At 61.3% G+C, this 110706-nt stretch carries 113 protein-coding genes and 5 pseudogenes (1 of these 118 cut by a window edge); 81 read left to right on the top strand and 37 right to left on the bottom strand.

Annotated features, from left to right (window positions below):
* Nucleotides 1-150: pseudogene (locus BLV47_RS31755) on the bottom strand (IS3 family transposase) (it extends 1013 nt beyond the left edge of the window).
* Nucleotides 151-296: 146 nt separating this feature from the next.
* Here BLV47_RS31755 and BLV47_RS31760 point away from each other — a divergent pair.
* The 4 genes from BLV47_RS31760 (at nucleotide 297) to BLV47_RS31775 (ending at nucleotide 3292) form a co-directional block, all read left to right on the top strand.
* Complete coding sequence (locus BLV47_RS31760; RefSeq protein ID WP_092320471.1) at nucleotides 297-1004, top strand: hypothetical protein; 708 nt, start codon at nucleotides 297-299, stop codon at nucleotides 1002-1004.
* Between the two features lie 2 nt (nucleotides 1005-1006).
* On the top strand, nucleotides 1007-1609 hold the full coding sequence (locus BLV47_RS31765; protein WP_092320472.1) for a hypothetical protein: 603 nt from the start codon (nucleotides 1007-1009) through the stop codon (nucleotides 1607-1609).
* 740 nt (nucleotides 1610-2349) lie between these two features.
* A complete protein-coding gene (locus BLV47_RS35885) occupies nucleotides 2350-2595 on the top strand; it encodes a hypothetical protein (protein ID WP_143038331.1) in 246 nt (81 codons plus the stop codon).
* A 445-nt stretch (nucleotides 2596-3040) separates the two neighbouring features.
* Nucleotides 3041-3292, top strand: coding sequence for a hypothetical protein (locus BLV47_RS31775; protein ID WP_092320474.1), 252 nt, complete (start codon nucleotides 3041-3043; stop codon nucleotides 3290-3292).
* A gap of 186 nt (nucleotides 3293-3478) precedes the next feature.
* On the opposite strand, the gene BLV47_RS31780 is transcribed toward BLV47_RS31775, so the two are convergent.
* Nucleotides 3479-3751, bottom strand: a complete 273-nt coding sequence (locus BLV47_RS31780) for a hypothetical protein (protein ID WP_092320475.1) — start codon at nucleotides 3749-3751, stop codon at nucleotides 3479-3481.
* 449 nt (nucleotides 3752-4200) lie between these two features.
* Here BLV47_RS31780 and BLV47_RS31785 point away from each other — a divergent pair, with 449 nt between their 5' ends.
* Nucleotides 4201-4782 carry a hypothetical protein gene (locus BLV47_RS31785; RefSeq protein ID WP_092320476.1) on the top strand — a complete coding sequence of 194 codons (582 nt, stop codon included), beginning with the start codon at nucleotides 4201-4203 and terminating at the stop codon, nucleotides 4780-4782.
* Nucleotides 4783-4924: 142 nt separating this feature from the next.
* On the opposite strand, the gene BLV47_RS31790 is transcribed toward BLV47_RS31785, so the two are convergent.
* Together BLV47_RS31790 and BLV47_RS31795 are read right to left on the bottom strand one after the other, a co-directional pair.
* On the bottom strand, nucleotides 4925-5872 hold the full coding sequence (locus tag BLV47_RS31790; RefSeq protein ID WP_092320477.1) for an AraC family transcriptional regulator: 948 nt from the start codon (nucleotides 5870-5872) through the stop codon (nucleotides 4925-4927).
* Between the two features lie 118 nt (nucleotides 5873-5990).
* Nucleotides 5991-6734: a DUF899 domain-containing protein gene (locus BLV47_RS31795; protein ID WP_092320478.1), complete on the bottom strand. Its 744-nt coding sequence runs from the start codon at nucleotides 6732-6734 to the stop codon at nucleotides 5991-5993.
* Nucleotides 6735-6928: 194 nt separating this feature from the next.
* On the opposite strand from BLV47_RS31795, the pseudogene BLV47_RS31800 reads away from it, so the two are divergent.
* A pseudogene (locus BLV47_RS31800) lies at nucleotides 6929-7045 on the top strand (transcriptional regulator); the annotation flags it as partial.
* 44 nt (nucleotides 7046-7089) lie between these two features.
* On the opposite strand, the gene BLV47_RS31805 reads toward BLV47_RS31800, so the two are convergent.
* From BLV47_RS31805 to BLV47_RS31815, 3 genes are all read right to left on the bottom strand, one after another.
* Complete coding sequence (locus BLV47_RS31805; protein ID WP_092320479.1) at nucleotides 7090-7965, bottom strand: DUF6279 family lipoprotein; 876 nt, start codon at nucleotides 7963-7965, stop codon at nucleotides 7090-7092.
* A 71-nt stretch (nucleotides 7966-8036) separates the two neighbouring features.
* Nucleotides 8037-8756 (bottom strand): TorF family putative porin, encoded by a 720-nt coding sequence (locus BLV47_RS31810; RefSeq protein ID WP_092320480.1) that lies wholly within the window; start codon nucleotides 8754-8756, stop codon nucleotides 8037-8039.
* Between the two features lie 198 nt (nucleotides 8757-8954).
* Nucleotides 8955-9143 carry a hypothetical protein gene (locus BLV47_RS31815; RefSeq protein ID WP_016962619.1) on the bottom strand — a complete coding sequence of 63 codons (189 nt, stop codon included), beginning with the start codon at nucleotides 9141-9143 and terminating at the stop codon, nucleotides 8955-8957.
* Nucleotides 9144-9496: 353 nt separating this feature from the next.
* Between BLV47_RS31815 and BLV47_RS31820 the strand changes: the two genes are divergently transcribed.
* Nucleotides 9497-10333: a CvfB family protein gene (locus BLV47_RS31820; RefSeq protein WP_092320481.1), complete on the top strand. Its 837-nt coding sequence runs from the start codon at nucleotides 9497-9499 to the stop codon at nucleotides 10331-10333.
* A gap of 86 nt (nucleotides 10334-10419) precedes the next feature.
* The gene (locus BLV47_RS31825) at nucleotides 10420-11343 is read left to right on the top strand and encodes a DMT family transporter (RefSeq protein WP_092320482.1); all 924 of its coding nucleotides are present in this window, start codon (nucleotides 10420-10422) and stop codon (nucleotides 11341-11343) included.
* Between the two features lie 9 nt (nucleotides 11344-11352).
* Here the strand turns inward: BLV47_RS31825 and BLV47_RS31830 are convergent, their stop codons facing one another.
* Nucleotides 11353-12513, bottom strand: coding sequence for an MFS transporter (locus tag BLV47_RS31830; RefSeq protein WP_092320483.1), 1161 nt, complete (start codon nucleotides 12511-12513; stop codon nucleotides 11353-11355).
* A gap of 103 nt (nucleotides 12514-12616) precedes the next feature.
* On the opposite strand from BLV47_RS31830, the gene ptrR reads away from it, so the two are divergent.
* Nucleotides 12617-13510 carry a putrescine utilization regulator PtrR gene (gene ptrR / locus BLV47_RS31835; RefSeq protein ID WP_092320484.1) on the top strand — a complete coding sequence of 298 codons (894 nt, stop codon included), beginning with the start codon at nucleotides 12617-12619 and terminating at the stop codon, nucleotides 13508-13510.
* Nucleotides 13511-13643: 133 nt separating this feature from the next.
* Nucleotides 13644-13772, top strand: a complete 129-nt coding sequence (locus BLV47_RS36805) for a PA1414 family protein (protein ID WP_011059908.1) — start codon at nucleotides 13644-13646, stop codon at nucleotides 13770-13772.
* Between the two features lie 232 nt (nucleotides 13773-14004).
* Here the strand turns inward: BLV47_RS36805 and BLV47_RS31840 are convergent, their stop codons facing one another.
* From BLV47_RS31840 to speB, 4 genes are all read right to left on the bottom strand, one after another.
* A complete protein-coding gene (locus BLV47_RS31840) occupies nucleotides 14005-15393 on the bottom strand; it encodes a sodium:solute symporter family protein (protein ID WP_092320485.1) in 1389 nt (462 codons plus the stop codon).
* 159 nt (nucleotides 15394-15552) lie between these two features.
* On the bottom strand, nucleotides 15553-17067 hold the full coding sequence (locus BLV47_RS31845; protein ID WP_092320486.1) for a purine-cytosine permease family protein: 1515 nt from the start codon (nucleotides 17065-17067) through the stop codon (nucleotides 15553-15555).
* 21 nt (nucleotides 17068-17088) lie between these two features.
* Complete coding sequence (locus BLV47_RS31850; protein ID WP_092320487.1) at nucleotides 17089-17496, bottom strand: YybH family protein; 408 nt, start codon at nucleotides 17494-17496, stop codon at nucleotides 17089-17091.
* A gap of 9 nt (nucleotides 17497-17505) precedes the next feature.
* The gene (gene speB / locus BLV47_RS31855; protein WP_011059912.1) at nucleotides 17506-18456 is read right to left on the bottom strand and encodes an agmatinase; all 951 of its coding nucleotides are present in this window, start codon (nucleotides 18454-18456) and stop codon (nucleotides 17506-17508) included.
* Between the two features lie 357 nt (nucleotides 18457-18813).
* Between speB and BLV47_RS31860 the strand changes: the two genes are divergently transcribed.
* Both BLV47_RS31860 and BLV47_RS31865 read left to right on the top strand, forming a co-directional pair.
* The gene (locus BLV47_RS31860; protein ID WP_092320488.1) at nucleotides 18814-19707 is read left to right on the top strand and encodes a LysR family transcriptional regulator; all 894 of its coding nucleotides are present in this window, start codon (nucleotides 18814-18816) and stop codon (nucleotides 19705-19707) included.
* A gap of 9 nt (nucleotides 19708-19716) precedes the next feature.
* Nucleotides 19717-20316: a tRNA-uridine aminocarboxypropyltransferase gene (locus tag BLV47_RS31865; protein ID WP_092320489.1), complete on the top strand. Its 600-nt coding sequence runs from the start codon at nucleotides 19717-19719 to the stop codon at nucleotides 20314-20316.
* Between the two features lie 63 nt (nucleotides 20317-20379).
* On the opposite strand, the gene BLV47_RS31870 is transcribed toward BLV47_RS31865, so the two are convergent.
* Entirely contained in the window at nucleotides 20380-20772 is a 393-nt protein-coding gene (locus BLV47_RS31870) for a YbaN family protein (protein WP_092320490.1), read from the bottom strand.
* 10 nt (nucleotides 20773-20782) lie between these two features.
* Nucleotides 20783-21370, bottom strand: a complete 588-nt coding sequence (locus tag BLV47_RS31875; RefSeq protein ID WP_016962628.1) for a UPF0149 family protein — start codon at nucleotides 21368-21370, stop codon at nucleotides 20783-20785.
* A 274-nt stretch (nucleotides 21371-21644) separates the two neighbouring features.
* Between BLV47_RS31875 and recQ the strand changes: the two genes are divergently transcribed.
* Nucleotides 21645-23771: a DNA helicase RecQ gene (gene recQ, locus BLV47_RS31880; RefSeq protein WP_092320491.1), complete on the top strand. Its 2127-nt coding sequence runs from the start codon at nucleotides 21645-21647 to the stop codon at nucleotides 23769-23771.
* Nucleotides 23772-23890: 119 nt separating this feature from the next.
* Entirely contained in the window at nucleotides 23891-24325 is a 435-nt protein-coding gene (locus BLV47_RS31885; RefSeq protein ID WP_016962630.1) for a MarR family transcriptional regulator, read from the top strand.
* Nucleotides 24326-24422: 97 nt separating this feature from the next.
* Here the strand turns inward: BLV47_RS31885 and BLV47_RS31890 are convergent.
* Nucleotides 24423-26297: pseudogene (locus tag BLV47_RS31890) on the bottom strand (patatin-like phospholipase family protein); the annotation flags it as partial.
* Between the two features lie 221 nt (nucleotides 26298-26518).
* On the opposite strand from BLV47_RS31890, the gene istA (BLV47_RS31895) reads away from it, so the two are divergent.
* Nucleotides 26519-28204 carry an IS21 family transposase gene (gene istA, locus BLV47_RS31895; protein WP_062838241.1) on the top strand — a complete coding sequence of 562 codons (1686 nt, stop codon included), beginning with the start codon at nucleotides 26519-26521 and terminating at the stop codon, nucleotides 28202-28204.
* Nucleotides 28092-28841, top strand: coding sequence for an IS21-like element IS1474 family helper ATPase IstB (gene istB, locus BLV47_RS31900; RefSeq protein ID WP_062838242.1), 750 nt, complete (start codon nucleotides 28092-28094; stop codon nucleotides 28839-28841). The genes istA (BLV47_RS31895) and istB (BLV47_RS31900) overlap by 113 nt, the downstream gene beginning before the upstream one ends.
* Nucleotides 28842-28935: 94 nt before the next feature.
* Here istB (BLV47_RS31900) and BLV47_RS31905 read toward each other — a convergent pair.
* Nucleotides 28936-29259 (bottom strand): annotated as a pseudogene (locus tag BLV47_RS31905) (patatin-like phospholipase family protein); the annotation flags it as partial.
* 71 nt (nucleotides 29260-29330) lie between these two features.
* Between BLV47_RS31905 and BLV47_RS31910 the strand changes: the two are divergent.
* The gene (locus BLV47_RS31910; protein ID WP_092320492.1) at nucleotides 29331-29618 is read left to right on the top strand and encodes an Rdx family protein; all 288 of its coding nucleotides are present in this window, start codon (nucleotides 29331-29333) and stop codon (nucleotides 29616-29618) included.
* Here the strand turns inward: BLV47_RS31910 and BLV47_RS31915 are convergent.
* Nucleotides 29612-30505 (bottom strand): DMT family transporter, encoded by an 894-nt coding sequence (locus tag BLV47_RS31915; RefSeq protein ID WP_092320493.1) that lies wholly within the window; start codon nucleotides 30503-30505, stop codon nucleotides 29612-29614. The genes BLV47_RS31910 and BLV47_RS31915 overlap by 7 nt on opposite strands.
* A 50-nt stretch (nucleotides 30506-30555) precedes the next feature.
* Complete coding sequence (locus tag BLV47_RS31920; protein ID WP_092320494.1) at nucleotides 30556-31365, bottom strand: AraC family transcriptional regulator; 810 nt, start codon at nucleotides 31363-31365, stop codon at nucleotides 30556-30558.
* Between the two features lie 132 nt (nucleotides 31366-31497).
* On the opposite strand from BLV47_RS31920, the gene BLV47_RS31925 reads away from it, so the two are divergent.
* Nucleotides 31498-32319, top strand: coding sequence for a UDP-2,3-diacylglucosamine diphosphatase (locus BLV47_RS31925; protein WP_016962634.1), 822 nt, complete (start codon nucleotides 31498-31500; stop codon nucleotides 32317-32319).
* A gap of 13 nt (nucleotides 32320-32332) precedes the next feature.
* Here the strand turns inward: BLV47_RS31925 and BLV47_RS31930 are convergent, their stop codons facing one another.
* Nucleotides 32333-32923 carry an HD domain-containing protein gene (locus tag BLV47_RS31930; RefSeq protein ID WP_092320495.1) on the bottom strand — a complete coding sequence of 197 codons (591 nt, stop codon included), beginning with the start codon at nucleotides 32921-32923 and terminating at the stop codon, nucleotides 32333-32335.
* A gap of 95 nt (nucleotides 32924-33018) precedes the next feature.
* The gene (locus tag BLV47_RS31935) at nucleotides 33019-33330 is read right to left on the bottom strand and encodes an Mpo1-like protein (RefSeq protein WP_092320496.1); all 312 of its coding nucleotides are present in this window, start codon (nucleotides 33328-33330) and stop codon (nucleotides 33019-33021) included.
* 159 nt (nucleotides 33331-33489) lie between these two features.
* Here BLV47_RS31935 and BLV47_RS31940 point away from each other — a divergent pair, with 159 nt between their 5' ends.
* Nucleotides 33490-34551, top strand: a complete 1062-nt coding sequence (locus tag BLV47_RS31940) for an AraC family transcriptional regulator (protein ID WP_092320497.1) — start codon at nucleotides 33490-33492, stop codon at nucleotides 34549-34551.
* Here BLV47_RS31940 and BLV47_RS31945 read toward each other — a convergent pair.
* Nucleotides 34508-35962, bottom strand: coding sequence for a TrkH family potassium uptake protein (locus tag BLV47_RS31945; RefSeq protein WP_092320498.1), 1455 nt, complete (start codon nucleotides 35960-35962; stop codon nucleotides 34508-34510). The genes BLV47_RS31940 and BLV47_RS31945 overlap by 44 nt on opposite strands.
* Nucleotides 35963-36084: 122 nt before the next feature.
* Between BLV47_RS31945 and BLV47_RS31950 the strand changes: the two genes are divergently transcribed.
* On the top strand, nucleotides 36085-36651 hold the full coding sequence (locus BLV47_RS31950; protein WP_092320499.1) for a nitroreductase family protein: 567 nt from the start codon (nucleotides 36085-36087) through the stop codon (nucleotides 36649-36651).
* A gap of 82 nt (nucleotides 36652-36733) precedes the next feature.
* Here the strand turns inward: BLV47_RS31950 and BLV47_RS31955 are convergent, their stop codons facing one another.
* The 6 genes from BLV47_RS31955 to BLV47_RS31980 all read right to left on the bottom strand — a co-directional run bounded on the left by BLV47_RS31955 (nucleotide 36734) and on the right by BLV47_RS31980 (nucleotide 40820).
* Nucleotides 36734-38074: a sensor histidine kinase gene (locus tag BLV47_RS31955; RefSeq protein ID WP_092320500.1), complete on the bottom strand. Its 1341-nt coding sequence runs from the start codon at nucleotides 38072-38074 to the stop codon at nucleotides 36734-36736.
* A gap of 66 nt (nucleotides 38075-38140) precedes the next feature.
* Complete coding sequence (locus BLV47_RS31960) at nucleotides 38141-38578, bottom strand: LTXXQ domain protein (RefSeq protein ID WP_092320501.1); 438 nt, start codon at nucleotides 38576-38578, stop codon at nucleotides 38141-38143.
* A gap of 138 nt (nucleotides 38579-38716) precedes the next feature.
* Complete coding sequence (locus BLV47_RS31965) at nucleotides 38717-39394, bottom strand: response regulator transcription factor (RefSeq protein ID WP_016965848.1); 678 nt, start codon at nucleotides 39392-39394, stop codon at nucleotides 38717-38719.
* Nucleotides 39395-39401: 7 nt separating this feature from the next.
* Nucleotides 39402-39812, bottom strand: a complete 411-nt coding sequence (locus BLV47_RS31970; protein WP_092320502.1) for an SH3 domain-containing protein — start codon at nucleotides 39810-39812, stop codon at nucleotides 39402-39404.
* Between the two features lie 110 nt (nucleotides 39813-39922).
* Nucleotides 39923-40222, bottom strand: a complete 300-nt coding sequence (locus BLV47_RS31975) for a YciI family protein (RefSeq protein ID WP_060838104.1) — start codon at nucleotides 40220-40222, stop codon at nucleotides 39923-39925.
* A 1-nt stretch (nucleotide 40223) separates the two neighbouring features.
* The gene (locus BLV47_RS31980) at nucleotides 40224-40820 is read right to left on the bottom strand and encodes a septation protein A (protein ID WP_092320503.1); all 597 of its coding nucleotides are present in this window, start codon (nucleotides 40818-40820) and stop codon (nucleotides 40224-40226) included.
* Between the two features lie 87 nt (nucleotides 40821-40907).
* Between BLV47_RS31980 and BLV47_RS31985 the strand changes: the two genes are divergently transcribed.
* The 5 genes from BLV47_RS31985 to rluB all read left to right on the top strand — a co-directional run bounded on the left by BLV47_RS31985 (nucleotide 40908) and on the right by rluB (nucleotide 46028).
* A complete protein-coding gene (locus BLV47_RS31985; protein WP_092320504.1) occupies nucleotides 40908-41768 on the top strand; it encodes a PHP domain-containing protein in 861 nt (286 codons plus the stop codon).
* Nucleotides 41769-41781: 13 nt separating this feature from the next.
* The gene (locus BLV47_RS31990; RefSeq protein WP_092320606.1) at nucleotides 41782-42411 is read left to right on the top strand and encodes an L-threonylcarbamoyladenylate synthase; all 630 of its coding nucleotides are present in this window, start codon (nucleotides 41782-41784) and stop codon (nucleotides 42409-42411) included.
* A gap of 120 nt (nucleotides 42412-42531) precedes the next feature.
* On the top strand, nucleotides 42532-43230 hold the full coding sequence (locus BLV47_RS31995) for a segregation and condensation protein A (RefSeq protein ID WP_208605334.1): 699 nt from the start codon (nucleotides 42532-42534) through the stop codon (nucleotides 43228-43230).
* 12 nt (nucleotides 43231-43242) lie between these two features.
* Nucleotides 43243-44256, top strand: coding sequence for an SMC-Scp complex subunit ScpB (scpB, locus tag BLV47_RS32000; protein WP_092320506.1), 1014 nt, complete (start codon nucleotides 43243-43245; stop codon nucleotides 44254-44256).
* A gap of 581 nt (nucleotides 44257-44837) precedes the next feature.
* A complete protein-coding gene (rluB, locus tag BLV47_RS32005; protein WP_092320507.1) occupies nucleotides 44838-46028 on the top strand; it encodes a 23S rRNA pseudouridine(2605) synthase RluB in 1191 nt (396 codons plus the stop codon).
* A gap of 168 nt (nucleotides 46029-46196) precedes the next feature.
* On the opposite strand, the gene BLV47_RS32010 is transcribed toward rluB, so the two are convergent.
* Together BLV47_RS32010 and BLV47_RS36310 are read right to left on the bottom strand one after the other, a co-directional pair.
* A complete protein-coding gene (locus tag BLV47_RS32010) occupies nucleotides 46197-47162 on the bottom strand; it encodes a CgnE/CgnB domain-containing protein (protein ID WP_092320508.1) in 966 nt (321 codons plus the stop codon).
* Between the two features lie 63 nt (nucleotides 47163-47225).
* A complete protein-coding gene (locus tag BLV47_RS36310; protein ID WP_016964425.1) occupies nucleotides 47226-47363 on the bottom strand; it encodes a hypothetical protein in 138 nt (45 codons plus the stop codon).
* 1026 nt (nucleotides 47364-48389) lie between these two features.
* On the opposite strand from BLV47_RS36310, the gene BLV47_RS32015 reads away from it, so the two are divergent.
* Entirely contained in the window at nucleotides 48390-49811 is a 1422-nt protein-coding gene (locus BLV47_RS32015; protein ID WP_092320509.1) for an amino acid permease, read from the top strand.
* 643 nt (nucleotides 49812-50454) lie between these two features.
* On the top strand, nucleotides 50455-51087 hold the full coding sequence (locus BLV47_RS35895) for a hypothetical protein (protein ID WP_143038333.1): 633 nt from the start codon (nucleotides 50455-50457) through the stop codon (nucleotides 51085-51087).
* A gap of 651 nt (nucleotides 51088-51738) precedes the next feature.
* Here BLV47_RS35895 and BLV47_RS32020 read toward each other — a convergent pair.
* Together BLV47_RS32020 and BLV47_RS32025 are read right to left on the bottom strand one after the other, a co-directional pair.
* Nucleotides 51739-52461, bottom strand: a complete 723-nt coding sequence (locus BLV47_RS32020; protein WP_092320510.1) for a hypothetical protein — start codon at nucleotides 52459-52461, stop codon at nucleotides 51739-51741.
* A 108-nt stretch (nucleotides 52462-52569) separates the two neighbouring features.
* Nucleotides 52570-53157, bottom strand: a complete 588-nt coding sequence (locus BLV47_RS32025; RefSeq protein ID WP_092320511.1) for a GPO family capsid scaffolding protein — start codon at nucleotides 53155-53157, stop codon at nucleotides 52570-52572.
* A 143-nt stretch (nucleotides 53158-53300) separates the two neighbouring features.
* Here BLV47_RS32025 and BLV47_RS32030 point away from each other — a divergent pair, with 143 nt between their 5' ends.
* On the top strand, nucleotides 53301-53561 hold the full coding sequence (locus BLV47_RS32030) for an ogr/Delta-like zinc finger family protein (RefSeq protein ID WP_092320512.1): 261 nt from the start codon (nucleotides 53301-53303) through the stop codon (nucleotides 53559-53561).
* 639 nt (nucleotides 53562-54200) lie between these two features.
* Here the strand turns inward: BLV47_RS32030 and BLV47_RS32035 are convergent.
* The 4 genes from BLV47_RS32035 to istA (BLV47_RS32055) form a co-directional block, all read right to left on the bottom strand.
* The gene (locus tag BLV47_RS32035) at nucleotides 54201-55988 is read right to left on the bottom strand and encodes a DUF927 domain-containing protein (RefSeq protein WP_092320513.1); all 1788 of its coding nucleotides are present in this window, start codon (nucleotides 55986-55988) and stop codon (nucleotides 54201-54203) included.
* The gene (locus BLV47_RS32040) at nucleotides 55985-56998 is read right to left on the bottom strand and encodes a toprim domain-containing protein (protein WP_092320514.1); all 1014 of its coding nucleotides are present in this window, start codon (nucleotides 56996-56998) and stop codon (nucleotides 55985-55987) included. Before BLV47_RS32040 ends, BLV47_RS32035 begins: the two co-directional genes overlap by 4 nt.
* Nucleotides 56999-57400: 402 nt before the next feature.
* Nucleotides 57401-58150, bottom strand: coding sequence for an IS21-like element IS1474 family helper ATPase IstB (gene istB, locus BLV47_RS32050; protein ID WP_062838242.1), 750 nt, complete (start codon nucleotides 58148-58150; stop codon nucleotides 57401-57403).
* Nucleotides 58038-59723 (bottom strand): IS21 family transposase, encoded by a 1686-nt coding sequence (istA, locus tag BLV47_RS32055; RefSeq protein ID WP_062838241.1) that lies wholly within the window; start codon nucleotides 59721-59723, stop codon nucleotides 58038-58040. Before istA (BLV47_RS32055) ends, istB (BLV47_RS32050) begins: the two co-directional genes overlap by 113 nt.
* 226 nt (nucleotides 59724-59949) lie before the next feature.
* Between istA (BLV47_RS32055) and BLV47_RS32060 the strand changes: the two are divergent.
* The 42 genes and pseudogenes from BLV47_RS32060 to BLV47_RS32265 all read left to right on the top strand — a co-directional run.
* Nucleotides 59950-61113 (top strand): annotated as a pseudogene (locus tag BLV47_RS32060) (motility associated factor glycosyltransferase family protein); the annotation flags it as partial.
* The gene (locus tag BLV47_RS32065; RefSeq protein ID WP_092320517.1) at nucleotides 61110-61379 is read left to right on the top strand and encodes a hypothetical protein; all 270 of its coding nucleotides are present in this window, start codon (nucleotides 61110-61112) and stop codon (nucleotides 61377-61379) included. The pseudogene BLV47_RS32060 and the gene BLV47_RS32065, both read left to right, overlap by 4 nt.
* 242 nt (nucleotides 61380-61621) lie before the next feature.
* The gene (locus BLV47_RS32070; RefSeq protein WP_092320518.1) at nucleotides 61622-62473 is read left to right on the top strand and encodes a flagellin domain-containing protein; all 852 of its coding nucleotides are present in this window, start codon (nucleotides 61622-61624) and stop codon (nucleotides 62471-62473) included.
* A 73-nt stretch (nucleotides 62474-62546) separates the two neighbouring features.
* Nucleotides 62547-62918: a flagellar protein FlaG gene (locus BLV47_RS32075; protein WP_092320519.1), complete on the top strand. Its 372-nt coding sequence runs from the start codon at nucleotides 62547-62549 to the stop codon at nucleotides 62916-62918.
* A gap of 82 nt (nucleotides 62919-63000) precedes the next feature.
* On the top strand, nucleotides 63001-64458 hold the full coding sequence (gene fliD, locus BLV47_RS32080) for a flagellar filament capping protein FliD (RefSeq protein WP_092320520.1): 1458 nt from the start codon (nucleotides 63001-63003) through the stop codon (nucleotides 64456-64458).
* Between the two features lie 129 nt (nucleotides 64459-64587).
* Nucleotides 64588-64983, top strand: coding sequence for a flagellar export chaperone FliS (gene fliS, locus BLV47_RS32085; protein WP_092320521.1), 396 nt, complete (start codon nucleotides 64588-64590; stop codon nucleotides 64981-64983).
* Nucleotides 64984-64994: 11 nt separating this feature from the next.
* Complete coding sequence (gene fliT, locus BLV47_RS32090) at nucleotides 64995-65291, top strand: flagellar protein FliT (protein WP_016963150.1); 297 nt, start codon at nucleotides 64995-64997, stop codon at nucleotides 65289-65291.
* A gap of 173 nt (nucleotides 65292-65464) precedes the next feature.
* The gene (locus BLV47_RS32095) at nucleotides 65465-66940 is read left to right on the top strand and encodes a sigma-54 dependent transcriptional regulator (protein ID WP_092320522.1); all 1476 of its coding nucleotides are present in this window, start codon (nucleotides 65465-65467) and stop codon (nucleotides 66938-66940) included.
* 128 nt (nucleotides 66941-67068) lie between these two features.
* Entirely contained in the window at nucleotides 67069-68262 is a 1194-nt protein-coding gene (locus tag BLV47_RS32100) for a sensor histidine kinase (protein WP_167365735.1), read from the top strand.
* A gap of 5 nt (nucleotides 68263-68267) precedes the next feature.
* On the top strand, nucleotides 68268-69674 hold the full coding sequence (locus BLV47_RS32105; protein ID WP_092320524.1) for a sigma-54-dependent transcriptional regulator: 1407 nt from the start codon (nucleotides 68268-68270) through the stop codon (nucleotides 69672-69674).
* A gap of 129 nt (nucleotides 69675-69803) precedes the next feature.
* On the top strand, nucleotides 69804-70130 hold the full coding sequence (fliE, locus tag BLV47_RS32110) for a flagellar hook-basal body complex protein FliE (RefSeq protein ID WP_016963157.1): 327 nt from the start codon (nucleotides 69804-69806) through the stop codon (nucleotides 70128-70130).
* Nucleotides 70131-70145: 15 nt separating this feature from the next.
* Nucleotides 70146-71933 carry a flagellar basal-body MS-ring/collar protein FliF gene (gene fliF, locus BLV47_RS32115; RefSeq protein ID WP_092320525.1) on the top strand — a complete coding sequence of 596 codons (1788 nt, stop codon included), beginning with the start codon at nucleotides 70146-70148 and terminating at the stop codon, nucleotides 71931-71933.
* Nucleotides 71926-72945, top strand: a complete 1020-nt coding sequence (gene fliG, locus BLV47_RS32120) for a flagellar motor switch protein FliG (RefSeq protein ID WP_011059975.1) — start codon at nucleotides 71926-71928, stop codon at nucleotides 72943-72945. Before fliF ends, fliG begins: the two co-directional genes overlap by 8 nt.
* 9 nt (nucleotides 72946-72954) lie before the next feature.
* Nucleotides 72955-73791: a flagellar assembly protein FliH gene (fliH, locus tag BLV47_RS32125; RefSeq protein ID WP_244168986.1), complete on the top strand. Its 837-nt coding sequence runs from the start codon at nucleotides 72955-72957 to the stop codon at nucleotides 73789-73791.
* The gene (gene fliI, locus BLV47_RS32130; RefSeq protein WP_092320526.1) at nucleotides 73781-75139 is read left to right on the top strand and encodes a flagellar protein export ATPase FliI; all 1359 of its coding nucleotides are present in this window, start codon (nucleotides 73781-73783) and stop codon (nucleotides 75137-75139) included. The genes fliH and fliI overlap by 11 nt, the downstream gene beginning before the upstream one ends.
* A gap of 6 nt (nucleotides 75140-75145) precedes the next feature.
* Complete coding sequence (gene fliJ, locus BLV47_RS32135; RefSeq protein WP_016963162.1) at nucleotides 75146-75595, top strand: flagellar export protein FliJ; 450 nt, start codon at nucleotides 75146-75148, stop codon at nucleotides 75593-75595.
* Between the two features lie 87 nt (nucleotides 75596-75682).
* A complete protein-coding gene (locus tag BLV47_RS32140) occupies nucleotides 75683-75988 on the top strand; it encodes an STAS domain-containing protein (RefSeq protein WP_011059979.1) in 306 nt (101 codons plus the stop codon).
* 14 nt (nucleotides 75989-76002) lie between these two features.
* Complete coding sequence (locus tag BLV47_RS32145; protein ID WP_208605323.1) at nucleotides 76003-77700, top strand: ATP-binding SpoIIE family protein phosphatase; 1698 nt, start codon at nucleotides 76003-76005, stop codon at nucleotides 77698-77700.
* A 31-nt stretch (nucleotides 77701-77731) separates the two neighbouring features.
* Nucleotides 77732-78076, top strand: coding sequence for an Hpt domain-containing protein (locus tag BLV47_RS32150; protein ID WP_092320527.1), 345 nt, complete (start codon nucleotides 77732-77734; stop codon nucleotides 78074-78076).
* A gap of 95 nt (nucleotides 78077-78171) precedes the next feature.
* Nucleotides 78172-79599: a flagellar hook-length control protein FliK gene (locus BLV47_RS32155; RefSeq protein WP_092320528.1), complete on the top strand. Its 1428-nt coding sequence runs from the start codon at nucleotides 78172-78174 to the stop codon at nucleotides 79597-79599.
* 153 nt (nucleotides 79600-79752) lie between these two features.
* On the top strand, nucleotides 79753-80253 hold the full coding sequence (gene fliL / locus BLV47_RS32160; protein ID WP_092320529.1) for a flagellar basal body-associated protein FliL: 501 nt from the start codon (nucleotides 79753-79755) through the stop codon (nucleotides 80251-80253).
* Between the two features lie 9 nt (nucleotides 80254-80262).
* Entirely contained in the window at nucleotides 80263-81231 is a 969-nt protein-coding gene (gene fliM, locus BLV47_RS32165; protein WP_011059984.1) for a flagellar motor switch protein FliM, read from the top strand.
* A gap of 55 nt (nucleotides 81232-81286) precedes the next feature.
* Entirely contained in the window at nucleotides 81287-81748 is a 462-nt protein-coding gene (gene fliN / locus BLV47_RS32170) for a flagellar motor switch protein FliN (protein WP_092320608.1), read from the top strand.
* Nucleotides 81749-82186, top strand: a complete 438-nt coding sequence (fliO, locus tag BLV47_RS32175) for a flagellar biosynthetic protein FliO (protein WP_092320530.1) — start codon at nucleotides 81749-81751, stop codon at nucleotides 82184-82186.
* On the top strand, nucleotides 82186-82935 hold the full coding sequence (gene fliP / locus BLV47_RS32180; protein ID WP_092320531.1) for a flagellar type III secretion system pore protein FliP: 750 nt from the start codon (nucleotides 82186-82188) through the stop codon (nucleotides 82933-82935). The genes fliO and fliP overlap by 1 nt, the downstream gene beginning before the upstream one ends.
* A 24-nt stretch (nucleotides 82936-82959) precedes the next feature.
* Nucleotides 82960-83229 carry a flagellar biosynthesis protein FliQ gene (gene fliQ / locus BLV47_RS32185; protein WP_011059988.1) on the top strand — a complete coding sequence of 90 codons (270 nt, stop codon included), beginning with the start codon at nucleotides 82960-82962 and terminating at the stop codon, nucleotides 83227-83229.
* 4 nt (nucleotides 83230-83233) lie between these two features.
* Nucleotides 83234-84016 carry a flagellar biosynthetic protein FliR gene (fliR, locus tag BLV47_RS32190; protein WP_092320532.1) on the top strand — a complete coding sequence of 261 codons (783 nt, stop codon included), beginning with the start codon at nucleotides 83234-83236 and terminating at the stop codon, nucleotides 84014-84016.
* 3 nt (nucleotides 84017-84019) lie between these two features.
* Nucleotides 84020-85195 carry a flagellar biosynthesis protein FlhB gene (gene flhB, locus BLV47_RS32195; RefSeq protein ID WP_092320533.1) on the top strand — a complete coding sequence of 392 codons (1176 nt, stop codon included), beginning with the start codon at nucleotides 84020-84022 and terminating at the stop codon, nucleotides 85193-85195.
* Nucleotides 85196-85477: 282 nt separating this feature from the next.
* Nucleotides 85478-87607, top strand: a complete 2130-nt coding sequence (gene flhA, locus BLV47_RS32200) for a flagellar biosynthesis protein FlhA (protein WP_092320534.1) — start codon at nucleotides 85478-85480, stop codon at nucleotides 87605-87607.
* Between the two features lie 11 nt (nucleotides 87608-87618).
* Nucleotides 87619-88941, top strand: a complete 1323-nt coding sequence (gene flhF / locus BLV47_RS32205; RefSeq protein WP_092320535.1) for a flagellar biosynthesis GTPase FlhF — start codon at nucleotides 87619-87621, stop codon at nucleotides 88939-88941.
* Nucleotides 88942-89059: 118 nt separating this feature from the next.
* Nucleotides 89060-89890, top strand: a complete 831-nt coding sequence (gene fleN / locus BLV47_RS32210) for a flagellar synthesis regulator FleN (RefSeq protein WP_016963180.1) — start codon at nucleotides 89060-89062, stop codon at nucleotides 89888-89890.
* Nucleotides 89887-90627 carry an RNA polymerase sigma factor FliA gene (gene fliA, locus BLV47_RS32215; RefSeq protein WP_011060003.1) on the top strand — a complete coding sequence of 247 codons (741 nt, stop codon included), beginning with the start codon at nucleotides 89887-89889 and terminating at the stop codon, nucleotides 90625-90627. The genes fleN and fliA overlap by 4 nt, the downstream gene beginning before the upstream one ends.
* A 165-nt stretch (nucleotides 90628-90792) precedes the next feature.
* Nucleotides 90793-91164: a chemotaxis response regulator CheY gene (locus BLV47_RS32220; RefSeq protein ID WP_003183998.1), complete on the top strand. Its 372-nt coding sequence runs from the start codon at nucleotides 90793-90795 to the stop codon at nucleotides 91162-91164.
* 30 nt (nucleotides 91165-91194) lie between these two features.
* The gene (locus BLV47_RS32225; RefSeq protein ID WP_092320536.1) at nucleotides 91195-91983 is read left to right on the top strand and encodes a protein phosphatase CheZ; all 789 of its coding nucleotides are present in this window, start codon (nucleotides 91195-91197) and stop codon (nucleotides 91981-91983) included.
* 12 nt (nucleotides 91984-91995) lie between these two features.
* Entirely contained in the window at nucleotides 91996-94266 is a 2271-nt protein-coding gene (locus tag BLV47_RS32230) for a chemotaxis protein CheA (protein WP_092320537.1), read from the top strand.
* A gap of 47 nt (nucleotides 94267-94313) precedes the next feature.
* A complete protein-coding gene (locus tag BLV47_RS32235) occupies nucleotides 94314-95438 on the top strand; it encodes a protein-glutamate methylesterase/protein-glutamine glutaminase (RefSeq protein ID WP_092320538.1) in 1125 nt (374 codons plus the stop codon).
* On the top strand, nucleotides 95438-96178 hold the full coding sequence (locus BLV47_RS32240) for a flagellar motor protein (RefSeq protein ID WP_016963185.1): 741 nt from the start codon (nucleotides 95438-95440) through the stop codon (nucleotides 96176-96178). Before BLV47_RS32235 ends, BLV47_RS32240 begins: the two co-directional genes overlap by 1 nt.
* Before the next feature lie 2 nt (nucleotides 96179-96180).
* Nucleotides 96181-97107, top strand: coding sequence for a flagellar motor protein MotD (gene motD, locus BLV47_RS32245; protein WP_092320539.1), 927 nt, complete (start codon nucleotides 96181-96183; stop codon nucleotides 97105-97107).
* 50 nt (nucleotides 97108-97157) lie between these two features.
* The gene (locus tag BLV47_RS32250; RefSeq protein WP_092320540.1) at nucleotides 97158-97946 is read left to right on the top strand and encodes a ParA family protein; all 789 of its coding nucleotides are present in this window, start codon (nucleotides 97158-97160) and stop codon (nucleotides 97944-97946) included.
* 84 nt (nucleotides 97947-98030) lie between these two features.
* The gene (locus BLV47_RS32255) at nucleotides 98031-98933 is read left to right on the top strand and encodes a CheW domain-containing protein (protein WP_092320541.1); all 903 of its coding nucleotides are present in this window, start codon (nucleotides 98031-98033) and stop codon (nucleotides 98931-98933) included.
* A 79-nt stretch (nucleotides 98934-99012) separates the two neighbouring features.
* Nucleotides 99013-99495, top strand: coding sequence for a chemotaxis protein CheW (locus tag BLV47_RS32260; RefSeq protein ID WP_011060011.1), 483 nt, complete (start codon nucleotides 99013-99015; stop codon nucleotides 99493-99495).
* Nucleotides 99496-99888 (top strand): DUF2802 domain-containing protein, encoded by a 393-nt coding sequence (locus BLV47_RS32265; protein WP_016965424.1) that lies wholly within the window; start codon nucleotides 99496-99498, stop codon nucleotides 99886-99888.
* Between the two features lie 57 nt (nucleotides 99889-99945).
* Here BLV47_RS32265 and BLV47_RS32270 read toward each other — a convergent pair whose 3' ends face one another.
* Together BLV47_RS32270 and fliK are read right to left on the bottom strand one after the other, a co-directional pair.
* Entirely contained in the window at nucleotides 99946-100275 is a 330-nt protein-coding gene (locus BLV47_RS32270) for an EscU/YscU/HrcU family type III secretion system export apparatus switch protein (protein WP_092320542.1), read from the bottom strand.
* On the bottom strand, nucleotides 100272-101861 hold the full coding sequence (gene fliK, locus BLV47_RS32275; protein ID WP_092320543.1) for a flagellar hook-length control protein FliK: 1590 nt from the start codon (nucleotides 101859-101861) through the stop codon (nucleotides 100272-100274). Before fliK ends, BLV47_RS32270 begins: the two co-directional genes overlap by 4 nt.
* Nucleotides 101862-102057: 196 nt before the next feature.
* On the opposite strand from fliK, the gene ccmA reads away from it, so the two are divergent.
* The 11 genes from ccmA (at nucleotide 102058) to BLV47_RS32330 (ending at nucleotide 110699) form a co-directional block, all read left to right on the top strand.
* Nucleotides 102058-102693: a cytochrome c biogenesis heme-transporting ATPase CcmA gene (gene ccmA / locus BLV47_RS32280; RefSeq protein ID WP_092320544.1), complete on the top strand. Its 636-nt coding sequence runs from the start codon at nucleotides 102058-102060 to the stop codon at nucleotides 102691-102693.
* Entirely contained in the window at nucleotides 102690-103358 is a 669-nt protein-coding gene (gene ccmB / locus BLV47_RS32285) for a heme exporter protein CcmB (RefSeq protein WP_042941197.1), read from the top strand. Before ccmA ends, ccmB begins: the two co-directional genes overlap by 4 nt.
* A 78-nt stretch (nucleotides 103359-103436) precedes the next feature.
* Nucleotides 103437-104192 (top strand): heme ABC transporter permease, encoded by a 756-nt coding sequence (locus BLV47_RS32290; RefSeq protein ID WP_092320545.1) that lies wholly within the window; start codon nucleotides 103437-103439, stop codon nucleotides 104190-104192.
* Nucleotides 104189-104365: a heme exporter protein CcmD gene (gene ccmD, locus BLV47_RS32295; protein ID WP_092320546.1), complete on the top strand. Its 177-nt coding sequence runs from the start codon at nucleotides 104189-104191 to the stop codon at nucleotides 104363-104365. The genes BLV47_RS32290 and ccmD overlap by 4 nt, the downstream gene beginning before the upstream one ends.
* Nucleotides 104362-104817: a cytochrome c maturation protein CcmE gene (gene ccmE / locus BLV47_RS32300; protein ID WP_092320547.1), complete on the top strand. Its 456-nt coding sequence runs from the start codon at nucleotides 104362-104364 to the stop codon at nucleotides 104815-104817. The genes ccmD and ccmE overlap by 4 nt, the downstream gene beginning before the upstream one ends.
* A 3-nt stretch (nucleotides 104818-104820) precedes the next feature.
* On the top strand, nucleotides 104821-106809 hold the full coding sequence (locus tag BLV47_RS32305) for a heme lyase CcmF/NrfE family subunit (protein ID WP_092320548.1): 1989 nt from the start codon (nucleotides 104821-104823) through the stop codon (nucleotides 106807-106809).
* Nucleotides 106806-107342, top strand: a complete 537-nt coding sequence (locus BLV47_RS32310; RefSeq protein ID WP_016965415.1) for a DsbE family thiol:disulfide interchange protein — start codon at nucleotides 106806-106808, stop codon at nucleotides 107340-107342. The genes BLV47_RS32305 and BLV47_RS32310 overlap by 4 nt, the downstream gene beginning before the upstream one ends.
* Nucleotides 107339-107809, top strand: coding sequence for a cytochrome c-type biogenesis protein (locus BLV47_RS32315; RefSeq protein WP_092320549.1), 471 nt, complete (start codon nucleotides 107339-107341; stop codon nucleotides 107807-107809). Before BLV47_RS32310 ends, BLV47_RS32315 begins: the two co-directional genes overlap by 4 nt.
* Nucleotides 107806-109011: a c-type cytochrome biogenesis protein CcmI gene (ccmI, locus tag BLV47_RS32320; RefSeq protein WP_092320550.1), complete on the top strand. Its 1206-nt coding sequence runs from the start codon at nucleotides 107806-107808 to the stop codon at nucleotides 109009-109011. Before BLV47_RS32315 ends, ccmI begins: the two co-directional genes overlap by 4 nt.
* Nucleotides 109012-109025: 14 nt before the next feature.
* The gene (locus BLV47_RS32325; protein ID WP_092320551.1) at nucleotides 109026-109427 is read left to right on the top strand and encodes a hypothetical protein; all 402 of its coding nucleotides are present in this window, start codon (nucleotides 109026-109028) and stop codon (nucleotides 109425-109427) included.
* 129 nt (nucleotides 109428-109556) lie between these two features.
* Nucleotides 109557-110699 (top strand): BAR domain-containing protein, encoded by a 1143-nt coding sequence (locus BLV47_RS32330; protein ID WP_092320552.1) that lies wholly within the window; start codon nucleotides 109557-109559, stop codon nucleotides 110697-110699.
* Nucleotides 110700-110706: the final 7 nt, after the last annotated feature.

A 110706-nucleotide genomic window follows, 5' to 3' on the forward strand; every position in this document is an offset into this window, starting at 1 on the left:
TTGCTGAAGCTGGTTAACCCAGCGACGCAGCGCAGAATCGACTACCCCGAGTGAACGGCAGGCTTCGATGTGGCTATAGCCTTGATCAAGCACAAGGCCTGCGGCCTCGCGTTTGAACTCAGCGGAAAATGAACGATGCTGCTTGGTCATCAGACACCCCTATCTGGCGAGCATTCTCGCCTAAATGGGTGTCCGGTTTCATTAGACCACTACACTCTGCTAACTCGATGATTAAGGCTGTAAGCCAAGGTGCCTCTTTAACAAAGGATCAAATACAGAACTAACTCAAGGTTACGATGACAGTCTGGGAAATTGTCACCCACATGTCGTTCCCAGTTCATCTACTTGATGACGAAAACCGAAAGCTGGTTAATCCGGTTGTTATTACATCAGGATGGAACCCCGCCAGCGAGGGCTACGCTGAGGGTGGCGGAGTTATTACAACGCCGCATACCGGCGGTACTCAGCTGGATGGAGTGCAGAAGGATGGTGCCTATGTGACTCCGGAGCACAAGCTGAATCCGGGGGTGATGTATAGTGAAGAAGGAACTGCAAAAGGGCCAAACCTTGCTGAGATTGATAAGGTATCTGCTCAAGCTAGGCAGGATTTGTTAGATGAAATCAATAAGTTTCCATCAAAATCGAAAGCCGGTGAGTATGCCACCATGATTGGTGCGTATGATCCGCTAACAGGTAAAACCGCAATCGGTGGTAGCAATATGAAGATTAGTGCTGATATGTTGCACGTAGACACTGTGAAGTATATTGAAGATAAGCTGGGTGTAAAAACTGGTGAGTTTACGAGCTTTTGTAAGAATAAAGTTGGTGCATGCGCTGAGATATCAGCTGCGGACTCACTGGTCAGGCAAGGGGTTGATCCTTCAAGAATAAGGTTTACTGAGGCTCTTCGCCCAAGAGAGGTATGGCGAAAAGAGACTCTTACTGATAAGGCTGTTGTTGAAACTTGTAAAAATTGTGGTGCGAGCTGGCCAAAAGGTAGTTAGCTATGATTGATCTGAGTGAAAGCTGGAAACCAGAGTTTGGTACTATAGTGACTTGGTTTGCGATGGATAAATATGGGCGGATCGCTGTTATGGTGAATAACTGCTTCGGAGATTTACCAAGAGTTCTATTGGCTGTCGATGGTGTAGGTGAGGTTTTATATAAATTGTCAGAGTTTGTTTGGGAGGAGTCTGAAGGGGACTTGGAGTATCCAGATGATAAGAGAGGATGGTTTGAGGTTGATTTGTTTTCTGCGTGGCGATATAAAAAGTATCCGTCTTTAAGTAAGATAATTGAGGAATTTGAACAGGATTGGCATGAAATGGGTCACTATTCGGAGGCCAATCTATCTATTAATAAAGGTCTTTTTGTTTACCATGGTGTCGAGGGGGATAATCCTGGAGTTGACTATCCAGTTGGTTATGTTGGAACAACTGAAATGGGGGACTATTTTAGGAATTTGGTACCTACTGTTATGGGCGGAATTGTTGACTTTCCAGAGGGCTTGCGTTGCGGGATTGTTGTGTCTGATAGTGTGGATTTTATGAGTGATAGAGTTCTTAAGAGTGGTGATATTAGTAGGCTTTTCACTAGGATGTATCGATAGGGAATCTTTTACTTTTTTGTTTGCTATGAGGGTTTCTATTGGAGTGGCTACAGGTTGATGGTTAAAAAAGAGGCGGTTTTGGGATTTTATCTGGATAGTAGTTCAGTCATTTAATGTTTACTTTTAGGTGGTGCTGATTGGCGGCTGAAGGAGCATATAGGTACGATTGGCAGTTATAAGCCTCAAACTTTTATAGGTGCTATGGATACTCAGGTAGGGCGTATGGTTACAGCCTCTAGTGTCTCTGTGCCAAAAAAGAATGCTCCTGAATTAATAAAGCACTCTGAAAGATTGGCGGGCTTGTGAGTTAAGCGGGATGTGAAAATAAACTGGAGCGTTACGCAGGGTTTTGAGTAGCTAATTTGTTGCTCTTAAACAATTCAAAGATAAAATTTACTTTTGTTATTCGTCCAAGAACAGGTAGGGTTTTTAAATGTTGTGAAAGTTGTAAGAATATGTTTGGTGGCGAATAATGGAAATGGATGAAGGTTTTTTAGAAATTAATGATCTAGATTGGTTTGCGTCTTGTAAAAATTGAATGCTTGCTCATTTTGCAACTTCAGGTCGAGGATAAAAGTTGCTCTCAAGGGTGTAACTAATTTTGAGGTGGAATGAAAATTATTAAACTGATGCCTGACTATCAGTGTTTTCCATTGTGGAGTTTGTCGCCAGACTCTATTGGGAATGTTGATCCCGAGGAGTTGCCAATTTCACAAGAGCTCAAAACTGATCTAATGTGATTGGCACTTAAGTATGATGATACCTTAGATGAGGAATATCCTCCTGGCTCTGGATTTTCTAGCGAGGAGGATGAGGCGGAGTTTAATAAAGAAGGAAAATATCTGTTTGAACGGCTAAAGGCAGAGTTGAAAGGCTATGTTGTGGTTTTGAGGTGGTTGAAGATGTGCGGAATAAGTGCGCGAGACTTAGGTGTGGTAGTGCGTTTTGGTTGTAGTGGTCACTCTATCGTCAAAGAGAGTAATTAAGCCTTTGGTCGATCGATATCGCCATCAATGTGTTTAGTCCTGAAATAGGTTTACACCTGTTTTGGCCGCAAAGCGCTCGATTATGTTCGACCTGTGGAGGAGCTTCCGTCTTCAGGGATTGTTTATAATTCTCAAGGTGAAAAATTACTCAGGGTACTCATGCTAAAATCAGAAATAAAGAAGGGCGCCCGGTTGGCTCCGTTGTAAATGATGTTCAGGTTGCGCGGCCTGCAGATATTTTGATTCAGGATGATAGTAGATGGGTAATCAAGGGGCTAAAAGATCGTATTCATATTATTGAGCCTGATGGTGAGGTTGTAACGTCATTGAATAATCCTAAAGCAGATACAAGAGATAGGATTCGACGGGGGCAGAGGCCGCCGGCCTCGCAAGATGAACTTGATAAGTTTGAGTCGATTTTTCTAATTGTGCGAGTTGGTAATGTATGGAGCTTTTAAGCAAAGAGTGCATTGCAAGTGTCACGCTGTATGATCTTCGCGTCTCCGAGGGCGAGTTAATGGTTTTTGCAGATAGCATAGCGATGGTAATGAAGAATTTTAGTGACTCTGATATTGAGAAAAGTACAGTCTGCGAGTCCAGAGAGGAGCTTTCTTACTATCTTGATGAACTTAAAGAGTTACTCAAAGGCATGGTTCGGCAAGAGTACTTGCCAGAAAGATTTAAGGATGATTTGTAAGTTTTGGGGAACAATTGCAGCGAGACCAATTGCAATAGTAGTGGTGACGAAGTCATCGGGCGCGTAGGAGGCGACCAAACGTTGCTTCGGTCGCCGACGCTGGCAAGGTCAAGGGCAAGGAATTCGACATCAGCGTCACTTTGTACCAAGACTAAAGGGGCGGCTCTAATACCGCCCCTTTTTTTCTTATGCTGCTAGCTGGCCTTGCATCCGTCGCCCTGCCACATCCATCAAATCACACCCATCGCGCAGCAAAATGCTGCACACCAGCGACAGTTCCTGAAGCACCACTGTGCCTTTGGGCGCGTCATCAGAAATCGCGAAGTTCTCCAGCAGTTGAGTCACAGCGCGAATGCGGTACGCCGCTGCATCGTGCAGGACGTCAATGGGGGCTTGGGTATCGATCAGCAGTGAGGGAATGTTGCAGTCGTGGCCGGTAATCGGCATGTATCTGTTCATGTGTAGACCTCTGTTTGACTGGCTGAATGCCTTCACCCGTTGTCGCCAAACAAGAGGGTGACAGCTGTACGCAGGTTGGCGAACCGACTACAGAGGTAAAGTCGGCAGATCCTGAGATCTCCCGCGCACAGCCGTCATAGAACTGCGTGTGCGGACGCAAAATACCTGCAAGCTGGATTTTTTGCATTCCCTCTGTAAATCAGGTCGCCAAACCCGGTCGTCCTTTCAACGACCCCTCGACTATATCCAGCGCTCCCCCTGTCCTTAAAGGCCCATTCCTACTGGATCGTCTGCTTCTGCCGTAAGGCAATTCCTAATTTACCGAGAGGATGTTTTCGAGCCGCTCCGCCGCGATTTTCCTGGCTTACAATGCCGCCGCCCATCGTCATGCCACCGGTGCTTTTCAGGTGGCGGTGCGTTGTTGAAAACCCTCTCAAGGAAGATCCGTCATGCGTCTTTTGTCTCTGCTGTTCACCCTCGCTTTGCTCGCCGGTTGTGCTTCAACCCCGGACTATTACATCTCGCCCAAACCGGTGCAGATTCCCGCCACCGCCACTTACTGGATCGATACCTTCAACCTGCAACTGGTTGGTGAGAGCGAGCGCTTTCTGCCCGAGGACAAGTTGCGTCAGCAACTGGGCATGGAGTTGATCCGGCAATTGGGCAATGCCAATCGCTACGCCGCCAGCAAGGACAGCGCCGACTACCTGTTGGATGTGAATGCGGTGTACAAGCGTCGGCTCAGTGATTCCAAGGGCGGGCTGGTGTCGATGGTCGTCGATGACAATACGATCCTGGCCAGTGTCGATTTTGGTTACAAGGTCCAGGTCAAGCGCGACGGCTCCGAGGTGTTGCATTTCGCCCAGGAGCGCAATGGTTTGCAACCTGCTGGGGCCATGGGCCAGTTGCGCAATATGAAGACCATGCTGGGGGTGATTACCAACAGCGGTAATTCGGATGTGGAGAATTTCTACATTCGTTCTCTGCCGAAGTTCATCGTTCGTGATATCACGGCCATTCCTTCGCGCTGAGTAGGTGTGTGGCGGGATGGTAGGAGCGAGCTTGCTTGCGATGAGCCCGAGGGGCGCTGCGTTCTTTCAGTTGCGGCGCGTTATCGTTGGCGTTCTTCGCGAGCAAGCTCGCTCCTACATGGGGATTAACGTGCTTTTTGGGTTATAGCTTTTTCACCGGAATACAAATCTCACACTCCAGCTCCCCGGTCTTGATGTCGTAGAAGGCATTCGCCGGATAGCGTTCGAACGCCGGGCGCGGGTCGAACTGCATGCCGCTCTTGGGCAGCCAGTCGCGGCACAGTTCGATCCAGGCATTGCCGATGTCCGGGCCAAGGCCGCGGTAGGCCGCTACGGCGTACAGGCCGCCGGGCAGGGTGGTGATCACGGCGGGAGGGCTGGCCTTGAAGTCTTCCGGCACTTCGACGCAGGCGTCGTAGCGGCATTTGTCAGCCGGGGTGAGGTCCGGGTCGTCGTGGCCGATGCCGTAGCGCACACGGTTGAACAGTTGGTGTTGGAGCATCCATGGCATGGCGGTTTCGCGCCAGAAAACCCCAATGCCCGGGCCGTAGGCGCCGAAGTAGCGCAGGTAGGCCACGCGGGTGGCGGGCAGTTGCTGCAGGGTGACGTTCATCGCTGTTTCCTTCAGGTGAATGAAGGCGTCAGGATCGTCGAAGGCGGGAATGTGGGTCTGATCAGGATTGCTCAATTCACGCAGGCGGCGTTCGCGGATGTCGTCGAGACGGCGGTGCCAGCGTTTGGGTTCGGTGTCGCGCCAGGTGCTGGGGGAGACCGAGAAGTGTTGCTTGAAGGCTCGGGAAAAGGCTTCGCCGGAGCCGAAGCCGACTTCCAGGGCGATTTCCAGGATCGAGGCTTCGGGGCGGCTGGCCATGAGGTAGGCGCCGCAGGCCAGGCGCCGGCGACGCAGGTAGGCGCCCAGGGGCTCGCCGACCCAGGCGCTGAACAGGCGGTGGAAGTGGTAGGGCGAGAAATGCGCCACCCGCGCCAGGTCGGTCAGCTCCAGGGGCTGATCCAGGTGTTGGTCGATGTACTCCAGCACCCGGTTCATGCGCAGGGTGTATTCGTGGAGGCTGTGGTAGGCGGCGCTCATGTCTTCAGATTAGTTGGCTGTGAGGGTCGTCGTAGTCTGCCGCAGATTTGTGCCATTTGTGCGTGCGATTCGCCGGCAAGCCGGCTCCTACGGGAGGTTTCTGCCGGCGAACAGGCTGTCAGTTGTCACAGCAGCAACTGCTGCCCTTGCTCCGGGGTGTTTCCTGGTAACGGTCGTGGTGTCGAACCCAGTCCATGATCTGTTCTTCGTTGCGTCCCTTGGGCGTCAGGTCGAGGAAGTTGTAAGTCCCCAGCAGCAGGTCCAGCCCACGGGCATAGGTGGAATAGGTGTGGAAAATTTCACCGTGTGGGTTGCGATAGAACACGCTCAGGCCGGGTAGCTCACGCTCATCGCCACTGACCTGTTGGTAGTTGTAGCTGGCAGTTCCCTGAGCCAGTTGCTCGTCGCTGAGGCTGACGCCAAAGTCTTGGTTGAAGTCGTCGCCGGCGCTGGAGTACCAGTCGAAATGCCAGCCCATGCGTTGGCGAAAGGCTTGGAATTCGGCGTAGGGCGCGTGGGACACCGCCACCAGCGCCACATCGTGGTGGGCCAGATGCAGGTTGGCGCCATCGAAGTGGTCCGCGAGGAACGAGCAGCCCTTGCAGCCCTCTTCCCAGCCGGTGCCGAACATGAAGTGGTAGACCAGCAATTGGCTGTGGTCGCCAAACAGGTCCGCCAGGCTCAGCGGGCCATTGGCGCCATGAAACCGATAGGGCTTGTCGATTTTTACCCACGGCAGCGCCCGGCGTTCGGCGCTGAGCTGGTCGCGCCGGCGGGTAAAGGCCTTTTCGTGGATCAGGTGCTGTTTGCGGGCTTGCAGCCATTGTTCCCGGGAGACCACGGGATGTTCGGTAACGGGCATGACATTTCTCCTCTGGCAGTGGGCGAAGCGTCTTACACACGCTAGTCGTTTGACTCCGGGGCAGATCGACAAACCGCCCAGCGGTTTTTCGCTCGGGGGACGCAGGCTTGGGGGGATTTCCTGAGCGGCCGAAAGGCCTGTCGGTCACAACCCATGAACGGCATTTCATTCTTGTGTCCGGAGGTTGAATCAAGATGAGCGCTTACCACTGGGATCTGATCGAACGGCTGCTGTACGAAGTGCAGAACGGCGTCGGCCATAGTTTCACTCCCCGTCCTTATGCCGAGCAGCATGCGGCGGGCCCTGGCGCCGGAAACCTTCGACGAGCTGGCCTCCAAGGCTCGGATCGCCTAGCTCAGGGCGGGGCCTGGCGGGCGTTCTGCAGGCATTTGAGTTCCGCGAAATCCTGGCGCACGCCGTCGATCTTCTTCAGCAGGCGCTGGCGCTGCTCAAGGCTGCTGGTGGCCATCAGGTCCACCAGCAGGTGGCGGGCGGCCTGTTCGGTGCGGGCGTAGGCCTGGCGGTAGTCCTCTGTCCATAGCTGCTCGCGGTTCACCAGCAGTTGCTCGATACGTTGTGGGAAATCGCTGTTTTGCCGTTGCGCCACGGCGGCGCTGAATTGTGCCTGCCAGTGGATGCGGTTGGCGACCCACTGCTGGTTCTGCTCACCCAGGGACGCCGACCATTGCTCGATGCGTCGTTGCTGGCTGGGACTCAAGGGGCCGATCCAGGATTTCAGGCGTTTGCTCATGCGCTGACTGCGCTGTTCGACCTGCTGCGCCAGGGATGGCTTGAGGTATTGCTCGCGATGTTCCTGCTGGTCCTTGGCCAAGGCGTTGTTCATCTCGGCGACTTGTCCGTCGTCCAGGCCCTGGAGCAGCTCCACCGCGGAGGGCACGATCTGCCGCGCGGTTTCAGCGATGGCCTGCTTGGCTTCCCGGGTTCGCTGTTGCAGAGCCTCGTCGCTGACCTGATCGCTCTGCACCATGCTTTGCAGGCGATCGAGCCAGTCCAGGTAGCCTGGCAGTTGGGTGGTGCAATGCCAGCTCAGGTGCAGCTGCAGACGCTGGTTGAACCAGCTCTTCTGCTCGCGGTTCATGTCCAGGTAGTCGTTGAGGGTCCAGGGGATGATCACATCCAGGTTGCGATAAGCCAGGCCGACCCGACTGCAGGCGCCGAGCAGCAGGCTGCAGATCAGCAGTGGGATGAGCAGGTGCCGGCGGCGGGCCATGGGCGTGTCCTTGCGCGTGCGGGTTGCTGTATCTGAACCCGCCGGGCCGCTGACAGTTCAGATGCCTGTGCCTAGTAGAACGTCCGTTCGGCCTTGAAGGTGAGCAGGCCGTCGCACTGCGGGTTGTGCCCGGCGTAGGCACTGCAGTTGCTACCGCGCAGGCTTGAATCACTGTAGATCAGCTTCAGATCGATCCCCCGCCAGGGCCGCGAGAATTTGATCGACCAGTCATTGAAGCCTGCCACTTCATTGCCGTTGGCCACGGCGACAGCGTTGGTCAGTTGGTAAGCGGTGTATTTGACGCTGATGCCTATGTCGAACGGCGAGTTGCCGCTCAGGTCGGCAAACAGGGTGCTGTTGCGCATGGTCGGGTCGTTGCTGAAGGCGGCGCCAAAGCGGCTGCCCAGCAGGCTCAAGCCGCCGTAGAACTCCTGACTGTCCTGGGTGCGCCGTTGCGGGTAGTTGTAGTGGATGATCCCCAGTTCGTAGCCCAGGGTCTGGTCGAAGGGGCGCTTGAAGCCCAGGTAGGCATCCACCTCAAGCGGGCTGGCGGGGTTCAGGCCCATGCTGGGGGACCATTGGCCGAAGTACCAGCCGCTGTCGTGGCTCAGGTCGAGGCCACCGTGCAGGGAGTCGCTGGAGGCGGGCTTGACCAGGCCCTGGGCCATGCTGCGGCTGGGGCTGGTGCCCAGCTTGAGGTCGAAGTCGCCCAGATCTCGCTGGATTATCTGTCCCAGGGCGATGGGGCAGGTCAGTAGCAGGCTGAGGGCCAGTGTGGCGGGTTTGCGCATGCAGCACTCCTTGAACGGCGGGGAGTGACAACCTGAAAGTCGGCTGAAACGATTTATCCGGAAGGCGGCAAGGATACCGGCGAATGCCTGGGGATGAGGGCCGTTCGTCGATTTCTGCTGGAGTGGGGTGGGGAGCAGGGTGCCAGTCCTAGCGCTTTGAGGGCAAAGCGCTAAGGGACCAGGATAGAGCGAGGGGAATTACTTTTTGCCGAGGCTGATCTGCTTGGACGGGCCGAAAGTCTGGCCGCTGACGCCTTTGGCAATTTGCTGGATTTCGCCGCCGGACTTCAGGAAGGCCGCGATTTGTTCGTTGATCGATTCGCTGGTTTCAACGGCGGGAGCTGGTTTTGCTTTGCTGTTGGAGGCTTTTACTCGCATGGCGGCCATTTAACCTTTCGGGAAAATTAATTTGGCCAGGCATCCTATCAGAAATACTTGACAATTGCTTGGTAAATATCCTCTGGAATAACGCGCGGCTTTTTGTGTTTTTTTCTAAGTTGATCTCGCTGATATCTACCTAAGTGGCTGTTTTAAATAAGGACTACTGGTAAGCGAGGCGGTCTTGGCGCAGCGGATTACGGTCAGGCAGATGCGTCTTTGCCTGACGAGTGGCCGCTTGATCGGCGCCAAGGCCAGAAAAATCAAGGCTGTTTATGGATTTTTCCCCTGGGCGACTCAGGAGCATCAACGCCACAGTGGAAAACAGGTAGAATGCCGCCCACGTAACGAGGGTATTGGAAATGGCTTTAGTCGGGCGCTACAACAGTTTGCAAGTGGTAAAACACACTAACTTTGGTTTGTATCTGGATGGTGGTGCGGACGGCGAGATCTTGCTGCCCAATCGTTATATTCCCAAGGATATTCCCAGTGAAGATGAAGACTGGTTGAACGTTTTTGTTTATCTGGACAGTGCCGACAAGTTGATCGCAACTACTGAAAAGCCGAAAGTTCAAGTCGGCGAGTTCGCCAGTCTTAAAGTTGTCGAAGTTAACAGCATCGGGGTATTTCTGGATTGGGGATTGCCCAAGGATCTGTTGCTGCCGTACTCCGAGGAAAAGCGCCAGATGAATGCCGGCGAATACTGCGTGGTGCATGTCTATCTGGACAAGCACACCCGTCGTATCACCGCCACGGCCCGCCTGGACCGCTACCTGGACAAGACCCCCGCCAACTACAAGGTTGGCCAGGAAGTCGACTTGCTGGTGGCCGAGTCCACCGACATGGGCTTCAAGGCCATCATCAATAACAAGCACTGGGGCCTGATTCACAAGAACGAGGTGTTCAAGTTCCTGCGCTCCGGCATGCAAGAGAAAGGTTTCATCAAGGAAGTCCGCGCCGACGGCAAGATCAGCTTGAGCCTGCAACCTGTGGGTGAAGAGGCGGCCACCAGTCTGAACTCGAAGATCCTCGCCAAGTTGCGCGAGAACAATGGCTCCCTGGCGGTCAGCGACAAGAGCGATCCGGCATTGATCAGCAGTTTGTTCGGGGTCAGCAAGGGCAACTTCAAGAAGGCCATCGGTGCGCTCTACAAGCAGGGCCAGATCGTCATTCATGCCGACCGTATCGAACTGAACTGAATCGTCCTTCGCCCCCGACAGTCGAGGTGCATCGTCATTGCCCTTGTGGGGGCGTTCATGTCGTTGAATCAATATGAGGAATGCCCGTGAGTATCGAGCGGCGCAACGCCGATGGCTTTGCCCTGCAGGTGATGCTGGGTTTGTGCCTGATCTGGGGCGTACAGCAGGTCATGATCAAGTGGGCGGCGGCGGACATTGCCCCGGTGATGCAGGCAGCCGCCCGTTCCGGGATTTCGGCGCTGCTGGTGGCCCTGTTGATGTGCTGGAAGGGCGGCTGGTCGCAGATTCCCGGCACCTGGCGCGCCGGTCTGCTGGCCGGCGCCCTGTTCGGCCTGGAGTTTTTGTTCATTGCCGAAGGATTGAAGCTCACCAGTGCCGCGCACATGTCGGTGTTTCTCTACACTGCGCCGATCTTCACTGCCCTGGGGGTCAATTGGCTGCTGCCCAGTGAGCGCTTGCGGCCCTTGCAGTGGCTGGGGATCGTTCTCGCGTTCATTGGCATCAGCATTGCCTTTGCCGGTGGCATCTCCCTCGACAACCTGGACTGGCGCATGCTCCTGGGCGACCTGCTGGGGTTGCTGGCCGGGCTGGCCTGGGGGGCAACCACGGTGGTGGTACGAGCTTCACGGCTGTCGGAAGCGCCTGCCACCCTGACCCTGTTCTATCAGTTGATCGTCGGGTTTGTCGGCCTGCTGCTGATTGCCGTGCTCAGCGGTCAGGTGACCCAGGTCAGCCTGACCCCGGTGGCGGTGGCCAGCGTGCTGTTCCAGGGGCTGGTGGTGTCGTTTTTCAGCTACCTGACCTGGTTCTGGCTGCTGCGTCGCTATCTGGCGGCAAATCTGGCGGTGTTTTCCTTCATGACGCCGATGTTCGGCGTGACCTTCGGCGTACTGTTGCTGGGTGAGCCGCTGAGCCTCAACTTTGTGCTCGGTGCCATGCTGGTACTGCTGGGCATCACCTTCGTCAGCGCCGAGCAATGGTTGCGTCGACGCATCCGGCGCTGGCTGTAGCCGCCGACCTCACGAGACTGCCGGGCAACGTGGCGCTGCCAGCGGCTGCGTCCACAACAAGCTGCCGCCGAGCAGCAAGCCGCAGCCTGCGACCACCAGCGCCGGTTGCAGATCGCCGCTGAAATGACTGCTCAGGGCCGCCAGCAATGGACCGCTCAACTGGCCCATGGCGAAGCAGGCGGTGAGCAACCCGGCATTGCGCTGGGCCGACTGTGGTGCCAGTTCCCGTGAGCGCTGCATGACCAGTTGCATGCAGGCCAGGAAGGGCGTGCCGCACAGCAGCACTCCCAGCACCAGTCCCAGGCCACTGCCCAGCAGGCAAGCGAAGACCCCCGCGGCCTGCAGCCACAGGGTCGCCATCAGCCAGTGGCGAGTGCTGTCCGGGCGTTGTCGGCGCAGGCTGACCAGGGCTACTCCCAGGGCGGCGGCCAGGCCGAAGCCGGGCCAGAACAGATCGGCTTGCCACTGGCCGTGAAAGCGCGCGCTGGCCATCTGCGAGAGAAAGGTTGCGGGGATGATGTAGCCCACGCCGTACAGGCCGTAGACCAACCCCAGGCGGCCCACGCTCTGCTGATTTTCCGCGGTCGGCTGTGGGACGAGCCGCTGGCTGCTGGAAGTCCGGGGCAGGATCGGCAGGATCGCCAGCAGCATCAACAAGGCCACGGCGCCATACAGCAGCCACAGGTTGGCCGAGCTCTGCCCCAGCAGATTGGCGCCCAGGGCCAGCAGCCCGGTGAGCATGATCCCCAGCCCCGGGCCGGCGAACACCAGGGCGCCCAGGCGTGGCCGACCCGCCGCCAGGGCCAGGGGCTGGCTCAGGGCCGTGATCATCACCAGCACCCAGGCACTGGCCAGGCCCGTGCCGAAGCGCAGCACCAGATGCGGCCAGAAGCCCTGGGCCCAGAACGAGGTCAGGGTCAGCAGCACGCACAACCACAGGCCGCTCAACAGGCGCAAGCGTACCTGGGCCGGGCGCCGGGCGAACATGGCGTCCAGAGCGCCGATGAAATAGCCCAGGTAGTTGGCGGCGGCGATCAGTCCGGCGGCGGTCAGGTCGACCTGGCCTTCGCTGATCAGGTGCGGCAACTGTGGCGTCAGGGCGAAGCGGCCAATGCCCATGGCCATCATCAGGGCAATGAAACTGGCAAGCAGGCGCAGCAGGGGGGACATGGCGGTCTTCCATCGGCAAGGACAATGACCGTCAGGCTAGGGCGGATTGACTTTCCTTAAAAATGAATAATAGTGAGAAACTTGTTCAGTTTTGGAGAAGATCATGGAGTTCAGCCAACTGCGTATTTTCCAGGCTGTGGCCGAGGAGGGGTCCATTACTCGGGCCGCCGAGCGCCTGCACCGGGTGCCGTCGAATCTCTCGACCCGGCTCAAGCAGTTGGAGGAGCAACTGGGCGTCGAGCTGTTTCTGCGTGAGCGCCAGCGCTTGCAACTGTCGCCAGCGGGCAAGGTGCTGCTCGATTACGCCGCGCGGCTGTTCGCCCTGCACGACGAAGCTCATGCCGCGGTGCAAGGCGGTCAGCCGGCCGGGGATTTCGTCCTCGGCACCATGTACAGCACGGCGGCGATTCATCTGCCGGCGCTGCTGGCGCGCTATCACCGGAGTTACCCGGCGGTGAATTTGCAGGTGCAGTCCGGGCCCAGCGGCGAGTTGCTCGAAGGCTTGCTCACCGGACGCCTGGACGCGGCCCTGGTGGATGGCCCCCTGGAACTGGCGGGGCTGGATGGCGTGCCGTTGTGCGATGAAACCCTGGTACTGATCAGTGAGGCCGATCACCCTCCGGTGCGTACTGCCCGGGATGTGGAGGGCCGGGCGGTGTTCACCTTTCGTCAGGGCTGCTCCTATCGCATGCGCCTGGAGTCCTGGTTTGCCCACTATCACGCAGCCATGGGCCGGGCCATGGAGATCGAGTCCTATCAGGGCATGCTGGCCTGCGTGATTGCCGGTTCCGGGGTGGCGCTGATGGCCCAGTCGATGCTCGACAGCCTGCCGGGGCGTGAAAGCGTGGCGGTGCATGCTCTGGCCGAGCCGTTCGCCCACACCACCACCTGGCTGATGTGGCGCAAGGGCATGCTGGGGGCCAACCTCAATGCCTGGATCGAACTGCAGCAGGGCGCCTTCGGGCACCAGGTGCCGCTGCTGAGGGCCAATGGCTGAATAGCCTTGGCCGATTCGTCTCAATCCAGTAACAGTTCATTGCGATTGCGAGGCAGCACGCGGGATAAGTTAGGACTATTATCTGCTTGAAGCGGCGCAGTACCGCCGCTCGGCACGACCCTGAGGGGGCACTATGAAAGATAAACTGCAAAGCTGGCTTCACGACCTTGGCGTCGCTTTGGGCCTGATCGAGCCGCCGCTGCAACCGGTGCCGATTCCTACCGACGAAGAGCTGCGGCGCCGCCAGCAACGTCGCCGTTGAGCTTGCCGCGAGTGCGGAGTGCAGACTCCGTCTCGCGCCTGGTTTTTCCCATCGCAAGACTTTGGGCCTGATCCCGGGGTATGCGCGGTAATCCCTATAGTTACACTCCACGGCCTCGCGTCTGCAGCACTCAGCTGCGTTGCCTGGGCACTTTCTTGTGGGCGAAAAAAAACGGGTGCGGCCACCGACGCCGCACCCGTCGAAGAAAAAGCTTCAGGCGTCCGACTTCAGGTCAGATCGTGCTGGCCAGCGGCGCCGGGCGCCGGGAAAGCAGGCTCACCGCGACGAAACTCACCAGGCCTACGGCCAGGCTGTAATAGATCGGGGTGTTGGCGTCCAGGCCGTCCTTGAACATGAAGAACAGCGCCGTGATGAACCCCAGGGACATGCTGGTAATGGCTCCGGCGGTGGTGGCGCGTTTCCAGTAGATGGCCCCTATCAGTGGAATCAGCATGCCGCCCACCAGCAGGTTGTAGGCCAGGGTCAGGGCGCTGATCACGTCACTCACCACCAGGGCGATGCCCAGCACCACGATGCCCAGCAGCAGGGTCGCAATACGGTTTTCATGGACGTCGCCGTTGCCGCTCTGGCGACCACCACGCAGGCGTGGCAGCAGGTCCTGGGTCACGGTGGTGGAGGCGGCCAGCAGGCCGGCGCTGGCGGTGGACATCAGGGCGGCCAGTGCGGCGGCGATGACCAGGCCGCGGATGCCGTTGGGCAGGCTGGTCTGGACGATGCTGGCGAAGGCGTTGTTGACGTTGTCCAGGTCCGGCAGCAGCACCTTGGCGGCCATACCGATCAAGGCGCCGGCCAATCCGTAGAGCACGCAGTAGAGTCCGGCCGCGGTCCCGGCGATTTTCGCAACGCCTTCACTGCGTGCGGTGAACACCCGCTGCCAGATGTCCTGGCCGATGAAGATGCCGAAGAAGTAGATCAGGAAGTAGGTGAGGATGGTGTCCCAGCCGATGGCGGTGAAGTCGAAATAGCTGGCCGGCAGCTTGGCCACTAGGCTATCCCAGCCGCCGGCGTCGACGATGGACAGCGGCATCAGCAGGAACACCAGGCCGATGGTCATGATCAGGAACTGCACGATGTCGGTCAGGGTCAGCGACCACATGCCGCCGATGGTCGAATAGAGCACCACCACACCACCGCCCACCAGGATCGATACCCAGAACGGCAAGCCGAACAGCACTTGCATCACGGTGCCGATGGCAATGGTCGAGGTGGCCCCGATCATCAGCGCATAGACCAGCATGATCAGTCCGCTGGCATGGCGTGCCGCGGGGTTGTAGCGGCGCTCCAGCACTTGGGTGACGGTATAGATCTTCAGTTTCAGCAAGGGTTTGGCCAGGAACAGGCTGAGCCCGACGATGCCCAGGCCGATGGCGCCACAGAGCCAGAAGCCGGAAATGCCGTGGACGTAGCCCAGGCGCACGGTGCCGATGGTCGAGGCGCCGCCCAATACGGTGGCCGCCATGGTGCCCAGGTAGAAGCCCGGCCCGAGGTTGCGGCCGGCTACCAGATAGTCGTCACGGGTCTTGGCCCGGCGCATGCCGTACCACCCCAGGGTGATCATGCCGGCGGCATAGATCAGTACTACGAGAATGTCCAAGCCCATGTTCGGGTCCTCACAAACAGGTTGTTATTGTTGTCGCCCGCGTCTGCGGGTGCTCAGCCGGTGCTCCGGCAGGTTTACAGGGGTTCGGTCAGGCCTGATGGGACCGGGGACCAGCGAAAGCGCTGCGCGAGCCAGAGCCTTGCGCTGGTCAGCCAGCTTCTACAGTGCTCGGGCACTCAACTGCGCTGCCTGCGCAGCTTTGGCGGCTTCACTGCGTGGGTCATTGGGCCCATACACCGCAGGCGGTTCCGGGAACAGGCTGAGCAGCGCCAGGTACAGCAGCGAGGCCAGGCCCAGGGTCACTGGCAGGCTGATGTCGATGCCGTCGGCCAGGTTGCCCAGGGGGCCGACGAACTGCCCCGGCAGGTTGACGAAGCACAGGCCCACCAGGGCGCTGGGAATCCAGGCCCCCAGGCCGCGCCAGTTCCAGCCGTGGTTGAACCAGTAGCGCCCGCCGCGTTCGCCACGGGTGAACACTTGCAGGTCATCCGGGCAGTAGTAGCCGCGGCGAACCAGCAGGCCGATCAGCATGATCACCATCCACGGGGTGGTGCAGGTGATGATCAGCACCGCGAAGGTCGACACGCTCTGCACCAGGTTCGCCGCGAAGCGTCCGATGAAGATGAAGGCGATCGACAGCACGCCGATCAGCAGGGTCGCCTTGACCCGTGACAGCAGCCGTGGAAACACGCTGGACATGTCCAGCCCGGTGCCATACAGCGAGGTGGTGCCGGTGGACATGCCGCCGATCACCGCGATCAGGCACACCGGCAGGAAGAACCAGCTCGGCGACACCGCCAGCAGCCCGCCGACGTAGTTGTTGGCGGCGATGTAGTCCGGCGCCTTGACCGCCACTATGGTGGCGGTGGCCAGGCCGAAGATGAACGGGATCAGGGTGGCGAATTGGGCGGCGATCACCGCCAGCATGATGCGTCCCTTGGGAGTGTCCCGCGGGATGTAGCGCGACCAGTCGCCGAGGAAGGCGCCGAAGGAAATCGGGTTGCTCATGGCCACCAGCGCGGCGCCGATGAAGGCCGCCCAGAAACCCGCCTGGCCCAGGGCCAGGGTGCCGGCGAAATGGCTGTCGAAGGCCGGGGCGAAGGCGAAGATCCCCAGCAGGAACAGCAGGCTGGCGGCCCATACGGCGATGCGGTTGACCCACAGCATGAAGCGGAAGCCGTAGATGCACACCGTCAGCACCAGCAACGCGAACAGGCCGTAGGCCAGGCCCAGGGTCAGGTCGGTTTCCGGCAACTGCGCCAGGCGCTTGGCGCCGCCTACCAGGGCATCGCCCGAACTCCAGACCGAGAGCGAGAAGAAGGCGATGGCGGTCAGCAATGACAGGAACGAGCCGACGATGCGCCCATGCACACCGAAATGCGCGCCGGAGGACACTGCGTTGTTGGTGCCGTTGAGCGGCCCGAACAGGCCCATGGGTGCGAGGATCAGTGCGCCTAGGGTCACCCCCAGGACAATCGCCCAGGCCCCGGCCTGGAACGACAGGCCGAACAGCACCGGGAAACTGCCCAGCACGGCGGTGGCGAAGGTGTTGGCACCGCCGAAGATCAAGCGAAACAGGTCGCCCGGGCCGGCGTCGCGTTCGTGGTCGGGGATCTGTTCCACCCCGTTGGTTTCGATGCTGCTAAGGCTTTTTTCTTTGTTGTTGTTATTCATGATCTGCTCCGATCACATTGGCTAAGGGGGTGGCAGCCCTTCCGGCATAGCGGATAAATGTTCGTGACAGGCCAGCCAAAGGCCTTGTTGTTGTTTGCGAAACACAATGGTTTCGCGTTCCTGGCTGAAGTGTTGCTCCCCTTGCATGCGCAGCCGCGTGGCCACGTCATGAATAAACACGGCGACGTCGCCCTGCAGGCTGACGACGGCGTTGCTCGAGGTGCACGAGAGCACCTCGAAGCCGTCCTCGGCGCGCCACTGGTCCCACAATGCTTGGTAGGCATCGCGCGACAGCAGCGGCTGAGGAAGGGTGTAGAAGACGAAACTGGCATCGGCGCTGAACGCCGCGAAGTAGGCTTCGCGGTCGTTGCGGGCGAAGGCTGCGACCAGTTCGGCGGCGGCGTTGAGGACGTGCTGTCGGTCGCTCATGGCCGGGACTCAGCGGTGGGCCACGCCGGGCAGCACGCAGAGCATTTCGTACAAAAGGTTGGCGCCCAGCAGTGAGGTGTTGCCGGTGGTGTCGTAAGGTGGCGAAACCTCCACCAGATCGCAGCCCACCAGGTCCAGGCCCTGGCAGCCACGGACGATCTCGATGGCCTGGATGGTGGTCAGGCCGCCGATTTCCGGAGTGCCGGTGCCCGGTGCCCAGGCCGGGTCGATGCCGTCGATGTCGAAGCTCAGGTACACCGGGCCATTGCCGACCTTTTCACGGACCTCGGCCATCAGCGGTTCCAGGGATTTGTGCCAGCACTCTTCGGCCTGGACCACGCGGAAGCCCTGTTTGCGGCTCCAGTTGAAGTCTTCGGCGGTATAGCCCTGGGCACGCAGACCGATCTGTACCACCCGGTCGCAGTCCAGCAGGCCCTCTTCCACGGCGCGGCGGAAGGTGGTGCCGTGGGCGATCTTCTCGCCGAACATGTGGTCGTTGACGTCGGCGTGGGCATCGATGTGCACCAGCCCGACCTTGCCGTGTTTCTTGTGGATGGCCCGCAGGATCGGCAGGGTGATGGTGTGGTCGCCGCCCAGGGTCAGGGGAATCACGTTGTGTTCGAGGATGCCGTCGTAGGCTTCTTCGATGATGCGTACCGCGTCCAGCAGGTTGAAGGTGTTGATCGCCACATCGCCAATATCGGCCACCGACAGCGAGTCGAACGGGGCGGCACCGGTGGCCATGTTGTAGGGGCGGATCATCACCGATTCGGCGCGGATTTCCCGCGGGCCGAAACGGGTGCCGGCGCGCAGCGAGGTGCCGATGTCCAATGGCACGCCGACGAAGGCCGCGTCCAGGCCGGCAGCGGATTGCAGATGGGGAAGACGCATCATGGTGGCGATGCCGCCGAAGCGCGGCATTTCGTTGCCGCCCAGTGGTTGGTGGAGAATCTTGTCCACGGGATAGGCCTCATCGTTGTTTTATATTTATGAGGTTGCGGGCGCAGCAGGTGTCGCCCGTTCAACCGAGTGGGCCGATTCTGCGAAATGTAGTGCAGGGAAAGAATCGCTACGGACAAATACTTAGTTCAGAATTTTCTAAACTAATGGTCGGGGTCGCGCTAGACTCCCGCGCTGCTGCCAATGCCCTGCGGGGCGCAGCAGTCTGCCCACGCCCGGAGTTACAAGCCGTGTTATCCAGGTGACGGGGGCGATTGAAAGTGGGCATGGACGGCATCGAGGCTGCTTCATCGCACGGCGTGAGCACGCGCACTTGTCACAGGGAAGTGGTCGTTTTGCCTGTTATCGGAGCCTGTCATGGCCAACGCTTTACCTGATCTGAAACTATTGCGCATCTTCGTCAGCGTGGTGCGCCATCAGGGGTTCGCCAATGCCCAGCAAGAGCTCAACCTCTCGACATCGGCCATCAGCACCTACATGAGCCAGCTGGAAGCCTCCCTGGGGCTGGTGCTCTGTCACCGTGGCCGGGGTGGATTCAGCCTGACCAGCAAGGGCGAGCTGTTTCACCAGGAAACCTTGCGCCTGCTGGGGGAACTGGAGGGCTTCGAGCAGTACGCGGCCGCCCTCAAGGGCGAGTTGCGCGGCACCCTGAACCTGGGAGTGATCGACTCCACCGTCAGCGACAAGGCCTTGCCGTTCGCCGAGGCCATCGGTGCCTACAGTCAGGAGCATCCGGCGGTGCATTTGCACCTGTCGGTGATGAGCCCGCATGAGCTGCAACTGGGGGTGCAGGACAACCGCCTGGACCTGGCCATCGGTGCCTTCTCCACGCGCATGAGCGGCCTGGTGTACATGCCGCTGTACCGTGAGCAGCACTGGCTGTACTGCAGCAACCGGCATCCGCTGTACAGCGAGCGGCGCATTCCCGAGCAGGTCATCACCCAGCAGCGCATGGTCGGTCGCGGCTACTGGAGCCAGGCCGAGCTGGCCCGTCACGGCTTCAAGCACAGCGCGGCGACCGTGGAAAGCATGGAGGCGCAGTTGATCCTGGTGTTGTCCGGGGCCTACATCGGCTACCTGCCGGAACACTACGCCCAGGCCTGGGCCGACAAGGGGGATCTGCGGGTGCTGCTGCCGGCGACCTTCGGTTATCAGGCGCCGTTCTCCATGATCATGCGCCGTGGCCGGGGTCGTGAGCCGCTGATCCAGACCTTCCGCGACCTGCTCAAGGCTCAGCTCAATCAGTCATAAGGAATCTCCATGTCCCGAGCACGCTGCGAGCGTTGCCTGCGCCCTGAGGGCCACTGTCTATGCCCACTGATACCGCGGCTGCCCAGTCGCACCCGGGTGCTGCTGTTGCAGCATCCCAGCGAGGTCAACCATGCCTTGAACACGGCGCGACTGGCAGCGCTGGGGTTGAGTAACGCCGAGTTGGTGGTTGGCGAGGTGTTCGAGGCCTTGCCGGCGCTGCTCGCCCAGCCCGGATACCGGGCCTGCTTGCTGTTCCCGGCGGATGATGCCCAGCCATTGCAGGCCTACGCCGAGACGGATGAGCCGCTGCTGCTGGTGGTGCCCGACGGCACCTGGCGCAAGGCGCGCAAGCTGTTGCACCTCAATCCGCTGCTGGCGGCCCTGCCGCGAGTGACCCTGGCCGCTGCGACGCCTTCGCGCTATCGCCTGCGCAAGGCCCCGGGGCCGGGTGCGCTGTCGACCCTGGAAGCGATTGTCCAGGCGTTGCAGGTGCTGGAGGCGCCGACCTCCTTCGAGCCCTTGCTGCGCCCCTTCGAGGCCTTGATCGAAGGGCAGATCGCGGCGATGGGTGAAGACACCTACCAACGCAATCACAGCGCCAAACCCTGAGTTTTTTCTGTAGGAGCGGGCTTGCCCGCGAAAACTGGTACAGCACTCAGGCAGTGCCATGTCTCAGGTACGCAAGGTTTTCTGCCGCAGGATGTAAGTGGTGACCAGCACCGCGCTGGTCAGCATGAAGCTGCGCGCCCAGATTGACGGCACCAGGTAGCAGGAAAAGCCGATGCTCAGCCACATCAGGCTGATCGCGTACACCTTGCCCTTGAGCGGAATGCCATTGCCATCCAGGTAGTCGCGGATCCATGGCCCCAGGTGCGGGTGGTGCACCAGCCATTGGTAGAAACGTGGCGAGCTACGGGCGAAAGAGGCGGCCGCCAGCAGCAGGAAAGGGGTGGTGGGCAATACCGGAAGGAAGATGCCGATGACCCCCAGCGCTACGCTCAGCCAGCCGATGGCCAGCAGAACGTAACGCAATACCCGGGGGCGTTGGCCTATGGGCTTGGCCATAGGCGCCGACTCAGTGGTGACGAGGCTTGAGCAGCGCGGGTTTTTCGTCGGGGGCGTTGCACAGCAGGTACAACGCCGTCAGGGCTTCGGGGATCTGCACGATCATGTCGTCCATCAGGTTGGCATCGGTGGCGATGTCCGAGAATTCCGGCTGCTCGTCGAACAGGCCGGAGCCGACCATGATCGGCAGCAGCATCTCGCTGACTTCTTCCTCTGCGGTTTCGAACCAGGCCGCTTCACGCAGGAATACGCCTTCCATGAAACCAATGCACCAGCCGCGTAGGTCGGAGTCGTCCGGGTCGTCGCCCAGGTCGAGTTCGCAGGGCAGCTCGAACTCCTCGTCGGAGGCCAGTTGGCGGGCGATGTGCGCCTTGAGGGCCAGCAGCGTGGATTCGATGGCTTCGCGTTCGGCGTCGTCGCGGTAATGCGGCTCTTCGGCGAACAGGGCGTCGATCCACTCACGGTCGGGAACGCTTTCCGAACAGATCGACAGCGCGGTCAGGTAGCCGTGAGCGGCCACGTAGTCCAGCGCCTCGTCGTGCAGATCATCTGCATCGAGGAAGACTTGCAGGCGGGTTAGTTGCTCAGCGAAGGACATTGACGGCTACCTTGGGGAATAAACGATGCTGAATTCTAGGCTTTCTTGCGCGCTCAAGCCAGCTGTGGGGCAGATTTGAGCGGTTCTAAAGGTTACCAGCGGTCCTTTGTCCGCGCCCTCTGTCGGGTAGGGCTCGGGTATACTGCCGCGTTTTGTGATGCCCTGCAGGCCCGAACGCAGTTGCGGACAAGTCCGCTAACGCATTTGTCGGTGAAGCGTGCCGGTTTTTCGGCCAGTCTGCGCCCAGGGAATTCGGTGATTTTTGGAGTTTTTCATGCTCGAACAGGCTCAACGCGTCCTCAAGGACATCTTCGGCTACGACAGTTTCCGTGGTCGCCAAGGTGCGATCATTGAGCGCGTGGCCAGTGGCGGCGATGCCTTGGTGCTGATGCCCACCGGTGGTGGCAAGTCCCTGTGCTTCCAGGTCCCGGCCCTGCTTCGCGAAGGATTGGCGGTGGTGGTATCGCCCCTGATCGCGCTGATGGACGATCAGGTAGCGACCCTTGAGGAACTCGGTGTCGCGGCTGCCGCCTTGAACTCGACCCTGAGCGCCGAGCAGCAGCGTGACCTGGCGGCGCGCATTCGTCGCGGCGAGGTGAAGATGCTCTACCTGGCCCCGGAACGCCTGGTTCAGCCGCGCATGCTGGCGTTCCTGCAGAACCTCGACATCGCCCTGTTCGCCATCGACGAAGCCCACTGCGTGTCCCAGTGGGGCCACGATTTCCGTCCCGAGTACCTGCAGTTGGGGCAACTGGCGGAAATGTTCCCCAATGTGCCGCGCATTGCCCTGACCGCCACCGCCGACAAGCGCACCCGTGAAGAGATCGTCAATCGCCTGCACCTGCAGGAAGCCGAGCGCTTTCTCTCCAGTTTCGACCGGCCGAACATCTTCTACCGCATCGTGCCCAAGGAGCAGCCGCGCAAGCAGTTGCAGGCGTTCCTCAACGAGCGGCGCAGCGATGCCGGGATCGTCTATTGCCTGTCGCGCAAGAAGGTCGACGAGGTGGCGGCCTTCCTCTGTGAGCAGGGCTTTACCGCGCTGCCGTATCACGCCGGCCTGCCCAACGAGCTGCGGGCCTATCACCAGAAGCGCTTCCTCAACGAGGAGGGCCTGATCATGGTGGCCACCATCGCCTTCGGCATGGGCATCGACAAGCCCAACGTGCGTTTTGTCGCTCATATGGATTTGCCCAAGTCCCTGGAAGCCTACTATCAGGAAACCGGTCGCGCCGGCCGTGACGGCCTGCCGGCGGATGCCTGGATGGCCTACGGGCTGCAGGACGTGCTGATGCTCAAGCAGATGCTGCAGAACTCCGAAGGCGACGAGCGCCACAAGCGTCTCGAGCAGCACAAGCTCGATGCGATGCTGGCCCTGTGCGAGGAAACCCGCTGCCGGCGCCAGACATTGCTGGCCTATTTCGATGAAGACATGCCCCAGCCTTGTGGCCATTGCGACAACTGTGTCGACGGGGTGCAGACCTGGGACGCCACCGAGCCGGCGCGCCAGGCACTGTCGGCGATCTACCGCACCGGCCAGCGCTATGGCGTCGGTCACCTGGTGGATGTGCTGCTGGGCAAGGACACGGAAAAGGTGCGCAGCTTCGGTCATCAGCACTTGTCGGTGTTTGGTGTCGGCAAGGCTCGCAGCGAAGGCGAGTGGCGCTCCCTGTTTCGCCAGTTGGTGGCGCGCGGGCTGGCGGATATTGACCTGGAAGGCTACGGCGGCCTGCGTCTGAGCGACAGTTGTCGTCCCTTGCTCAAGGGTGAGGTGACCCTGGAACTGCGCCGCGATCTCAAGCCGCAGAGCAGCCCGAAAAGCAGCACCAGTCAGGCCAGCCAGCTGGTTCGGGGCGAGGAACGCGAGCAGTGGGAAGCGCTGCGAGCCCTGCGTCGCAAGCTGGCGGAAGAGCATGGGGTGCCGCCTTATGTGATTTTCCCCGACTCGACCTTGTTGGAGATGCTGCGCAGCCAGCCCGGCTCCATGGCGGAGATGGCCGAAGTCAGCGGCGTCGGTGCGCGCAAGCTGGAGCGTTATGGCGCAGCCTTCCTCGAAGTGCTGGGGGGCGGTGTCGAGGCGCCGAAGGTGGTCGCCGATATCCGTCACGAGTTGATCACCCTGGCCCGTGCCGGGATGACTCCGGTGCAGATCGCCGGGCAGCTGCAATGCACGGAAAAGAATGTCTACACCTTGCTGGCCGAAGCCATAGGCAAGCAGCAGTTGTCTCTGGAACAGGCTCTGGACCTGCCGGAGGACCTGCTGGGAGAAATCCAGGATGCCTTCCTCGACGGTGAGGGCGAATTGCCCCCGGTGGCCGAGATCAGTGAGTTGTTTGCCGGACGCGTGCCTGAAGGGGTTTTGTATTGCGTGCGCGCGGCCTTGCAGTCGGAGTTTGAAATATGAGGGGGTGCGTCAATGTTGTAACGATTCAGTCCCTTACAGGCCTTGCCTCCGTGCAAGGGGCATGCTTAGCTGACTAATAATTAGGTTTTCTTTATTTTCAGTCTGATCATGAGTGTTTTATGCCGTTAACCGATGAACACCGTTTTGGTATGCAGCTGGCGCATATGTCTCGCGGCTGGCGTGCCGAACTGGATCGCCGCCTGGCCGGGCTCGGCCTGTCCCAGGCCCGTTGGCTGGTGCTGTTGCACCTGGCTCGTTTCGAAGACGCGCCAACCCAGCGTGAGCTGGCACAAAGTGTCGGCGTGGAGGGTCCAACCCTGGCCCGTCTGCTGGACAGCCTGGAAACCCAGGGTCTGGTCCAGCGCCAGGCGGTAATGGAAGATCGTCGGGCGAAGAAGATCGTGCTCTGTCCTTCTGCCCGGCCCCTGATCGAACAGATCGAAACCATTGCTACCGCCTTGCGCCATGAATTGTTCATTGGCGTCGACGATGAAGACCTGCGGGTCTGCATGCGCGTTCATGGGCGCATCCTGGCCAATCTGGAAAAATCCTGACACCTTCCGCCGGGGTTGCCTGACCCCGGTTCGTCCTGTATTTGCCTATCCCTGAATATTGCTGATTGCGCCACCCGGTGCGGCACTTGCGCGTCTGTCAGAAAGTCTGGCCGAGGTTCAGCGACAGGGCCTTCTGGTTGTCGTCGTTGAAGCCGTAGCTGAAATTCAATGGCCCCAGCGGCGTATCGAACCCGAGGAAGATGCTTGCGGCATTGATATAGCCGCTGTCAAAGGCGTTGTCGTTGTTCCACGCCCGACCACGCTCCAGCGAACCTCCCAGGTACAACGGGAAATCCAGCGGCAGGTAGGAGCGTGGCGTCAGTCGACGCAAGTACACGGCCCGGGCCAGGGTGATGTTCTGCCCGGACAACGCGTCCTGGCGGAAGCCCGACAACTGCCGGGCGCCACCGAGGAGGAAGCTGGAAGTCACCACGTCGGTGTTGTCCAGGGTCCGGCCGTAGCGTCCGCCGAGGACGAAGGTATTGGGGCCGCTGCTCAAGGCCTTGTCCAGCTTGAATTCCCACTGGCGGTAGCGGTTGTCCGAGCCCAAGCTGGGTTCAAACTGGCGCAGGGTCAGTCCGATGTCCTCACCGGAGTGCGGGAAGTAGACGTTGTCCAGCGAATCGAAGGAGTACTGCAGCTGGTAGTAGCCTTCGTTGAAGTGCACGCTGGGCAAGTCGTGATCGCCGATGCGTACATCGGCCTTGCCCCAGGCTTCGCCGACACCGAAGCGGACTTCGCCGCTGTTGCCGATCTGTCGTCCCAGGTTGAGGCCGAGGCCGTAGCGTTCCACGCGATACTCGGCGATCGGATCGTTGTCCAGCACCGCTTCGACGTTCTGGGCTTCGGCGGCGATGAAGGGGGCAATGAAGTAGCGCGAGCCGGCGTCCAGTGGCTGGTAGAACTCGCTGTAGATTTCCTGCTGGTCGCCGACCTGCACACGGGTCAGCCACTCCGCACCGAGGCTGTTGATTCCGTTCATGCGATAGCTGGCGCCGATATTGAAGGCGCTGTCGCCACGCATGTCATCGGACAGGTTCAGGCCCAGGCGCAGGTAGTCGGTGCCGCTGCGCTTGCCGCGGGCACTGATCACCAGGGTGTTGTCCTGGCCCTTGTGGGTTACGCGATACTGCACCCGCTCGAAGAAATCCAGGCCGTACAAGGTGCCCATGTCGGTTTCCAGGCGGCCCAGGTCCAGGGGCTCGCCGATCCGCTGGCGGATGTAGTAGCGAATGACCTCATCGCTGACCTTGGAGTCGTTCTCCACCTTGATCGCGCTGATGATGGGCGTGCGCTGGCTGGGCTGGCGCGCGGCCGTCAACTGCGCGTCCTGCGGCTCGGCGGGGTGCAGGCGAGCCAGGCGCGCGTCGAGGATGCGGGTGGCGCGATAACCGGCGTCGATCACTTCCTGGGCGCGGCCGAAGTCGGTGACGCCGAAGCTCGACAGCGAAGGTTGGATCAGCACGTCGTCCTTGTGCAGAGTCGCCAATTGTTCTTCCGAATTGCGGCGGGTCATCAGGGTGATGGACTGGTTGAGTACATCCACCACGGTATTGAGTTGCTTGCGCGAGCGCAGCGGGGTGCCGATGTCTACCACAATGGCAATGTCGACCCCCATGTCCCGGGCCACATCCAGGGGAATGTTGTCGGTCATGCCGCCGTCCACCAATAGCCGCCCATCCAGTTCCACCGGGGCGAATACCGCCGGAATCGACATGCTGGCGCGGATTACCTGGGGCAGGTGGCCTTTGCGGAACACCACCTTTTCGCCGCTGGCGATGTCCGTGGCCACGGCCCTGAAGGGGATTGGCAGCTTGTCGAAGTCCCGGGTGTCACTGGCGTGGGCCAGTTTGCTTTCCAGTAACAACGCCAGGTTCTGGCCCTGGATCACCCCCAGGGGCAGGCCGAGGCTGCCGTCGTCACGGAAGCTGAGTTTCTGCTTGACCAGAAAGTCCCGATCGTCCTGCTTGCGGATTTCGGAGCACCGTGACCGGCCGTTTCGGTTGATCGTGACCGGTCATTTCGCTAACGCGTGACCGCTCATTTCGGTAGCAACGTGACCGATTTTCCGCCTGTTCCGAAACAGGTGGTCACGGCTTACCGAAATCGCCGGTCACGACTTAGCGAAAGCCTTCCCCTTCGTTGCGCATGACCTGATGCGCCGCCATCCTCGACCGATTTCGGGAGAGGAAGATGGCGGCGCCGCGAGTAGCCATGCGAAACATCAAAGAATGTCTGCGCCTCAAGTTTGAGGCCGGCTTGTCCCACGAGAAGATTGCCCGTGCCTTGCAGCTGTCCAAGGGCGTGGTTAGCAAGTACATCGCGGCGGCGCGGGTGGCCGGGCTGGACTGGCCGGCGCTGGTGGCCATGGACGAGGCCGCGCTGGCGGCCGCCTTGTTTGCACCGACGTCGACGAACAAGCCGCGCGGTGAGCGAGTGCTGCCCGATGTGCTGAGCATCCACCGCGAGTTGCGACGCAAGGGCGTGACCTTGCAGCTGCTGTGGGAGGAATATCTCGCCGCGCATGCGGGCCAGCCGACCTACCGCTACACCCAGTTCGTCGAGCACTACCGGCGCTACGCCCAGACGCTCAAACGTTCGATGCGTCAGCTGCACCGTGCGGGCGAGAAGCTATTCATCGACTATGCCGGGCCGACGCTGCCGGTGGTCGACCCGGCCACCGGCGAAGTGCGCCGGGCGCACATCTTCGTCGCCGCCCTGGGCGCCTCGAATTACACCTATGCCTGCGCGACGCCAGGCGAAACCCAGGTGGACTGGCTGACCTCGCTGGGCCAGGCTCTGACCTACTTTGGCGGCGTGCCGGAAATGGTTGTGCCGGACAATCCGCGCGCCCTGGTCGCCCAGCCGGATCGCTACGAGCCGGGCCTGAACCGGGCCACGCTGGAGTGCGCGCGTCATTACCAGACGGTGATCCTGCCGGCACGGCCACGCAAGCCTCAGGACAAGGCCAAGGCCGAGGTGGCGGTGCAGGTGGTCGAGCGCTGGATCATGGCGCGGCTGCGCCATCGGCAGTTCTTCAGCCTGCATGCGCTTAACCAGGCCATCGCCGAGCTGCTGGAGGATCTGAATCGGCGCCCGTTCAAGCGGCTCGATGGCTGCCGGCGCGACTGGTTCGAGCGCCTGGATCGCCCGGCCTTGCGAGCGCTGCCGGTGCATCCCTACGAGGTCGCCACCTTCAAGCGCTGCAAGGTCAGCATCGACTACCACATCGAGGTCAATGGCAGCTTCTACAGCGTGCCCTCCGCCCTGGCCCGGCAGAACGTGGACGTGCGACTGACGGCACACACCCTGGAAGTGCTGCATGGCAACCGGCGGGTGGCCAGCCACCTGCTGCTGGGGCGACGCGGCGCTTACAGTACCCAGCGCGAGCACATGCCCGCGGCGCACCAGGCGCATCGCGAATGGACGCCACAACGCCTGCTCGACTGGGGCGCGCGGATCGGCCCCTACACGCGCCAACTGATCGATCACCAACTGACCCACAAGCCGCACCCGGAGATGGGCTACCGCGCCTGCCTCGGCCTGCTCTCGCTGGCCCGGCGCTATGGCAATGCACGCCTGGAAGCCGCTGCCGAACGTGCCGTACACCTGCGCGCCTTCACCGGGCGCAGCGTGCGCAACCTGCTCCAGCAAGGCCTGGATCAACAGCCGCTGCCCCAGCGTGCCGCCGAAACGACCTTACCCGGCGACCACGAGAACGTCCGTGGCGCCGACTACTACCAACCCCCGCAACAGGAGCTGTTCGATGATGCCGCAACACACCCTGAATCAACTGCACCAGCTACGCCTGGACGGCATGGCCCGCGCCCTGGAAGAGCAATGGACGCTGCCGGCCAGCCACAGCCTGAGCTTCGATGAACGCCTCGGCCTACTGCTCGACCGCGAACTGGCCTGGCGTGACAACCAGCGCCTGGTACGGCTGCGCAAGAAGGCCAAGCTCAAGTACGCCAACGCCTGCCTGGAAGATCTCGACCGCCGCACCGGACGCGCCCTGGACGAGCGTCTGATCGCCACCCTGGCCAGTGGCGACTGGATCCGCCAGCAGCACAACCTGCTGCTGACCGGCCCGACCGGTGCCGGCAAAACCTGGCTGGCCTGCGCCCTGGGCAACCAGGCCTGCCGCCAGGGCTATAGCACCCTGTACCTGCGCACCCCGCGCCTGCTGGAACAACTGCGCATCGCTCATGGCGACGGCAGCTTCGGCCGTACCCTGCAACAGCTGGCAAAGGTCGACGTCCTGGTGCTGGACGACTGGGCGCTAGCCCCGCTGGAGGAAGGAGCCCGGCATGACCTGCTGGAGGTGATCGACGACCGCGCTGGCAGCCGCTCCACCATCCTGACGAGCCAACTGCCCATCGAGCACTGGCACGGCTGGATCAACGACCCGACCCTGGCCGATGCCATCCTCGACCGCCTGGTGCACAACGCCTACCGACTGACGATGAAAGGCGAGTCGCTGCGCCGAAAAAAAGCCGAGGAACAAGCCGCATCGTGACCGATGCGATTACAATCCAGAACCCGCGCAACCGGGGTGGAAGCACCGGTCACGTATTAGCGAAACGCTCGGTCACGTTCACCGAAATCCGCACCTGCTTGCGCCGAAAGGGCACGTCTTCTCGGGGCGGGGCATCGGACAGGGCCTGTTTCCAGTCAATGTTCAGGGCCAGTTTCTCCAGCTCGTCGATCTTGTAGCCCGAGGCATAGAGCCCACCGATCACTGCGCCCATGCTGGTGCCGGCGATCGCGTCGATGCGGATGCCTTGCTCTTCCAGGGCCTTGAGCACGCCGACATGGGCCAGGCCGCGGGCCGCGCCCCCCGAAAGCACCAGGCCGATTTTCGGGCGCGGCGCTTCACTGGATTGAGCGATCAGGGGCAGCAGGCAGAGCAACAGGCAGGACAGCAGGCGGCGCATCGTGGATCTCGGGACGGGCGATGAAGCCGGCTATTATAGCGACGCCCTTGAACCCAGGAGTCCGCCGGACCATGACTGAACGTAAACCCGAAGTGATCATCACCTATTGCACCCAGTGCCAGTGGCTGCTGCGGGCGGCCTGGCTGGCACAGGAGCTGCTGAGCACCTTCAGTGACGACTTGGGCAAGGTGTCCCTGGTGCCCGCTACCGGTGGAACCTTTCATATCAGCTGCGATGGCGTGCAGATCTGGGAGCGCAAGGCCGACGGCGGCTTTCCCGAAGCCAAGGTGCTCAAGCAAAGGGTTCGTGACTGCATCGACCCCGAGCGCGACCTGGGACACAACGACCGAGGTCAGTGAGAGCCGGCCGGCGCCGTTGTGGCCTGCTTGTTTGAGGCGGCCGAGAGTCGGCTCGACACCACGATCGCGACGATGATCAAGGCGCCCCCCATCAGCATGCGCAGCGTCGGATTCTCGCCGAACAGCAGCCAGGCCACGGTAATCCCATAGACCGGTTCCAGGGCGAAGACCACCGCCGCCGTGCGAGCCTTGATCACCGCCAGGCTGGCGACAAACAGGCTGTGGGCCAGACCGGTGCAGAAAATCCCCAGCAGACTGATCCACAGCCAATCCATGGCCCGCACCTGGCCAAGCTCGGGGGCCGCCACCGGCAGCAGGCACAGGGCGACCACCAGGTTCTGGCAGAGGGCCGCCTGCACCGCGGGAATGCGTCCGGAACTGGCGCGGTTGTTCAAGGACAGCAGGGCAAACAGCAGGCCCGAACCCACGGCCCAGAGCAAGCCGGTGGTGGCCTGGCTGGCGAGGTCGAAATCCGGGGTGACCAGTACCAGGCCGATGCTCACCAGGCTCACCAGCAGTATCTCGTTGAAGCGGATCCGCTCGCGGAAGATCAGCCCCTCAAGAATCACCGTGAAGGCCGGGAAGCTGGCAAAGCCCAGGGTCGCGATGGCCACCCCGGCGACCTTCACCGCGACGAAGAAGCTGACCCAGTGTCCGGCCAGTAACAGGCCGCTGAGCAGCAGGCGCCGCCAATCGGTGGCGGCCAGTGTCTGCCAGGGCGTGGCGCTGGCCAGGCGCGCGAAGCCAGCCAGGGCCAGCACGGCAAAGGCCGCACGACCGAACACGATAACCGCAGGCGAGGCGACGGCCAGTTTGCCGAACACGCCGGTCAGGCCGAACATCAGGGCGCCGATATGCAAGGCGCCAAGGGCGGTACGTGGAGTCATCTTGATCCTCAAACAAAAGACGGTGACGGCCTGAAGGGCTGCGGCTCAGTTTAAGTAGGGTCGGTGCCTGCGTCTGTCGCGATCCTGGGTTTTTTTGTCGAGGGATTAGCCTGGGCTCCCTGCCTGAGCCGTCGGGGGGAATGACCGAACTCGCGCAACATGGCGGCAGCGAAGGCGCTCTGTGAGCTGTAGCCCACCCGGCTGGCGATCTCGCCGACCGGCAGGGCCGAACCACGTAGCAGTTCCAGGGCCATGTGCAGGCGCCGTCGTCGCACGTATTCCATGGGCGTTTCGCCACATTCGGCGATGAACCGTGCGTGCAAGTGGGCGCTGGAAAGACCGGCAATTCGTGCCAGATCGGCCACCTGTAGCGGATGGGCGGCGTGGCGTTCTATGTGGGCCTTCATGGCGGCGTAGGGCAGCCGTCGCTCGCCAGGATGAAGCGGCGTCGAGTGGTTGAGGCTGGCCAGCAGCAGGACTGCGCCTTGCTGGGCAATCAGGGGATCGTCCACCGGGCTGTCCGCCAGCCAGTTGACCAGGCGGCTCTGGCTCGGCCCGAGGAGCCGATGTCGGGGCACATCGAGCAAACGCCGGCTGGCCTCGGCGTGTTCGCCCAATGATTGTTGCACCCAGTGTTCATCGGGGATGTCCAGCACCAGGCAATGGCTTCCACTGGGGCTGCCGCACACATGCCGGGCGCCGGCCGGCACCACCACGAAGCTCTGTTGCTGCACCTGACTGCCCCGGCCTTCGACTTCGAAATCGAGCTGGCCACGCAGGCCGAACACCAGTTGCGCATGCTCGTGGCTATGGGCGATCAGGTCGTGAGTGTAATGGCGCAGGGTGAGGATAGATCCCATCACGGTCTCCTTGGCAGAGGCGCAGTCTACACCGCCAGTCGGGCGGTTCGGGCTGTCATCGCATTGCCGCATTTTTGTCATGGGCTATTAATCGCTGGGGCGCAAGCTCGCAAAAAATCCCGGAGAGCGTCCATGACCCATGTCGAACTCGCCAAGCCCAGTCGCAAGCAACGGGTACGGACCTTATGGATTTCCGACGTACACCTGGGGACCCGGGATTGCCAGGCGGAGCATCTGGCGCAGTTTCTCAAGGGCTACCAGGCTGATCGCATCTACCTGGTGGGGGACATTATCGACGGCTGGAAGCTGCGCGGCGGCATGTACTGGCCCCAGGCCCATACCAATGTGATCCGCCGCTTGCTGACCATGAGCAAGCGCGGCACCGAGGTGATCTATGTCACCGGCAATCATGACGAATTTCTGCGCCGTTACTCCAAGCTGATCCTGGGCAATATCCAGTTGGTGGACGAAGCGGTGCATGTCACGGCGGATGGGCGTCATCTGCTGGTGATTCACGGCGACCAGTTCGACGTCATCACCCGCTATCACCGTTGGCTGGCCTTTCTCGGCGACTCGGCCTACGAGTTCACCCTGACCCTCAACCGCTGGCTCAATCACTGGCGGGCGCGTTATGGCTACGGCTACTGGTCGCTGTCGGCCTACCTCAAGCACAAGGTCAAGACCGCGGTGAGCTTTATCAGTGACTTCGAGGAGGCCATTGCCCACGAGTGCGTCAAGCGCGAGCTGCACGGGGTGGTCTGTGGCCACATTCACCATGCCGAGATCCGCAAGGTCGGTGAGGTGGACTATCTCAATTGCGGTGATTGGGTCGAGTCCTGCACCGCCTTGATCGAGCATTGGGACGGCAGCATCGAACTCTATCGCCTGGCCGACGCCCAGGCCCGGGAAGCCCAGCTCAAGGCCGAACTCACGAAAATGGCGGAGCCGGCCTGAGCAGGAACGGGCCTCAGTCGGAGCCGGACTGTTCCATGGCCGCCTGGTACAGCGACTGCCGGGGCTTTGCGAACAGCCGTCGCAGCATGGGTTCGAAGAAGCTCAGGGGCAGGCTGGCGTAGGTTGGGTCGAACGCCGCGGCATCGTACTTGGCGCAGAATTCGGCAGTGCGCTGGTACAGCGGATGCTCGCAAAATTGCTCGCGCAGATGGCGGTCCATGCCCAGATGGTGGAAGAAGTAGTAGCCCTGGAAGATTGCGTGCTTTTCCACCATCCACAGGTTCTCCGGGCTGACGAAGGGCTTGAGGATGGCGGCGGCGATATCCGCATGATTGTAGGAACCCAGGGTGTCGCCGATGTCGTGCAGCAGTGCGCAGACTACGTACTCCTCGTCGCGCCCGTCATGCCAGGCGCGGCTGGCGGTCTGCAGTGAATGGGTCAGACGGTCCACCGGAAAACCGCCGAAGTCGCCTTCCAGCAGTTGCAGGTGGGCCAGGATACGGGCGGGCAGTTGCTTGGCATAGGCACTGAAATCCGCAGCGATGATCGCCCAGTCCTCTTGGCTGCCATCCTGCATGTGGGTGAAGCGTGCGTGAGCCTTCATCGTTCGGCCTCTTGTTGTCAGGGGAAGTCGGGCATGGGCCCGAGCCCGGCCGTGGCCTTGATCGCGCGGTGGCGAGGGCGGATAGCCGGTGGGCTCTAGAACGGCACTTTGCCGAGGATCATGTCGCGGTACATGACGAAGTCCCCCAGCAGGCTGTACAGCGGGTGCTGAAAGGTGGCCGGACGATTTTTTTCAAAGAAGAAATGCCCGACCCAGGCAAAGCCGTAGCCGGCCAGCGGCAGCGCCAGCAACAGCAGCCAGGCACCCCTGCCGATGGCCAAGGCCAGGAGGAAGATCACCAGGCTGGTACCGATGAAGTGCAGGCGACGGCAGGTGCTGTCGCTGTGCTCGCTCAGGTAATAGGGGTAGAACTCGGCGAAGCTGCTGAACTGTCGGATGTTTTCCATGGCCGCGATCTCGGTTGTTTGTTGTTGTGCGGGCGGATGTTCTGCGGGAGCTTATGTGAGTCTAGAATCCCTGGCTGCGCAGGCCAGTGACAATAGGCGCCACTTTAGTATCCTTGGAAAATCGGCCGTAGCATGCGGCTTGTCATGTAAGAAGCCCTCATGAGCGAACGAACGACTTCTGCGAGCTGGGCCTTGGGAATAGTCAAGGCTCTGGAGATGGATGGCCTGGACTGCCGCGCTTTGTTCAAGCAGTTGGGGCTCGACTACGGCGCTCTCGAAGACCCCGACGCGCGCTTCCCCCAGGATTCGATGACCCGGCTCTGGCAGCGTGCCGTCGAGCTGTCCGGCAACCCGGCGATTGGCCTGAACATGGGCAAGGTAGTGCGTCCCGCATCCTTTCATGTGGCCGGTTACGCCTTGATGTCGAGTCGTACCCTGGTCGAAGGCTTTCAGCGTCTGGTGCGCTATCAGCGCATCATTGCCGAAAGCGCCGACCTGAGCTTTCGTCTTTTACCCGAGGGTTATGCGCTGATCCTGACGGTACATGGCGACCATCTGCCGCCCACCCGGCAAAGTGCCGAGGCCTCCCTGGCCTGTGCGCTGGCCCTGTGCAGCTGGTTGACCGGGCGTGCCCTGCAGCCACGCAAGGTCCTGCTGCAGGGCGAGCAGCCCGAGGATGTGCAGCCTTACAAGGATATGTTCCATGCCCCGCTGGCGTTTTCCGCACCCTTTGATGCGCTGATCTTCGAACGTGCTGACATGGAGGCGCCGCTGCCCACGGCCAACGAGGCCATGGCCTTGCTGCACGACCGTTTTGCCGGTGAGTACCTGGCGCGTTTTTCTGAAAGCCGGGTGACCCACAAGGCGCGACAGGTGCTGTGTCGCCTGTTGCCCCAGGGCGAGCCCAAGCGCGAAGTGGTGGCGCAGGCCCTGCACCTGTCCCAGCGCACGTTGCAGCGTCGCCTGCAGGAGGAGGGCACCAGCTTCCAGACCCTGCTGGACGACACCCGGCGAGAATTGGCCGAGCAGTATCTGGCGCAGCCGCGCATGACCTTGCTGGAGATTGCCTACTTGTTGGGGTTCGCTGATCCGAGCAATTTCTTCCGGGCGTTCCGCCGCTGGTTCGATATCACGCCGGGTGAGTATCGGGCACGCCTGCAGGCGCTGCCGGCATCGGTCAATGACGCCAGAACGCCGGAATACACAACACGAACACCGTGATGATCTCCAATCGGCCCAGGAGCATGCCCAGGGACAGGATCCACTTGGCGGCGTCCGGCAGGGTCGAGAAGTTGCCCGCCGGGCCGATGGTTTCGCCCAGGCCCGGGCCCACGCCGGACACGGTGCTGGCGGCGCCGGTCAGGGCGGTCATCCAGTCCAGGCCCAGGAGCGACAGGGCCAGGGCAATCATGCAGATGGTGATGGCGAAGAAGAACGAGAAGGTCAGGATCGAACGGACGATTTCCTCGTCCAGGCGGTGGCCGTTGTACTTCTGCTTGATCACCGCCCGCGGGTGGATCAGCTGATTGAGGTTGGCCTTGAGCAGGATGTAGGCCACTTGGAAGCGGAAGATCTTGATCCCTCCGGCCGTGGAGCCTGAACAGCCGCCGACGAACCCCAGATAAAAGAACAGCATCAGTGAGAAATTGCCCCACAGGCTGTAGTCGCCCAAGGCGAAGCCGGTGGTGGTGACCACCGAGGTCACGTTCAGCGCCACGTGACGCAGGGCGTCCAGCCAGTGCAGGTCGGTGGTCCACCAGTACCAGGTGCCCAGCACCAGCCAGGTCACCAGGAGCATGCCGAGCAGGCCCTGGACCTGCTGATCCTTGATCAACGCCTTGCGGTTGCCGCGCAGGGTCGCCACATAGAGGGCGAAGGGCAGGCTGCCGAGGATCATCACCACCACAGCCACCCAGTGCACCGCCGGTTGCTGCCAGTGGGCCAGGGAATCGTCGGAGGTGGAGAAACCACCGGTGGAGATTGCCGACATGGCGTGGTTGATGGCGTCGAACACGTTCATGCCGGCCCACCAGAACGCCAGGCTGCCGAAGACGGTGATGCCGACATAGGTGGCGACAATCAGCCGCGCCACCATGTGCGAGCGCGGCATGACCTTTTCCGAGCGGTCCGAGGACTCGGTCTGGAACAGGCGCATGCCGCCAATGCGCAGCAGCGGCAGGATGGCCACCGCCATGCCGATAAAGCCGATGCCCCCCAGCCAGTGCAACATCGAGCGCCAGATCAGGATGCCCGGGGACATGCTGTCCAGGCCGCTGAGCACGGTGGCGCCGGTGGCGGTGATGCCGGACATGCTTTCGAAGAACGAATCGGTGTAGCTGATGTGCTGGGTCAGCAGGAACGGCAGGGCGGCGAAGATGCACACCACCACCCAGCTGGAAACCGTCAGCAGGTACATGTCTCGCGGGCGCAAGTGGATGTGCTCGGGGCGCCCCGGGATCACCAGGGCCAGCCCGGCGATAAAGGTGATCATGCTGGCCCAGAGAAAAGACGGCAGGTCGCCGGTGCGATCGAAGATCACCAGTGTCGCCATCGGTACCACCATGGCGATGGCCAGGGTGATGAGGAAAATGCCGATGATGAAGCCAATGATTCTTAAAGTCGGCAACGCCATGTATTGCGCTCGGGCTGGTAGCTGAAGGGCGCTCATTCTACCTGCGGTACAGGGCATGTAAACCGGCACCCAGGCGGCGGATGCCGTTAGAATGGCCGGACATTTTTTTCAGGAGGTGGCCGATGGAGGCTCTCGACGCTTTGCTCAACCGTGTTTCCGTGCCGCGCCTGGTGGAGCCCGCGCCCAGCGCCGCGCAGCGCGAAGCACTGTTCGCCGCCGCCCTGCGGGCGCCGGACCACGGGCAATTGCGCCCCTGGCGGTTCCTCACCGTCGAAGGTCAAGCCCGTGATCAGTTGGGCGAGCTGCTGGTCGAAGCCGTGCAGCTGCAAGGCGGCGAAGTGACCCAAGCCGCGCTGGACAAGGCCCGGGCCATGCCTCTGCGTGCACCGCTGGTGGTGGTGGTCGTGGCGCGGCTGCAGGAGCATTTCAAGGTGCCCAAGTCCGAGCAATTGCTGGCGGCGGGCTGTGCCGCCCACGGCATTTTGTTGGCGGCCTATGCCCAGGGCATTGGCGCCGTGTGGCGCACCGGCGAGTTGTCCTATTCGCCGCACGTGGCCAAGGGGCTGGGCCTGGCTGAGGGGGAAGAGATCATCGCCTTCCTGTACCTGGGGACGCCGCTGAACGAGCCTCGGGTCGCACCGAAAATCGATACCGGCGAGTTTGTCAGCGCCTGGACCGCCAAGGCCTGATCGGCACCAGCGACCTCTGTATTGCATCGCGGGCAAGCCCGTTACCGCCGGACCTGGCAGTAGCGGCTTGCCCGCGCTGGTTTCAGGCGGGGGCTGGCGCGCCGGGCAGCAGGGGCAACTCCAGGGTGGCGATGAAGCCGCCTTGGGAATGATTGTCCAGTAACAGACTGCCGCCATGACGCTCCGCCGCCCGGCGAGCAATGGCCAGGCCCAGACCATGGCCGGGCGCGTTTTGCCCTGGCGCACGGAAGAACGGCTCACCCAATTGTTTCAGGTGCTCGGCGTCCACCCCGGGCCCGTGGTCGCGCACGCTGATCAGGATCCTGTCGCCGTGGCGCTGGGCCTGGACCTCGATCGGTTGCCCTGCGGGGTTGAAGCGCTGGGCATTGCGCAGCAGGTTGTCCACCGCCCGCTCCAGCATGGTCGGCCAGCCCCGCAGGCTCAGTTGCGGCTGGGCGTCGATCTGCACCTGTTGCTCCGGGCAGGCCAGCTGCGCGTCTTTTTGCAGGGCCAGCAACAAGGCATTGAGGTCCACGTCCTCGGCGCTGGCGTTGTCCGCGTCGACCCGGGCCAGCACCAGGATCTCGCTGATCAGCGCCTCCAGGCGATCACATTCCCGAGTCAGTCGGGGCCAGAGCTTTTCCCGCTCTTCGGGGGCGGCACGCTCGGCCAGGGCCAGGGCGATGCGCAGCCGTGCCAGGGGGGAGCGCAGTTCGTGGGACACATCCCGCAGCAACTGGCGCTGGCTGCCAATGAGGCTTTGCAGGCGCGAGCCCATGCGGTTGAAGTCCCGGGCCAGCACGCCGAACTCATCGCGCCGATTGGCCAGGCGCGCCAGGCTGTTCTGCTGGTAGCTGGCCTGGCCCAGATCATGTACGGCACCGCGCAGGCGGCTCAGCGGGCGGGTGATGGACAGGGTCACCAGCAGGCTGAACAGGGTCAGCACCACCAGGGCGATGGTCAGGGCGCTAAGGGGCCAGGTCAGGCTGTCGCGGTGCCAGGCGTCCAGCTCCGGATGGGGGATGCGGTAGATGAACAGGTAGGTGTCGCCGGTGGTCGGGCTGGTGTATTCCGCGGTCAGGCGGCGCCAGGGCAGGTGGCGGTCGTCGTTGTTCTGCCGGGCCTCGAAGGCGGCGGCGCGGCGCGGGAACGTCCCGCGTACCACCGGGTCGCCGCTCTCATTGAGGACTTGAACATCGATGTGGTACTGGCGCTTGCGCTGCTGGAGGATGTCCTGGGCGGCGTCTTCGCCCTGGGTTTCGTAGGTTTGCGTCCACTCCGCGGTGAGGCTGTTGAGCCCCGGATGGCGGCTGAGGATCCAGGCGTCCTGGTTGAGCATGTGCCCGAGCAGGATCGACAACCCGGCAACCAGGGTGATGGCCAGCCAGAAACTGGCCAGGATGCGCCAGAACAGTGAACGCACAGAAACTCCTCGAACGCGAAAGCCCAGTGGCGCGGGCCACTGGGCTGGGGGATGAAGGCTAACGCATTATTGCGCCTTTTGCGGTTGTTGCGCTTTCCAGGCCTTGAACTCGGCCCATTCGGCGCGACGTTCTTCTTGTTTCTTGACGATGGCGTCGAACTCTTTCTGCTGCTCGGGCTTGAGCAGGGCGCGGATATCGGCCTGGGTTTTCTGCTGTTTGGCGGCCAGTTCGTCTTTCATGGCTTTCTGGTCGGCCGGCGAGAGTTTCTCCAGGTATTTTTCCACCACGGCCTTGCGGTCGTGCATTTGCTCGCCCATCAGCTTGCCGATCTGCTGGCGTTGCTCACGGCTCAGGTCCAGTTGACCGAAGGGGCCTTTGCCGCGCATGTGCTCGCTGTGCCGTGGACCGTCCATCGGCCCCATCGGGCCCGGGCCTTCGGGCATGGCCATGGCCACGGTTGGCAGGGCGGCGGCGAACAGCAGAGCGATCAGGGTCTTGCGCATGGTGTGTCTCCTTGTCTCATTCCCGGTAAGTTCCGGATGAGTTCAGGTTACCCAGATCAAGGTCAGCGGCGGTCAGTGGAGGGTAAAGCTTGGGTAAAGACGCCGGGCCGGCGCCCTGACAATTGCGTCGGGGCGCGGTTACAGGCTGTAGTAGTAGCCGCGGCTGCGCAGGGCAACGATGCGCGGGCGACCATCGGGATGGGGGCCGATCTTCTTGCGCAGGTTGCTCACGTGCATGTCCAGGCTGCGGTCGTACAGGGTCAGCTTGCGGCCCAGCGCGATCTGTGCCAGTTCCTGCTTGTCCAGAGGCTCGCCGGGTTGCTTGAGCAGTGCCTCCAGCAGGCGACTTTCGGAAACCGTGAGACTGATGTCCTGCTCGTCGATGGTGGCCACGCCGCGAATCGGACTGAAGCACAGGTCGCCCAGCTCCAGTTGACTGGAAGCCGCCACCGGGTGGCTGCGGCGCAGGACGGCGCGCAGGCGGGCGGTGAGTTCGCGAGGGTCGCAAGGCTTGGCCAGATAGTCGTCGGCGCCCAGTTCCAGGCCGAGGATGCGGTCCAGGGGCTCGCCGCGGGCCGAGAGCATCAGCACCGGCAGGTCGGGGTGGTCGTTGCGCAGTTGCTTGAGCAGTTCCAGGCCGCTGCCGTCGGGCAGCATGACGTCCAGCACCACGGCTGCCGGGGCCGCTTCGGCCAGGGCCCGGCGTGCGCTCAAGCCGTCGTGGCAGGCACGTACTTGAAAGCCTTCCTGGCCGAGCCAACTGCTCAGGAGCTCGCACAGCTCCTGGTCATCATCAATCAGTAACAGGTCGCTCATGAATCACTCAATTTAGCCATTGTCGACGCTTGCGATGCCCGCCACTGGCGAAGATACCGCAGAGCAGGGCGATCAGGGCCACGCCGCCGCCAGTGACGAACCATTGCTGCTGATCGGTCAGCAGTCGCGGCACCGGGTTGGCCTGGGTCTCTTTGAGCTGCAGCTTGAGGCGCTGGTTCTCCTGGCGCAAGCGGGCCAGCTGTGGGCTTTCCCGTTCGGCGTCGGCGCTTTGCAATTGTTTGCTCAGCTCTTCTCGCAGGCGCTCGCTTTCTTTCAAGCGTTGCTGCAACTCGGTGATCTGACTGCCGGCGCTCAGGGACAGCGGCGTCGAATGGCCGGTTTCCTGGGGTTCCTCGGCAAGGGCCGGAGCCCCGATCGACAACATGACCAACAGCAGGCACAGCGGACCTTGGCGCATCGAAACTCCTGATTCCAATCGAGTGTTGGGCAGGTTGTCGGCCGTCAAACGAGAATAATGAGCGATTGAGAACGCGATGGACCCTGAAGGTTCATCGCGCCGGGGAGGATTTACGGCATCGATTGCCTGAACGGCTTGACCAGCACATTGGCGTAGACGCCGGCGGTGACGAAGGGGTCGGCTTCGGCCCAGGCCTGGGCGGCTTCCAGGGACTCGAACTCGGCGACGATCAGGCTGCCGGTGAAGCCGGCGGCACCGGGGTCATTGCTGTCGATCGCCGGGTGCGGGCCGGCCAGCACCACACGCCCTTGTTCATTGAGTACCTGCAGGCGCTCCAGGTGCGCCGGGCGTGCGGCCAGGCGTTTTTCCAGGGAGTTGGCGACGTCTGTGGCAATGATTGCGTAAAGCATGTCAGTCCTCGGTTTTCGGGGTGGTGGGGTCGGCGTCGTGCAGGTGGCGCGACAGGTAGATACCCTGGCCCACCAGGAATAGTACGGTCATGCCCAGGCTGCCGAAGACCTTGAAGTCGACCCAGATGCTCTGGAAAGTGAAGGCGACGAACAGGTTGGCGGCGCCGCAGAACAGGAAGAACGCGATCCAGGCAATGTTCAGGCGGGTCCACACCGGATCCGGCAGGGTCAGGGCGTGGCCCATGATGCGCTTGATCAGCAGGCGGTCGCCGATGAAATGACTGCCGATGAACGCCAGGGCGAACAGCCAGTTGACCACCGGGGCTTTCCACTTGAGGAAGGTTTCGCTGTGGAACGCCAGGGTCAGGCTGCCGAAGACCAGGCAGGCGACCAGGGTCAGCCACTGGCTCTTTTCCAGTTTGCGCTGGGAAATGAACAGCGCGCCGTACACCACCAGGGAACTGATGATCAGCACCGCCGTGGCGCTATAGATGCCGCCCACGCTGACTTCGTGCCCGGCCAGGTCGACGACCCGGGGGTCGATTTTATAGACGATGAAAAACAGGAACAGCGGGATGAAGTCGATGAATTGTTTCACAGTGGCAGCCAGAAGCAGGATGTGGCGGCATAATAACAAACATCCCTGATCACGAAAGCGCCAGCTGACTTGAGGTTTTAACATCCTGTGAATGTCGATTTGCACTGCCATAGCACGGCCTCCGACGGCGCACTGGCGCCTGCGGTTCTGGTTGCGCGTGCGTACGAGAGAGGCGTGCGAATCCTGTCCCTGACCGACCACGACACCCTCGAAGGGCTGGACGAGGCCCGTCAGGCCGCGGCGCAACTGGGCATGCAACTGGTCAATGGCGTCGAGCTGTCCTGCACCTGGGGCGGCGCCACTATTCATGTGCTGGGCTACGGCTTCGATACCCGGGCCCCGGTTCTGGTGGCGGCTATCGACAAACTGCACCAGGGGCGCTGGCTGCGCTCCGAGGAGATCAGCCGCAAGCTGGCCCTCAAGGGCATGCCGGGCGCTTTGGAAGGTGCCCGGGCCATCCAGCAGGAGCTGGGAGACAGCGGCAACGCCCCGGCGCGGCCGCACTTTGCCGACTATCTGGTGCGTGCCGGCTTCGTCAAGGACCGCGCCGAAGCCTTCCGCAAGTGGCTGGGGGCGGGAAAACTGGGTGACGTCAAGTTGCACTGGCCCACCCTGGAGGAAACGGTTGGCACCCTGCGCGAGGCCGGTGCCTGGGTCAGCCTGGCCCATCCCTGGCACTACGATTTCACCCGCAGCAAGCGTCGCCGTCTGATTGCCGACTATATTCAAGCCGGTGGTCATGCAATCGAAGTGGTCAATGGCCACCAACCTGCGGAGCAAGTGGGCAGTTTGGCTATTCTTGCTCGTGAATTCGGACTGCTGGTCAGCGCCGGCAGTGACTTTCATGGTCCAGGAGGCTGGTCCGAGATCGGCGAATACCGCCCGGTACCCGAGGATCTGCCACCGCTATGGTGTCGCTTCAAACATGAGCCAATTATTGCCGCCTGAACAGGTAGAGACAGTGAGTCAATTTTTCCAGATCCACCCGGAAAACCCCCAGCCGCGCCTGATCAAGCAGGCTGTCGAGATCATTCGTGGCGGTGGCGTGGTGATCTATCCCACCGATTCGTCCTACGCCATTGCCTGCCAGATGGGCGACAAGGGGGCGATCGAGCGAGTACGGCGCCTGCGGCAGTTGGACGAAAAACACAACTTCGCGCTGATCTGCAGCGACCTGTCGCAATTGGGCCTGTTCGCCAAGATCGACACCGGCACCTTCCGCCTGCTCAAGGCTCACGTGCCGGGGCCTTACACCTTTATCCTCAATGCCACCCGTGAAGTGCCGCGCCTGCTGCTGCATCCCAAGCGCCGCACCATCGGCCTGCGGGTGCCGAGCAATCCGATTGCCCTGGCGTTGCTGGCCGAGCTGGGCGAGCCGCTGATGAGCGTCAGCCTGATCATGCCCGGCGATACCGAGGCCCTGAGCGATCCCTATGAGATGCGCCAGTTGCTGGAGCACCAGGTGGACCTGATTATCGACGGTGGTTTCGGCAGCACCGAGTCCTCCACGGTGATCAGCCTGGCCGATGGCGAGCCGGAAGTGATCCGCGTCGGTTGCGGCGACCCTGCGCCGTTCATGGCCGAGGCCTAGATGTCCGCAGTAGAAACCGTCGACGAGCAGGCCGGTGCCCAGCAGGAGCTGCCATTCGCCATGGTCTACGGCCAGGCGGTCATGGAAATGCCCCTGGACCTGTACATTCCCCCGGATGCCCTGGAGGTCTTCCTCGAAGCCTTCGAGGGCCCGCTGGACTTGCTGCTGTACCTGATCCGCAAGCAGAACATCAATATTCTCGATATCCCGGTGGCGGAAATCACCCGCCAGTACATGGGCTATGTGGAGTTGATGCAGTCGGTGCGCCTGGAGCTGGCCGCCGAGTACCTGGTGATGGCGGCGATGCTCGCCGAGATCAAGTCGCGGATGCTTCTGCCGCGTTCCGCCGAGGTCGAGGAAGAAGAGGACGACCCGCGGGCCGAACTGATCCGTCGCCTGCAGGAATACGAGCGCTTCAAGGCGGCCGCCGAAGGCATTGACGGCCTCAGTCGGGTCGGCCGCGATGTGCTGGTACCCAAGCTGGATGCTCCCGAGGCCCGGGTGCGCAAGCTGCTGCCGGATGTGGCCCTGGAAGAGTTACTGATGTCCATGGCCGAGGTGCTGCGCCGTGGCGACATGTTCGAAAGCCACCAGGTCAGCCGCGAGGCCCTTTCTACCCGCGAGCGCATGAGCGATGTGCTGGAGCGGCTCAAGGGCGGCGGTTTCGTGCCCTTTGTCGAGCTGTTCAGTGCTGAGGAAGGGCGCCTGGGGGTGGTGGTGACCTTCATGGCGATCCTCGAACTGGTCAAGGAATCCCTGGTCGAGCTGGTGCAGAATGAGCCCTTTGCGGCCATCCACGTACGGGCGCGAGCTGAATAACGAGCTTAAATCATGAACCTGAATGAACCCCGCGAGCTGGCTTCCCTGCTCGAAGCCTTTCTGTTGGCCTCGGGAAAACCCCAGTCCCTAGAACGCCTGTTCGAACTCTTCGAAGAAGCCGAGCGGCCGGATCCTGCGGTCTTCAAGAAGGCCCTGACCCTGCTCGGCAAATCCTGCGAGGGGCGGGCGTTCGAGCTCAAGGAAGTGGCTTCCGGCTATCGCCTGCAGATCCGCGAAAAGTTCGCACCCTGGGTTGGTCGCCTGTGGGAGGAACGCCCACAGCGCTACTCCCGTGCCCTGCTGGAAACCATGGCCCTGATCGCCTACCGCCAGCCCATCACCCGTGGCGAGATCGAGGACGTGCGCGGCGTGGCGGTCAACAGCAACATCGTCAAGACCCTGCTGGAGCGCGAGTGGATTCGGGTAGTGGGCTACCGTGATGTGCCTGGCAAGCCGGCGATGTTCGCCACCACCAAGGCCTTTCTCGACCATTTCAACCTGAAGAACCTCGACGACCTGCCGCCGCTGGCCGAGCTGCGGGAGATCGAGGCCGAGCCGGTGCTGGAGTTCGATGACGCCCCCGTGCCCGAGCACTTGCAGCAACTGGCCGATGCCAGCGCCGAGCAGGAGGAGCCCAAGGAGGAAACCAGCTTCCATACCCTGTTGCTGGAGCTGGACTCCATGGAGGAGGGGATCAAGACCGACTTCGATGACCTGCATCGCGATGCTCCGGTAGAGCTGGAACAGGTGGAGCAGCAAGAACCGGTGCTGGGTCTCCCCCAGGAAGAGGTCCAGGCCGAAGCTGAGATCCTCGCTGATGAAGCCGATGAATTCCCGGTCGAGCCCGAGGATGAGCCGCTGTTCGAAGCGCAGGACGATGTGCTGGGCGTTGCCGAGGCCCGGGCCAAATTGCTGGCCGCGGTAGCCGCGCTGGAGCCCGCTGCGCCGGAGTTGAGCGAAGAAGAGGCCGAAGCCCTGGCCCTGGCCGAAGCCATCGAAAACGAACGCCGCCTGCTGGACGACTGACCTTGTAGGAGCTGGCTTGCCAGCGAAGGCGTCAACCGGTTCGGTGCAAGACCTGCGGGCCTCTTCGCCGGCAAGCCGGCTCCTACTGGGTGAGGGCGGTGCTGCTACTTGTGTAGGAGCTGGCTTGCCAGCGAAGGCGTCAGCCGGTTTGGTGCAAGACCTGCGGGCCTCTTCGCCGGCAAGCCGGCTCCTGCTGGGTGAGGGCGGTGCTGCTTGTGTAGGAGCTGGCTTGCCAGCTAAGGCGTCAGCCGGTTTGGTGCAAGACCTGCGGGCCTCTTCGCCGGCAAGCCGGCTCCTGCTGGGTGAGGGCGGTGCTGCTGCTTGTAGGAGCTGGCTTGCCAGCGAAGGCGTCAACCGGTTCGGTGCAAGACCTGCGGCCTTCTTCGCCAGCAAGCCGGCCCTGCGCTGCGTCACCGGTGGGCGGAAAAAAGCCCGGGCGGCGACTTATCAACTAGTCTGTGATGCGCAATCGCCGCCATGAGCGTATGATTCGCGACCCTTTGGCGATCCCTTCGCCACAGAATCTGTTTTCACGTCTTCAGGCCGCTCTAGCCTGAAGCGCTACACCGGGAGGTGCCCAGATGAGCGATACCGATCAGAACGACCAGGAAATCCGTCCAGCCGGCGAGAAGCTGCAGAAAGTCCTCGCCCGCATCGGCGTCGGCTCGCGCCGCGACGTCGAGTCCTGGATCAGCCAGGGCCGGATCAAGGTCAACGGCAAAGAGGCCACCCTGGGCCTGCGCGTCGACCTGCATGACGCCATTTCCATCGATGGCAAGGTGATCAAGCGCGAAGAGGCCGCCGAATCGGTGCGCCGCGTGATCATGTACAACAAGCCCGACGGCGAGATCTGCACCCGTGACGACCCGGAAGGCCGTCCGACCGTGTTCGACAAGCTGCCGCGTCCACGCGAAGGTCGCTGGATCAACATCGGCCGCCTGGACATCAACACCACCGGCTTGCTGATGTTCACCACCGACGGCGAGTTGGCCAACCGCCTGATGCACCCGTCCTACGAGATGGACCGCGAGTACGCGGTGCGTGTGCGTGGTGAAGTCGACGACGAGATGATCGAGCGCCTCAAGGCCGGGGTCATGCTCGAAGACGGCCCGGCCAAGTTCACCGATATCCAGCAGGCGCCCGGTGGCGAAGGTTTCAACCACTGGTATCACTGCGTGGTCATGGAAGGTCGCAACCGTGAAGTACGCCGCCTGTGGGAATCCCAGGGGCTGGTGGTCAGCCGCCTGAAGCGGGTGCGCTTTGGTCCGGTGTTCCTCAACTCCGACCTGCCGATGGGCCGCTGGCGCGAAATGAGCCAGTACGAAGTCGACGTGCTCAGCGCCGAAGTCGGCCTGACCCCGGTGGCCTTGCCGCAGCTCAACGCCAAGTCCAAGGACAAGCTGGAGCGCATGCAGCGCAAATCCTCGCGTCCGGTGGGCAAGAGCGAGCGCGTGCGCACCCTGCGTCCGGCCAATGGCGCGCCAGCCACCCCGCGTGTTTCCCGTGAACCGCAGATCGAAGGCGAGCGTCCAGGGCGCAAGCCAGCGGCCCGTCAGGACGGTGAGCGTGCGCCACGCGCGCCGCGTCCGGCCAGCGGTCGGGGCACGCCGGTAGCTGAGCGTCCGGCGGACACCAAGCGCCCGGCCAAGCCGGCGCCGAAGTCCAAGCGCCCAAGCCTGGTGCTGGACAAGGACGCACCGTCCGGCAAGCGTCGTGGCGCTCCGGCCGGTACCGGCCAGCGTCCTGGCTTCGGTCGTCGCAAGCCGGAGTAAGCGTCGGCCAGCCGACAACAACGCCAACCCTCGGGTTGGCGTTTTTTTTGCCCGCTGCTTCGTAGGAGCCGGCTTGCCGGCGAACCGGCTCTCAAGTCCTGGGCAAGGCTTGTGATCGCCTTCGCTGGCCAGCAGCCCCTACACAAGCCAGCGTCTACGCAATGAGGGTTAGAAGGCGAACTGGCCGTCGAACACCGGCTTGTTGTCCACCGCCAGCACCCCTGAGCTGAAGATCAGATCCAGGTGGTGGCTGCCCTTGGCACCGCCTCCCAGCCCCAGGTGCAGGCCGCAGTGACGCTCCTCGAAGCCGGAATTGCGCCCGTAGAGGGACCTGATGCCTTCGTTGGTGCCGATGCCCAGTTCCTCGATGCGCCGGTTGGACGGGTTGGCATCCAGGTATTTGTTGAAGTCGTTGGCCAGTCCGGGCACCTCGGTGGCGACGCGGGTGATGGTCGAGTTGTCGATCCACAACTCCAGCGGTGCTTGCAGTACCCCGTACTTGCGGGCGAAGGGGATGGTGCTGAGGAAGGTGCCGAGAAACTTCACATGACCGTTGATGGCCTCGCTGTGGGTGGCGATTTCCCCGGGGGCCAGGTCGTAGTTGCCGACGCCGTTGATGTCGGTCCATTTCTTCACGCCGCTCAAGGGCGTCTCGAAATATGAGCCCTGGGGGTCGCTGAAACTCAGGGTCGAAGCCTGGAACAGGCGGCGGATCAAGGTGGCATTGAGGTCGGCGATACGCTGCGGCTCGACGCTGAAGGTGTCGTAGAAGTACTCGCCGTAATCCTTGAACAGCAGCGACTTCTTCCAGTGCTCGGCCATCAGAGCGTGCAGCGGGCGGAGGAACTCCGGGCCGTCGGGGCGGGGCTGGGCCAGGGTCGAGGAGTCGTAGAAGAAAATGTACAGGTCGCAGTCGATGATCGCCCGGGCCAGACGCTCGGCCGGCTCCAGGTCCAGGCGCAGGGCGTTGAGCGCCAGCGGTGTGGTCTGGCGCGCCTGTTCGAGGATGGCGCTGACCATGGCCTGGTAGTCGGCGGTGTGGCCGATCACCACCTGCGGTGACCGGGCGTTGCCCAGGGCCGGGTGGCGTTCGAGGTAGTACAGGAAATGGCGGATGGCGCGGGTCTGGTCCATAAAACCTCCCTGGAGGACAAAGGTGACCGGGGCAGGCGCAAGACCTGCTCCGGTCCGGGCGCCTTACATTGGCCACATCGCCGTGCCGAACGGCACCACGGCGTCGGCCTGCATCATTTCCACGGCTGCATCATGAGTGGCCGCTTCGAACCACTCGTCCAGTTGCAGTTCGGTTTCCAGGTCTTGTTCCAGTGTTTGCATGGTGACTCTCCTAGATGACGTAGCGCATAGCAGTCCATTGACGGAGCGGATCAGCAGCGCTGAACGGGATGGTTGCAAAGGCTGCCTGGCCGCTCCTCGTACCCGTCGGACGAGGCGTCCGGCAAGTGGCTGGAAACCTAGTTCAGGGCATTTTGAAGTGCAAAAAAATAATTAGATTTTTTTCTACTGAACTTTATTTTCTATTTTTGCGCGGAATATTTATCGCCTGAAAACAAAAAGCTAAGGCATTCCCGGCGGCGCAGCGGCCAGTGCGTCAATTTGCAGTCGCAGACGCGGATGATCTGTATCGGCAAGTTAATGTTACGGTCTGTAAAGAAAAAATTACGAAATTTGACGTATTGCCCCCTGAAACGGCGCGGGTTGCGGCGCTGTAAGGAAAAACTGCCGCCGGGCCGCCAGCCATTCGTTTGCCGAGGCTCTGGCCCGCTTGTTCCAGAGCGCCAAGGCGGGTGAGATGCACACCTGCCTGCGTACAGGTGCATAACAAGAAGGAGGCGCAATGAACGCCGTAACCGACTTTCACCGACACCCTTCGAAGGACGATGGTCATCGCGCCTTCATCGACGACCCCACGCGGTCCGTCCAATGTTCCGCCGCCGAAGTCGAGCATCGAGCAGGCCCCGCAAGATCCCGGTTACCGGCACGCTGATACAGCGGTGTCTGGCGGCAGGGGGTCAGGGGTGTACAATGCGCGGCGTTTTAACTGTGACCCAACTGCGTACCCGCGCATTTTGCGTCTGCGCCGCGCGTTTCAGACTGCCCCGAGGGCGCTGAGAGCACCGCTGCCGGGCCAATAAACTCAAGGTTATCCACCTTGTTCACTCCGCCGCGTCACGAGCGTGGTGGGTTCGATTTCGTCACAGATAAAAACAAACAGGTGACGCATGACCGTTAGAAAAAAGCTGAATTTCGGGTGCCTGCGCTGGGGTTTGCTCCGCGCCGCTTAAGCCTCACCGGGCGGCAACGTCTTGCAAACATCATCAACCCTTGCGTGAGAACCTTTTCATGAGTGGACAAAACTCGCATTCGGGCGAGCTGAAACGCGGCCTGAAAAATCGCCATATTCAACTGATCGCCCTCGGCGGCGCGATCGGCACCGGTTTGTTCCTGGGCTCGGCCGGGGTACTCAAATCCGCCGGTCCGTCGATGATCCTCGGCTACGCCATCTGCGGTTTCATCGCCTTCATGATCATGCGCCAGCTCGGCGAGATGATCGTCGAAGAGCCGGTGGCCGGCTCCTTCAGCCACTTCGCCCACAAATACTGGGGCGGCTTCGCCGGTTTCCTCTCCGGCTGGAACTGCTGGATCCTCTACATCCTGGTGGGCATGTCGGAGCTGACCGCGGTCGGCAAGTATGTGCACTACTGGTGGCCGGACGTCCCGACCTGGGCTTCGGCGGCGGTGTTCTTCGTGATGATCAACGCCATCAACCTGGCCAACGTCAAGGTCTTCGGCGAGGCCGAGTTCTGGTTCGCCATCATCAAGGTGGTGGCCATCGTCGGCATGATCGCCCTGGGCAGCTATCTGCTGGTCAGCGGCCATGGCGGCCCGCAGGCCTCGGTGAGCAACCTCTGGTCCCACGGCGGCTTCTTCCCCAATGGCGTCAACGGCCTGGTAATGGCCATGGCGATCATCATGTTCTCCTTCGGCGGCCTGGAAATGCTCGGTTTCACCGCCGCTGAAGCCGACAAGCCGAAGACCGTGATCCCCAAGGCGATCAATCAGGTGATCTACCGCATCCTGATTTTCTACATCGGCGCCCTGGTGGTGCTGCTGTCGCTGACCCCATGGGACACCCTGCTGGTGACCCTGAACGCTTCCGGCGATGCCTACAGCGGCAGCCCGTTCGTCCAGGTGTTCTCGATGCTGGGCAGCAACACCGCGGCGCACATCCTCAACTTCGTGGTCCTGACCGCGGCGCTGTCGGTGTACAACAGCGGCACCTACTGCAACAGCCGCATGCTGCTGGGCATGGCCGAGCAGGGCGATGCGCCGAAAGTCCTGGCCAAGATCGACAAACGCGGTGTGCCGGTGATGTCGATCCTCGCCTCGGCGCTGGTGACCTTCGTTGCCGTGGTGCTCAACTACCTGATCCCGCAGCACGCGCTGGAGCTGCTGATGTCCCTGGTGGTGGCGACCCTGGTGATCAACTGGGCGATGATCAGCTACTCGCACTTCAAGTTCCGCCAGCACATGAACCGCACCGGCCAGACCTCGCTGTTCAAGGCCTTGTGGTACCCCTATGGCAACTACATCTGCCTGGCGTTCGTGGTGTTCATCCTCGGCATCATGCTGATGATCCCTGGCATCCAGATCTCGGTGTACGCGATCCCGGTGTGGGTGGTGTTCATGTGGGTCTGCTACCTGATCAAGAACAAGCGCAGTGCCCAGCACGCGCTGCAGGCGGCCGGTGCTGCGCTGAAGTAAGCGCGGCTCTGGCCATGACCGACCCGGCTGCGGCCGGGTTTTTCATGCCTGTGATTCTTGTGCGGGCCCAGGTTTCTCTGGCCGGCAGGCCGGCTGCAAGTGTGTGCTGGCCGGCGAAGAGGTCCGCCAGTGCCTGGGTAATGGAGGTATCCTGTGGGCCCTGAAAACGGATTCCTGTTCCATGCTGGTGATTTCCAATCACTTATTTTGTTTTTTTGGAAATTCCTTAAGTCCTTTTTAAATAAGGGTTTTCTGTCTATGGATGGAATATTTTTCTCAATGATTCTTGCTTTTTTCCCGTTTTGATCCCGTATCTTTTCTCTACTGTTATCAAGCACACAAGACAAAAACTGCGTTGATCTGTAGTTCACCAACAGGATTATTGGTTACCATCATTTACGAACCCCCAGGTTTTGATAGTGCCTGTTTATAAGGGGGGCGTTGGTCGCTCAAACCAGTGGGAGCTGTGACAGGAGGGTGGTAGCAATTGAGCGTCCGCGATGGCCAATTTTGTGAATGCTCAATCCTGTACACGTATTAAGGCTTCTGGGCGATCATAAGTTTTAGAGAAATCAGATTGATGATTAACTTATGTGTGTCCTTCAGGAATAAGACGTCCGCAAGGATTCGGAGCTTGTAAATTATGGATTGGAAAAGTCATCCCGTAATCGTGGCGCTAACTTCAGGTGCGGTAACTCTAGCTTTTTGCATTACGACTGTGCTCCCTGTGTGGACAAAAGTCTTAGAAAATAGGGTTGACGAATATCGCAAGGAAGTTGTTGGTCTGAAAGAAAGTATCAAGGTTTCAGATGAAAGGTCTTTATATTTCGAGAAAAGAAATAAAGCATTATTGTGGGATGGGAGTATTTCTAAAGACGCTCCTTATCCTAAAGGATTTAATGGTGTTGTTATTGGAGATCCGATAAGTAAGGTTGATGATGTATACAAAGGGGCGAAAATTGAGAAGAAGAAAGGCTGGGTGTCAGTCGATCTTCTTGGGAAGTCTGAGGCGATTTCTGTTGTGGCTTACTACTTTGATGAAGCACAAAAAGTTAATCACATATTATACTTCTTTAGAGCTGATGAATCTTCGCCATTAAAAGACGTAGATGGACGTGTTGGCCCTTCAGGCGAAGCTGTATTGTCCTCGTTGAGGAATAATTATCCAGGTTCTGAGCTGAAATGTGACGATGATGAAGTGCGTATCACATGTAGTATGAGGACGAGTAAGTATAAGTTTAAGGTGACGTCTCTAACTTATCATGTTGATATTTGATGTGGGGGTTGTTCGAGTCAGTGGCTTGTGTTTTTCCTCTCTTGAGGCTAGGTTTGATGATTTAATTTTTTCGTCAGTATATCTATCTTTGCCATCAGATAGGCCGGTTATATCGAGATCAGTCGCTTGTCGATGACCGGCTGGTATTTTCGAGCGGAAAAATAGCTCGCAAAAAAAAACAACAAAAAAAGCACTTATCCCCCTCCCGCCGACGCGCTCTGCGTGATTTTTTTGTGCAATTCCAAGGGTAGTGCAATCAGGACGCTAGCCCACGCTGGCCGTAGGGCTTCGCGGGCCATGGCTAATTTCATTTTGTGCAACGTTTTGCAAAATAGAGCAAGGAAACTGCACTGACTTTCATGGGCTGGGTTCAGTGTATTAGGCGGCAAAAGCCAACGTACACAGGGGAATGGTAGATTTTTCCCAAGCTGACTCGCTCGCGTTTTGTGTACATGCAGGCGAATGCCTGACGGTCACTGAAAACCCTGGATGCCATACGAGGCGTGGCCTGCCGCCCCTTTCGCAGGGCTTTGGCGATTTCATTATTTGTCGCGCTACTGACACCGGGGGCGCCGATCTAAAACGACCAGAAGAAAGCCGCACGGCGGCGGCTTCAAAAAGGACGGCAACAGCATACTGGTTGTGCAGGGCCTACGCGGTGCGAGCCTGCCTCAGCCTCATCAGCTCGACCGGTGTTTCTACCAACACCTCTCCCTGGACGGTACTTGGCATCACCGCCAAGGTGGGGGCCTGTATGTGATCTTCGGCACCGCCAAACAGCTTTTGGACTTCCTGGCCGAATGTCCGCCAGGTGAGTTCCTGGATTTTGGCCTGCCTTTCGCGTTGGCCATTGCAGCCCGACAACAACCCGTCGTGTTCAGCAATGCTCTTGAGGAACAGCGCACGTGACAATGCAAACAGTTCCAGAAGGCTTTCCCGGGTGCCCTCCCGTGCTAAAGCATTTGCCAGCATGGCCTGTTGATACGCCTTGTTGATCGTGCCAGGGACGCCCACCAGTTTCATGCGGGCTTCGGCCAGTTGAACGACTAACGTCCCCTGGATGCCGCTTCGCACTTCGGCGGTAAGGCGCAATGCCTGGGCGTCTTTTTTGAGTTGGGCGCTACGCTCGATCTCCTCATTGATCTTGTCCTGGTCGAGCGTGGCGGACAGTGCCTTTGCCTTCCAGGAGGCGTTCGTACGTTCGGCCTGGCTCTCAAGGTTAAAGGCCTGCTGATTAAGTCGCTGCTCTTCCTGCACTAGTTCTCTGAACTGCTCCTGCAGAGCAACATAAGCTGCGCGATCTTGCTCAAATTGCGCCAGTTTTTCTTTGAGTTCGGTACTCAAGTTATCGTGATCAATGGTGTTGAGTTGCATGGTGTTCCCCTTAAGGATTCATTTTCAGATGTTCGTTTAATGGTTCAATCGACTGGTTGGATTTCTCTGTTGAAAACCGGTAGAGCTTGAAGTGACGGCGGACCCCCACTAACGCAGTAGTCGAGCGCGGCCATGCTTCTGACTCAGCGTTCGCCGTTCTTTGATGGCGTTGACTTTCTGACTCAGCTCAAGCTTCACGCGCTCAAGGCTGGCGGTTAGCACCTTGCTGCTAATCGTTGATCGAAGTGCTACGGACGCGGTGCGATATGAGGTCTTGTGGGTTCGTTTGGAAAAGTACAGTTCTTGTATGCCAAGGCTGGCGGGCTCATCAGTCACAGCCAGGCCAGTCATGTAGGCGCGTCCCGAGTTCGCGAAGTTCGGCGTGATTTCCACACTGGAAAACAGCTTTTCCCCATCGCTGTTTAACTTGAGCAATCGGGCGTTGGGTTTCATCTGTACTTCTAAGGCCACCTGGCCCTTTCCAAATGCGGGATCGTCGTCAATCAGTCGCGCCGCGAACACGGTCCCGTGGGCGCCATTGCAGCGCTGATGTTCAACCCAAATTACAGCGGTGTAAGTCGATGGTTTGTAGGTTTCTGCGCAGTCGCGCAGTTCCTGCGGTGTGATCTCTCGGCCATCGGCAGTCGAGCCGCTGGTGGCTACACGCTTCCAAGAAGAAACAAGTGATCGGGGCATTAATTGCTTCCTGTGGGGGTGGTTTTGGTTGAGTGGGCTTCCTGCTTTTTGTGATGAGGAAACCCAAAAAACACAATATGTAGTGTTAAGAATCTTATTGTGACACAATATATTGATGTTGGCGCGTATGTGAGGGGGCGCGAGTGAGGGTTTATTGCAAAGAGTGCGGAGAGAAAGCGCGGATTTCCTCGCGTGATGATGTGTCCCCAACATTCGCTCGGCTCTACTGCCAGTGTTTGAACGCCAAGGGCTGCGGCCACCGCTTTGTAATGACCCTGGCGTTCTCCCATGCGTTGGTTCCGGCAGCAGAGCCCATTGACCGGATGCTGTTCGACCGACTCCACGCGCTCCCTCGTAAGCAGCAGCGTGAAATGTTTGAGCAGTTGGGTATTTCGTCAGCGTGACCAGCCGCTAGTAGCACTAAAAAACAAAGCCCCGCCGGGAGACCGAGCGGGGCTTTTTCATTCAGGTTTCAGGCTGCCGTGCTGAAGAGCTTAAAGCTGCTCGCCAAGGGGGGGACTTCGGACGGCAGGTGTGTCAGGTCAATATTTGGATTAGCCTGACTTTTTGAATAAGGCAGTTCTGCGACCTGTCAACAGAAAAATGCCCCATCCCCCCTATTGAACGTCTGACTTCGAAAACCCGAGGGATTTAAGGAATCAAGGGCTAACCCTTATAAACTGGGGCTTTCAGAGCCTTGTGACAATCCCTGTCTTTTTTTCAGGGAATGACGCTGTGACTGTGGCCCTTACATAACAGAGTTGTATTCCCTTATCCCTACTCTCGTATCTATTAAGGGATTGATGGAGGCCTTTTAGTTCCTGGGCCGTTCCCTTATTCCCTTGATCCCTTTGGAGAACGATACCTTGCCGGACATTGTAAGTACGTACCGCTTGACGACTGTCTGCGCATTTGAACTCGCTGTTTGAGGTTCAAGGGCGCAGGTTGCGGCGAACGTGGCAGTCAGCGGCGGTCGGAAGTAAGGGATGAGCGTTAGGGAATGTCTTGTCATGACATGCGGCCTTAGAAGATAAGGGGGGGGCTCACTGGCTGGCCCCGTCCTGTTCCAGTTTCTTAGGGTCGATCACGTAGAAACGAGCATCGCCACCGCCTGGTGTGTTGTAGCGTTTCATCGTTCGTTTCTGGTTGGCCTCCACGTCCACCTTGGCCAGCGCTTCGACCCCTTGGAGTGCACGAACAATGCGATTTCTACCAAAGCCCATCGCGGCCTCTTCCAGGGCGGGGGCGTTGAACAGGTAGAGTCGTTTTCCAAGCTCGATTTCGTAGTAACCCGCCCGGTTGTGGACGGTCGCGTTTGGATGATTGTCGTGCACACTGGAAAAACGGCTGTCCCCATGGCGAGCGATAAAGTGGGCGATGCCACGCAGGATCTGGCGGTCTTCTGCGTTGCCGTCACCTGCGCTTGCAAGCCACTCGTTGAACAGAAGACAGCAGGCTTTTGTGGCTGTGCCTTCCGGCCAGTTGATCAGCTTGCGACGGATAGCCAGTTCACCAGCCAGCGCCATAATTGCGAAACGATCAGCAACCCGGCCAGCCTGCGAGCTGTCGGTGCCAAATGCTTCCCGCTCTTTCCGGAATGCGCTGTGCAGATCCTCGGGCTGTTGAATTAGCGACTCCACGAATGCTGGCCCGAGGTGGCCATGGTGCTGGGACAGAGCGTCGTTAAGTACCCGGTGAAATTCCTGTCCGGTCAGTCCATGCACATCATCGAAGGCGCGATGGGTACGCGTTCCAGCATTGACGTCCACCATGCGCAACTCGGCGCCTGCGTGTGCACTACTACCACCGATCGCGGCGTGGTCTGATAGAGAGCGTTCGCCGCTTGAGAGAGCGAGCACACGCCAGGTCAGCTTGGCGCGGCCTTCACGTTCGCGGGTCATTGTGCCTTTGCCCGTGCCGTTGGCGATTGCATATGCCATTTCCTGGACACGCTTGGGGTCGGCACGCTTAATTTCGTCCAGGATGAGCACCGTGTCGTTGCGCGAGGCGGCCTCGATCTCGACACCGCCCTTTGACACGTCCCATGACGCCGCGAAGGCTCCAGGATTGCCCCACACGGACGCGGCTAAGAGCTGGGCAAGCGATTTACCACTCGAAGAATCGCCCACCAGGTGCACACCGCCCCCATTCACCCCAACCTTGGCGAGCAAAGGGCCTGCCAAGGCGCAGCAGACTGACAAGATCAACACGGGGTTGCCCAGGCATCGCGTGGCAATCTGGGTCTGCCAGCCGCTGATAGCTCCCTTGCTGGTGAAGATGTTGGCTGCCCGGCCTGAGTCCTGGAAACGCACGTTGTCCCCACCAATAACGCGAGAGGGCAGCACAAACGCCCCTGACTCATGCCAGCCGGGTTTGGTGGTGGTAGCAATCACCAAGTCGGGGGAGTGGTGGCTTGCCAAGTACGGAACGATTTGGCGGCGTTGGTGGTGTTCAATGACCAAGCCACGATTCATCAGGACTTTCATCACCTCGTCGCCTTTACCTGCGAGCGCCTCCATAGGCATGACCCACTCAATACGCCGTCCCCGGTGACTGAAGGAAAGAAGGCGTCCAATGCTGCCGTCTTCTGAGTTAACCGTTTCAGCTTCAACGATTAGAGGTGCGCAGATCCAGTGATCCACCGGAATAGCCTTTTCCTCTGGTCCACCCTGTTTTAGACCGTGATACCAAGTACCTGCCTTGTACGTTTTGCCTTCGACAGTGCAGGTGTGTTCATAGACAGCAAAGCGCGGTCGCTCCAGCTTTTCGGGTAGCGGCGTCTTCGCTTCGCCAACGAGGCTCAAGACATGATTTTTTTCGTGGGTGCTCATAGCGTGCGGCTCTCTCTGTACTGTCCGGTCATCCAGAGGTACAGGTCGTTGAAGTCTGATAGCTCGGTCGGGGCGTCTTGAGGCCAATCGGGAAAGACCACAAGGGCGTCAGTCGCGCGGGCGGCTTGGTTGGCAGCAGTTCTTCCTGGATTGCCAACCGTTTGGCGGTCATCGTCGCCGGCGATCACCAGCTCCAGGGTTTCGCCATATCGCTCACGCATGGCTTTTGCTACCGCCTTGAGGTTGCCTGCGTTCATGGCGCAGACCACAGGGCTATCGGTGTTGCGGTGCAGGGTTGCGCCTGTCGCCCAGCCTTCGCAGATATACAGTCGACAGCCTTCGGAAATTTTGCCCAGGGGGGAGTAGCAGCCTTGCACTCGACCTCCAGGCAGGAAGCGTTTGCCGCCATCGGGTGTGATGGTTTGCAGATTGACCAAGCGGCCATCGTGGCAGAGCGGCACCAACAGACGGCCATGGCTCAACTGACGTAGTTGAAGGGGCGCTACATCCTTTGCCAGCAGGTAGGTATGTAAGCGTTCGGCTGGCTTCGCCATTTTCCAAAGCTGTGCGGCTTGGCGAGCAGTGGCCAGGTGCTTTTCTTCCAGGTGCTGCTGTGCACGCAGAGTGGATGCAATGCGCTCCTGTTCGGTCTGCAAGCGACGCTCCTGGAGCTGCTGAACATCGCCGGGCGCGAGGTTGAACAGGCCCAGGCGTAGACGCTCGTCAATTTCCTTTGCCGCCTCCAGTTGCTTGCAATTGCGCAGGTAGGCCAGCAGCGACACGAGGTCGCCACCGTGAGCAGAGCTATCGGCAAAGTCATTCCATTTACCGGAGTCGAGAGACACGCCGAAGGAACCGGCTTGCCGGTCCCCGCGGGCAATGTTGGCTGCTACCCATTCGCGGCCTTTGCGCGTGCCATTCGGTAACCACTCAGGCAATAGTGTTTCGGCGGCAGTCAGGGCGTGCCGTGCAGTTTGTCGAATCAGTTGGAGAGGGCTTAGCTTACTCATGAGTGCTGTCCTTGTGATTCGATTCTTGTCGTGTCAGATAAGCCTCTACTGCATTGACGTCCCAACGCACTGCTCGGCCAAAACGGATAGGCAGGGGGAAACCAGACGTGATTGACCAGCGCCACCACGTAGTACGACTGATTTGGTAGCGAGCGCACAATTGCCGAGCTGTTGCCCATGTGGATGTTGGAGGGGGCATGGTCATTACGCGTCTCCCAAAGAGTGGGTAGCCGGTACAAAGGCGTGATTGTTGTCAAGCGCGTAGGTGGTGTTCGGTACAAGCCCGTTCTCACCGATGTAGCCAATAACTGCGGATTTCGGTGAACGTGACCGAGCGTTTCGCTAATACGTGACCGGTGCTTCCACCCCGGTTGCGCGGGTTCTGGATTGTAATCGCATCGGTCACGATGCGGCTTGTTCCTCGGCTTTTTTTCGGCGCAGCGACTCGCCTTTCATCGTCAGTCGGTAGGCGTTGTGCACCAGGCGGTCGAGGATGGCATCGGCCAGGGTCGGGTCGTTGATCCAGCCGTGCCAGTGCTCGATGGGCAGTTGGCTCGTCAGGATGGTGGAGCGGCTGCCAGCGCGGTCGTCGATCACCTCCAGCAGGTCATGCCGGGCTCCTTCCTCCAGCGGGGCTAGCGCCCAGTCGTCCAGCACCAGGACGTCGACCTTTGCCAGCTGTTGCAGGGTACGGCCGAAGCTGCCGTCGCCATGAGCGATGCGCAGTTGTTCCAGCAGGCGCGGGGTGCGCAGGTACAGGGTGCTATAGCCCTGGCGGCAGGCCTGGTTGCCCAGGGCGCAGGCCAGCCAGGTTTTGCCGGCACCGGTCGGGCCGGTCAGCAGCAGGTTGTGCTGCTGGCGGATCCAGTCGCCACTGGCCAGGGTGGCGATCAGACGCTCGTCCAGGGCGCGTCCGGTGCGGCGGTCGAGATCTTCCAGGCAGGCGTTGGCGTACTTGAGCTTGGCCTTCTTGCGCAGCCGTACCAGGCGCTGGTTGTCACGCCAGGCCAGTTCGCGGTCGAGCAGTAGGCCGAGGCGTTCATCGAAGCTCAGGCTGTGGCTGGCCGGCAGCGTCCATTGCTCTTCCAGGGCGCGGGCCATGCCGTCCAGGCGTAGCTGGTGCAGTTGATTCAGGGTGTGTTGCGGCATCATCGAACAGCTCCTGTTGCGGGGGTTGGTAGTAGTCGGCGCCACGGACGTTCTCGTGGTCGCCGGGTAAGGTCGTTTCGGCGGCACGCTGGGGCAGCGGCTGTTGATCCAGGCCTTGCTGGAGCAGGTTGCGCACGCTGCGCCCGGTGAAGGCGCGCAGGTGTACGGCACGTTCGGCAGCGGCTTCCAGGCGTGCATTGCCATAGCGCCGGGCCAGCGAGAGCAGGCCGAGGCAGGCGCGGTAGCCCATCTCCGGGTGCGGCTTGTGGGTCAGTTGGTGATCGATCAGTTGGCGCGTGTAGGGGCCGATCCGCGCGCCCCAGTCGAGCAGGCGTTGTGGCGTCCATTCGCGATGCGCCTGGTGCGCCGCGGGCATGTGCTCGCGCTGGGTACTGTAAGCGCCGCGTCGCCCCAGCAGCAGGTGGCTGGCCACCCGCCGGTTGCCATGCAGCACTTCCAGGGTGTGTGCCGTCAGTCGCACGTCCACGTTCTGCCGGGCCAGGGCGGAGGGCACGCTGTAGAAGCTGCCATTGACCTCGATGTGGTAGTCGATGCTGACCTTGCAGCGCTTGAAGGTGGCGACCTCGTAGGGATGCACCGGCAGCGCTCGCAAGGCCGGGCGATCCAGGCGCTCGAACCAGTCGCGCCGGCAGCCATCGAGCCGCTTGAACGGGCGCCGATTCAGATCCTCCAGCAGCTCGGCGATGGCCTGGTTAAGCGCATGCAGGCTGAAGAACTGCCGATGGCGCAGCCGCGCCATGATCCAGCGCTCGACCACCTGCACCGCCACCTCGGCCTTGGCCTTGTCCTGAGGCTTGCGTGGCCGTGCCGGCAGGATCACCGTCTGGTAATGACGCGCGCACTCCAGCGTGGCCCGGTTCAGGCCCGGCTCGTAGCGATCCGGCTGGGCGACCAGGGCGCGCGGATTGTCCGGCACAACCATTTCCGGCACGCCGCCAAAGTAGGTCAGAGCCTGGCCCAGCGAGGTCAGCCAGTCCACCTGGGTTTCGCCTGGCGTCGCGCAGGCATAGGTGTAATTCGAGGCGCCCAGGGCGGCGACGAAGATGTGCGCCCGGCGCACTTCGCCGGTGGCCGGGTCGACCACCGGCAGCGTCGGCCCGGCATAGTCGATGAATAGCTTCTCGCCCGCACGGTGCAGCTGACGCATCGAACGTTTGAGCGTCTGGGCGTAGCGCCGGTAGTGCTCGACGAACTGGGTGTAGCGGTAGGTCGGCTGGCCCGCATGCGCGGCGAGATATTCCTCCCACAGCAGCTGCAAGGTCACGCCCTTGCGTCGCAACTCGCGGTGGATGCTCAGCACATCGGGCAGCACTCGCTCACCGCGCGGCTTGTTCGTCGACGTCGGTGCAAACAAGGCGGCCGCCAGCGCGGCCTCGTCCATGGCCACCAGCGCCGGCCAGTCCAGCCCGGCCACCCGCGCCGCCGCGATGTACTTGCTAACCACGCCCTTGGACAGCTGCAAGGCACGGGCAATCTTCTCGTGGGACAAGCCGGCCTCAAACTTGAGGCGCAGACATTCTTTGATGTTTCGCATGGCTACTCGCGGCGCCGCCATCTTCCTCTCCCGAAATCGGTCGAGGATGGCGGCGCATCAGGTCATGCGCAACGAAGGGGAAGGCTTTCGCTAAGTCGTGACCGGCGATTTCGGTAAGCCGTGACCACCTGTTTCGGAACAGGCGGAAAATCGGTCACGTTGCTACCGAAATGAGCGGTCACGCGTTAGCGAAATGACCGGTCACGATCAACCGAAACGGCCGGTCACGGTGCTCCGAAATCCGCACCTGAGCATTGAGGGTATTCAGCTCACCAGTCGTCATGATCGTACCCGTGAGGCGCACACCCAGGCCGCCAGTCTGCCAGAGGCGCCGGTCCTGCATCTTTACGGCTGTGGCTTGGGAGATCTGCAACTGGCGTTGCTCCAGCGGCCGGGGCTGACGCGCCTGTACGTGCACATCCTCAATGGCGCGCTGTTCAGGCTGGTGCTGCAACTGCTTGATCAGCAGGACTGGCTGACCGATCCGCGGGTCGAGTTGCTCTATGCCGGCGATCTGCCGGAGATTCAACTGCCGTTCTTTGCCCTGCCGGCCGAGTTGGTGCTGGCCGATGACTACAACGCGAAGATTCGTGATCGGCTGATCAGCGAAACCCATCTGTCTTTCAACAATCGTCTGTTCTCGGCCGATACGCCGGATATCGCCGCGCGCCTGGTTGCCATCGAGCCCTGGGTTCGGGCGGATCGAGATGTTGCCGAGCTGTTCGATCTTCACCCAGGGCGCGAGGTGTTCGTGATCGCCACGGGGCCAAGTCTGGAACAGCATTATCCGGCATTGCGGGCCGTGGCCGGACAACCCGAGCGGCCGTTGTTGATCTGTGTGGACACGGCCTATCAGCCGCTGCTCAAGCAAGGTATCCGGGTGGACCTGGTGGTCAGTATCGATCAGCGAATCTCCACGCGGCACCTGCCGGGCCTGGGCAGTGAGGGCGTCGTCCTGGTCTATATGCCCCTGGCGGACCCGTTGGTTGTTGAAGGTTGGCAGGGGCCGCGGTATGTGGGCTATTCCTCCAGCCCGGTGTTCCAGGCGTTGCGCCAGCGGCTGCCGCGAGCGCAGTTGCATGCCGGGGGGAGCGTGATCCATCCGGCCGTGGATCTGGCGGTGAAGATGGGAGGTAGGCGAATCACTCTGTTTGGCGCGGATTTCGCGTTTCCTCAGAATCGTACTCACGCCGGGTGGCAGGACGGTGAGCTCGGGCCTCAGGCCGACGTGGCCCGGCATTGGGTGCTGGACGGCCATGGGCAGCGGGTCAAGACCCAGCTCAACTTTCGCAGCTATCTGTGCGAGTTGGAGCGTTACATCGCGAGTCGGCCCGAAGTGGCGTTCTTCAATACCAGTCGCAGTGGCGCGATGATTCTGGGCACCACCTTCCATGGGGACTTTGTTCAATGAAGAGACTTGAGCCTGTGTTTGAACGTGCCCGGGAAGTTGCCGATCTGTTCCGGCTGGGCCGGGACGTAGAAGCTGTAGGGGGCATGGTGGAGTTGTTCGAGCCCATACAGTTGTGGGTGGATAGTGCGCCGGTTGCTGTTCAGCAGGACTGGGCCCGGCTGCTGGGCCTGATGCTGGCCTGCCAGGAAAGGCAGAACTGGTTGGGGCTGGCTGATTATCTCGAATATGAAATGTTGGATTGGCTGCAGGTTGGGCTCGACGATTGAGGGGGACCCCATCTGCGAGCTCAAAGTTGATTTTTTCGCGGGTTTTCTGGCGTCATTTTTTCGCTTGTCGAGGGGCTTAACCCCTTGTTTTCCAAGGGGTGGCAGGGTGATGGCAAATATTTTTGAAAAAGCCCTAAAGCAACTTGCATTGCCGACGATAACTATTACGAAGGTTCTCTAGGCCATTACCCGGCGGTTGCCAGGGCCGGAAGCCGCAGTACCCAACCAACGAGGAATTCGTCATGGCTTTAACAGTAAACACTAACGTCACGTCGTTGAACGTTCAGAAAAACCTGAACCGCGCTTCCGACTCTCTGTCGACTTCGATGACTCGCCTGTCTTCCGGCCTGAAAATCAACAGCGCAAAAGACGACGCCGCCGGCCTGCAGATCGCTACCCGTATGACTTCGCAGATCCGTGGTCAGACCATGGCGATCAAAAACGCCAACGACGGTATCTCCATCGCCCAGACCGCTGAAGGCGCGATGCAAGAATCCACCAACATCCTGCAGCGTATGCGTGAACTGGCTGTTCAGTCGCGAAACGACTCCAACGGCACTGCAGACCGTACCGCTCTGGACAAAGAATTCTCTCAGATGTCCGCTGAGCTGACTCGTATTGCCAAGTCGACCAACCTGAACGGCAAGAACCTGATCGACGGTACCGCTGGCACCATGACCTTCCAGGTCGGTTCCAACACCGGTGCTACCAACCAGATCACTATCACCCTGGCCAGCGGCTTCGACGCTGCGACCCTGAGCGTGGATTCGGGCGCCATCTCCATCAGCGCCAACTCCAGCGGCCAGGCTGAAACCAACACCAGCGCCGCGATCAACGCGATCGACAAAGCGCTGCAGACCATCAACTCCAGCCGTGCCGACCTCGGTGCTGCACAGAACCGTCTGACCAGCACCATCTCCAACCTGCAGAACATCAACGAAAACGCCAGTGCTGCACTGGGTCGCGTACAAGATACCGACTTCGCTGCTGAAACTGCCCAGCTGACCAAGCAGCAGACTCTGCAACAAGCTTCGACCGCAGTTCTGGCCCAGGCCAACCAACTGCCATCCGCTGTACTGAAACTGCTTCAGTAATAGCTGGCTAAGCTTTGGCGGGGGAGTGCGCTGGTCGTGCTCTCTCGCTTTTTTACTTTAAGAGGTGATGGACATGGATATGAGCGTGAAGCTGAACTTGTCTTATCCAGCGGCCAAGCCGGTGACGCCAGTCACTGACAAGCCAGTCGAGAAGCCTCGAGAGGTGGTCCCGGCTGTGGTCGAAACCGCCAGTCAGGACAGTAAGAAAGACGCTCGGGCCGAGCAGGAAAAGTTGAAGATGGCCGTCCAGGAAATTGAAAAATTCGTCCAGTCGGTCAAGCGTAACCTGGAGTTCTCGATCGATGAGCCCTCCGGTCAGGTTGTGGTCAAAGTGATCGCCAGTGATTCGGGAGAGGTGGTTCGGCAGATCCCCAACGAAGAAGTGCTGAGATTGGCCAATAGCTTGAATGACGCCAGTAGCCTGCTGTTCAGCGCCAAGGTCTGATAGCTGGCATGAAATTTGTTGCTGTGTTCTTTTGAGCACTTTAGTGGTCAAAAGATTGGCGGCACTATGAAGGGAGACACACATGGCAAGTCCAATTCTACCGGGTACTGGTTTGGGTTCTGGTCTCGATACGGGTGCTATCGTCAAGGCGCTCGTGGCGGCTGACAAAGCGGCCAAGCAGGGTCAGATCGATCGTGCGACCAGCACTAATAGCGCCAGTATTTCTGGTATCGGGACCTTGCAGTCGTTGCTGTCGTCCTTTCAGAGCACTCTGGGGGTTGCTGGGCTCGGAAGCTCGGTCAATCCTGCCTTTACCGGCTTTGCGGCAACTTCCAGCGACAGCAAGTTCGTCGATGCCACTGCGGGTAACGATGCAGTAGCAGGTAAGTACAGAGTTGAGGTGAAGAACCTTGCAACCTCGTCGAAAGTGGCAAGTGCGGCTTTCTCCGGGGGCACTTCCAGTGCTATTCCGAGTGGTACCCTGACCATCACTCAAAATGGCATTAATTATCCGTTAACTATCGGTGCGAACGCGACCTTGCAGTCCGTGCGTGATGCGATCAACTCTGACTCCAAGATGTCGACTTCCGGGTTGAGTGCAAACATCGTGACCGACTCCTTTGGTTCGCGGCTGGTGGTGGGCTCCGATAAGAGCGGGGCGGGCTCTGATATTTCCGTCAGCGGCATTGCTGGTCTGGAAATCGACGGCAGTAAGGTGATGCCTGATGGCTCTACTACCAATCCCGTCAGCGCAACCTCTTCAGGCTCCATTGGCGGTTTGGCCAAGGACGCTTCGTTCAGTGTCGATGGCATGCAGCTGACCAGTAAAAGCAACACGGTCACGCAGGCTATTTCCGGCCTCAAGCTCAATCTGGTGGCAGTGACCACCGCGCCTATCACTGTGACTGTTGCTACCAACACCGAGGGTCTCAAGACTTCCATTCAGAAGTTTGTCGACGCCTACAACGCGGTGGCCAATGGCATCAGTACGCTGACCAAGCCTTCTCTGGACGACAATGGCAAGCCGACGGTGCCCGCTCAGTTGACGGGCGACCCATTGCCGCGTTCGATTCTGGCAGCCATTCGTGAGCCTCTGTCACAAGTCGGGGCGGGCGACAAGCTCACTGTTCTGGCGCAGTTGGGGATTACCACCAACCAGAAAACCGGTGCGCTCGACTTTGACGACAAGAAATTCACCTCGGCCATGAACGACAAGAAGCTCGGTGGTGAGGTGCAGAAGCTGTTTTCGGGTGATGGTACCAAGCCAGGGCTGCTGGATCGGATGAGCGATGCCATCAAGCCTTTCACTCAAGGTGTCGGCACGACCGAAGGGATTCTGACGACTCGAACCAAGAACCTGGACCTGACCAAGAAGAAGCTCAGTGATCAGCAGGACGCTCTTGACCGTCGAGTGGCGACGCTGACCGCAGTACTGACCAAGAAGTACAACGACATGGATACCCTGGTGGGCAAGTTGAAGGCCACTGCCAGTAACATCACCTCGATGTTCGACGCGTTGAACGCACAGAAAAAAGGCTAATATCCGGCCTGTGCCAAAAGCCCGGCAGCGTTTTTTAAGCGCTCCGGGCTTTTGCATTTGACCTAAAGTTTTTTGACGTTACGTCGATACATTGCATATACGAACCCTTGAGTTTTGAAGAGGTATCACATGAATCCGATGTTAGCCCTTCGGCAGTATCAGAAAGTCGGCGCGCAGGCGCAGACCTCCGAGGCCAGTCCACATCGTCTGGTGCAGATGTTGATGGAAGGTGGCCTGGATCGTATCGCGCAGGCCAAGGGTGCGATGGAGCGCAAGGATATTGCCAACAAGGGCGTGTTCATCAGCAAAGCCATCGGCATTATCGGCGGCTTGCGCGAAGGCCTGGATCTGGAAAACTCCATGGACACTCTGGCTGACCTGGACAGTCTTTATGCGTACATGATGACGCGTCTGGCTGAAGCCAATATCAAGACTGATCCGAAGATCCTTGATGAGGTTGCCGGTCTGCTGCGTACGGTCAAGGATGGCTGGGATGCCATCGCTGCACCGGGTCCGCAGTTCTGAGGAGGAACACCATGAGCGCTGTCCTGCAACGTATCGAAGAAACTCGCGAGGCTTTGGTTGACGCCCTTGCTGAGCGCAATTGGCAAGCCATTGGTGAGTTGGATCTGGCTTGTCGTTCGTGCATGGAGGACGTGCTCAGCGAGGCTCAGGTCGATGAGGTCGCTTTGCGTGACAATTTGGAGGAGTTGTTGGGGGTTTACCGACAGCTGCTTGAGGTGGCAACCGGCGAGCGTCAGGCGATAGTCGACGAGATGTCGCAGATCACCCAAGCACAAAACGCGGCAAAGGTTTACCATTTGTTCGGTTAATGTTGAGTTAGTCCGAACGTTGCGCGCCATAAATTTGACTGTGCACGCATTTTTGACTTAACTAGTGGCTGTTTTCAGATTTCAGGCGTCTACAAGGCAGAAAATGCCTACAAGCGCGTCTAGCTTGCCCCCCTTATTCTGGGCATTGAGTTGACTAGGGAAGTTGCTATTGCATGTGGCGTGAAACCAAAATTCTGCTGATCGATGACGATAGCGTACGCCGCCGCGACTTGGCGGTGATTTTAAATTTTCTCGGTGAAGAAAATTTACCCTGCGGTAGCCATGACTGGCAGCAGGCTGTCGGCTCTTTGTCGTCAAGTCGTGAAGTGATTTGCGTCCTCATCGGGACCGTAAATGCTCCTGGTGCGCTTCTGGGCCTGTTAAAGACACTCTCGACCTGGGATGAGTTCCTTCCGGTTTTGTTAATGGGCGAAAATTCTTCCATCGACTTGCCAGAAGACCAGCGTCGTCGAGTGCTTTCCACTCTGGAAATGCCCCCCAGCTACAGCAAGTTGCTTGATTCCTTGCACCGTGCCCAGGTCTATCGTGAGATGTACGATCAGGCCCGCGAGCGCGGCCGTCACCGCGAGCCCAACCTGTTTCGCAGCCTGGTAGGCACCAGTCGCGCTATCCAGCATGTGCGGCAGATGATGCAGCAGGTCGCGGATACCGACGCCAGTGTGTTGATCCTCGGAGAGTCGGGAACCGGCAAGGAAGTGGTGGCGCGCAATCTGCACTATCACTCCAAGCGCCGTGATGCGCCTTTCGTTCCGGTCAATTGCGGAGCTATCCCGGCCGAGTTGCTGGAAAGCGAGTTGTTTGGTCACGAGAAGGGGGCGTTCACAGGAGCCATTACCAGCCGTGCCGGTCGCTTCGAACTGGCCAATGGCGGCACTCTGTTCCTGGATGAAATTGGCGATATGCCGTTGCCGATGCAGGTCAAGCTGCTACGGGTGCTGCAGGAGCGGACCTTCGAGCGTGTGGGGAGCAACAAGACCCAGGGTGTCGATGTGCGAATCATAGCCGCCACCCACAAAAACCTGGAAAGCATGATCGAGGTCGGAACCTTCCGTGAGGATCTGTACTACCGCCTCAATGTGTTTCCCATCGAGATGGCGCCGCTGCGTGAGCGAGTGGAAGATATTCCGCTGCTGATGAATGAATTGATTTCGCGCATGGAGCATGAGAAGCGCGGTTCGATTCGTTTCAACTCCGCCGCCATCATGTCGCTGTGCAGGCATGGCTGGCCGGGCAACGTCCGGGAGCTGGCCAACCTGGTGGAGCGCATGGCGATCATGCATCCATACGGGGTGATTGGTGTGGTCGAGCTGCCCAAGAAATTCCGCTACGTCGATGATGAAGACGAGCAATTGGTGGATAGCTTGCGTAGCGACCTGGAAGAGCGAGTGGCGATCAATGGTCATGCGCCGGACTTCACCGCCACTGCCATGCTGCCGCCGGAAGGCCTGGATCTGAAGGATTACCTCGGTAGTCTGGAACAGGGGTTGATCCAGCAAGCCCTGGACGATGCCAATGGCATCGTGGCGCGTGCCGCCGAGCGCTTGCGCATCCGTCGTACCACCCTGGTGGAGAAGATGCGCAAGTACGGCATGAGCCGTCGTGAAGGTGATGAACAGGCGGATGATTGACGCCTGTTTTTCAAGTCGTTGAAAACTGGGTGGTTTTTTTTAGGCACGGGTATTGCTAAGTCTCTTGCAACGTTCCGTTTAACTGACGGTCAGCCAAGCGAGAGAGCACGATGCCCCAAGCCGCCCAGATGTCTCCTGTCCCCGATGCACCGGGGACATCGTCGTCCGTAGAGCAGGCGAGTCGGCTGGGTCTTGAGCAGGCCTTCGCCTTGTTCAACCAGATGTCGAGCCAACTTACTGACTCCTACAGCATGCTCGAGGCCAGGGTGACCGAGCTCAAGGGCGAGCTGGCCGTGGTCAGCGCCCAGCGCATGCAGGAACTGGCGGAAAAAGAGCGTCTGGCCAACCGTCTGCAGAATCTTCTCGATCTGTTGCCGGGTGGCGTCATCGTTATCGATGGCCAGGGGATCGTCAGCGAGGCCAACCCGGCGGCCTGTGATCTTTTGGGCTTGCCCCTGGAAGGCGAGCTTTGGCGCAACATCATCGCCCGCAGCTTTGCACCCCGCGAGGACGATGGTCATGAAATTTCTCTGCGCGACGGTCGGCGCCTGTCGATTGCTACCCGTTCGCTGGATGCCGAGCCGGGGCAACTGGTGTTGCTCAACGACTTGACTGAAACCCGTCATCTGCAGGATCAACTGGCTCGTCACGAGCGCCTGTCCTCCCTGGGCAAGATGGTCGCCTCCCTGGCGCATCAGATTCGCACCCCTCTTTCGGCGGCCTTGCTGTATGCCAGCCACCTCACCGAGCAGGAGCTGCCACTGGCCACCCATCAGCGTTTCGCCGGGCGGCTCAAGGAGCGCTTGCATGAGCTGGAGCATCAGGTGCGCGACATGCTGGTATTCGCCCGTGGCGAATTGCCCCTGACCGATCGACTGTCCCCCAAATCGCTGCTGCAGTCGTTGCAGGCAGCCGCCCTGACGCATGTCCAGGACGTTGCCGTGCGCTGGCAGTGCGACAGTCATCAAGGGGAGTTGCTGTGCAATCGCGACACCCTGGTTGGTGCCTTGCTCAATCTGATCGAAAACGCCGTGCAGGCCAGTGCGGGTGCGGCGCGACTCAAAGTGCACCTGTATACCCGGGGTGACACCCTCAGGTTGTGCATCAGTGACAGTGGCAGCGGAATTGACGCTGCGGTTCTGGAGCGCTTGGGCGAGCCGTTTTTCACCACCAAGGCCAATGGCACCGGGCTTGGTCTGACCGTGGTCAAGGCGGTGGCCCGTGCTCATCAGGGAGAATTGTCCCTGCGTTCGCGTCCTGGGCGCGGTACTTGTGCGCTGGTGACGCTGCCGCTGTTCTCCAGTGCTCATGGAGTGGAGTGAAATCAATGGCAATCAAGGTTCTACTGGTCGAAGACGATCGTGCTTTGCGCGAAGCCCTGGCGGATACCCTGCTGCTGGCCGGTCATGACTACCAGGCGGTTGGCAGTGCGGAAGAGGCGCTGGAAGCGGTAGCCGTCGAGTCCTTCAGTCTGGTGGTCAGTGATGTGAACATGCCGGGTATGGACGGCCACCAGTTGCTGGGGCTGCTGCGTGCCCGTCAGCCGCAACTGCCGGTGTTGCTGATGACCGCTCACGGCGCCGTCGAGCGTGCCGTGGAGGCCATGCGCCAGGGAGCTGCCGATTATCTGGTCAAGCCCTTCGAGCCCAAGGCGTTGCTGGAGCTGGTGGCTCGTCATGCCTTGGGTTGCCTGGGAGCAAGTGACGGTGAGGGGCCGGTGGCTTTCGAGCCGGCCAGTGCCCAGTTGCTGGAGTTGGCCGCGCGCGTGGCTCGCAGTGATTCCACGGTGCTGATCTCCGGCGAGTCGGGCACCGGCAAGGAAGTGCTGGCGCGCTATATCCATCAGCATTCCCATCGGGCCAGCCAGCCTTTCATTGCCATTAACTGCGCAGCGATTCCCGACAACATGCTTGAAGCCACCTTGTTCGGGCATGAGAAAGGATCCTTTACCGGTGCCATTGCGGCCCAGCCTGGCAAGTTCGAGCAGGCCGATGGCGGCACCATCCTTTTGGATGAAATCTCCGAAATGCCCCTGGGGCTGCAGGCCAAGTTGCTGCGGGTCTTGCAGGAGCGCGAGGTGGAGCGGGTTGGCGCCCGCAAGCCGATCACCCTGGATATCCGAGTAGTGGCCACCACCAACCGCGATCTGGCGGGGGAGGTGGCGGCCGGGCGCTTCCGTGAAGACCTATACTATCGCCTGTCGGTATTTCCCCTGGCGTGGCGCCCGCTGCGCGAGCGGACCGCCGATATCCTGCCGCTGGCCGAGCGATTGTTGGCCAAGCACGTCAATAAAATGAAGCATGCGGCTGCCAGACTCTCTGCCGAGGCTCAGGCCTGCCTGCTGGCTTATCCCTGGCCGGGCAACGTTCGCGAGCTGGACAATGCCATGCAGCGAGCCCTGATCCTGCAGCAAGGGGGGCTGATCCAGCCGGAGGACTTCTGTCTGGCCGGGCCGGTCGCCTGCGCGCCACTGCCGGCTTTGTCGGTGGCCGGTCAGTCGGCGCCGCGCGGCGTGGTCAACGCCGTTGAGGGGGCGCCTCAGGAGTCGGGCGGCCTGGGCGACGATCTGCGGCGCCGGGAATTCCAGATGATCATCGATACCTTGCGTTCCGAGCGCGGGCGTCGCAAGGAAGCGGCGGAGCGATTGGGGATCAGTCCGCGCACCCTGCGTTACAAGTTGGCGCAGATGCGTGACGCCGGAATGGATGTCGATGCCTATCTGTTTGCTACTTGATTGTTCATCGGCAAAGCCTCGGACGGGCTTTTGTCGCGCAAGGCCATGGAGCTGGCACCCTTGTTGCTAAGACCTCACTAACCGCACAGTGAGTGTCAAAAAATTGCGGGTCGTCAGAGAGAGTAGACCATGAGCCAAGGTGTTGAATTTAATCGGTTGATGCTGGATATGCGGGCCATGCAGATGGACGCGATGTCGCAGCCTAAATCCGCCGCAGTGGCAGAAGTCGGCGGCAGTAGCTTCGCGGACATGCTTGGTCAGGCCGTGAACAAGGTCAATGACACTCAGCAGGCTTCCAATCAGCTGGCCAGCGCTTTTGAAATTGGCAAAAGCGGTGTCGACCTGACTGACGTGATGATTTCCTCGCAGAAGGCCAGTGTGTCTTTTCAAGCTTTGACCCAGGTGCGCAACAAGCTGGTTCAAGCGTATCAAGACATCATGCAGATGCCGGTTTAAGGACGAGATTGAGTCATGGCAGAAGCAGTCGCCGATAACGTACCGGCCAAGGCCACCCCGATAGACGGTAAACCGCCGCTGTTCGGTCTGTCCTTCCTGGAAAACCTGTCCCAGATGACCATGCTGCGTCAGGTTGGCCTGTTGGTAGGCCTGGCCGCCAGCGTGGCGATCGGTTTTGCCGTGGTGCTGTGGTCGCAGCAGCCCGATTACCGGCCGCTGTACGGCAGCCTGGCCGGTATGGATGCCAAGCAAGTCATGGATACCCTGGCTTCTGCCGACATCCCTTACACCGTCGAGCCCAATTCCGGTGCCTTGCTGGTCAAGGCCGATGATCTGTCCCGAGCTCGCATGAAGCTGGCTGCCGCTGGCGTGGCGCCGGGAGACGGTAACGTCGGCTTCGAGATCCTCGATAAGGACCAGGGCCTGGGTACCAGCCAGTTCATGGAGGCGACTCGCTATCGTCGCGGCTTGGAAGGCGAACTGGCCCGGACCATCTCCAGCCTGAACAACGTCAAGGGCGCCCGCGTGCACCTGGCGATTCCGAAAAGCTCGGTGTTCGTGCGCGACGAGCGCAAGCCCAGCGCATCGGTGTTGGTGGAGCTGTACTCCGGTCGCTCTCTGGAGCCAGGTCAGGTCATGGCCATCATCAACCTGGTGGCCACCAGCGTCCCCGAGCTGAGCAAGTCCCAGGTCACTGTGGTCGACCAGAAGGGCAACCTGCTCTCCGATCAGGCGGAAAACTCCGCATTGACCATGGCCGGCAAGCAGTTCGATTACAGCCGTCGCCTGGAAAGCATGCTGACCCAGCGGGTGCACAACATTCTGCAGCCGGTGCTGGGCAACGATCGCTACAAGGCTGAAGTCTCGGCGGATGTCGACTTCAGTGCGGTGGAGTCCACTTCCGAGCAGTTCAACCCCGATCAGCCGGCGCTGCGCAGCGAGCAGTCGGTCAACGAGCAGCGCTCCAGCAGCAATGGTCCGCAAGGCGTACCGGGCGCTCTGAGCAACCAGCCGCCATCATCGGCGTCGGCGCCGCAAACCACCGGGGGCGCGACTGCCTCCGCGGGCATGGTGCAACCGGGCCAGCCGCTGCTGGATGCCAATGGTCAACAGGTCATGGATCCGGCCACCGGTCAGCCGATGCTGGCACCGTACCCGGCGGACAAGCGTCAACAATCCACCAAGAACTTCGAGCTCGATCGCTCCATCAGCCACACCAAGCAGCAGCAGGGACGGGTCAATCGCCTGTCGGTAGCGGTGGTGGTGGACGATCAGGTCAAGGTCAACCCGGCCAATGGCGAAACCACTCGTGCTCCCTGGAGCGCCGACGAATTGGCGCGGTTCACCCGATTGGTGCAGGACGCGGTAGGTTTCGATGCCAGCCGTGGCGACAGCGTCAGTGTGATCAACGTGCCGTTCTCCGCCGAGCGTGGAGAGGTGGTCGCCGATATTCCGTTCTATTCGCAGCCCTGGTTCTGGGACATCGTCAAGCAGGTCCTGGGCGTGCTGTTCATCCTGGTGCTGGTGTTCGGCGTGCTGCGCCCGGTGCTCAACAACATCACTGGCGGCGGCAAGAACAAGCAATTGGCAGGTCTTGGCAGTGATGTCGAGCTGGGCGGCATGGGCGGCCTGGATGGCGAGCTGGCCAATGATCGCGTCAGCCTCGGTGGTCCGCAAAGCATCCTGCTGCCGAGCCCGAGCGAGGGCTATGACGCTCAGTTGAACGCAATCAAGAGTCTGGTGGCTGAAGACCCGGGTCGTGTGGCTCAGGTCGTGAAAGAGTGGATTAACGCAGATGAGTGATAACCGAGCCGCTACCGCCAAACTGACCCGGGTCGACAAAGCCGCGATTCTGCTGCTGTCCCTGGGTTCCACCGATGCCGCGCAAGTGCTGCGCCACATGGGACCCAAAGAGGTCCAGCGTGTGGGTGTGGCCATGGCGCAGATGGGCAACGTGCACCGCGAGCAGGTCGAGCAGGTGATGAGCGAGTTCGTCGACATCGTCGGCGATCAGACCAGCCTGGGCGTGGGCTCCGATGACTACGTGCGCAAAATGCTCACCCAGGCCCTGGGCGAAGACAAGGCCAACGGCCTGATCGACCGCATCCTGCTGGGTGGCAACACCAGCGGCCTGGACAGCCTGAAGTGGATGGAGCCCCGGGCCGTTGCGGACGTGATTCGTTACGAGCACCCGCAGATCCAGGCCATCGTCGTCGCCTATCTGGATCCGGATCAGGCTGGTGAAGTGCTGGGCAACTTCGACCACAAGGCGCGTCTGGATATCATCTTGCGGGTTTCCTCGCTCAATACCGTGCAGCCGGCGGCGCTCAAAGAACTGAACCAGATCCTTGAGAAGCAGTTCTCCGGCAACTCCAACGCTTCCCGTACTACCTTGGGTGGTATCAAGCGTGCGGCCGACATCATGAACTTCCTCGACAGCTCGATCGAAGGCCAGTTGATGGATTCGATCCGCGAAGTCGACGAAGACCTGTCTGGTCAGATCGAAGACCTGATGTTCGTGTTCAACAACCTGGCCGATGTCGACGATCGCGGCATTCAGGCGCTGTTGCGCGAAGTGTCTTCCGACGTGCTGGTACTGGCCCTCAAGGGCTCGGACGAAGGGGTCAAGGAGAAGATCTTCAAGAACATGTCCAAGCGTGCGGCGGAGCTGCTGCGCGACGATCTGGAAGCCAAGGGGCCGGTTCGCGTCAGCGACGTGGAAACGGCGCAGAAGGAAATCCTCACCATTGCCCGCCGTATGGCCGAAGCCGGAGAGATCGTTCTCGGCGGGAAGGGCGGCGAAGAAATGATCTAAGGTCGCTTTATGTCGTCCAGCAGTGATGAGTCCCACAGCGAACTGATTCGTGCCCGGGACGTCGAGGGTTTTGACGTCTGGGCGCTGCCCAGTTTCGATCCCGAGCCGCCCGAGCCCGAGCCCGAGCCTGAAGAGATTCTGGAAGAGATCGAGGAAGTGCCGCTGGAGGAAGTCCAGCCGCTGACCCTTGAAGAGCTCGAGAGCATTCGTCAGGAAGCCTACAACGAAGGTTTCGCCACCGGCGAGAAAGAAGGCTTTCACAGCACGACGCTCAAGGTCCGGCAGGAAGCCGAAGTTGCTCTGGCTGCCAAGTTGCAGGCCCTCGAGCAGCTGATGGTCAACCTGTTCGAGCCTATTGCCGAGCAAGACACGCAGATCGAGAAAACCCTGGTGGAACTGGTCAAGCACGTCACCCGTGAGGTGATCCAGCGTGAATTGGCGATGGATTCCAGCCAGATCGAGCACGTCATGCGCGAAGCCCTCAAGCTGCTGCCCCTGGGTGTCGGCAATGTGCGTCTCTACGTCAATCCGCAGGACTTCGAGCAGGTCAAGAGCCTGCGCGAGCGGCACGAGGAGAGCTGGCGCATCGTCGAGGATGAGGCACTGCTGCCTGGCGGCTGCCGGGCCGAAACCGAGCACAGTCGCATCGATGCCAGCGTCGAAACTCGTATCACCCAGGCCATGGATCAGTTGTTCGATCAGATGCACGAGCAATCGCTGCACCCGGCGGCCGCGGACCTGAGCCTGGATCTTGGTCCACGGACGCCGTCGTTGTCGGACATCGATGCCGAGCAATCTTTGCTCACCGAGCACCCCGAGCCTGCGGAAACTGCTGATGCGCCTTGAACGCACCAGTTTCGGCAAGCGCCTGGGGGGCTACGCCGAGGCCGTCAAGCTGCCAGGGCAGCCCATCCTGGAAGGGCGTCTGCTGCGTATGGTCGGCCTGACCCTGGAAGCGGAAGGATTACGCGCCGCCATGGGCACTCGTTGCCTGGTGATCAACGATGACAGCTATCATCCGGTCCAGGTCGAGGCCGAAGTCATGGGGTTCTCCGGGGGCAAGGTGTTCCTGATGCCGGTGGGCAGCGTCGCCGGGATTGCGCCGGGTGCCCGCGTGGTGCCGCAGGCCGACACCGGGCGCCTGCCCATGGGCATGAGCATGCTCGGGCGCGTGCTGGATGGCGCCGGTCGGGCGCTGGACGGCAAGGGCTCCATGCGCGCCGAAGACTGGGTGCCGATGGATGGTCCGACCATCAACCCCCTCAAGCGCGATCCCATCAGTCAGCCGCTGGATGTGGGGATTCGCAGCATCAACGGTTTATTGACAGTGGGTCGAGGCCAGCGTCTTGGCCTGTTCGCCGGTACCGGTGTGGGCAAGAGTGTGCTGCTGGGCATGATGACCCGCTTCACCGAGGCCGACATCATCGTGGTTGGGCTGATCGGTGAGCGGGGGCGTGAGGTCAAGGAGTTCATCGAGCACATCCTGGGCGAAGAAGGCCTCAAGCGTTCGGTGGTGGTGGCTTCGCCGGCGGACGACGCGCCGCTGATGCGGCTGCGGGCGGCAATGTACTGCACGCGGATCGCCGAATATTTTCGCGACAAGGGCAAGAATGTCCTGTTGCTGATGGATTCCCTGACTCGTTTCGCCCAGGCCCAGCGGGAAATCGCCCTGGCCATTGGTGAGCCGCCCGCCACCAAGGGTTATCCGCCTTCGGTGTTCGCCAAGCTGCCCAAGCTGGTGGAGCGGGCCGGTAACGCCGAGGCCGGCGGTGGTTCGATCACGGCCTTCTACACCGTGCTGTCCGAGGGTGATGACCAGCAGGACCCTATCGCCGACTCGGCCCGAGGCGTGCTCGACGGGCATATCGTGCTGTCCCGGCGCCTGGCGGAGGAGGGGCATTATCCCGCCATCGACATCGAAGCCTCCATCAGCCGGGTCATGCCGGCGGTGATCAGCCCCGACAACATGGCGCGGGCCCAGTACTTCAAACAGCTGTGGTCGCGTTATCAGCAGGCGCGGGATCTGATCAGCGTCGGCGCTTATGTGGCAGGCGGTGATCGCGATACCGACACGGCGATTTCCTTGCAGCCGGCCATGGTTGCCTACCTGCGCCAGGGGTTGAACGACAACGTCAGCCTGGGCCACAGCCAAACCCATCTGGAGATGCTGTTCGCTCCGGCGACGGGCGGTTAACCGGCCATGGCCGATAGCCGTGCGGCGCGTCTGGCGCCGGTGGTGGACATGGCTGAAAGCGCCGAGCGTACCGCTGCCCAGCGCCTGGAATACTTCCATGGGCAGGTGCGCGTGGCCGAGAGCAAGCTGGGGGACCTGGAGCGCTTTCGCGGCGATTACCAGGAGCAGTGGGTCGAGCGTGGCAAGCTGGGCGTCAGCGGTCACTGGCTGATGAACTACCAGTACTTTCTCAGTCAGTTGGACACCGCGGTGGCCCAGCAGCGGCAAAGCCTGGCCTGGCATCAGAACAACCTCGATCGCGCGCGGGAGGCCTGGCAGCAGGCTTATGCCCGGGTGGAAGGGTTGCGCAAGCTGGTGCAGCGCTATATCGACGAGGCTCGGGCGCTTGAGGACAAGCGCGAACAGAAGCTGCTGGATGAACTTTCCCAGCGTCTGCCCCGTCAGAATCCCTACTGATAGCGCTCATTTTTCGTCTGCAGGTTGTTCGTCTGCCCGGTGGGTGCTAAACCTTCTAAACGTCGTCAATGACAAGGAAGCAGTCACATGTCGGTCGTTACAGAAATATCCCCGGACGGTCAGAAACTCACGATCTCCATCCGTGGGCGCTTCGATTTCGGGCGTCATCAGGAGTTTCGCGAATCTTACGAGCGGCTCAATCGGACGCCGGAGTCCATCGTGGTGGACCTCAAGGAGGCTACCTACCTCGACAGCTCTGCCCTGGGCATGCTGCTACTGCTGCGTGACCATGCCGGCGGCGACAATGCCGATGTCCGGGTGATCAACAGCAACTCGGATGTGCGCAAGATTCTCGCCATCTCCAATTTCGACAAGCTTTTCGACATCAGTTGAGCGGGCTGCGCTCGATGGCCGAGCCCCTGTGCGTGCTGATTGCCGAAGATGGCGCGGCGGACCGTCTGCTGCTGTCCAGCATTATCCGGCGCCAGGGGCATCAGGTGCTGGCGGCCAGCAATGGTGCCGAGGCCCTGGCGCTGTTCGAGCAGCGGCGACCACAGATCGTGCTGATGGATGCGCTGATGCCGGTGATGGACGGTTTCGAGGCGGCGCGGCGGATCAAGGCCCTGGCGGGCGAGACTCTGGTGCCGATCATCTTTCTGACCTCCCTGAGCGAGAGCGAGGCGCTTGCCCGTTGCCTGGAGGCTGGTGGCGACGACTTTCTGGCCAAGCCTTACAACCCGGTGATCCTTGGCGCCAAGATCAATGCCATGGACCGATTGCGTCGCCTGCAGGAAACCGTGCTGGCGCAGCGCGATCAGATTACCCGTCACCACGATTACCTGCTCAACGAGCAGCGAGTGGCCAAGGCGGTGTTCGACAAGGTGGCCCATTCCGGCTGCCTGGATGCGCCAAACATCCGCTACCTGCAATCGCCTTATGCGCTGTTCAATGGCGATCTGTTGCTGGCGGCCTATACCCCGGCGGGGGACATGCATGTGCTGTTGGGGGATTTCACCGGGCACGGTTTGCCCGCGGCCGTGGGGGCGATGCCTCTGGCCGAGGTGTTCTATGGCATGACCGCCAAGGGCTACGGTTTGCCGGAAACCCTGCGGGAGATGAACGCCAAGCTCAAGCGCATCCTGCCGGTGGACATGTTCTGTTGCGCGACCCTGTTGTGCCTGAGTTACCAGCGACGGTCAGTGGAGGTGTGGAACGGCGGCATGCCCGAGGGCTATCTGTATCGCCATGCCAGTGACGCGCGCACGCCCCTGGTGGCGCAGCATCTGCCCCTTGGAATATTGAGTGCCGAGGCGTTCGAGGATCGTACCGAGGTGTTCTCCATGGTGCCCGGGGACCGGGTGTTCCTGTTGTCCGACGGGGTGATCGACACCTGCAATGCCGAGGATGAGCTGTTTGGCGTGGATCGACTGCATCGGGTGTTTGCCGCCAACCGCCAGCCGGAGCGACTGTTCGAGGAGGTCCAGCAGGCCCTGGAGAGCTTTGGCGGCAATGCCCGGGACGATGTGAGCATGGTCGAGGTCGGGTTGCCGGAGTTCCCCAGGTTGACGCCGCCGGCTCCGGTGTACTCCGACAGCGGCCAGTCCTGTCCACTGGACTGGTCGTTGAGTTTCGAGTTTCGCGCCGCCACCCTCAAACGCTTCAATCCGCTGCCATACCTGTTGCAGCTGCTGCTTGAAGTACACGGTCTGCGCTCTCAGAGCGGGGCTCTTTACAGTGTTCTGGCCGAGCTCTATTCCAATGCTCTGGAGCATGGAGTGCTCAAGCTCGATTCCCGGCTCAAGCGCGATGCCGAGGGTTTTACCCGCTACTACCGTGAGCGCGCGACGAGGCTGGAGCAATTGCAGGAAGGTTTTGTCCGGGTGCACCTGCAGGTACAGCCGCAGGGGGCGGGAGGGCGGCTGGTGGTGCGGGTAGAGGACAGCGGCGAGGGCTTTGATGTGGCGGCCGTTCTGGCTCGTCCCAACGATGCCGGACGGCTTTCGGGGCGCGGCGTCAGCCTGATCCGACAGATGAGCCGCGAGGCTCTGTGGTCGGACGATGGGCGCAGTGTCTGCGTGGAGTTTTCCTGGGACGCTCTGGCATAATCCCGAGGGTTCTTGATCAAGGAGTGAACAAGTGGCTGAGATACATCTGGACCACACGGTACTCAATGCATTGCAGGAAGTCATGGAGGATGAATACCCCATCCTGCTGGATACTTTCGTCTGCGATTCAGAGGAGCGAGTGCGGCTGCTGCAGCAGTCCGAGGACGCGCTGCAACTGGTGGCCACCGCTCACAGCCTCAAGGGCAGCAGCAGCAACATGGGGGCCATCCGCCTGGCGGAACTCTGCCATGAGCTGGAGTTGCGGGCCGGGCAGTCCGCCACTGATGGCATAGCCCGCCTGGTCGGAGAGATTGATGGCGAGTTCGCCATTGTCCGGCGCTTGTGCCAGCAGGAACTGCAGCGTTTTCACTGTTGAGCAATATTTTTTCAGTCGGTTGAGGAAACTGGCTCGACCCTTGCACTCAAGTCTCGTGACTGTACCTACGATCCCCGTGCAGCGGAGACTGTCCCATGGCTGTTACCCCTAATACGCTTCTTCAGGCCACCGCTCAGGCCAGCGCTAAGTCCAAGACTCAAGCGACTCCTGCCAGCCCCCTGGCAAGCGTTGCCGAGCCTGGTGACAAGGCGTCCAGCTTCGCCCAGCTCTATGCCAAGGAGGCCCAGAGCAAGCCGCTGAGCAAGTCGCCGAGCTTTGCCGACAACTCGCCCAAGCCGGTGCGAGACAAGGGCACCGACAATAGTCCAAAGAATGATATCGCCAGCAATCAGTCTGCCGCGTCGCAGCCCGTGGTTGCCGATAGCGGCAAATCCTTGCCTGCCGACAAGTCGACGAACAGCGACAGCAAAACTGCCAGCACTGCCAGTGACGACAGCAAGCCGGCCGACAGCAAGTCGACTGACAGCCAGCCGGTCGATAACACCCAGGCCGATGCCCCGGTAAATCCGGCGCCGCTGGATCCTGGTCTGTTGCCAGCGATCCAGCCGCAACCTCAGGTCGCCGAAGTGCCGCCGCCGGTAGCGCCGCAACCCCAGGTTGAAGTGCCCGTGGTAGTGCCGGCGGTGGTGGCCGCGGCAGTGCCAGCGGTGGCTCCTCCGGCCGAGCCGCCCAAGGCTGTGTTCGATCCTGAGGCCGATCCTCTGGATTCCATGCCGGCAGTGCGTCTGGCCATGGAGCAGGGTGGTCACGTCTCGGCTTCCAGCCAGGCTCAGCCCAAGGCCGCACCCGCAAGCGCCAATACCGAGGGCCAGTTGGCGTCGGTGCAGAACTTTGCCAACGCCATGGTCGGCATGCTGGAGCAGCAGGCCGGCAAAGGCGGTACTGAACAAGGCGGCGAAAAGGCCTTCACCGGTCTGATTGCCGATGGCCTGAAAGACCTCAAGGGGGCATCCAGCGATACCCGGGTGGATGATTTCGCCAATCGCCTGGCGGCGCTGACTCAGGCGGCAACGCCCAAGACCGCCAACGCGGTGCCGGTCAACCAGCCCCTGGCCATGCACCAGAGCGGCTGGACCGATGAGGTGGTCAACCGGGTGATGTACCTGTCCAGTGCCAACCTCAAGTCGGCGGACATCCAGTTGCAGCCTGCGGAGCTGGGGCGCCTGGATATTCGCGTGCACATGATCCCGGACCAGCAGACCCAGGTGACCTTCATGAGTGCTCATGCCGGCGTCCGCGAAGCCCTGGAAGGGCAGATGCACCGCATGCGCGACATGTTCAACCAGCAAGGGCTGGGGCAGGTGGATGTCAACGTATCCGATCAGTCCCGCGGCTGGCAGGGGCAGGAGCAGGCCCAGCAGGAGCAGGCTCGTCGCAGTGGCTCCAGCACCAGTGGCACGCGCCTGGACGGTGGCGACGAAGAGTTGCCCCATGGCGTGGCTGAAGTGACCGCGCCCGTGCAGACGGTCATCGGTACCAGCGCGGTCGACTATTACGCTTGATTGAGTGACAAAGGGGCCATGGCGATCCGCTCGCCATGGCCCTTGCTTCTTCCTCCCCGCAGCTCATCCCCGCATTCCAGACAAATCTGGCATAACACTTGCTCTTGCCTTGCCGTGCGACTGTGAACCCCCGAATAGTGACGGATTATTGGCATGGCGAAGAGCGAAGCAGCAGAGAAACCCACCGCAGGGAAAAGCAAACTCAAGCTTATCCTCTTGATTGTCCTGGCGTTGTTGCTGGCCATCGGCCTGTCGGTCGGCGCCACCTGGTACTTCATGCACAGCTCCCAGAGCAAGCCCGCCCCGGTTGCGGAAACCACCAGCAACGTCAAGCAGGCGGCGATCTTTGAGCCCATGGCTCCGGCCTTTGTCGTCAACTACACGCAGAACGGCCGGCAGCGCTACATGCAGGTGAGCATTACCCTGCTGGCACGTAACCAGGCCGATCTGGATGCCCTGAAAGTGCACATGCCGGTGATCCGCAACAACCTGGTGATGCTCTTCTCCGGACAGAGTTTCGACACCCTGGCGACTCCGGTCGGTCAGGAAATGCTCCGCCAGAAGGCTACGGCCAGCGTCCAGGAAGTGGCGCAGAAAGAGGTGGGCAAAGTGGTGGTCGAGCAGTTGCTCTTTACTAACTTCGTACTGCAGTAGGAACACGACATGGCCGTGCAGGACCTGCTGTCCCAGGATGAGATCGATGCGCTGCTCCATGGCGTCGACGACGGTCTGGTACAGACCGAACACGCTGCCGAACCCGGCAGTGTCAAAAGCTACGACCTGACCAGCCAGGATCGCATCGTCCGCGGACGCATGCCGACCCTGGAAATGATCAACGAGCGTTTCGCCCGCTACACCCGGATCAGCATGTTCAACATGCTGCGTCGTTCCGCCGATGTGGCGGTAGGTGGCGTGCAGGTCATGAAGTTCGGTGAGTACGTGCACTCGCTGTACGTGCCCACCAGCCTCAATCTGGTGAAGATCAAGCCGCTGCGTGGCACGGCGTTGTTCATTCTCGACGCCAAGCTGGTGTTCAAGCTGGTGGACAACTTCTTCGGTGGCGACGGCCGCCACGCCAAGATCGAAGGGCGTGAATTCACCCCGACCGAGCTGCGGGTGGTGCGCATGGTGCTGGAGCAGGCCTTCGTCGATCTGAAGGAAGCCTGGCAGGCGATCATGCCGGTCAACTTCGAGTACATAAACTCCGAAGTGAACCCGGCCATGGCCAACATCGTCGGTCCCAGCGAAGCCATCGTGGTGTCGACCTTCCATATCGAACTCGATGGCGGCGGCGGCGACCTGCACGTGACCATGCCGTACTCGATGATCGAGCCGATCCGGGAAATGCTCGATGCCGGCTTCCAGTCCGACCTGGACGACCAGGACGAGCGCTGGAGCAAGGCCCTGCGCGAGGACGTGCTGGATGTGGCCGTGCCGCTGAGCGCCACCGTGGCTCGTCGCCAGTTGCGTCTGCGGGACATCCTGCACATGCAGCCGGGCGATGTGATTCCGGTGGAGCTGCCGGAAGACATGATCATGCGTGCCAACGGCGTACCGTCGTTCAAGGTCAAGCTGGGTTCCCACAAGGGCAACCTGGCGCTGCAAGTGATCGAGCCGATCGAGCGCCGTTGAGCGGCGCTCCAACCTGTTTGCTGTTCAATGAATTTTTGCCCGTCGAGGACCCATGATGGCTGACGAAATTAACTCCCAGGACGACCAGGCACTGGCCGACGAATGGGCTGCTGCGCTGGAAGAAACCGGTGATGCCGGTCAGGCGGATATCGATGCTCTGCTGGCCGCGGATGCGGGGACTGCGTCAAGTTCCGGGCGTATGCAGATGGAAGAGTTCGGCAGCGTGCCCAAGAGTCACGAGCCGGTCAGTCTGGACGGCCCCAACCTGGATGTGATTCTCGACATTCCGGTGTCGATCTCCATGGAAGTGGGCAGCACCGATATCAACATCCGCAACCTGCTGCAGCTCAACCAGGGTTCGGTGATCGAGCTTGACCGCCTGGCCGGCGAGCCGCTGGACGTGCTGGTCAACGGCACCCTGATCGCTCACGGCGAGGTGGTGGTGGTCAACGAAAAGTTCGGCATCCGCCTGACCGACGTGATCAGCCCCAGCGAACGCATCAAGAAGCTGCGCTAAGTGAACAGGCTGCTTGGCGTTGTGCTCGGTTTGCCTCTGAGCGCCCTGGCTGCGGAGCCGGTGGCGAGTGCCGCGGCTGCGGCGCCCGCGGCAGGCAGCGTCAGTGGCCAGTTGACCCAGTTGGTGCTGGGCCTGTTGCTGGTGATCGGTTTGATCTTCTTTCTCGCCTGGCTGTTGCGCCGGGTGCAGCAGGCCGGCCCTGCGGGCAAGGGCCAGGTGATCGAGCTGATCGGTTCTCGCGCCCTGGGGCCGCGGGATCGCCTGGTGCTGGTGCAGGTGGGCAACGAGCAGATCCTGCTGGGCCTGACCCCGGGCACCATTACTCCGCTGCATGTACTCAAAGAGCCGGTGCAGGTGCCCAGTGCCGAGCAGGCGACGCCCGAGTTCGCCCAGCGCCTGATGGAGCTGTTGGGCAAGGATCAGAAGGATAAGAAGTAATGCCGTTGCGCATCATCTTGACGTTGGCACTGATGTTGGCGGCGCCACTGGCGCTGGCTGCCGACCCGTTGTCGATCCCGGCGATCACCCTGGGCACCAATGCCAGCGGTCAGCAGGAATACTCGGTCAGCCTGCAGATCCTGCTGATCATGACCGCGCTGAGCTTCATCCCGGCGTTCGTCATGCTGATGACCAGCTTCACCCGGATCATCATCGTCTTCTCGATCCTGCGTCAGGCCCTGGGCCTGCAGCAGACCCCGTCGAACCAGATCCTCACCGGCATGGCGCTGTTTCTCACCATGTTCATCATGGCGCCGGTATTCGATCGGGTGAACCAGGACGCCTTGCAGCCCTACCTGGCGGAAAAACTCAGCGCCCAGGATGCGGTGGCCAAGGCGCAGGTGCCGATCAAGGACTTCATGCTGGCGCAGACCCGCAGCAGTGATCTGGAGCTATTCATGCGCCTGTCCAAGCGTACTGATATCGCCAGTCCCGACCAGGCGCCGTTGACCATCCTGGTGCCGGCCTTCGTCACCTCCGAGCTCAAGACCGCGTTCCAGATCGGCTTCATGATCTTCATTCCGTTCCTGATCATCGACCTGGTGGTGGCCAGTGTGCTGATGGCGATGGGCATGATGATGCTCTCGCCGCTGATCATTTCCCTGCCGTTCAAGATCATGCTGTTCGTCCTGGTGGACGGCTGGGCGTTGATCATCGGCACCTTGGCGGGCAGTTTCGGCGGTGTCTAAAACCTTGTTAGCAGGTGCTTGACAATGACTCCAGAAGTCGCGGTAGATCTGTTTCGCGAAGCGCTCTGGCTGACCACCATGATGGTGGCGGTGCTGGTGGTGCCCAGCCTGCTGGTGGGCTTGATGGTGGCCATGTTCCAGGCGGCCACCCAGATCAACGAGCAGACCCTGAGCTTTCTGCCGCGCCTGCTGGTGATGCTGGTGACCCTGATCGTCGCCGGCCCCTGGCTGGTGCAAACCTTCATGGAATACATCCGTCAGTTGTACGGCAGTATTCCTCAGCTGATCGGCTGAGCCGATGTCCCTGCTGGCGTTGACCGACACCCAGATCAGTACCTGGGTAGCGAGCTTCATGCTGCCGCTGTTCCGGGTCACTGCGCTGCTGATGGTGATGCCGATCTTCGGTACCACCCTGGTGCCGCGTCGCGTGCGTCTGTACTTCGCCCTGGCGATTACCGTGGTCATTGCCCCGGGCCTGCCGCCCATGCCCGAGGTGCATGCCCTGGACCTGAGCGGCCTGCTGCTGGTTGCCGAGCAGATCCTGATCGGCGCGGTGCTGGGTTTCTCGCTGCAGTTGTTCTTCCATTCCTTCGTGGTGGCCGGGCAGATCGTGGCGATCCAGATGGGCATGGGCTTCGCCTCCATGGTCGACCCCACCAACGGCGTGTCGGTGGCGGTGATCGGGCAGTTCTTCACCATGCTGGTGAGCCTGCTGTTTCTGGCCATGAACGGCCATCTGGTGGTGTTCGAGGTGCTGACCGAGAGCTTTACCACGCTGCCTGTCGGTGGCGGCCTGATGGTCAATCATTACTGGGAGCTGGCGGGCAAGCTCGGCTGGGTGCTGGGGGCGGCGTTGTTGTTGGTATTGCCAGCGATCACGGCCCTGCTGGTGGTCAACATCGCCTTTGGCGTGATGACCCGGGCGGCGCCGCAGTTGAACATCTTCTCCATCGGCTTCCCGCTGACCCTGGTGCTGGGCATGGGCATTGTCTGGATCAGCCTGGCCGACATTCTCAATCAGTATCAGCCGCTGGCCTCCGAGGCCCTGCAGTTTTTACGCGAACTGGCAAAGGCGCGCTGAGCCATGGCCGAGAGCGAAAGCGGTCAGGACAAGACAGAAGACCCCACGGAGAAGCGCAAGAAGGACTCCCGGGAAAAGGGCGAGATCGCCCGTTCCAAGGAGCTCAACACCCTGGCGATCATGCTGGCGGGGGCGGGCGGTCTGCTGGTGTACGGCGGTGGTCTGGCTCAGGACCTGCTGGAAATCATGCGTTTGAATTTCTCCTTGCCCCGGGAGGTGCTGCTCAGCCCCGGGAGCATGGGGCTGTACCTGCTGCACTCGGGCAAGATTGCCATCCTGGCGGTGCAGCCGGTGCTGCTGACCTTGCTGCTGGCGGCCATTATCGGCCCGATTTCCCTGGGGGGCTGGCTGTTCGCCGGCAAGAGCCTGGCGCCCAAGTTCAGTCGGATGAACCCGGCCAATGGCCTGAAACGGATGTTTTCTCCTACGGCGCTGATTGAGCTGCTCAAGGCCCTGGCCAAGTTCGGTCTGGTGCTGTTCGTGGCGCTTTCGGTGTTGTCATCGGACATTGACGACCTGCTGCGGATCGCTCACGAACCCCTTGAGCTGGCGATTATCCACAGTGTCCAGGTGGTGGGCTGGAGCACCTTGTGGATGGCGTGTGGGCTGATCCTGATCGCCGCGGTGGATGTGCCGGTGCAGATCTATCAGGCCCACAAGAAGCTGTTGATGACCAAGCAGGAAGTGCGTGACGAGCACAAGGACCAGGAGGGGCGGCCGGAGGTCAAGCAGCGGATTCGCCAGACTCAGCGCGAGATGTCCCAGCGGCGGATGATGGCGGCGATTCCCGAAGCCGACGTGGTCATCACCAACCCGACCCACTACGCCGTGGCGCTCAAGTACGACGCCGAGAAGGGCGGGGCGCCGGTGCTGCTGGCCAAGGGCAGCGATTTCCTGGCCTTGAAGATCCGCGAGATTGCCGTGGCCCACGAAGTGATGCTGCTGGAGTCCCCGGCCCTGGCGCGTTCGATCTACTACTCCACCGAGCTTGAGGAGGAGATTCCGGCGGGGCTGTATCTGGCGGTGGCTCAGGTCCTGGCCTACGTCTACCAGATCCGCCAGCATCGCGCGGGCAAGGGCAAGCGCCCCGATCCGCTCAAAGACCTGCCGATTCCGCCGGACTTGCGGCGTGACACGGCCGGCAAACAGTCCCCCGGCGGCCCCGTCGAGCCTCTCTAGGTCAGGCATCCGGGCGCAGGCTTGCCGGCGAACAGGCCCAGCTTTAGTCAGAAAAATGGCTAATTGCCATTATCTGACCCTGTAACCCTGGTGCCTGTAGCCGAGCTGGCGTCATCCCTCTTGCCGATCAGGGCGGCCTCGCGTTCCTGTCCTTCGATGTCCGGGCTGCTTGAGGTTCGGGGCGCGATTGCACTGCTGCGGCAAAGTTGGAAGGCTTCTTGCAGTACCAGCCCCGTGCCGCTTCAGGCGTCAAAAGTTTGCTTTACGGAACGGGGTAAATCGGTGGATCGCTCTCAGTTAATCAGCACGGCTCGCAGTAACCTGGCTGACCTCGGTCGAGGCAACCTGGGTGTACCGGTGCTGCTGTTGGTCATGCTGGCCATGATGATGCTGCCGGTGCCGGCGTTCCTGCTGGACGTGTTCTTCACCTTCAACATTGCCCTGTCGATCGTGGTCCTGCTGGTCTGCGTGTATGCCCTGCGGCCGCTGGATTTCGCCGTGTTCCCCACCATCCTGCTGGTGGCCACACTGTTGCGACTGGCGCTCAACGTGGCCTCGACCCGGGTGGTGATGCTCCACGGCCAGGAGGGCCATGCCGCCGCCGGCAAGGTGATCCAGGCCTTCGGTGAGGTGGTGATCGGCGGTAACTACGTGGTCGGTATCGTGGTTTTCGCGATCCTCATGATCATCAACTTCGTGGTCGTGACCAAGGGTGCCGGGCGGATCTCTGAGGTGAGCGCACGCTTCACCCTGGATGCCATGCCTGGTAAGCAGATGGCCATCGACGCCGACCTCAACGCCGGCCTGATCGACCAGAACCAGGCCAAGCTGCGCCGTCTGGAAGTGGCCCAGGAGGCCGAGTTCTACGGCTCCATGGACGGTGCCAGCAAGTTTGTCCGCGGTGACGCCATCGCCGGTCTGCTGATCCTCTTCATCAACCTGATCGGCGGTATGGCGGTCGGTATCTTCCAGCACAACATGAGCTTTGCCGATGCCGGCAAGGTCTATGCCTTGCTGACCATCGGTGACGGTTTGGTGGCGCAGTTGCCATCGCTGTTGCTGTCCACCGCGGCGGCCATCATGGTCACCCGGGCTTCGGGTTCCGAAGAGATGGGCAAGCAGATCAATCGGCAGATGTTCGCTTCGCCCAAGGCGCTGGCGGTGGCTGCGGGCCTGATGGCGGTGATGGGGCTGGTGCCGGGCATGCCACACTTCTCCTTCCTGAGCCTGGCGGCCGTGGCCGGTGGCGCGGCGTACCTGGTCTGGAGAAAGCAGAATCAGGTCAAGGTCAAGGCGCAGGAAGAGATCCAGCGTCAGCAGGACCTGCTGCCGTCTCCGGCCCGGGCCATGGAAACCAAGGAGCTGGGCTGGGACGACGTCACTCCGATCGACATGATCGGCCTGGAAGTGGGTTATCGCTTGATTCCCCTGGTGGATCGCAACCAGGGTGGACAGCTGTTGGCGCGGATCAAGGGGGTGCGCAAGAAGCTGTCCCAGGACCTGGGCTTCCTCATGCCTACCGTGCATATCCGCGACAACCTCGATCTGGCCCCTAGTGCCTATCGCCTGACGCTGATGGGGGTAATCCTGGCCGAGGCCGAGATCTACCCGGATCGCGAGCTGGCGATCAACCCGGGGCAGGTCTACGGCACCCTCAATGGCATTTCGGCCCGGGACCCGGCGTTCGGCCTGGAGGCGGTGTGGATCGAGATCAGTCAGCGGCCCCAGGCGCAGTCCCTGGGCTATACCGTGGTCGACGCCAGTACCGTGGTCGCCACTCACTTGAACCAGATTCTGTACAAGCACTCCAGTGAACTGATCGGCCACGAAGAGGTCCAGCAATTGCTCCAGGTGCTGGCCAAGGGCTCGCCAAAGCTGGCGGAGGAGCTGGTGCCGGGGGTGCTGTCGTTGTCGCAGTTGCTCAAGGTGCTGCAGGCGCTGCTGGCCGAACAGGTGCCGGTGCGGGACATTCGCAGCATTGCCGAGGCCATCGCCAACAATGCCGCCAAGAGTCAAGATACTGCCGCTTTGGTCGCGGCGGTTCGTGTCGGACTGTCCCGCGCAATCGTCCAAAGCATTGTAGGCACTGAGTCTGAGCTGCCTGTGATCACCTTGGAGCCAAGGTTGGAACAAATTTTGCTCAGCAGTTTGCAGAAGGCAGGACAAGGCCAGGAAGAAGGCGTTCTGCTGGAGCCAAGCATGGCTGAGAAGCTGCAACGTTCGCTGATCGAGGCGGCGCAGCGTCAAGAGATGCAAGGTCAACCGGTGATTCTGTTGGTAGCGGGTCCGGTCCGCGCCATGCTTTCGCGGTTCGGGCGTCTCGCCGTTCCAGGTTTGCATGTGCTGGCGTACCAGGAAATTCCCGACAACAAGCAAGTGACCATCGTTGCGACAGTAGGGCCCAACGGCTGAGGTAGTGGGTTATGCAAGTTAAGCGTTTTTTCGCCGCCGATATGCGTCAGGCCATGAAACTGGTTCGTGATGAGTTGGGCGCTGAAGCTGCCATCATCGGCAACCGGCGGATTGCCGGTGGGGTCGAGCTGACGGCTGCGCTGGATTACAAGTTGTCGGCCCTGTCGCCGCGGGTTCCGAACATGGAGCTTGAGGACGAGTTGCGCAAGACTCAGTCGCGGATCGTTACTGCCCAGGCCGAACTGAGCCTGCGGGGCGAGGGCGACACTGCCTCGATCACCAATCGCCAGCTGTTCGCCGGCCTGCCGCTCACTGCTGCCGAACCGCTGATCGAGCCGACCCTGACCGAGCGTCCACGCCCGGCCCCGGCGCCAGCCGCGCCGGTTGCAGATTCCCGTGCGCTGGACTCGATGCGTTTCGAGCTCAACGGCCTGCGCGAACTGCTGGAAGTGCAGCTCGGTTCCCTGGCCTGGAGTCAATTGCAGGGCAGTCGTCCTGAGCAGGCCAACCTCTGGCGCCGTCTGCAGCGCATCGGCCTGTCCGGTCCGCTGGCCCGTGATCTGCTGGCACTGATCACGGATATCGACGAGCCCCGCCAGGCCTGGCGCATGCTGCTGGCGCACCTGGCGCGGATGATCCTGACGCCGGAAGTCGAGCCTCTGGAAGAAGGTGGCGTGATCGCCATGGTCGGCCCCGCCGGCATGGGCAAGACCACCACCCTGGCCAAGTTGGCGGCGCGCTATGTACTCAAGTACGGCGCACAGAACATTGCCCTGGTCAGCATGGACAGCTTCCGTATCGGTGCCCAGGAACAGCTCAAGACGTTGGGGCGTATCCTCAATGTCTCGGTGACCCATGTCGATCCTGGGCAGTCACTGGCCCAGGCTCTGGATCCACTGTTGCGCAAGCGCGTAGTGTTGATCGACACCGCCGGCCTGCAGGCCAGCGATCCGGCATTGCGCATGCAACTGGAAAGCCTGGCCGGTCGCGGAATCCGGGCTAAGAACTATCTGGTGCTGGCGACCACCAGCCAGAAGCAGGTGCTGACCGCCGCCTACCACAGCTACAAGCGCTGTGGTCTGGCCGGCTGCATCCTGACCAAGCTGGATGAAACAGCCAGCCTTGGCGAGGTCTTGAGCCTGGCCATCAGTCATGAATTGCCGGTCGCCTATCTGACCGATGGTCCGCGGATTCCTGACGACCTGCATCTGCCTCGCCGGCATCAGCTGGTGAGCCGTGCAGTGAGCGTGCAGATGCAAGAGGAGCCCAGCGAAGAAGCCATGGCCGACATGTTCGCTGATCTCTACCACAGTCCGGCCAAGCGGGTCGGCTGAGTTAGACATGAAAAGATTGCAGTGTATCTACATCGATGGTCTGCCATGCATTGTTCCAACGGTGAACGCGCAGCCAGTTATGTGGCCCCGTCTAAGTAAGACAAGGTAAAGAAAGAACATGGGCAGCATGCATCCCGTACAGGTGATTGCGGTGACCGGCGGCAAGGGTGGCGTCGGCAAGACTAATGTGTCAGTGAACTTGTCCCTGGCTCTGGCTGAGCTCGGCCGGCGGGTCTTGCTGCTGGATGCCGACTTGGGACTGGCCAACGTCGATGTCCTGCTGGGCCTGACACCCAAGCGCACCCTGGCGGATGTCATCGAAGGGCGCTGTGAGCTGCGTGATGTGCTGCTCCAGGGGCCTGGCGGTATCCGTATCGTCCCGGCCGCCTCCGGCACCCAGAGCATGGTGCACCTGAGTCCGGCCCAGCACGCCGGCCTGATCCAGGCCTTCAGCGACATCGGCGACAACCTCGATGTGCTGGTGATCGACACCGCTGCGGGTATTGGTGACTCGGTAGTCAGTTTCGTCCGCGCGGCCCAGGAAGTGTTGCTGGTGGTCTGCGACGAACCGACTTCGATCACCGATGCCTATGCGCTGATCAAGTTGCTCAACCGCGACTACGGCATGAACCGTTTCCGGGTCCTGGCCAACATGGCCCAAAGCCCTCAGGAAGGGCGCAACCTGTTTGCAAAATTGACCAAGGTCACGGATCGCTTTCTGGACGTGGCCTTACAATACGTCGGCGCAGTTCCCTACGACGAAAGCGTGCGCAAGGCCGTGCAAAAGCAGCGTGCGGTCTATGAAGCCTTTCCTCGTTCGAAGTGTGCATTGGCGTTCAAGGCCATCGCGCAAAAAGTCGATACCTGGCCGTTGCCGGCGAACCCTCGCGGGCATCTGGAGTTTTTTGTCGAGCGCCTGGTGCATCAAACAGCGGGACCGGTGCTATGACTGCCAGCGGCTACAACCTCTACAAGAAGTCGGCGCGTGACAGCCAATACGAATTGATCGAGCGCTACGCGCCTCTGGTCAAGCGCATTGCCTATCACCTGCTGGCGCGGTTGCCGGCCAGTGTTCAGGTGGAAGACCTGATTCAGGCCGGGATGATCGGTTTGCTCGAAGTGTCGACCAAGTACGACGCGAGCAAGGGGGCGAGTTTCGAAACCTACGCGGGTATCCGTATCCGCGGGGCGATGCTCGACGAGGTTCGCAAAGGCGACTGGGCACCGCGTTCGGTGCACCGTAATACACGCATGGTCAGTGATGCCATTCGTGCAATTGAAGCTAAAACCGGTCGTGACGCTAAAGATCATGAAGTTGCGGCCGAACTTCAATTGAGTCTCGACGATTATTACGGGATTTTGAACGACACCTTGGGCAGCCGCCTGTTCAGTTTCGACGACCTGTTGCAGGACGGCGAACATGAAGGGCTGCATGAGGATGGCGCCAGTGCTCATCTCGAGCCGTCACGGGACCTGGAGGATGAACGCTTCCAGGCCGCCTTGGCGGATGCGATTGCCAATTTGCCGGAGCGCGAGCGACTGGTGTTGGCGCTGTACTACGACGAAGAGCTGAATCTCAAGGAAATCGGTGAGGTCCTGGGGGTCAGCGAATCGCGGGTCAGCCAGTTACACAGCCAGTGCGCGGCCCGTTTGCGGGGGCGTTTGGGGGAGTGGCGAGCGCGCTGACAGGCAGTGTGGGGACACTGCGATCGGGACCGGTAAGGCAAGCGCTGCGCCGGTCTTGCGGTGTGTGCTCCATGCAGTCGTTGTGTGTTATGCCGAATTGATTGAATGGCGCGTTCAGGTGCTGGATGCGTTTAAGACTGCTTGGAGGTCGAATTGGACAAGAACATGAAAATCCTCATCGTTGATGACTTTTCAACGATGCGGCGGATCATAAAAAACCTGTTGCGTGATCTGGGTTTCACCAACACGGTCGAGGCCGACGATGGCACTACTGCCATTCCGGTACTCAACAGCGGGAGCATCGACTTTCTGGTAACGGACTGGAACATGCCAGGCATGACCGGTATCGACCTGCTGCGTCACGTGCGTGCCGATGAAAAGCTCAAGCACCTGCCGGTGTTGATGGTGACTGCGGAAGCCAAGCGCGAGCAGATCATCGAAGCTGCCCAGGCCGGCGTAAACGGCTATGTAGTCAAACCATTCACGGCTCAGGCGTTGAAAGAGAAGATCGAAAAGATCTTCGAACGCATCGGTTGATGTACGTAGCCATTCCGCCACGGGGGAGCTATGGAGCATAACGAATCTTCACTGGGCGACTTTGAGTCGACCCTGAAAAAACATGCACTGGAACTGGTCGAGAGCCTGGAAAAGGGCAAGTTCGGCGACGCTGTGCAATTGATCCATGAGCTCAATCAGACCCGTGACCGCGGCCTGTATCAGGAAGTGGGCAAGCTCACCCGCGAGCTGCATAGCGCGATCGTCAATTTCCAGATTGACCCGCACATGCCGCAAGCCGAGGAAGTTTCACAGATCACGGATGCCACTGAGCGCCTGTCCTATGTGGTCCGGCTCACGGAAGCCGCCGCCAACCGCACCATGGACCTGGTAGAGAGCAGCACCCCGCTGGTCAATGGCCTGAGCACTGAAGCCCAGGTCTTGAGCGCAGATTGGGGGCGCTTCATGCGGCGCGAGGTCGGTGCTGAAGAGTTTCGCGAACTGGCGCGCCGGGTCGACAGTTTCCTGACGCGCAGCGAGCAGGAAACCCGCACCGTTTCCGGCCACCTCAACGACATTCTGCTGGCGCAGGATTACCAGGACCTGACCGGTCAGGTGATCAAGCGTGTGACCCAGTTGGTCACGGAAGTCGAAAGCAATCTGCTCAAACTTGTCTTGATGGCCAGTCAGGTCGATCGCTTCGCCGGTATCGAACATGACCGTGAATCGATCCTCGCGGAAAAAGATCCGCAAAAACATCTCGCCAAGGGTGAAGGTCCGCAGATTCATGCCGATAAACGGGAAGACGTTGTGTCCGGTCAGGACGATGTAGACGATTTGCTTTCCAGCCTTGGATTCTAGGAGCACCCATTAATGAGCTTCGGCGCCGATGAAGAGATCCTTCAGGATTTCCTGGTTGAGGCCGGCGAGATTCTAGAGCAACTGTCCGAACAACTGGTCGAGCTGGAAAGCCGACCGGATGATGCGGACCTGCTCAATGCAATTTTTCGCGGTTTTCACACTGTTAAAGGGGGCGCCGGCTTCCTCCAGCTCAATGAGCTGGTGGAGTGCTGTCACATTGCCGAGAACGTCTTCGACATCCTGCGCAAGGGTGAGCGACGGGTTGATTCGGAACTGATGGACGTGGTGCTTGAGGCGCTGGACGCGGTGAACGGCATGTTCAGCCAGGTCCGTGAGCGCACCGAAATCACTGCGGCGACACCGGAACTGCTGGCCGCGTTGGCGCGGCTGGCCGAGCCTGCCGGGGCCGAACCCGCAGCGCCGGTGGTCGAGGAAGTGGCCGAAGCCGCTGTCGAGCCTGAGCCCGAGGTCGAGGCCCCGTCAGGGGATATCACCGATAACGAATTCGAACTCTTGCTCGACTCGCTGAATGCCGCCAAGGCCGACGCCGAGGCCGCACCTGCTGCCGCGCCGGTGGCCGAGGGCGAGCCCGCCAGCGACGAGATCACCGATGCCGAGTTCGAGTCCCTGCTGGATCAGTTGCATGGCAAGGGGCAGTTCGCTCCCGATGCCGTAGCTCCCGCAGCGCCTGCTGCCGCTGGCGCTGCCGCGGCTGGCGACGAAATCACCGATGACGAATTTGAAGCCCTGCTGGACCAGTTGCATGGCAAGGGCAACTTTGCCGTGGACGCACTGGAGTCCGCGGTGGCCGCGGTGCCTGCCGCGCCGGCGCCAAGCGCTGCGGCGGCCGGTAGCGACCTGATCACCGATCACGAATTCGAATCCCTGCTGGATGAGCTGCACGGCAAGGGCAAGTTCTCTGAAACTCCGGGTGCGGCCAAACCTGCAGCGGCAGTTGCGGCGGCACCGGCTGCGGCAACCAGCGCCGCCGTCGCCAAACCCGTGGCGAAGAAGCCTGAAGCCAAGGCCGAGGCGCCAAAACCGGCAGCGGCTGCAGCGCCGGCACCGGCTCGCGCCGCAGCGGCGCCGCCAGCGGAAAAGCCTGCCAGCGAAGCGGAAACCACGGTGCGGGTCGATACCGCGCGCCTGGACGAAATCATGAACATGGTGGGCGAGCTGGTGCTGGTGCGTAACCGTCTGGTGCGCCTGGGCCTGAACAGCGGCGACGAAGCCATGTCCAAGGCGGTGTCGAACCTGGACGTGGTGACCGCCGACCTGCAGACCGCGGTGATGAAGACCCGCATGCAGCCGATCAAGAAGGTGTTCGGGCGCTTCCCGCGTCTGGTTCGCGACCTGGCTCGGCAGCTCAAGAAAGAGATCAACCTGGAACTGGTGGGGGAGGAAACCGACCTCGACAAGAACCTGGTAGAGGCCCTGGCCGACCCGCTGGTGCACTTGGTGCGCAACGCGGTGGACCACGGCATCGAGTCGCCGGAAGAGCGCGAAGCCTCGGGCAAGGCCCGTGGCGGCAAGGTGGTGCTGGCGGCGGAGCAGGAAGGTGACCACATCCTCCTGTCGATTTCCGACGATGGCAAGGGCATGGACCCCAACGTTCTACGCGCCATCGCCGTCAAGCGCGGCGTGATGGACAAGGACGCCGCCGACCGCCTGAGCGATACCGAGTGCTACAACCTGATCTTCGCCCCGGGCTTCTCCACCAAGACCGAGATCTCCGACGTCTCCGGCCGTGGTGTGGGCATGGACGTGGTGAAGACCAAGATTTCCCAGCTCAATGGCTCGATCAACATCTACTCGACCAAGGGCCAGGGTTCGAAGATCGTCATCAAGGTGCCGTTGACCCTGGCGATCATGCCGACCCTGATGGTGATGCTGGGCAACCAGGCGTTCGCCTTCCCGTTGGTCAACGTCAACGAAATCTTCCACCTCGACCTGTCCCGCACCAATGTGGTGGACGGCCAGGAAGTGGTGATCGTGCGTGACAAGGCATTGCCCCTGTTCTACCTCAAGCGCTGGCTGGTCAGTTCCGCGGCTCATGAAGAGCAGCGTGAAGGCCACGTAGTGATCCTTTCGGTGGGCACCCAACGGATCGGCTTTGTCGTCGATCAGTTGGTGGGCCAGGAAGAAGTGGTCATCAAGCCCTTGGGCAAAATGCTTCAGGGAACCCCGGGCATGTCCGGCGCCACCATTACCGGTGACGGCCGCATCGCTCTGATTCTCGATGTTCCGAGCATGCTCAAGCGTTACGCCGCACGGCGTATTTGATTCGGCGGGGAGGGGCGGTTGGCCTCGCCCCACCTAACGGAGTGTTTATGGCAGTCAAAGTCCTGGTGGTGGACGATTCGGGTTTTTTCCGCCGCCGCGTCTCGGAAATTCTTTCAGCGGATTCGAGTATCCAGGTCGTCGGTACGGCGACCAACGGTAAAGAGGCGATCGATCAGGCCCTGGCGCTCAAGCCGGACGTGATCACCATGGACTACGAGATGCCGATGATGGATGGCATCACCGCAGTGCGGCATATCATGCAGCGCTGCCCGACGCCGGTCCTGATGTTCTCTTCCCTGACCCATGAAGGCGCTCGAGTGACCCTCGATGCGCTGGATGCCGGGGCCGTGGATTTCCTGCCGAAAAATTTCGAAGACATCTCGCGCAATCCCGAGAAGGTCAAGCAACTGCTGTGCGAGAAAGTCCACAGCATCTCGCGCAGCAATCGTCGTTTCAGCAGCTACAGCACCCCGGCGCCGCAACCGACCGCACCGACTGCACCAGCTCCGACCCCGTCGAGCTTCGGCAGTGCACGCCCGGCGCCAGCACCGGCTCCGGTCCGTGCTTCGGCAGCGGCTGCAGGTCCGGCATCGCCGGCGCCCAAGCGCAAGGCCTACAAGCTGGTGGCGATCGGTACGTCCACCGGTGGCCCGGTGGCCTTGCAGCGGGTCCTGACCCAGCTGCCGGCCAACTTCCCGGCCCCTATCGTGCTGATCCAGCACATGCCGGCGGCGTTCACCAAGGCCTTTGCCGAGCGTCTGGACAAGCTCTGCCGCATCAGCGTCAAGGAAGCCGAGGATGGCGACATCCTGCGTCCAGGCCTGGCGCTGCTGGCGCCGGGCGGCAAGCAGATGATGATCGACGGTCGTGGCGCGGTGAAGATTCTTCCCGGCGACGAGCGTCTGAACTACAAGCCGTGCGTGGACATCACCTTCGGTTCTGCGGCCAAGTCCTACAGCGACAAAGTTCTGGCGGTGGTACTCACCGGCATGGGCGCTGACGGTCGTGAAGGTGCGCGCCTGCTCAAGCAGGGCGGCAGCGCGGTCTGGGCCCAGGATGAAGCCAGCTGCGTGATCTATGGCATGCCCATGGCCATCGTCAAGGCCAACCTGGCAGACGCGGTGTACAGCCTGGATGACATCGGCCGGCATCTGGTCGAGGCCTGCCTCTGATGGATGTGCTCAGCCTAATCGGGATCATCATGGCGTTTGTCGCCATCATCGGTGGCAACTACCTGGAAGGTGGTCACCTGTCGGCACTGGCCAACGGCCCAGCCGCGCTGATCGTGCTCGGCGGCACCATTGGTGCTGCCTTGTTGCAGTCGCCGTTGAGCGCTTTCAAGCGAGCCATGCAGATCCTGGTGTGGATCCTGTTTCCGCCTCGGGTCGATCTGCCCGGCGGCATCGACCGGGTGGTCAACTGGAGCCTGACCGCGCGCAAGGAGGGCCTGCTGGGCCTGGAAGGCGTGGCGGATGCCGAACCGGACACCTATTCGCGCAAAGGCCTGCAACTGCTGGTGGACGGCGCCGAGCCGGAAGCCATCCGCAGCATCCTCGAGGTGGATTTCTACACTCAGGAAAGCCGTGATATCGAGGCCGCCAAGGTCTTCGAGAGCATGGGCGGCTATGCGCCGACCATCGGCATCATCGGTGCGGTCATGGGGCTGATTCACGTGATGGGCAACCTGGCCGATCCGTCCCAGCTGGGTAGCGGCATTGCCGTGGCCTTCGTCGCCACCATCTATGGTGTGGCCAGTGCCAACCTGGTGCTGTTGCCGATCGCCGCCAAGCTGAAATCCATTGCCCTGCGCCAGTCGCGTTACCGGGAAATGCTGCTCGAAGGCATCCTGTCGATCGCCGAAGGCGAAAACCCCCGCTCCATCGAGCTGAAGCTGCAAGGCTTCATGGACTGATTATGGCCCGTCGTCGCCAGCAAGAAGAACACGTCAACCATGAGCGCTGGTTGGTTTCCTACGCCGACTTCATCACCTTGCTGTTCGCGTTTTTTGTGGTCATGTACTCGATTTCCTCGATCAACGAGGGCAAGTACAAGGTGATTTCCGAAGCCTTGATCGGGGTCTTCACCGACTCCGATCGCAGCCTCAAGCCGATTCCCATCGGTGATGAGCGGCCCAGGACCGTGACCCCGGCCAAGCCTCTGGTCAAGGACAGCGAGCAGGTCGACGCCGGGATTTCCGCTGGCAGCGATCCGCTCAAGAGCATCGCCGATGACATCAGCGCGGCCTTTGGCGATCTGATCAGCTCGAACCAGATGACCGTGCGCGGCAACGAGTTGTGGGTGGAGATCGAACTCAACTCCAGCCTGTTGTTCGGCAGTGGCGACGCCATGCCCAGCGACCAGGCGTTCACCATCATCGACAAGGTGGCGAAGATCCTCAAACCCTTCGACAACCCGATCCATGTCGAGGGCTTCACCGACAATCAGCCGATCCAGACCGCGCAATACCCGACCAACTGGGAGCTGTCCTCGGCCCGCTCGGCGAGCATCGTGCGCATGCTGGCGATGCAGGGTGTCAATCCGGCACGGATGGCCTCCGTGGGCTATGGCGAGTTCCAGCCGGTGGCCAACAACGCCACTGCCGAAGGCCGGGCGCGCAATCGGCGGGTGGTGCTGGTGGTGTCGCGCAATCTCGATGTGCGGCGCAGCCTGACCGGTACCGGCACCGCCAATGCAACACCGGATGCGGCACTCAAGCGTGCTGGCACCGCCAATGCAACACCGGATGCGGCACTCAAGCGTGCTGGCACACAAACTGCACCAACCCCGGTTAAAACGCCGGTACAGGGAAGCGCCGTCAATTCTCCGTCACCCGCTTTGTAACTTAGCGCTATGTCTCGCCCTGCTGTGGCTGGGCGGGAGGAACCAACCGAATGAGAGTCTGGGCAGTCGCCAATCAAAAGGGTGGTGTTGGTAAAACCACCAGTTCCATCGCTTTAGCCGGCTTGCTGGCCGAGGCGGGCAAGCGCGTGGTCGTGGTCGATCTCGACCCCCACGGTTCCATGACCAGCTACTTCGGCTACGACCCGGACAGCCTGGAGCACAGCAGCTACGATCTGTTCCTGCACAAGGGCAACGTGCCCCAGGACCTGCCGGGCCAACTGCTGCTGGGCACCAGCCATGAACAGATTTCCCTGTTGCCGTCGAGCACCGCCCTGGCCACCCTTGAGCGCCAGTCGCCGGGGCAGAGCGGCCTGGGCCTGGTGATCGCCAAGAGCCTGGCGCAGCTGTGGCAGGACTTCGACTACGCAGTGATCGACAGCCCGCCGCTGCTCGGCGTGTTGATGGTCAACGCCCTGGCGGCCAGCCAGCAGTTGGTGATTCCGGTGCAGACCGAACACCTGGCGGTCAAGGGCCTGGAGCGCATGGTCAACACTCTGGCCATGGTCAACCGCTCGCGCAAGCAACCACTGCCGTTCAGCATTGTGCCGACCCTGTTCGATCGACGGACCCAGGCGTCCCTGGGCACGCTGCGGATTCTGCGGGACAAGTTTCCCGAGGAAATCTGGCAAGGCTATATCCCGGTGGATACCCGCCTGCGGGACGCCAGCCGGGCAGGGGTCACCCCCTCCCAGTTCGATGGCAAGAGTCGCGGCGTACTGGCCTACAAGGCCTTGCTCAAGCACTTGCTGGCCCAGCAACTCGTGGCGCAGGTGGCTTGACGTGAAGGCTTATTCAAGTCGCCCGACGGCCTGGCCGATAACCTCCACAGGTCAATGTGTCGGGGTTTTCGCGTGGGTATCCTTATGAACCGTCCTCTGGATATCAAGAGCCGGCCCCAGCTGGCGCTGCAGTCGTACCTGGACGCTTTGCTGCAGGATGCCACCGAAGAAGAACTGGTTCCGGAGCCCGCAGTTGCGGTTGCCGTCGAGGTTGCGCCGCCAGCTTTGCTGGTCACGTCCGAGGCCGGTAGCGAAGTGCTGGACGAATTCCAGGCAGCAGTGTTGGAAGAGCAGGCGCGGGATGCGTTGCTTCAGCAGCAGGCGGCTCCTCTCGCCCGGGCGGCGGAGCCGATGCCGGCGCCAGCCGTTCTGGAAGCGCCGCCGCCGGTGCTGACCTCGATCTCCCCCGTGGTGCCGATGCTTCAAGCGCTGGTGCCGCCGGTGGTCGAAGTGCACCTGCCACCCAGCAATACACCACCGCCGGTCATCGGCAGCGACCGTCCCAGCTGGGCCGCGGAACCTTTCGAATGCCTGTTGTTCGATGTTGCCGGCCTGACCCTGGCGGTGCCGCTGGTGTGCCTGGGTTCGATCTATTCTCTGGCGGGACAGGAACTCACGCCGCTGTTCGGTCAGCCGGAGTGGTTCCTCGGTATCCTGCCGAGCCAGGCCGGCAACCTGAAAGTGCTGGATACCGCCCGTTGGGTCATGCCGGATCGTTACCGCGATGATTTCCGCCAGGGCCTGCAGTACGTAATCTCGGTCCAGGGCTATGAGTGGGGGTTGGCGGTGCATCAGGTCAGCCGTTCGTTGCGCCTGGACCCCAATGAAATCAAGTGGCGCAGTCATCGTGGCCAACGCCCGTGGCTCGCCGGCACCGTGATCGAACACATGTGCGCCTTGCTCGACGTGGCCGAACTGGCGGAGTTGATCGCCACCGGTGGTGCCAAGCAGCTGGCTATCAGTCAAGCGGCGCACAAGCCGAAGTGAAGCAAACACAGGCGGCGTCCATTGGGCGCAGCCACACAGAACACACACCGTTTTCAACGGTTTTTTGAGGGGTCAGGGTATGAATAAGTCGTCGTCTGCACAGGGTTCCGAAGATCCGATCCTGCAATGGGTCACCTTCAAGCTGGATAACGAGTCCTACGGCATCAACGTGATGCGCGTCCAGGAAGTGCTGCGCTACACCGAGATCGCTCCGGTGCCGGGTGCTCCGAGCTACGTGCTGGGGATCATCAACCTGCGCGGCAACGTGGTCACGGTAATCGATACCCGCCAGCGTTTCGGCCTGGTGCCCACCGAAGTCAATGACAACACCCGGATTGTCATCATCGAAGCCGACAAGCAAGTGGTCGGGATCATGGTCGACAGCGTGGCGGAAGTGGTTTACCTGCGTCAGTCGGAAGTCGAAACCGCACCGAATGTCGGTAACGAAGAGTCGGCCAAGTTCATTCAGGGCGTCTGCAACAAGAACGGCGAACTGCTGATTCTGGTCGAGCTGGACAAGATGATGAGCGAAGAGGAATGGTCGGAACTGGAGAGTATCTGATTGATCCTCGAGGTAGCGGTGATTGTCCTGGCGATCCTCTGGGTCGCCACTGTGGCGCTGTTTCTGTCGTACACCCGCAATCAGCGGCAGATCGCCGCCCAGCAAGCCGAAGGCGATGCCGTGCGCGATCAGCGGATCAAGGAGCTGGCCAAGCGCGTCGACCATTACCAGAACGGTACGGTGCGCATGGGCGAGGATCTGCATGAACTGCGAGCGGTGGTAGCGCCGTTGCCAGACAAACTGGCCCAGCTGGAGCAGCGTGACCCCTCCAGCCTGTCCTTCGCCCAGGCCGCGCGCCTGGTGGGCATGGGCGCCAGCGTCGACGAACTGACCCAGTCCTGCGGCTTGACCCAGGCCGAGGCGGAACTGGTCAGCAAGCTGCACAAAGGTTGAAGCGCAGCTTCAAGTCGCAAGCTGCAAGCTGCAAGTTTCCAGCTTGAAGCTTGCGGCTTACAGCTCGTAACCGTCCCCTGTGATGTCTTTCTCCTGTTCCACCTGATGCGGATCATGTCCGGCCGGGAATTTGCCCTTGAGGTTCCAGGCGAAGGCGATGATTTCGGCAATGGTCCGGTACAGCTCCGGCGGAATGCTCTCGCCCAACTCCAGGCGTGCCAGGAGCTTCACCAGTTCGGCGTTCTCATAGATCGGCACTTCATGGTCCCGAGCGATCTTCAGGATGGCTTCGGCCAGTGCATCGTCGCCCTTGGCGGTGAGGGTCGGGGCTTGCTGGCCGTCGTACTTGAGGGCAATGGCCTGGCGTGGTGGCGGAGAGTGTTTCATGCGGTTTCGTCGACCCAGCGTTGTTCCAATCGGGTTTGCGGGCCCCGGGGCGGGACGCCCAGGTGGCAGTCCAGATCGCCGACATCCAGCCCCGCGGCCAGCAGGCGTTCACGCAGGTTGCCCAGGTGGCTCTCGATCAGGCCTGCCGTGTAGGGACGCTCGGCCCACAGCTGGCTGGACAGGCGTCCTTGAATCAGTTGCGCCTGGACCTGCAGCGGCCCCAGCGGGTCGAGGTCGAACGCCAGGTCGACCCGCCACAGCGCTTGTTTGACCGGGCGCTCGTCACGCTTGTGCGACGGTTCTGGTTCGGGTTCCTGCGTTTCTTCCCGTTGCAGCTTGACCTGCAAGGGCACGATGTCTTGCAGATTGCGCATGGGGATTTCCAATTGCCAGGTGGTCAGTTGCCGGCCATCGTCGGTCAGGCCGCTCTGTTCCAGGCTCGCCAATTGGTGGCTTTGCAGGCGTGATACCGCGGCGGCGGCCAGGCGCAGCAAATGTTGCAGGTCACCTTCGCCATCCAGGCTTTGCAGCAGTCGCTGTGGCAGTGGGAAGCCGCCGGGCGAGGTCTTGGCGCTGACCTGGCCGAGGGTGCCCAGGGCGCTGCGTACAAAGCTCGGCAGCGATTGCGCCAGGGTGTTGGCGGCGATGATTGCGTTGAAGCTGCTGGAGGAGGGCAGTCCCGGGGTCAGCTGGGCGATCAGGCGCAGCAGGTCGCCCTTCAGGTCGGGCGCCTGAGCGGGATTGGCTCCGGCCAGCAGCTTGGCTTCCAGGAACAGACCGCTGCCCAGCAGGGCCTGGGCCACTCCGCGCGAGGTGCTCAACTGTTGCTGGTCCGGCAGACCGGCCAGCAAGCGCTCCACGGCGGCCCGCAGGTCGGCCGATGACGTGGACAGTTCGCTGTCGGCGGGCAGGTTCTGCAGGAGGTTGATCAGCCCGCTCAGGGAGCCCTGGCGGCTTTGCTGGCTGGCCAGTTGTGCGGCGATGGCCAGTTGCTCCTGGCGGTTGCCCAGGGGGACGAAGTTCAGGGTCTGCGCATCCGCCACCAGGGCGCTGAGCAGGCTGCCGATACGCAGCGGCTGCGGGCTGTCGATGCTCAAGGTGGCGCCGCTTTGAGCGGTATTGAGCAGGCTGACCAGCGAGCGATAGATCAGCGGCTGGTTGGTGCCCTGGGGCAGCGGCTGGCTCGTCAGGACCTTGCCCTGGAGCAGGGTGCCCGGGGGCAGTTGACTGGTGTCCAGGCGAGTCAGGGCAGCGACGTTGGAGGCAATGGCCTGCTGCACGGTGATCGCCAGGTTGCCGGCCGAAGGCTGGATCACCGCCAGGCTGGTGCCCTGGGGCAAGGGCTGGCTGCTGGTGGCCTGCACGGTGGTTTGCCGGCCGTTGTCCAGGGTCACCTTGAGCAGCAGCTGGAAGGTCTGGTCGGTCTGCTTGAGCGACAGCACTTCGGCCTTGGCGCTCTGGCCGGCGGCAATCAAGCCTTCCAGGGGCGGCACCAGCTTGAGCAGTTCGCCGCTGATCGGCTGAGGGCGCAAGGGGCCGGGAGCGGGCACCTGGGGCAGTGGCAGGATGTTTATTTCGCCTGTCATTCGGACACAACCTGTGGAAATTAGCCCTCTTTAGAGTAGGGCTTCGCATGTATAATGCCGCCCGTCTTTGGGGGAGTGGGGAAAACATTGCAAATGTTTGACGCAGCTCTCTAGAACAGGCCGCCAATGCATTTATCCTGCATCCCTTTAACGGCCGCTCCACTGCCGACTTGAACCCGTAAAGGCCCACCATCCCTTGACCAGCCCTCTTCTTGAAGCCGTAGCACTCTCTTGCGAGCGCGACTGGCGGATGCTGTTTGAACACTTGGAGTTGCGTCTGACCGGCGGAGACATGGTGCAGATCAGCGGCCCCAACGGCAGTGGCAAGACCAGCTTGCTGCGCTTGCTCGCCGGCCTGATGCAACCCACCAGTGGCCAGGTACTGCTCAATGGCCAGCCCTTGCATGGCCAGCGTGCTGAACTGGCGCGCAACCTGTTGTGGATCGGCCACGCCGCCGGAATCAAGGATGTCCTGACTCCCGAGGAAAATCTCAACTGGCTCTGTGCCCTGCACCAGCGGGCCACGCGCGACGCTATCTGGCAGGCCCTGGCGGCTGTCGGCCTGCGCGGTTTCGAGGACGTCGCCTGTCACACCCTGTCCGCCGGCCAGCAGCGCCGTGTGGCCCTGGCCCGGCTGTACCTGGACGGCCCCCCGCTGTGGATCCTCGACGAACCCTTCACCGCCCTGGACAAACAGGGCGTGGCCCAGCTCGAGGAGCACCTGGCCAATCATTGCGAACGCGGCGGCATGGTGGTCCTGACCACTCACCACACTCTGGCTCGCATGCCGTCGGGCTACCGCGATCTGGACCTGGGACGGTGGGCGGCATGAGCGTATTTGCCCAATTGCTGGCCCGTGAAGCGCGCTTGCTGTTCCGACGTCCGGCGGAGCTGGCCAATCCCCTGGTGTTTTTCGCCATCGTCGTCGCACTGTTCCCATTGGCCGTGGGACCTGAGACAAATCTGTTGCAAACCTTGTCTCCGGGGCTGGTCTGGGTGGCGGCCTTATTGTCCGTCCTGCTCTCGCTAGACGGGCTTTTTCGCAGTGATTTCGAGGATGGATCCCTTGAGCAGTGGGTCCTTTCGTCGCACCCCCTGGCTCTTCTGGTTTTGGCCAAGGTACTGGCACACTGGGCCTTTTCCGGCCTGGCACTGGTATTGCTTGCACCCTTGCTGGCCTTGATGCTCGGCTTGCCTACCGCCTGCCTGCCGGTGTTGCTGCTGTCATTGCTGCTGGGCACTCCGGTGCTGAGCCTGCTGGGCGCAGTGGGCGCTGCACTGACGGTGGGGTTGAAGCGCGGTGGCTTGCTGCTGGCGTTGCTGATCCTGCCCTTGTACATCCCGGTACTGATTCTCGGCAGTGGCGCCTTGCAGGCGGCGCTGCAGGGCATGCCGGCGACAGGTTATCTGCTGTGGCTTGGGAGCCTGACCGCCCTGGCAGTGACCCTTACACCCTTTGCAATAGCTGCTGGCCTGAAGATCAGCGTCGGCGAATAATGAGGTCTGGTTGTTTTTTGACCAGTAAAGACCCTGGCTGTTCGTGAAAGCGAAGAGCAACCGTGATGGAAACAGTGAATGAACTGGACTTGGTTTCATAAGCTCGGCTCGCCTAAATGGTTCTACGGCATCAGCGGCAGGATGCTGCCCTGGCTCAGCATCGCCGCGGTGTTGCTGATTGCCGTCGGCGTGGTCTGGGGCCTGGCCTTCGCGCCGCCGGACTACCAGCAGGGCAACAGCTTTCGCATCATCTATATTCATGTTCCGGCGGCGATGCTGGCCCAGTCCTGCTACGTGATGCTGGCGGTCTGCGGCGTGGTCGGCCTGGTGTGGAAGATGAAGCTGGCGGACGTGGCGCTGCAATGCGCGGCGCCGATCGGCGCCTGGATGACCGCTGTGGCGCTGGTGACCGGGGCCATTTGGGGCAAGCCGACCTGGGGCTCATGGTGGGTCTGGGATGCACGACTTACGTCGATGTTGATCCTGCTGTTTCTGTACTTCGGTCTGATTGCCTTGGGCAACGCCATCAGCAATCGTGACAGCGCCGCCAAGGCCTGTGCGGTGCTGGCTATTGTCGGCGTGGTGAACATCCCGATCATCAAGTACTCGGTGGAGTGGTGGAACACCCTGCACCAGGGCGCAACCTTCACCCTCACCGAGAAACCGGCCATGCCGGTGGAAATGTGGCTGCCGCTGCTGCTCACCGCCTTGGGCTTCTACTGCTTCTTCGGTGCCGTGCTGTTGCTGCGCATGCGCCTGGAAGTGCTCAAGCGCGAAGCCCGGGCCAGTTGGGTCAAGGCCGAAGTCCAAGGTTGCCTGGAGAGCGTTCGATGAGTTTTGCATCCTTCAGCGACTTTCTCGCCATGGGCCATCACGGCCTGTATGTCTGGTCGGCCTATGGCATCTGCCTGGCGGTCCTGGCCGTCAACGTGGCGGAGCCGATCCTGGCCCGCAAGCGTTATCTGCAACAAGAGGCGCGTCGTCTGCGCCGGGAGAACGGTAAGTGAATCCGCTGCGTAAAAAGCGTCTTTTGATCATCCTGGCGATCCTGGTGGGCGTCGGCATCGCCGTCGGCCTGGCCCTCAGCGCGCTGAAGGAAAACATCAACCTGTTCTACACCCCGACCCAGATTGCCAACGGCGAAGCGCCGCTGGACACGCGGATTCGTGCCGGAGGCATGGTCCAGGCCGGTTCCCTGGAGCGCTCCGCCGACTCCCTGGACGTCAAGTTCGTGGTCACCGACTTCAACAAGTCGGTGACCATCACCTACCGTGGCATCCTCCCGGACCTGTTCCGCGAAGGGCAGGGCATTGTTGCCCTGGGCAAGCTCAATACCGATGGCGTGGTGGTGGCCGATGAAGTGCTGGCCAAGCACGACGAGAAGTACATGCCGCCGGAAGTCACCAAGGCGTTGAAAGACAGCGGCCAGTCGGCACCGACACCAGCCAAAGAGGGGTAAGCCATGAGTTCCGCACTGTTCATTCCTGAACTCGGCCAACTGGCGATGATCCTCGCCCTGTGCTTTGCCCTGGTCCAGGCGGTGCTGCCGCTGCTGGGGGCCTGGCGCGGCGATCGGCTGTGGATGAGCCTGGCCCAGCCGGCGGCCTGGGGGCAGTTCGCCTTCCTGGTGTTTGCCTTCGGCTGCCTGACCCATGCCTTCATGACCGACGACTTCTCGGTGGCCTATGTGGCCCACAACTCCAACAGCGCCTTGCCCTGGTACTACAAGTTCAGTGCGGTATGGGGCGCTCATGAAGGTTCGCTGCTGCTCTGGGCACTGATCCTGGGTGGCTGGACCTTCGCCGTGTCGGTGTTCTCGCGCCAGTTGCCCCAGGTGATGCTGGCCCGGGTGCTGGCGGTAATGGGCCTGATCAGCACCGGCTTCCTGTCGTTCCTGATCGTCACTTCCAACCCGTTCGCGCGGATCCTGCCGCAGGTGCCGGCCGATGGGCGTGACCTCAATCCGCTGCTGCAGGACATCGGCCTGATCGTTCATCCGCCGATGCTCTACATGGGCTATGTCGGTTTCTCGGTGGCCTTCGCCTTTGCCATCGCGGCGTTGCTGGGCGGTCGCCTGGACGCCGCCTGGGCCCGCTGGTCGCGGCCCTGGACCATTGTCGCCTGGGCCTTCCTCGGCATCGGTATCACCCTGGGCTCGTGGTGGGCCTACTACGAGCTCGGCTGGGGTGGCTGGTGGTTCTGGGACCCGGTGGAGAACGCCTCGTTCATGCCTTGGCTGGTGGGCACGGCGCTGATCCACTCCCTGGCGGTCACGGAAAAGCGCGGGGTATTCAAGAGCTGGACTGTGTTGCTGGCGATTGCGGCCTTCTCCCTCAGCCTGCTGGGGACCTTCCTGGTGCGCTCCGGGGTCCTGACCTCGGTCCATGCCTTCGCCGCAGATCCCGAGCGTGGCGTGTTCATCCTGATCTTCCTGCTGTTCGTGGTGGGCGGCTCGCTGACCCTGTTCGCCCTGCGCGCGCCGGTGGTCAAGAGCCATGTGGGCTTCAACCTGTGGTCCCGTGAAACCCTGCTGCTGGGCAACAACCTGGTGTTGGTAGTGGCAGCCTCGATGATTCTGCTGGGCACCCTCTACCCGCTGGTACTGGATGCCCTGAGCGGCGCCAAGCTGTCGGTGGGGCCGCCGTACTTCAACGCGCTGTTCATTCCGCTGATGGCGCTGCTGATGGTGGTGATGGCGGTGGGCGTGCTGGTGCGCTGGAAGGACACCCCGGTGAAATGGCTGATGGGCATGCTTGGTCCGGTATTGCTGGGTAGCGTGGCCCTGGCCGTGGTGGCGGGCATTGCCTACGGCGATTTCAACTGGGCGGTGCTGGCGACCTTCCTGCTGGCGGCCTGGGTGCTGCTGGCCGGGGTGCGCGACCTCTTCGACAAGACCCGGCACAAGGGCCTGATCAAGGGGCTGCCCGGCCTGACCCGCAGTTACTGGGGCATGCAACTGGCGCACCTGGGCATCGCCGTCTGTGCCCTGGGCGTGGTGCTGTCGAGCCAGAACAGCGCCGAGCGCGACCTGCGCCTGGCGCCGGGTGAATCCATGGAACTGGCCGGCTATCACTTCATCTTCGAGGGCGCCAAGCATTTCGAAGGGCCGAACTTCACGTCCGACAAGGGCACCGTGCGTGTGGTGCGCGATGGCAAGGAAGTGGCGGTGCTGCACCCGGAAAAGCGCCTGTACACCGTGCAGAGCTCGATGATGACCGAGGCCGGGATCGATGCCGGTTTCACCCGTGACCTGTATGTGGCCCTGGGCGAACCCCTGGGTGAAGGCGCCTGGGCGGTGCGGGTGCACGTCAAGCCGTTCGTGCGCTGGATCTGGTTCGGCGGCCTGCTCACCGGTTTTGGTGGCTTGCTCGCGGCCATGGACCGGCGTTACCGGATCAAGGTTAAAAGCCGCGTGCGCGAAGCGCTGGGCATGACAGGAGCTACGGCATGAGACGCTGGATGATGATGTTGCCCCTGGCGGTGTTCCTGGTGGTGGCGGTGTTCCTCTATCGCGGGTTGTACCTGGATCCGGCCGAGCTGCCGTCGGCGATGATCGGCAAGCCGTTCCCGGAGTTCTCCCTGCCGTCGGTGCAGGGCGACAAGACCCTGACCCGTGCCGACCTGCTGGGCAAGCCGGCGCTGGTCAATGTCTGGGGCACCTGGTGCATTTCCTGCCGGGTCGAGCACCCGGTGCTGAACAAGCTGGCCGAGAAGGGCGTGGTGATCTACGGCATCAACTACAAGGACGTCAACGCCGACGCCCTGAAGTGGCTGGCCGAGTTCCACAACCCCTACCAACTGGATGTGCGTGACGAGGAGGGCTCCCTGGGCCTGAACCTCGGCGTCTACGGCGCCCCGGAAACCTTCTTCATCGATGCCAAGGGCATCATCCGCGACAAGTTTGTCGGGGTGATCGACGAAGTGGTGTGGCGCGAGCAACTGGCCGCCAAGTACCAGGCCCTGGTCGATGAGGCCAAGCCATGAAGCGCTGGTTAGCCGCCGCCATCCTCGGCCTGGGCATCGCCGGTGTGGCCCACGCTGCTATCGATACCTACCAGTTCGCCAGCGACGCCGAGCGCGAAAGGTTCCACGAGCTGACCAAGGAACTGCGCTGCCCCAAGTGCCAGAACCAGGATATCGCCGATTCCAACGCGCCGATTGCCGCCGACTTGCGCAAAGAGATTTTCCGCATGCTCGGCGAGGGCAAGGACAATCAGCAGATCATCGACTTCATGGTCGACCGCTACGGCGACTTCGTGCGCTACCGGCCGGCCCTGACCGGCAAGACCGCGCTGCTCTGGTTCGGCCCTGCCGGGCTGCTGCTGGGCGGCCTGGTGATCATTGCCGTGATTGTCCGGCGTCGGCGCGTGGAGCGCAGCGACAGCCCGAATACGCTTTCCGTCGAAGAGCGTCAGCGCCTCGACCAACTGCTGGATAAAAACCACCCATGATTGATTTCTGGCTTGCAGCAGGCCTGCTGCTCCTGATCGCCCTGAGTTTCCTGTTGATCCCGGTATTGCGCGAGCGTCGTGCCCAGCGTGAAGAGGATCGTACCGCGCTGAACGTGGCGCTTTATGAAGAGCGCGTGGCTGAACTGCACGGCCAGCAAGCCGAAGGCGTGCTCAGTGCCGAGCAGATGGACGCCGGGCGCGCCGAAGCGGCCCGGGAACTCTTGGCGGACACCGAAGGCAGCGGCACGGCGCGTACTTCGCGCCTGGGCAAGCCACTGCCATTGCTGGCGGCGCTGTTGGTGCCGGTGCTGGGCCTGGGCCTGTACCTGCATTTTGGTGCTAGCGACAAGGTCGAGCTGACCCGGGAATTCGCCCAGGCGCCGCAGTCCATGGAGGAAATGACCCGGCGCCTGGAGCGCGCGGTGGCGGCCCAGCCGGATTCTGCCGAAGGTCTGTATTTCCTCGGACGCACCTACATGGCCCAGGATCGCCCGGCAGACGCGGCGAAGATCTTCGAACGCACCGTAGCCGTGGCCGGCCGTCAGCCCGAACTCCTGGGGCAATGGGCCCAGGCCCAGTACTTCGCCGACAACAAGCAATGGTCGGACAAGGTCCAGGGCCTGACCGACGAAGCGCTGAAAGCCGACCCCAACGAAGTCACCAGCCTCGGGCTGCTGGGGATCGCCGCCTTCGAAGGCGGGCGCTACCAGGACGCCATCGATTACTGGAAACGGCTGCAGGCGCAACTGCCGCCGGACGACAACTCCCGTGCGGCGCTGCAGGGCGGGATCGAGCGGGCCAGCGAGAAGCTGGTGGCCGGTGGCGGCAAGGTTGCCAGCGAGCCTGTGGCCCCGGCCAAGGGCGCGGTGCTCAAGGTTCGGGTCGACCTGGCAGCGCAGCTCAAGGCCAAGGTCCAGCCGGGCGACAGCGTGTTCATCTTCGCCCGTGCCACCCAGGGCCCGCCCGCACCGCTGGCGGCCAAGCGCCTGACTGTGGCCGATCTGCCGGCTACAGTCGAACTGGGCGATAGCGACGCGATGATGCCGCAGTTGAAACTGTCGAACTTCCCTGAAGTCCAACTGGTCGCGCGCATTTCCCGCGCCGGCAAGCCGACGGCCGGCGAGTGGGTTGGGCGTAGCCAGCCATTGCCCAGCAGCACCACGGCCGCGCAACAGCTGACCATCGACAGTCCGGATCAATAACCAGAGAAGCCGCCATGACCGCCATCGCTCGTATCACCCTGTTGTCACTGGTCCTGGGGTTGAGCGCGTGTACGGTCCAGCGGCCGGTGCCAACCTCCTCTGAACCCATTCCGCCCGTGGGGCCGAGCACTCGCCCGGCGCCGTCCACGGCCCCGGGCAAGCACAGCGCGCCTATCCCTGCCGCCAAACCCCAGCCTCGTACCTCCGCCAGTTTTGCCCCGCCGCCAGGTGGGCACAGTCACTGGGACGCCCGGCTCGGGGTCTATGTGCTGGACGACCAGAACAACACGTTCTACCGCCAGCGCACCTATTACCGTTGGAACAACGGTTGGAGCCGCTCCATCAGCCCCGACGGACCTTGGGAAGACACTGATGTTCATGGTGTACCCGCAGGGCTGGGGCGTCAGTTCCAGTAGTCGCCAGGCTTCTTGCCTGATTGATTGCACCGGCGGCGTGCGCCTTGCCGCGACCCGCGGATGATTTAAGCCCCGGGTCGGCTGGCCGATACAGCGGGGTGTTCCTGAGTATCTGCCGTTGAGCGCCCAATGAAGAAAGACCTGAACAAACCCTATGTCGCGCCGATGGTGTTCTGGCTGGCCGTGGTCTGTGTCCTGCTGTTGCTGTATGGCCTGGGGCCGGCAGAGGTGCCGGAACTGATCTATCTGTCCCTGGCACCGCTGTACCTGCTGGTGGCTTTCGCCTTCATGTATTACTTCTTCTGCTGGAGCCTGATCTCGGTGTTCCGCCTGGGCGAGATCGGCTGGAAGAAGGTCGACTACGGCTGGCTGCTGCTGGCTTCCCTGGCGTTGATCAGCGCCACCCAGGCGGTCCGGGTGGACTGGTTCCAGAGCGACTATCAGTGGGCGCAAAGCGAGCAGGCCGGCTTGCAGCGCAGGGTGCTGGCCGAGATCGACGACATGCTCGGCAGCGCTCATTGTCAGGCCGCACTTGAGCTGCATGAGCCCCAGGATGCGGCCCAGGTCAGCAGCCTGTGCGAGCGCTTTGGCACGCTGGAACGCAGCGCCGACGGGCGTCCGTCGACCCTGGCGGTGAGCAAGGTGCAGCAGGCTCTGGATGACCTGCGTGGCGAATATTCGGCGCCCCTGGTGCAGCAATGGTTGCAGCGCCTGGGACAGACATTCGGGGAGTTGGAGCGCCAGCGCGCCGAGGTCCACCGCCTGCATGAGCTGACCCAGGTCAGCCAGGCCGAACGGCTCTACGGCTATGGCGCCCCCCTGTTACTGGTAATTGCCCTGGCCTTGCGCGCCTCCAAGGTGACGGGCGAGGTGCTGCTCAAGGCGCCCCGGCGCCGCCGGCTGTGGCTGATCGTCAACCGACGCGTGGTGCTCGATGGCCTGGGCTTTGTCCGCGGCGCCCGGGCGCGACTGGACGAAGCCCTGAGGAACTGGCGCGTGGCCCGTTGGGGCGTGGTGCACCTGTCCTGTGACTTCATCGCCGCGGCCAGTCCCCAGGACACCCCGGTGGCGGTGGCCCCGGGTTTCTATGAAAACGAATTCCGGCTCGAGACCCTGGCCGGGTTCGATGGCAGCGAGTTCGTGCAGTGGGCCGCCACTCAGACCATCGACATCCTGTACCTGGTCGGCGAAACCGATCAGGGCCTGATCGAGCGGCTGCGGCGCTGGGGCGAGGCGCTGAACATCGAGGTATTGGTCCGCGAGCGCATCTGAGGCGTGT

It is taken from the genome of Pseudomonas saponiphila, assembly GCF_900105185.1.
Taxonomy (GTDB): Bacteria; Pseudomonadota; Gammaproteobacteria; order Pseudomonadales; family Pseudomonadaceae; genus Aquipseudomonas; species Aquipseudomonas saponiphila.

Excerpts from the sequence above, each read along its gene's own strand:
- BLV47_RS31760 (WP_092320471.1), top strand. The coding sequence starts at position 297 with ATGACAGTCTGGGAAATTGTCACCCACATGTCGTTCCCAGTTCATCTA.
- BLV47_RS31765 (WP_092320472.1), top strand. The coding sequence starts at position 1,007 with ATGATTGATCTGAGTGAAAGCTGGAAACCAGAGTTTGGTACTATAGTG.
- BLV47_RS31775 (WP_092320474.1), top strand. The coding sequence starts at position 3,041 with ATGGAGCTTTTAAGCAAAGAGTGCATTGCAAGTGTCACGCTGTATGAT.
- BLV47_RS31780 (WP_092320475.1), bottom strand. The coding sequence starts at position 3,751 with ATGAACAGATACATGCCGATTACCGGCCACGACTGCAACATTCCCTCA.
- BLV47_RS31785 (WP_092320476.1), top strand. The coding sequence starts at position 4,201 with ATGCGTCTTTTGTCTCTGCTGTTCACCCTCGCTTTGCTCGCCGGTTGT.
- BLV47_RS31790 (WP_092320477.1), bottom strand. The coding sequence starts at position 5,872 with ATGAGCGCCGCCTACCACAGCCTCCACGAATACACCCTGCGCATGAAC.
- BLV47_RS31795 (WP_092320478.1), bottom strand. The coding sequence starts at position 6,734 with ATGCCCGTTACCGAACATCCCGTGGTCTCCCGGGAACAATGGCTGCAA.
- BLV47_RS31805 (WP_092320479.1), bottom strand. The coding sequence starts at position 7,965 with ATGGCCCGCCGCCGGCACCTGCTCATCCCACTGCTGATCTGCAGCCTG.
- BLV47_RS31810 (WP_092320480.1), bottom strand. The coding sequence starts at position 8,756 with ATGCGCAAACCCGCCACACTGGCCCTCAGCCTGCTACTGACCTGCCCC.
- BLV47_RS31815 (WP_016962619.1), bottom strand. The coding sequence starts at position 9,143 with ATGGCCGCCATGCGAGTAAAAGCCTCCAACAGCAAAGCAAAACCAGCT.
- BLV47_RS31820 (WP_092320481.1), top strand. The coding sequence starts at position 9,497 with ATGGCTTTAGTCGGGCGCTACAACAGTTTGCAAGTGGTAAAACACACT.
- BLV47_RS31830 (WP_092320483.1), bottom strand. The coding sequence starts at position 12,513 with ATGTCCCCCCTGCTGCGCCTGCTTGCCAGTTTCATTGCCCTGATGATG.
- ptrR (WP_092320484.1), top strand. The coding sequence starts at position 12,617 with ATGGAGTTCAGCCAACTGCGTATTTTCCAGGCTGTGGCCGAGGAGGGG.
- BLV47_RS36805 (WP_011059908.1), top strand. The coding sequence starts at position 13,644 with ATGAAAGATAAACTGCAAAGCTGGCTTCACGACCTTGGCGTCGCTTTG.
- BLV47_RS31840 (WP_092320485.1), bottom strand. The coding sequence starts at position 15,393 with ATGGGCTTGGACATTCTCGTAGTACTGATCTATGCCGCCGGCATGATC.
- BLV47_RS31845 (WP_092320486.1), bottom strand. The coding sequence starts at position 17,067 with ATGAATAACAACAACAAAGAAAAAAGCCTTAGCAGCATCGAAACCAAC.
- BLV47_RS31850 (WP_092320487.1), bottom strand. The coding sequence starts at position 17,496 with ATGAGCGACCGACAGCACGTCCTCAACGCCGCCGCCGAACTGGTCGCA.
- BLV47_RS31860 (WP_092320488.1), top strand. The coding sequence starts at position 18,814 with ATGGCCAACGCTTTACCTGATCTGAAACTATTGCGCATCTTCGTCAGC.
- BLV47_RS31865 (WP_092320489.1), top strand. The coding sequence starts at position 19,717 with ATGTCCCGAGCACGCTGCGAGCGTTGCCTGCGCCCTGAGGGCCACTGT.
- BLV47_RS31870 (WP_092320490.1), bottom strand. The coding sequence starts at position 20,772 with ATGGCCAAGCCCATAGGCCAACGCCCCCGGGTATTGCGTTACGTTCTG.
- BLV47_RS31875 (WP_016962628.1), bottom strand. The coding sequence starts at position 21,370 with ATGTCCTTCGCTGAGCAACTAACCCGCCTGCAAGTCTTCCTCGATGCA.
- recQ (WP_092320491.1), top strand. The coding sequence starts at position 21,645 with ATGCTCGAACAGGCTCAACGCGTCCTCAAGGACATCTTCGGCTACGAC.
- BLV47_RS31885 (WP_016962630.1), top strand. The coding sequence starts at position 23,891 with ATGCCGTTAACCGATGAACACCGTTTTGGTATGCAGCTGGCGCATATG.
- istA (WP_062838241.1), top strand. The coding sequence starts at position 26,519 with ATGGCGGCGCCGCGAGTAGCCATGCGAAACATCAAAGAATGTCTGCGC.
- istB (WP_062838242.1), top strand. The coding sequence starts at position 28,092 with ATGATGCCGCAACACACCCTGAATCAACTGCACCAGCTACGCCTGGAC.
- BLV47_RS31910 (WP_092320492.1), top strand. The coding sequence starts at position 29,331 with ATGACTGAACGTAAACCCGAAGTGATCATCACCTATTGCACCCAGTGC.
- BLV47_RS31915 (WP_092320493.1), bottom strand. The coding sequence starts at position 30,505 with ATGACTCCACGTACCGCCCTTGGCGCCTTGCATATCGGCGCCCTGATG.
- BLV47_RS31920 (WP_092320494.1), bottom strand. The coding sequence starts at position 31,365 with ATGGGATCTATCCTCACCCTGCGCCATTACACTCACGACCTGATCGCC.
- BLV47_RS31925 (WP_016962634.1), top strand. The coding sequence starts at position 31,498 with ATGACCCATGTCGAACTCGCCAAGCCCAGTCGCAAGCAACGGGTACGG.
- BLV47_RS31930 (WP_092320495.1), bottom strand. The coding sequence starts at position 32,923 with ATGAAGGCTCACGCACGCTTCACCCACATGCAGGATGGCAGCCAAGAG.
- BLV47_RS31935 (WP_092320496.1), bottom strand. The coding sequence starts at position 33,330 with ATGGAAAACATCCGACAGTTCAGCAGCTTCGCCGAGTTCTACCCCTAT.
- BLV47_RS31940 (WP_092320497.1), top strand. The coding sequence starts at position 33,490 with ATGAGCGAACGAACGACTTCTGCGAGCTGGGCCTTGGGAATAGTCAAG.
- BLV47_RS31945 (WP_092320498.1), bottom strand. The coding sequence starts at position 35,962 with ATGGCGTTGCCGACTTTAAGAATCATTGGCTTCATCATCGGCATTTTC.
- BLV47_RS31950 (WP_092320499.1), top strand. The coding sequence starts at position 36,085 with ATGGAGGCTCTCGACGCTTTGCTCAACCGTGTTTCCGTGCCGCGCCTG.
- BLV47_RS31960 (WP_092320501.1), bottom strand. The coding sequence starts at position 38,578 with ATGCGCAAGACCCTGATCGCTCTGCTGTTCGCCGCCGCCCTGCCAACC.
- BLV47_RS31965 (WP_016965848.1), bottom strand. The coding sequence starts at position 39,394 with ATGAGCGACCTGTTACTGATTGATGATGACCAGGAGCTGTGCGAGCTC.
- BLV47_RS31970 (WP_092320502.1), bottom strand. The coding sequence starts at position 39,812 with ATGCGCCAAGGTCCGCTGTGCCTGCTGTTGGTCATGTTGTCGATCGGG.
- BLV47_RS31975 (WP_060838104.1), bottom strand. The coding sequence starts at position 40,222 with ATGCTTTACGCAATCATTGCCACAGACGTCGCCAACTCCCTGGAAAAA.
- scpB (WP_092320506.1), top strand. The coding sequence starts at position 43,243 with ATGAACCTGAATGAACCCCGCGAGCTGGCTTCCCTGCTCGAAGCCTTT.
- rluB (WP_092320507.1), top strand. The coding sequence starts at position 44,838 with ATGAGCGATACCGATCAGAACGACCAGGAAATCCGTCCAGCCGGCGAG.
- BLV47_RS32010 (WP_092320508.1), bottom strand. The coding sequence starts at position 47,162 with ATGGACCAGACCCGCGCCATCCGCCATTTCCTGTACTACCTCGAACGC.
- BLV47_RS36310 (WP_016964425.1), bottom strand. The coding sequence starts at position 47,363 with ATGCAAACACTGGAACAAGACCTGGAAACCGAACTGCAACTGGACGAG.
- BLV47_RS32015 (WP_092320509.1), top strand. The coding sequence starts at position 48,390 with ATGAGTGGACAAAACTCGCATTCGGGCGAGCTGAAACGCGGCCTGAAA.
- BLV47_RS35895 (WP_143038333.1), top strand. The coding sequence starts at position 50,455 with ATGGATTGGAAAAGTCATCCCGTAATCGTGGCGCTAACTTCAGGTGCG.
- BLV47_RS32020 (WP_092320510.1), bottom strand. The coding sequence starts at position 52,461 with ATGCAACTCAACACCATTGATCACGATAACTTGAGTACCGAACTCAAA.
- BLV47_RS32025 (WP_092320511.1), bottom strand. The coding sequence starts at position 53,157 with ATGCCCCGATCACTTGTTTCTTCTTGGAAGCGTGTAGCCACCAGCGGC.
- BLV47_RS32035 (WP_092320513.1), bottom strand. The coding sequence starts at position 55,988 with ATGAGCACCCACGAAAAAAATCATGTCTTGAGCCTCGTTGGCGAAGCG.
- BLV47_RS32040 (WP_092320514.1), bottom strand. The coding sequence starts at position 56,998 with ATGAGTAAGCTAAGCCCTCTCCAACTGATTCGACAAACTGCACGGCAC.
- istB (WP_062838242.1), bottom strand. The coding sequence starts at position 58,150 with ATGATGCCGCAACACACCCTGAATCAACTGCACCAGCTACGCCTGGAC.
- istA (WP_062838241.1), bottom strand. The coding sequence starts at position 59,723 with ATGGCGGCGCCGCGAGTAGCCATGCGAAACATCAAAGAATGTCTGCGC.
- BLV47_RS32065 (WP_092320517.1), top strand. The coding sequence starts at position 61,110 with ATGAAGAGACTTGAGCCTGTGTTTGAACGTGCCCGGGAAGTTGCCGAT.
- BLV47_RS32070 (WP_092320518.1), top strand. The coding sequence starts at position 61,622 with ATGGCTTTAACAGTAAACACTAACGTCACGTCGTTGAACGTTCAGAAA.
- BLV47_RS32075 (WP_092320519.1), top strand. The coding sequence starts at position 62,547 with ATGGATATGAGCGTGAAGCTGAACTTGTCTTATCCAGCGGCCAAGCCG.
- fliD (WP_092320520.1), top strand. The coding sequence starts at position 63,001 with ATGGCAAGTCCAATTCTACCGGGTACTGGTTTGGGTTCTGGTCTCGAT.
- fliS (WP_092320521.1), top strand. The coding sequence starts at position 64,588 with ATGAATCCGATGTTAGCCCTTCGGCAGTATCAGAAAGTCGGCGCGCAG.
- fliT (WP_016963150.1), top strand. The coding sequence starts at position 64,995 with ATGAGCGCTGTCCTGCAACGTATCGAAGAAACTCGCGAGGCTTTGGTT.
- BLV47_RS32095 (WP_092320522.1), top strand. The coding sequence starts at position 65,465 with ATGTGGCGTGAAACCAAAATTCTGCTGATCGATGACGATAGCGTACGC.
- BLV47_RS32100 (WP_167365735.1), top strand. The coding sequence starts at position 67,069 with ATGTCTCCTGTCCCCGATGCACCGGGGACATCGTCGTCCGTAGAGCAG.
- BLV47_RS32105 (WP_092320524.1), top strand. The coding sequence starts at position 68,268 with ATGGCAATCAAGGTTCTACTGGTCGAAGACGATCGTGCTTTGCGCGAA.
- fliE (WP_016963157.1), top strand. The coding sequence starts at position 69,804 with ATGAGCCAAGGTGTTGAATTTAATCGGTTGATGCTGGATATGCGGGCC.
- fliF (WP_092320525.1), top strand. The coding sequence starts at position 70,146 with ATGGCAGAAGCAGTCGCCGATAACGTACCGGCCAAGGCCACCCCGATA.
- fliG (WP_011059975.1), top strand. The coding sequence starts at position 71,926 with ATGAGTGATAACCGAGCCGCTACCGCCAAACTGACCCGGGTCGACAAA.
- fliH (WP_244168986.1), top strand. The coding sequence starts at position 72,955 with ATGTCGTCCAGCAGTGATGAGTCCCACAGCGAACTGATTCGTGCCCGG.
- fliI (WP_092320526.1), top strand. The coding sequence starts at position 73,781 with ATGCGCCTTGAACGCACCAGTTTCGGCAAGCGCCTGGGGGGCTACGCC.
- fliJ (WP_016963162.1), top strand. The coding sequence starts at position 75,146 with ATGGCCGATAGCCGTGCGGCGCGTCTGGCGCCGGTGGTGGACATGGCT.
- BLV47_RS32140 (WP_011059979.1), top strand. The coding sequence starts at position 75,683 with ATGTCGGTCGTTACAGAAATATCCCCGGACGGTCAGAAACTCACGATC.
- BLV47_RS32145 (WP_208605323.1), top strand. The coding sequence starts at position 76,003 with ATGGCCGAGCCCCTGTGCGTGCTGATTGCCGAAGATGGCGCGGCGGAC.
- BLV47_RS32155 (WP_092320528.1), top strand. The coding sequence starts at position 78,172 with ATGGCTGTTACCCCTAATACGCTTCTTCAGGCCACCGCTCAGGCCAGC.
- fliL (WP_092320529.1), top strand. The coding sequence starts at position 79,753 with ATGGCGAAGAGCGAAGCAGCAGAGAAACCCACCGCAGGGAAAAGCAAA.
- fliM (WP_011059984.1), top strand. The coding sequence starts at position 80,263 with ATGGCCGTGCAGGACCTGCTGTCCCAGGATGAGATCGATGCGCTGCTC.
- fliN (WP_092320608.1), top strand. The coding sequence starts at position 81,287 with ATGGCTGACGAAATTAACTCCCAGGACGACCAGGCACTGGCCGACGAA.
- fliP (WP_092320531.1), top strand. The coding sequence starts at position 82,186 with ATGCCGTTGCGCATCATCTTGACGTTGGCACTGATGTTGGCGGCGCCA.
- fliQ (WP_011059988.1), top strand. The coding sequence starts at position 82,960 with ATGACTCCAGAAGTCGCGGTAGATCTGTTTCGCGAAGCGCTCTGGCTG.
- fliR (WP_092320532.1), top strand. The coding sequence starts at position 83,234 with ATGTCCCTGCTGGCGTTGACCGACACCCAGATCAGTACCTGGGTAGCG.
- flhB (WP_092320533.1), top strand. The coding sequence starts at position 84,020 with ATGGCCGAGAGCGAAAGCGGTCAGGACAAGACAGAAGACCCCACGGAG.
- flhF (WP_092320535.1), top strand. The coding sequence starts at position 87,619 with ATGCAAGTTAAGCGTTTTTTCGCCGCCGATATGCGTCAGGCCATGAAA.
- fleN (WP_016963180.1), top strand. The coding sequence starts at position 89,060 with ATGGGCAGCATGCATCCCGTACAGGTGATTGCGGTGACCGGCGGCAAG.
- fliA (WP_011060003.1), top strand. The coding sequence starts at position 89,887 with ATGACTGCCAGCGGCTACAACCTCTACAAGAAGTCGGCGCGTGACAGC.
- BLV47_RS32220 (WP_003183998.1), top strand. The coding sequence starts at position 90,793 with ATGAAAATCCTCATCGTTGATGACTTTTCAACGATGCGGCGGATCATA.
- BLV47_RS32225 (WP_092320536.1), top strand. The coding sequence starts at position 91,195 with ATGGAGCATAACGAATCTTCACTGGGCGACTTTGAGTCGACCCTGAAA.
- BLV47_RS32230 (WP_092320537.1), top strand. The coding sequence starts at position 91,996 with ATGAGCTTCGGCGCCGATGAAGAGATCCTTCAGGATTTCCTGGTTGAG.
- BLV47_RS32235 (WP_092320538.1), top strand. The coding sequence starts at position 94,314 with ATGGCAGTCAAAGTCCTGGTGGTGGACGATTCGGGTTTTTTCCGCCGC.
- BLV47_RS32240 (WP_016963185.1), top strand. The coding sequence starts at position 95,438 with ATGGATGTGCTCAGCCTAATCGGGATCATCATGGCGTTTGTCGCCATC.
- motD (WP_092320539.1), top strand. The coding sequence starts at position 96,181 with ATGGCCCGTCGTCGCCAGCAAGAAGAACACGTCAACCATGAGCGCTGG.
- BLV47_RS32250 (WP_092320540.1), top strand. The coding sequence starts at position 97,158 with ATGAGAGTCTGGGCAGTCGCCAATCAAAAGGGTGGTGTTGGTAAAACC.
- BLV47_RS32255 (WP_092320541.1), top strand. The coding sequence starts at position 98,031 with ATGAACCGTCCTCTGGATATCAAGAGCCGGCCCCAGCTGGCGCTGCAG.
- BLV47_RS32260 (WP_011060011.1), top strand. The coding sequence starts at position 99,013 with ATGAATAAGTCGTCGTCTGCACAGGGTTCCGAAGATCCGATCCTGCAA.
- BLV47_RS32270 (WP_092320542.1), bottom strand. The coding sequence starts at position 100,275 with ATGAAACACTCTCCGCCACCACGCCAGGCCATTGCCCTCAAGTACGAC.
- fliK (WP_092320543.1), bottom strand. The coding sequence starts at position 101,861 with ATGACAGGCGAAATAAACATCCTGCCACTGCCCCAGGTGCCCGCTCCC.
- ccmB (WP_042941197.1), top strand. The coding sequence starts at position 102,690 with ATGAGCGTATTTGCCCAATTGCTGGCCCGTGAAGCGCGCTTGCTGTTC.
- BLV47_RS32290 (WP_092320545.1), top strand. The coding sequence starts at position 103,437 with ATGAACTGGACTTGGTTTCATAAGCTCGGCTCGCCTAAATGGTTCTAC.
- ccmD (WP_092320546.1), top strand. The coding sequence starts at position 104,189 with ATGAGTTTTGCATCCTTCAGCGACTTTCTCGCCATGGGCCATCACGGC.
- BLV47_RS32305 (WP_092320548.1), top strand. The coding sequence starts at position 104,821 with ATGAGTTCCGCACTGTTCATTCCTGAACTCGGCCAACTGGCGATGATC.
- BLV47_RS32310 (WP_016965415.1), top strand. The coding sequence starts at position 106,806 with ATGAGACGCTGGATGATGATGTTGCCCCTGGCGGTGTTCCTGGTGGTG.
- BLV47_RS32315 (WP_092320549.1), top strand. The coding sequence starts at position 107,339 with ATGAAGCGCTGGTTAGCCGCCGCCATCCTCGGCCTGGGCATCGCCGGT.
- ccmI (WP_092320550.1), top strand. The coding sequence starts at position 107,806 with ATGATTGATTTCTGGCTTGCAGCAGGCCTGCTGCTCCTGATCGCCCTG.
- BLV47_RS32325 (WP_092320551.1), top strand. The coding sequence starts at position 109,026 with ATGACCGCCATCGCTCGTATCACCCTGTTGTCACTGGTCCTGGGGTTG.
- BLV47_RS32330 (WP_092320552.1), top strand. The coding sequence starts at position 109,557 with ATGAAGAAAGACCTGAACAAACCCTATGTCGCGCCGATGGTGTTCTGG.